This is a genomic window from Candidatus Weimeria sp. HCP3S3_B5 (assembly GCF_052064335.1).
Classification (GTDB): Bacteria; Bacillota; Clostridia; order Lachnospirales; family Lachnospiraceae; genus Weimeria.
On record NZ_JBQHVU010000002.1, the window covers coordinates 115344 to 221874 of the forward strand.

The window sequence follows — 106531 nt, forward strand, 5'->3', positions numbered from 1 at the left end:
CAGAGAGCTTAGGAGGCAGGCTAAGGAGGCCGAGAAGAAAAGCTCATATAAGGAAGACGGCTATAAGGTCGGAGGACAGTATGAGATCCGTTCGACAAAGGATATATCTGATGCCTACAGAAAGGGAGATGACAGCAAGCTAAGCGACGATGATAAGAAGACTTTAAAGACTGCGTCTGATATCCTGAAGAAGATCATAAAGGACGGAGATTCGGACTATAATAAGGAACTGGCCGTATACAGGTGGATGTATCAAAACATAGGACAGGGTCAGTCTACTGTGGTATCACTTCCGGCAGCAAGCGGATCTGACTTTACTCCTCAGGGAGTGCTTGTCTCTCGTCAGGCAGTCTGCGTAGGATATGCGACTACCTTCCGTATGTTCATGCAGATGCTTGGCATAGAATGTCGAATAGTCCACAATGATTATCATTCCTGGGATCTGGTCAAGCTTGATGACGGCAACTGGTATCATGTGGATGTATATACAGATGTGAGCGGCAAATGCGAGTACCAGAATTTCAATATGACAGATGCAACCGCCAAGACCGGCCATGACTGGGATCAGACAGCTCTTCCGGCAGCCGACGGGATTAAGTACACATATGCAGTACAGAATCACGATCAGGTAGCTGATCTCTATTCTGTCGTACCTGCGATAAAGAAGGAGCTTGACAAAAAGGCCTCTGAGAGGGGAAGCAGATATTTCTCATTCAAGAAAAAGTATAGCTCTGATGACCTTGGCAAGGCTGATGCTCTGGTAAACGGACTTAACGCAGCATTGCAGAGCAGCGGATATGCTACACTAAATATTAGCGGAGCATGGTATAACGGAGAAAATGACAGCTATATCCTTGGTATCTTCATAAGCGACTACTCTTCATCTAATGGCGGGACTACACTTACATCTAAGGAGAGTAAGAAGCTGGCGCAGGCCATAAGCAGGGCATTCGGAGTGGATGTGACAAGGGATCAGCTGGGACTGCCGTCAGGCAGTGATGATGCAGAACCTGAAGGAAATGGTACAGAGACAAAGATCATCAATTAGGAGTAACTATGAGAAAGAGTATTGCGATCATATTTACATTTTCTCTCTGCCTTGCCTGCCTCGCTGCCTGTGCCGGGCAGAAGAGGGCAGATGCAGTGTCTGTAGGAAAGAGGCTTACAGCCCAGGCCAAGGGCTTCCCGGACATGAAGACCATAGATTCATCTGAGAAGGATGCGGATATCAATTTTTCCACTCTCTGCGACTTTGACTATGACAAGGTAAGCTCATTCTATTATGCATACTCATCTGACGGCACAGCTCCTGAGATAGCTGTGGTTTCACTTAAGGATGTCGATGATACGGCCTGGCTTATGTCCTCCCTTAAGGATCATGTGAAGACAAGGGAGGGGACCATGCAGGAGTATTCTCCTGATCAGGTAGAGCTGGTAAAGGATTATCTGATCTCGCAGAAGAACGGAACGGTGGGTCTGTTCATAGGGAAGGGAGCCTCAGAGCTGGAGAAAAGCTTTGTAAGGGCAGTGAAGTAGGAGAGAAAATGGTATTTTCCAGTATGGTATTCCTCTGTATCTTTCTCCCGGCAGTCTTTATCCTCTACTATCTATGTCCGGGAAGGCTAAGGAATCTCTTTCTTTTTGCGGCATCTCTTCTGTTTTACTCCTGGGGAGAGCCGGTATATATTTTTATAATGATTTTTTCGACCGTCTTCGACTATGTGAACGGAAGGCTTATCGGCTATTTCCGCACAAGGGAGAGGACAGGAGCGATGAAGCTGGTCCTTTTAGTTTCGATAGCCGGGAATCTTTCAATCCTCGGCTTTTTCAAGTACACGGATTTCATTATTTCAGCTATCAATTCTTTCGCTGGTACATCGATCGGACTTCTTGACATAGCGCTTCCGGTCGGGATCTCATTCTATACCTTCCAGACCATGTCCTATACCATAGATGTTTACAGGGGCAGGATTTCTCCCCAGAGGAATCTGATAAGCTTCGGCATGTATGTCTGTCTTTTTCCCCAGCTTATAGCAGGGCCTATTGTCCGATATTCAGATATAGCCGGGGAGGTGGACGAAAGGCGGGAGAATCCATCCGATATAGCGACAGGCATCTACCGTTTCATAATTGGCCTGTCCAAGAAGGTCCTGATCGCCAACAAGGCAGGCGAGATCTATACCAATATTCAAGGTATCCATATCGACAATCTGACAGGACCTGTGGTTCTTGTTTCTGCCATAGCATATACTATCCAGATATATTTTGATTTCTCCGGATATTCCGATATGGCTATAGGGCTTGGAAAGATGTTTGGATTTCATTTCCCTGAGAATTTCAACTACCCCTACCAGAGCAGAAGCATAACGGAGTTCTGGAGGAGGTGGCATATGACTCTTGGGTCATGGTTTAGAGAATATCTCTATATACCACTCGGAGGAAACCGCAAGGGACTTCCACGGCAGCTCATAAACCTCCTTATAGTCTGGTCCCTTACCGGACTCTGGCACGGAGCCTCATGGAATTTCGTAATCTGGGGACTCTATTATTTCGCTCTTCTTATGATAGAAAAGCTCTTCATGCTGAAGGCTTACAGGAGACTTCCGGACAGGCTTGGCTTCATCAGGAATATAGTGACCATGCTTCTGGTCGTGGCCGGATGGATACTTTTCTCCCATACAGATCTTAACGAGGCCTGTATCTATCTTGGAAAGCTATTCTCACCACTATCCTGGGCAGCTGGATTTTCGTCGGCTGGCGGTCATGCCTCAGGGCTCTACAGGACTCTATATATTTTGAGATCCTCACTTCCTATCCTGCTTGTCGGTATAGTGGGTGCCACCTCCTTACCACACAGGATCTTTTCGGCAGTGGAGGCTCATTCGAAGAGGCATGGAGCTGGTCAGATATCGGATCTGCAGATGGTCGTATCGCTCATACTTGCGGGACTGTCAATAATGATTCTGGTTTCAGGCGGATTTAATCCCTTTTTGTATTTCAGGTTTTAGCCTATGAAAAAGACGAATAATATCTTCTACATTGTAGTATTCTTTGTAATATTTGCTATAACAGGACTTCTGTCAGAGCTTCATGCCCCGATGAAGGTCTCATATCTGGAAAACCGTACGCTTAGCACCATTCCGGTCTTCTCATTTAAGGGCTATAAGGATGGAACCTATCAGAAGAAGCTCGAGGAGGGAATGAAGGACCAGTCATATATCAGAAAGCCTGCAGTCAGGGTCTCGGTCCTTGTAGATGCCATTATGGGGAGACGTGACCGTAATGGAACCTATTTCAATGACAACGGGACCTATGTGAAGATGGAGACGGCCAACAGCTACAGCGACAGTAGGCTTTCGCTTAATACCAGGATACTAAAGGTCTTTGCGGAGAAGACGGGAAAGACGCTCGATCTGTGCCTTATCCCGCCGAAGGGCTCTGCCGAGCAGGACCAGCTGCCGGCCTTTGCACCTTATCTCGATTATGACCATATGACAAGGCAGGTATGGAAGGATATAAGAGGGGACAAAAGGATGAATCTTATATCTCTGGAGGCCTTCTTTGATCAGAAGCAGGAGAAGTATTTTGACACAGATCATCATTACAACAGCATGGGAGCCTATTTTGCGGCCAGATCCTACCAGAGGTCGAGAGGGCTTGACCTGATGGATTATGACTATTACTCACCGGTCACGGTCGGCAGCAATTTCCGTGGATCACTCTACAAAAAGGCTCCTCTCTATGACGCGAAATACGATATTATCGAGACCCCGTCAAAGGTTCCTGAGCTGTCGGCTGTCTACAGGTACGGATACGACGGCAGGCTTGGCAGGATCAAACGGTCAAAAAGCATATATGAGCCTGAGTATCTGTTTACCTCCGACAAGTATAGTGTATATATGGGAGGAAACCATGGACTTGCGGTGATCACCAATAAGGACGTGAAGACCGGCCCGGTGCTGCTTATGATAAAGGATTCCTATGCCAACTCAGCAGTCCCTTATCTCTGCGGGAGCTATAAGAGGATAGTGCTTATAGACCTGCGCTACTACGGAGGAAATAGCCTTCTTTCAGAGATAAGGAAGCAGGCGCCTGACAGGATAGTAGTCTGGTACGAAATGCTTGATTATGCGACCGAGAGCAGGTTTGCAAGCCTCCTTCGCTGATAAGCTCTATTGTCTATGTGATTTTAGCGTGGTATAATGATAAAAGAATATTGAATAAATATATTGGAGGGATCAATGAACTGTACAATAGAGAATATGTATGATCTGAACCATACTCTGGCCTCTGACCTGCTAAGGAAATATGTCTATCCATGGGAGGCACTTCCGGCCATAGGAGACTTCATCAGGAAGATGGGACCATCACTTGATAAGGACATATATGAGGACAGGGGGGATGATATCTATATAGCAAGGAGCGCAGTCTTTGTTAATGAGGCTACAAATACCGTGATCGGGCCATGCATCATAGGACCTGACACCCAGATCCGGCCTGGCGCCTTTATCAGGGGCAATGCCCTGATAGGAGCAGGCTGTGTGATCGGCAATTCGACAGAGATCAAGAACGACATAATCTTCGACTGTGTCGAGGTCCCTCACTACAACTATGTCGGGGATTCCATACTGGGCTTTCATGCTCATATGGGGGCCGGATCCATAACCAGCAATATAAAAAGTGACCGTACCGATGTGGTCATAAAGGATTTTTCGACAGGAGAGGAGATCAAGACAGGTCTTCGCAAGATAGGAGCCATGCTGGGAGACTATGTCGAGGTCGGCTGCAATACAGTCCTAAACCCTGGCAGCGTAGTCGGACCTCATACCAATATCTATCCGCTGTCACTGATCAGGGGAGTCATACCGCCGGATTCGATAGTGAAGAACAGGCCCGGACTAGAAACCACTTCGAAAAATTAACTTTTTTTAGAATAAAGTATTAACAAATCCTTTAGATTGTGTTAAAATTCTATAAAATATTGTTGGAGGCTTCCCGGAGACGGAAAGCAGTAGGGAAACAGGCTATAGAAAGTAAAGAGGAATAGTGTGGGTACATATAATTACACTATAATCAGGAAGGACGGAAGGCAGCTCAAGGGCAGCATGGATGCTGAAACAAAGGAGCTGGCCATAGGAGAGCTTAAGGCACAGGGGAATACTATAATCTCCCTTGAGGAGGCCAATGCTCTGAACTCAAATGTAAATATAAATATCGGCGGCAAGCCGTCGCCGAGAGATATGTCAGTCTTCTGCCGACAGTTCGTTTCGATAGTTGACGCCGGAGTTCCGGTCATATCGGCTCTGGAGATGCTTTCAGAACAGACTAATAACAAGAGACTGACTCAGGCCATACTCGACTGTAAGAAATCGATAGAAAAGGGCTCGACACTTGCAGACGCCATGGCTGATCATCCTGACTGCTTCTCAAGGATCTTTGTCACCCTGGTAAGGTCCGGTGAGGAATCAGGAGCCCTGTCCCAGTCATTCGAACGAATGGGAAAGCAGTTCGAGAAGGAGCATGCGCTAAAGGCCCTGATCAAGAAGGCGTCGATCTACCCGATCATGCTTCTGTCAGTCACCTTTGTAGTAATAGTAGTATTACTCGTAAAGGTTGTACCCCAGTTCAAGGAGATGCTCTCAGAGCTAGGCGGAAAGATGCCTGCCATTACGACCTTTGTGCTGAACGCCTCAGATTTCGCCAGGAACTACTGGTATATAATATTTACAGTGATAGCAGCCATTATCGTAAGCTTAAAGCTTATCCGGACGACCAGGGAAGGAGCCTACAGGCTCGACCAGCTGAAGCTCAAGCTTCCGGGCAAGTCACTTGCAGTAAAGCAGAATACTGCCTCATTTACCCGTACACTGGCGACTCTTCTGGCATCGGGTATACCGATGATAGATGCACTCAATATTGTAGCCGGGACCATGAAGAATCTGGTATTCGAGGATGCAGTAAATAAGTGCCGCGAGGCCGTCTCAGTCGGATCGTCACTTGCGACACCGCTGAAGGAGCATGGAGTGTTCCCGCCTCTGGTGCACCATATGGTAGGTATAGGAGAGGATACAGGTAATATCGACGGAATGCTCGACAAGGTAGCAGACTACTACGACGAGGAGGTCCGCGAGGCCACGGAGCAGCTCATAGCTCTGATGGAGCCTGTGATGATTCTTATCCTTGCAGGAATAGTAGGTTCAATAGTATTCGCTATCGTTCTTCCTATGGGCTCGATGGTATCTGCCCTCGACAATATCTGATGGAGGAAGACTGATAGAAATGGAACAAGTATTAGGATATATAGTGACAGTTCTTCTGGGACTTTGCGTTGGAAGCTTTCTGAATGTACTGATATACAGGATACCCAAAGGCGAGAATTTCGTTTCATCGAGATCCCACTGCATGAGCTGCGGACATGAGCTGGCCTGGTATGATATGTTTCCAGTCCTCTCATTTGTCTTCCTGCGGGGCAGATGCAGATACTGCAAAGAGAAGCTTAGCGTACAGTATCCGCTTATAGAGGCGGCCAATGGAGTCCTCTGGGGGCTTTGCTTTTACAGATACGGCTTATCGATGATGGGGATTCTCTGTGCAGGACTTTTATCAGCGCTTATAGTGCTTGCGGCGATAGATGCCCGTACTATGGAGATACCGTTCGGTATCAATGTCTTTATAATGATACTTGCAGTGGTAAAGGTTGTTTCAGAGCTTATATGCTCAGTGACTAAGCGGGGAATGATTCATTCCTTCCTTTACCAGTGTGCAGGAGATGAGGTAAGTCCGCTCTTCAAGTTCATCTTCTTTATGGGAAGAAATGACACCGGACACTTCAGGAGCTATATAGATTCTCTGATAGACAGCGAGGGCATAGGTCCGGTCAATATACTTATAACCCATCTGATCGGACTTTGCGCAGTGAGCGGAGCCATGCTTCTTATCCTTCTTATTTCAAAGGGAAGAGGGATAGGAGGAGGAGATGTGAAGCTTATGGCAGCCTCTGGCCTCTTTCTTGGATGGAAGCTTACCATTCTTTCACTTTTCCTCGGCTGTATAGTCGGCAGCGTGATACATCTGATCAGGATGAAGGTAAGCGGAGCAGGAAAGGTACTGGCTATGGGCCCTTATCTGGCATTGGGCATCGGGGTCAACGCTCTGTTTGGATCAGATCTGATATTCGCATATGTGAGCGCGGTAAGATAATATAAAAGATAGAAGGAGAAAACATGGCACTAACAGTCAATATCCAGCCGGGAGATAGGATCACCCTTGTCTGCCGGACAGCAAAGAAGGGAAGACACAACGCAATTACAGACCACTTTGCGTTTCCTACTCCGCTTGGAAGCGTAAGCGATGGAAAGATAGAAGATATAGATGGCTTCTCAAAGGGGCTCATGGCCCAGCTTGAGGCGCATGGTCTTAAGAACGTATCCGATGTAAACTTCTGTATTTCATCTTCGAAGATCGCTACAAGGGAGATCACTCTTCCGAGACTTCGTGACAAGCAGATAGCTTCTATGATAGAAGCGAATTCCGACGATTATTTCCCGGTGGATATGAAGCAGTACAAGCTGACATATTCCATCCTTGACGATGAGCCAGCTGTGGCTCCAATAGTAAGAGTAAAGGAAAAGGATAAGGATAAGGGCAAGGAAGCCGCAGACAAGTCAGCTCCAAAGCAGCAGGATGGGGTCAGGGTCATCCTCAAGGCAGCCCCTAAGGACCTTCTGAATTCCTACGTGGGACTGGCCCAGAAGATGCTCGTCCATATAAAGATAATGGACTCATCCGATAATGCCCTGCTACAGACCTTCAGGAGCTCTCCTATAAACGGAAGCGTCTGCTATGCTTATATAGCTCCTGAGAGGATAGAGTGTACATTCCTCTCGGATGGAAGCTATGTGATGCAGAGATCCTTCACCTATGGAGGTGATGAGCTAATAGAGCCTGTCCTCGATCAGGAGAGAAAGGGTGAGGGAGAATACTTCGAGATCTACAAGGCCCTGACCTCACCGGAGGCTGCTGGACGGATTAAGAGAGATACTGCTGAGCAGCTGCTAGAGAGAGTTATCTCATCCATAGGCCGCGCCTGTGACTATGTCCATACGACAAAGAACAAGCCTGTAAACGGTATCGTGCTGTTAGGGCCATGTGCTCATCTGCCTTATCTTCGTGAAGCGATACAGGATAGCACAGGTATAGATACAGCCTTCATGGAGAACATCCAGGAGTTTTCTCCTATAGTAAACGGAAGCGCTGAGATTGCATGCTACTCAGGAGTTGCAGGCTGTGTGATCGATCCTGTGGATCTGATACCTGATGCCTATCTTCTTGCCAGAGGCCAGAAGGGAGCGGCAGGCACAGATGATTCCTTTGCTACCGCTATAGCTGTTGCGGTCATCTTTGCGGCAGTAGGCATAATCCTCGGACTTTTCTCAGTCCTCCAGTACAACAGCTCCAAAAGAGAGCTCGAGTCCATGAAGACCGAGATGGAGGCATTGAAGCCAGCCAAAGAAACTTATGACAGATATGTTCTTTATTCGAAGAACTCTGACGATATAGATGTTATAAAGAAGGACGCAGGCGGCAATAATGCCAATATGAGAAAGTTCTTCGAGGAGGTAGAGTCAAGGATGCCTTCAGACCTTCTCTTCCTCTCGGCTTCATGCACCCAGACCAATGTGGTTCTGTCGTGTGAGACCAAGAATGATATGGACAGCGCGGCAAATGTTATCCATACCTTCAGGGACTTTGATTCGATCAAGGTCACAGACGTGACAACTCCTTCTGTCACCGAGCAGGAGAGTCAGGGAGGCGGCAAGATGCTTAGCTTCGAGATCACCTGTATATTCCCTAATGACGGATCTATGGCAGGAAACGAGGCGGCAGGAATCGAGAACCAGACAGACACTACGACAGACACAGGCTCCTCATCATCGAGCAGCTCTTCATCATCAAGTAGTTCACAGTCGAGCAGCTCCTCATCGGGAAGCTCTGATCAGTAAGAAAGGGGAGAAACAGGATGGCAACACTTTCTAAAAGAGATATAAAGATACTTATAGTATTAGCAGGTATTCTGGTTCTTCTGTTATGCTACCTTCTGGTATACAGGAATTTCACCAACAAGAAAGATGAGGCAGACCAGCAGATAGCCCAGCTTCAGCCTGAGCTAGACAAGCTGAGGGAATACGAGGCCAACAAGCAGGAGTATATAGACGGTATAGAGGCAGCCAAGGCCAATATCAGTGCAGTCCTCCCTACACTTCCTACAGAGGTTCTTACCGAGGATGAGCTGGTATTCGCAAAGAGGTTCGAAAAGGACCTTGGTGTGGATGTGACAGAGGCGACATTCTCTGATCCGGTCACAGTAGAGCAGTTCAAGAGTGTGACAGAGGATACTATAGATGATCCGTCGAGACAGGTGGATATGACAGTCTACAAGAAGCCTATGACCTTATCGGTCAAGATGGACTACGACCAGTTCAAGGATGGCATGGATTACATCTTTGACCAGGATACTCTTAAGGGCTTTGATACTATCACAGCCGACTATAATGCAGAGGAGAGAAATCTGGATGTTTCTGTATCTGTCAACTCCTATTACACGACCTACAAGGATGCGCCTGAGACAGAGCATGATATACCTGAGGTTGATACAGGAGTCGCTAACCCGTTCGGCACCAGAGCATCACAGTAATACACGGGGGTTATGGCAAGGAGGAATGGATCATGTCAAGGAGAGACAGACAAACATATAAGGCAGGAGTATCCGGCGATGCCGGATTCTCCCTGCTGGAGCTGATAGTGTCGGTGGCTATCCTTGCCATCATCATTACTCCGCTTCTGACCGCCTTTGTCGTATCGTCAGGGTCGGTTTCCAAGTCCAAGCGTACAGCCGACCAGAATGCGGCTGCACAGACAGTATACGAGAAGATAAAGGACAAGCCCGGCGATTATTTCTTCAAATGGGCCAGAGGAGAGAACAAGAAAAATACAGATCCAAATGCTGTATCAGATGATGACAAACGGAAGGGATATGAGAAGCTCCTTTCTTATTTTGGTACAGCTCCTGATACAACTATAGAAAACTCTGTGATAAATACCGGTTGGACTGGCAGCAATAAAAAGAAAAACGACAACCACGGAGACATAGTTTATCTGGCTATACCAAATATCTATCAGAACGGTACTACTAAGTATTCGGCAACTGTCACTATCCAGGCAGGACTTGGAAATGATTCGGCGTTAACCGGAAATATTGCTGACCTTGTAAAAGGAACATCCATTTCAGATATGAATGAGAAGCTCAGGACCCAGCCTATGTCCTTTGACAATATCTTCGTCCAGCCAACTGATCCAAGTATCGATCCTGATAAGCTTGCTTTTTCGACTATTTCCAGTAAGGATACTATAATAAAGCAGAAGAGAAGAATCTATGTCCATTTCACTACAGATGTCTCGGGACCTGATGGTGATAAGGAGACATATGTGAAGCCGGTTGTGGCATACTGCTATGATATCACCTATATTCACGAGAAGCACATGATCCGCCTTTACGCATATCCTACCTACGATAGTACGACAAGGACTATCTCCGTGACTACCAAAAAGACTGTTGACGGGGCTATAACGAGTCTTGCCACAGGAGAGGAGGCCGGCTTTCTTGACGACTCCTTTTCCAGCATCAAGTACAAATATATGAAGGATGGGAAGCAGGTCACTGCCCCGATCAATTTCTTTGTATGCTATCAGCCTTTCTATCAGTCAACGGAGAAGACCTACAAGGAGGATGTGATAATAGACAATCTTGACGGGGTCAAGGGTGACGTCTATATAGTAAAGCAGAATGGTAATGAAACAAGTACATACGGAGGCAGGGTAAGGCTTCTTGAGAATCATGATGGTACCACTGAGCCTGACCTTCTCGTGCATACCAATATGGGACTTAAGGATGATCTTGAGACGGCTCTTCCAGGCAGATATGACTTCAGAAAGTTCTATGATATAGATGAGAGTAAGCTTCAGAGCTTTTTTTCAAGGCTAAGCGGGACATCATCATCAACGGATCCGGTGGTAGACGTCTGGTATGTGGACGGGTCGGATGATGACAGCTTCAAGCATCTGATCAGCCAGAAGGCTGAGGAGCATCTCTACAGTGTCACTATCCGTATCTATGACAGCCTGCAGCTTGCTGCAGCTGGAGGCTCATATGGCTTTAGCAATGGTTATTATACTGCGTCAGGTTCAAATATAGAGCCCAGATATACACTTACTGGTATAAAGCGCGGATAAGCAGGTGGTTATTATATGAACGAGATGAAACGGGAAAAGGGAAAGAAGAGAATACTAAGGATACTTAAGGGTAATAACGGCGGGAACTCTCTGGTTCTTGTCGTTGTTGTGATGTTTGTGGTCATGCTGCTGGGGCTTGCCATACTTTATTCCAGCTATACATCAGTGATATTAAGATACAGCCAGAGGAAGAGCGAGAAGACCTTCAGCTCGGCAGAGACAGGTATGGAGCTTATACGTGAGGGTCTCTCAGAGGTAAACTCCGATGCCATAGCAGCCGGATACAAGGGCCTTCTGCAGAATTTCAGCAAGGATCAGGATACCAATAAGGCGACCTTTGCAAACGCTTATCTTGCTGATATAGTGACATCGGCAAAGGGCGATAGCGGAAAGATCCTTTTTCCGGAAGCGGCTACAGGGCTTAAAGGGGCAGTTAATCCAACAAAATACAGCGTAGCTGCTCTTGATGATTTCCTAAATGGCAGGATAAGCAGAGGATCGGAATACAAGCTTTCTGCAATGGTAGATGGTGCAGAAAATAGTGATACTGGAAGCGTCTTTGTGACCAAAAACAACGACATAATTCTTCGTGGAGTCCGTCTGGTCTATAAGAGGAATGGATACGAGGAGCAGATAACTACAGATTTCAGGCTGACAGTTCCGGCAGCATCTATAAGCTCTAGGTATGTAGGTTTTAATGATGCACTAAAGAATTATAACTTTATTGCTGATCAGGGGCTTCGTCTCTACAGATACGGAGAGACCGGTCGTAATCCGGCCAACAGTACCTTTGAAGGCAGTGGATATGCAGGGAAGGTAGTATTTGGAGCAGGAAATCTGACAGTAAATAAGAATCAGACACTTATAGTCGGTCGCACCAGGATTGGCAAAATGAATCCTGACGATACATTTGTCGCTGAAAAATATGGCTTATCTGATAAGAGGACCTCGGGAGATATCTCATTTGCCACCTCTAATGATCCGGCAGGTCATATAGTTTTAAATGAGGGTTCCAGCCTCTGGGTAAACAATATAAATTTGAATAAGGGCTCGAAACTTGAATCAAATGATGGGTCTCATATCTATATAAGAGACGACCTTGATTTCGGGACAGGTGGAACTGCGACATTAAAGGGAAACTATTACGGCTTCGGAAATGGTCTTGACTTTGATGGGAAAAAGAGTGATAGCCCTATGGATTCAAGCTCCATAATCTTCAATAAGAAGGGTACCCTTGATATCAGCAATATTTCAAGTCTTACCATTGCCGGAAAGAGCTTTGTGACTGAGTCATCGACAGCTACTGACAAGAGTTCGGGGATGGGCTCATCTATAACGACAAGGTCCGAGCAGCTTGCCTATCTTGTCCCTGACAGCTTCTTTGCTACAAAGGATGGAAGTACTGATCAGTTTACAAATCCGAGGATCATAAGTACTGCTGATGATGAGGCAAATGATGTGAGTCGGGACAAGGCGCTTGAATCGATCGATTGGGCAAAGTTTACTAAAAAGACAGATAAGCTTTCAGAGCCTCTGTCATATTATGGTATCACTGGTAGAGATGGTATAAAGGTTCTTACCTACAATACCCCTGGCAATGACAGTCAGTGCGTTAGATACTATTTCCTGAACTTTACGGATACAACAGAGAGGACAGCCCAGCAGAACGCCAACGCTTATTTCAAGGATTACTTTGAAAATAATAAGGAGGAGGTAAGCTCCTATATCTCGGGCTATGCTGATCTGATAGGCTTTGATACAAAAGGGGCCTCTGTCCGTTCGGCCGGGACCACCATTGAGGGTAAGGAAGGGAAATATAATGTGATCGGTGGAGGCACAAGCTCAGATGATGAGGCAAAGACATATAATGAGAATTACAGGAAGCTTTCAGATACGCTGAACCTGAATTCAGACGGGAATTCGACACCATTCCATACCTTTATAGATGTACAGAAGCTTCACGAGCTGTGTAAGAATCAAAAAGATGAACCTGTGACAGTAAAGCTGAATAATCATGTATATGATACAACTGGGCAGCATGATGTTGTTGTAGGCGCTTATTGTGGAGATCTGGATTACCACGGTTACAGCAATGGCTACTATGTACTTGTAGTAGACGGAAATGTAAAGATCAGTGGTAACTTTGAGGGAATTGTACTTTGCTCCGGAACACTTGATATTTCTGTAACTCAACAAATGAAGATACAGAATCTTGGTGTTAAGGCCCTTAAGGAAACAGATCTCTGGAGAGGAGCCCATGGCAGCACATCTTCATCTGAGACAAATAAATGGGAGGACGTGACCTATGAGAACTGGAAAAAGGACTGACAGCGGCTTTACACTGATAGAGATAGTGATCGTCGTTGCGATAATCGCAGTCCTTACTGGAGTGATAATCGCTTCGATAAATCCGGTTCAGGCAACAGCCGCCAAGAAGGCCGCCGCAAATACCAGGGATGCTCTTCTGACCGGCAAGCAGTATGCTCTTACCCGTGGAAACACCGGGACCTATATGGTAATAAGCAGAGGAGATGATCTGATTGCTGATTTCTATGTAAATGGCAGTAAGCTTGACACGGAGACCGTATCGACGAGAAAGTTAAATGTGAAGTTCAATAACGGTTCTACTGATCTCTTAGGTGATAGTCTCTACATCGCCTTTGACAAGGGAAGCGGAGCTCCCAAGCTCTTCTATACAGGAAGCTCCTATGATTCGAGTAAGACGCTTACTGATTCAAAAACCCGGACCATCACTATTACGGGCGGTGGAGTGACCTATGATCTTACTATTTCAGGCCTTACCGGAAGAGTCGATATGGTAAGGAAGTAAACGGAGGCGACTATGGCAGCTAATAAAAGAAGATCATTAAAGGACAACGGAGGCTTCACTCTGCTGGAGCTTGTGGTTTCAATGGCTATAATGACCATTATCATCCTGATCTGCGGTCAGTTCATGATCACCTCGGCCAACACCTACTCCAATCTGCAGAGAAGCGTAAGCCTCTCACAGGCATCCAAGCAGGTAAGCGAGCAGATGTCAGAGAATTCCATAGACAGCTCGGCTGCGGTAGTAGGCGGAACGGATAGCGGAGCTGGGGTGAGCTTTGACGGAAGCTCTCCTGTATACTTTGTCGAGTACACAGGAAAGTATCAGACTGCTTCATCACAGCTACATAATACCACGGGGACCTATGATCCAAAGGGCAATCTCTATATCATACATGCCTATAAGTATGACAACACTACAAAGACTCTATACTACGGGCAGACAAGCCCAATGACGCTTGGCGCGGCAGCGACTGCTTCTTTAGATACATCTATAAGCTATGAGAAGCTCTGCGAGAATTTCGATGATAATGGATTTACTGCCAGTCTTGAGATATCAATGGAGCCATCAGCAGTGCAGAAGGACAGCCCGATAAACTATGCAGACAGGTTTTCCATGACACTGTCTCTTAAGAAGAGGGATAAGAAGTTTAAGAACGTGACAGACACTACATTCCGTGGACGTACTGTCTGGGCGAAAGATTTTAGTACACTTGCAAAGGACCCATATTTGGAGGAAGTCAATGAAAGGTAAGTCAGTAAAGCAGATAATCGTAAAGCGTGTGCTGCCGGCGGTACTTGCAGCCTCCATGATAGCAACAGCAGCAGAGTGGAGAAACCTTAGAATGATGAGGGCAAAGGCAGCGACCTCCCTCCCTGGTATAGAAAATATCATAAGCTCTCTCATCGGACCATCAGGAAGCTACAATATCCTTGAGGTGGCGCCAGGAAAGGGTGAGTTCGGATACTATGTGGCTGGCCAGGAGCCTGTTAAGTTTGAGGATACTCTAAAAGAAAAGACCAGTATCGATGATAGAAAAAAATGGGCTAATGACTATCTGAATGGCCTTGAGGACAAGGGTATACTCTCGTCCACCGACGATACTCCTCTTACCTCATCGACAAAGGATTCAAAGGAAGCCTATACTGAGTATTATCCATGGCAGGACCTTCCTACAGATGATTATTCTACGCTTTCTCTGGGCCATGACGAGTCAATGAAAGCAAACGGCACTCCCAAGGAGACTGAGGGAGGGGCCTTTTCTGTAGATTCATCCTCATTTCAGTTCAATAAGAGCGGGGGAGACTATGTTCAGAACATAAGCTTCTCCAATCCTTTAGATTCTCTTAGCTCGCAGTTCGCGAATGATTCTGATTTTGACTCAAGAAAGACCAGCTATGTCTTTTATAAGCCTGTTTTTGATTCTGTCAGCAAAAAGGATGTAAATAAGATAGACAGTACAAATGATAGCTCCTATTTCCATTTCTCGGCTGAAAAAAATCTGCCTCTCTACAGTCTCTCTGATGATGGAAAGCAGGTCTTTGATCAGGCTGCCTCTGAGGACAGGGAGTTCAAGGCCGGCAATCAGTATTTTGCAATAAAGACTATTACAGAAGTAAAGACAGGATCCGATATGGATGGATCTCTAACTGATCTTGAAAAGGCTGGCTGGTATGCTGCCCAGATAGATACTGTAAAGGGCTTTACCAAGGCAGGTTCTGGACAGAGAGGTTATTTTGATCTGGATCTTTCATCATTTAAGTATGTGGGAAAAGGAAACGGAAACTATGACCTTACCAATGCATCTGCTGATGATAATGGTAAATACCAGATAATCTATGATCAGATCAGATACAAGGGAGGATATACAAACAACAACTGGTTCGCAAAGAAGATCCTCGACTGCTCAGAAACTTCTGATATAGATGCTATAAGCAGCAGGATAAATGTGACAGTCGTATCTCCTTCATCGGTACCGGCTGATCTCAGCTCATATGGTCTTGTGGTCATATCCTCTGAAGGCAAGGATATCGGCCTTACTTCTGATGCAAAGACAACCCTTGCTGCATATGCAAAGGGCAAGGGAGCTCTTCTGATAGACGGCAGGGCTATTTCTGATAATAATTTCCTTACTTCAGCCGGAGTTTTATCAGATAAGATAAGCGGAAGCTATCCAAACGGATATGTCGACAAGAGCATATATCTGGTAAGGACAGGCAAGGACGAAAGAAAGGGGCTTGTCACATCTGATCTTACCAAAAAGTATGAAGATAGCGACTATAAGAGCTCAGGATCGGCCTTCAATGAGGTCTATCAGAATATAGAGGAGGAAAACTTCCTTCGTAAGCAGAAGAACAGGAATACCTCTGACCTTTTATCTGAGGATGTATCCATGGCCTCATGCATCCAATATATTATTAGCAATAATGTATCTACAGTCAGGAATAAGAAGACAAAGGTCAGGATCCTTGACATAGAGCCGGAGGAGACATCTGAGATAACTAAGGATGGAAAGCTTAAGGAGGAACTGAGAAAGAACTGGTTTGGAGACTCCTTCAAGTCAGATGCCATTACGGTTACAACCATGTCCACAAGGAAGCTTGTCGGAAAGACAGAGGACATATCCGAGAACTATGATCTGGTATATGTAGGAAAAGGCACTGTTCGTGAACCTAAATATTCTGATACGGCAATGAAAGGCCTTTATTACTATAATATAGGTGACTATTCATATATAGACCAGAATAACCGTCTGAATATGGATGGTAATCATGGAGATGCTTCAGCGACTATCGGTATGAACGTGACCGACTATGATAATTGGACCGGAAGTGCCCAGTACCGCAGATCGGGAAATGATATCACGCCAAGAAAGCTCAAGGAGCTTCAGGCCTTTGTAAGGGCCGGACATCCTGTGATCATATCAGATGATCTGATGCAGGATAAGAGTCAGATATCTGTTGGCTTTTCTGATATCAGTCTCGACACATCGACTGGCCAGGCCTTACTAAAAGTCACTCCTATTGTAAAAAATTTCGGAAAGGAAGAGGTGAAGTACAGTTATCAGTGGTATCGTTGCCGGGCAAATAATGGAGGTAATTTTGCCCCGGGTAAGTTTGAGAATATTCCTTCTGCAAATGGAGACAGCTATGTACTTAAGGGTGATGAGGTAAATAAATATAGCAGCTATGCCTATTACTGCCAGATTACAGGAGTAACCGTGGCTGGTAAGACCTATACGCCAGATAAGACTGTAGTAAGCCGGATCATTGTTACGAAGATCACTGATTCATCCTGTACGGCAACTGATACGAAAAGCGGGTCCTACTATATAAAGGATGATGGCTCTAAGGATTATACTGAGCAGACATTCATCTATCAGTCATGGGATAATAAGATAGCACCACCACCTTATGTCAATAGTTATATCAACTGGAATAATCAGGAAAATTATGACTACTACTGGCAGGATGTAAATGATCCGTCAACAGTGGTGCAGGGCGCGACAGCTGATATCAGCAGCTGGAAGAATGGCTCAGTTATCCAGGCCTTTGCAAAGGATAAGAAAAGTAATAAGATAAGGTTTGCTTCCAATAAATGGAAGGTGACATCGTCTGTTACTGCAAGCACTACTATTTCGGATAAGTATCCTTCAAAGGGAAGTAAGTTTGCTTATACGTTGAATCTGGGACAGACCAAAGCTGCCTCGATAAGTACCAGACGTGTTGATTATTTTTCGAAGCTTTATAGCTTCCTGACTGAGGCAATAGGCTATGATAATGTATGGCAGTCCAAGAGTGTCACACCTGTTACTGTTTCAAGATATGTAAATATTTCGTCTCCTGAGATAGAGATCGTAAAAGCACCGGAATCCTATGATGGGAATGGCAAAGGAATCCTTACAGACGATACTCTTACAGTAAGCTTTAAGATCGTAAACGCTACCGACCCGTCACCATCCACCACTACATATACCGGATCTTTCTATTTCGATAGTGACGGTAATGGTCTCTATACTGATGAGGAGAAGGTGGCTGATCTGGCAGTTGCCGGTGATGATGGAAGCAGTGATCAGAACTATGGAGAGAGCATGAAGGGTGGTCTTACTAAGGATGACGCTCCTACATATACTGCGTCAGTGATCCTGCCTGAGCAGATGGTCGGGGCAGTGAACTGGAGGCTTGTCGTGACCCAGAACCCGGATGTCAGCGGTGGATCAGAATATCTTCCTCATGCTTCTGTCAGCCGTATCTGTTATAAGCCGGCGACAAATGGTAAAAAGCCGGTAATAGATGTGCTTCAGGTAAACTCTGATACCCGTCTGAATAACAGGAGGGTTTATAATCTTGAGGAAGCAAATAAGTCGGAAAATATAGCAAAAACATATATCTCTCAGTATCATCAATGGCTTAGAAACGAAACGGTTACTGATAAGTACAAGATAAATATTGTAACTGTCTGTGCAAAAGACTTCAATAATATGAAGTATCCAAATGGAAGGGAAAAGAGGACTATAGAAAGAGATGGTGATGAATATACCATTGAGTCAGGAGGAGATATAAATCTCGATGCCTATGATATGATAATCCTCGGTTTTTCGGATATGTATCAGTCTCTCGACCGGAATTCATGCTACAGGATCCAGGATTTTGCTGATTCAGGAAAGTCTGTCCTCTTCACCCATGATAATTCATCCCATGCTTATCTGACAAAGAATAATACGGATGTATTCGGATGGTACATTAAAGATAGCCCAAATCCAAACCATAATGCTCATCCAGAAAATAAGAATGCCTATGCCTGGGCTGCCTTTGATTTCAATACTACTCTTCGGTCTCTTGATAAGATGGATGTATATGGAATCACAGATACGAAGCTGGGTTCAGGAGGTGTTAGAAAATGGAATGTGACGGACAAGGATGACAAACCTGTACAGGACGGCTTCCTTGCCAATCTTAATCCTCAGGCAGGAATGACAGAAAATCAGGCTTATGGGAATGGGTCAAGTAGGGTAATAACTACTAAGCAGCTGACGGCTGAACAGATAAGTATGCTTAAGAATGCTGGATATTCTATAGCCTATAAGCCAGAGTCTGTTGAAAACCCAACAGGAGAGGTTAAAACTGTTCCTCAGACACAGGCCTATACCGATGGACTTCTGGACAGATGGAAATTCAACAAAGGAGATATTAGATACTATACAAAAGATGATTTTAGTAAGCTGCAAACTGATCATGTAAAACAGGTAAATAAGGGAACTATCACTACCTATCCTTATTATCTGAATAACGAGGATCTGCTGAAGGTATCTAATACGCACTGTCAGTACAGTCAGCTGAACCTTAACTCTGACAATATTGTTGTCTGGTATACACTTTCCAGATCTAAAAATGGTAATTCATATTATCGTGATCAGAATGTGGCTAACGACTACTATCTTTTCAGCTGTGACAATATCTTCTATACAGGTGCCGGACATCAGGATAACCCTACCGAGGCAGAGGCCAAGCTCTTCATCAATACTATGATAGCTGCCTACAGACAGCAGGCCTCCAAGCCTAAGGCCTACTTTACTGGCTCTGCGACCAGCAGGAAGCAGGTATCAAGCTATCTGGTCCAGACAGGCGGAAAGACCATGTCGGCTATAGATGTGCTGAGAAACTATATAGAGGACTTCACAGGAAATGATACCAGCCAGTATACCGATGAGGACTTCAAGGGATTATCCCCGATGAAGGATCTGGGAATGACAGAGGCTGATATCAATACCGCTGCCAAGGCAGCAGCTATAAGGCTTGCCTATTCTATGACGAATGATGCAGGAAATCGTGGAACGGAGGCTATTAACAGGATTGAAAATAAGAGCTATGGTCCTTGGCTTGATTCCAGTGGTAATGTGATAGATGGTATTAAGAATGATACTACAGTCCAAGAGATCTGCGCCGGTATCAACACATTGTTGATCGGCAAACCCGCGACCTATAATGCGGCAGTGCCTGGACTTACACCTGATAAGGACTCCTTCAGAGATCAGAAGTATTACTTCACTATAAGGGATGATAACACAGGTACAAAGACCATCACTCCTAAGTTCTATCTCTACAGCACAAAGCAGATAGAAGGCATTGATAATAATAAATTTACGAGGTCTGAGGAGAAGACGGGTGATAGGATTACAGGCTACTACTACGATATAACTTCTTATGTAACCGAGTATGAGCCTAAGTCAGATAACGTCACTACAAGCTTTAGCAGCAACAAGATATACGGACTGAAGCTTAACGAAGATAACCCGGCTCTCGACCAGCTTATGGAGAAGGGGACAGTGACTATAGCGATCGAGCCTTCTGTAAAGGTGAAGTCAAAGAATAAGACCATGACAGGACAGAAGACAAAGGTAACTATCAATACAGCTGGACTTCTCTCACTTGGCTAAGAGACATGAAAAAAGAACCCTGCCGGATGGCAGGGTTCCTTTTATGCAGAATAACATGTATATGATCATTAAAGGTCCACGCTAAGCGGATCTGACCCGTCCAGATAACTGCGGCACTGAGCTATCTCCTTTTCCATTGCCGATCTGCCAGGCGCTCCTGCGGTAAGCCTCTTGTCGACACAGGTATCAAGGGATATGGCCTCGTATACGTCCTGGTCAAAGGCTTTTGAGAACTCACGAAGCTCGTCAAGTGAAAGGTCGTCGATAGCGCATTTCTTATCTATGCAGTAAAGGACTATCTTTCCGACTATTGTATGGGCGTCCCTGAATGCGACTCCCTTTCCGACCAGATAGTCGGCAGCGTCAGTCGCATTGGTAAAGCCGTGCCTTGCGGAACGCTCCATTATATCCTTATTGAATCTTATAGTAGCAAGCATACCGTCGAACAGATGTATGCAGCCCTCGACGGTGTCCATGGCATCGAATGAGAATTCCTTGTCCTCCTGCATGTCCTTGTTGTAGGCAAGAGGTATCCCCTTCATAGTGGTAAAAAGCTGCATCAGGGCCCCGTAGACCCTGCCGGTCTTTCCGCGGACTAGCTCGGCTATGTCAGGATTCTTTTTCTGAGGCATGATGGAGCTTCCGGTAGAGTAGGCATCGTCTATCTCTATGAATCTGTATTCATTCGAGTTCCAGAGTATGATCTCCTCAGAGAATCTGGACAGATGCATCATTATTATGGAAAGTGCAGAGAGGAACTCCAGCAGATAGTCCCTGTCAGAGACTCCGTCCATAGAATTGCGGGTCGGTCCGTAGAAGCCTAAGGCCTTTGCGGTCATATCCCGGTCGAGCGGATAGGTAGTGCCGGCAAGGGCTCCGCTTCCCAGAGGGCAGTAGTTCATTCTCCTTAATATGTCAGACAGCCTTTCCCTGTCCCTGCGGAACATCTCGAAATAGGCACCCAGATGGTGGGAGAGGGTCACAGGCTGGGCCTTCTGCAGGTGGGTAAAGCCAGGCATGATAGTATTTACATTCTGCTCCATTATAGAAAGGATGGTGCAGAGGAAATGCCTAAGCTCTCCGTCTGTATCGCAGATCACCTGCCTGGTATAGAGCCTCATGTCCAGAGCCACCTGGTCATTTCTGGAGCGGCCGGTATGGAGTCTCTTCCCGGGCTCCCCTATACGGTTGATAAGGTTGGCCTCGACAAAGCTGTGTATATCCTCATATTCATCGCTTATAGGAAGCCTGCCATTGTCCACATCTGCCTCTATAGAGTCAAGTCCGCCCATAATAGCAGCCTTGTCTTCCTTTGTGATGATGCCCTGCTTTGCAAGCATCCTGACATGGGCCCTCGATCCCTCCACATCCCAGTGGAAGAGCCTTTTGTCGAAGCGAATCGATGCATTGAATTCGTATACTAGTCTGTCTGTTTCCTTTGTAAACCTTCCGCCCCAGAGCTGTGCCATTTATCTGTCCTCCTGTGTCAAATTATTTAAGGCCTGTGTCTTTTTTCCATGCCTTTCATTATATGAGAATACACATCCGCAGTAGTCCTGTCTGTACATACCGTATTCACGTGAGATCTCAGTGCTGCGGAGATATCCGTTCCTTTTCTTGAAATCCGACGGGAGCCACCTTACCCCGGCTCTTTCTCCTTCCTCCTGGCCTATCCTGTTCAAAAGAGCGGCGTCCTTCATAGGAGATATGGTAAGTGTAGTAGCGAAATAATCGGCTCCTCTTTCCCTTGCCATATCGGCAGTCGCGCCTAGACGGAGCCTGAAGCATTTCTCACAGCGCCTTCCCCGCTCGGGCTCGTCATAAAGCCCTCTTGCCTCATGGTAAAAGCGGTCCTTATCGTATGTGCCCTCTATGAAGTTCACCGGGTTTGCCGTCGGGAAGTCCCTTATGAATTCCTGCTGTTCCTTTGCCCTGTGATAGTATTCGCTGTCCGGATATATATTGGGATTATAGTAAAAGACAGTAATCCTGAAATATCTGGACAGATATTCTATGCAGTAGGAGCTGCACGGAGCGCAGCAGCTGTGCAGGACAAGAGAGGGAATCTGCTCCTCGTTTTCAAGCTTCTTTATCTCTGCGTCGCAGAGAGCCATATAGTTTATCTTAGCTTCCTGTTTCATAGTATCTCCAGTCGCAAACATACTAATTATACAAAAAAGCGCTTGCAAAAACAAGGATTATCAAGTATAATATCATTCGCTTGCTCCGATAGCACAGTTGGTAGTGCACTTCACTCGTAATGAAGGGGTCGTCCGTTCGAGTCGGATTCGGAGCTCGTTCCATGAAGTTCCCCCAAAGCCCTGATATTGCAGGGCTTGAGGGGATTTTTTATTTATTAAGAAACTTTTGCGATTGTAGAAGTGTATATCTTATGATATGAAGACCATTATGATAAAAGGAAATAGCCGCTTGACCTCGAGAAAGTAAGCGGCAAATCACATTCCTCTTGAATTTATTCTGACGTTATGATACCTTATTAGTGCATTAAAGTAATATAGAAATCGGATTTCCGGAGGTTTTGATGAAGTTTTTTAAGAGATTACTGGCACTTACGCTTGTAGCAGCAAGCACACTATCACTGGCAGCATGTCAGAAAGCAAAGACCACATCAAAGGTCACAACGAAGAAGACAAAGGCGGTGAAGAATACCGACAAGGTATTTATAGTAGGCTTCGACCAGAATTTCCCGCCGTTCGGATATGTCGGAAAGGACGGAGAGTTCACCGGATTCGACATAGAGCTGGCTAAGGAGTGTGCAAAGAGGCTGGGACAGGAGATTTCGCTTCAGCCGATAGACTGGGATGCCAAGGACATGGAGCTTTCAAGCGGAAATATTGACTGTATCTGGAACGGCTTTACTATAAACGGCCGTGAAGATGCCTATACCTGGTCAGACTGCTATATGAACAATGCCCAGGTCTTTGTGGTAAAGAGCGGGAGCGGCATAAAGAGCGATAAGGATCTTAAGGGAAAGACCGTAGACGTCCAGAAGGATTCATCGGCAGAGAGCGCGCTAAACAGTGATGACAATAAGGACCTGAAGAACAGCTTCTCACAGATGATCTCAGTAGCCGATTACAATACGGCGATGATGGATCTGGAGTCAGGAGCAGTAGATGCGGTAGCCATGGACAAGTTCGTAGCCTTAGACCAGATAAAGGATAAGAAGAGCGAGTATACTATCCTGCCTGATCAGATAAGCAGCGAGCAGTATGCGGTAGGCTTCAAGAAGGGCAATACAGCATTAAGGGATCAGGTCAACAAGGCCCTTAAGGATATGGATAGCGACGGGACCTTTGCCAAGATCTCTAAGAAATGGTTCGGAGAGGATGTAAGCATCCTTGGTGAGAGCAGATAATGGATATAGCAACGATATTACTAGAGCTTGGAAGGGGAATGCTTACAACGCTTCAGATCTTTGCTCTGACCCTTCTTTTTTCACTGCCGCTTGGCTTTCTGGTCTGCTTCGGGCGTATGTCAAGAAACCCTGTCCTGTCATGGATCATAAGGATCTATATAGCCATAATGCGCGGGACACCGCTTATGCTGCAGCTTATAGTCATCTATTTCGGACCCTATTATATATTCGGGCTTTCGACATCACCGGCATACAGGGGCATAGCAGTGATAATAGCTTTTTCTCTAAACTATGCAGCATATTTTGCAGAGATCTACCGCTCAGGCTTCGGCTCCATACCTAAGGGACAGTATGAGGCAGCAGAGGTCCTCGGATATTCAAGGACCAGAACCTTCTTTGCCATAATCCTTCCACAGGTCTTTAAGAGGATACTTCCGGCGGTCACAAACGAGGTGATCACTCTTGTAAAGGATACATCCCTGTCTTTTTCGATTGCATATGCAGAGATGTTTACAGAGGCAAAGGCGCTTTCGGCGGCAGTCCATAATGTAGGGCCGCTGATGGCAGCAGGACTCTTTTACTTCGTTTTCAACTTCCTTGTGGCCTACGTGATGGAGCTGATCGAGAAGAAAATGTCGTATTACAGTATCTGAAGCAGGTGAAAGATGCATATAGTAGAGTTAGATCATGTGAAGAAAAGCTTTGACGGCACAGAGGTGCTTAAGGATATAAGCCTCTATGTCGACAAGGGAGAGGTCGTAAGCATAATTGGACCATCAGGCTCAGGAAAGTCGACGCTGCTCCGTTGCGCCACGCTCCTTGAGACAATGGATGACGGGAGTCTCTCCTATGCCGGAGAGAGGATAGCCGACAGTAAAAACGGCAGGAGCGTTTACGCCTCAAAGGAGATCTTAAAGAAGGCCAGGAGCTGTTTCGGTCTTGTTTTCCAGAATTTTGAGCTTTTTCCACACTTTACAGTCCTTAGGAATATCACTGATCCGCCGGTAAGGAACCAGGGCAGGGACAGGGGAGAGGCAGAGAGAGAGGCAATGGCCCTCCTTGAAAAGGTGGGTCTATCTGACAAAAGGGATGCCTATCCCTGTGAGCTGTCGGGCGGACAGAAGCAGAGAGTTGCTATAGCCAGGGCTCTGGCAATGAAGCCGGATATACTGTATTTCGATGAGCCTACATCGGCTCTCGATCCTGAGCTTACGCAGGAGATCCTGAAGGTCATAAGGGCGCTTGCCGAGGATAAGATGACTATGGTAATAGTTACTCACGAGATGAAGTTTGCCCGTGAGGTCTCCGACAGGATCATATTTATGGAAAAGGGCACGATAGTCGAAAACGATAGTCCTGACAAGGTCTTTTCATCGACAAATGAGAGGACCAGACAGTTCATTGGTAAGTTCTGATATTACAAATAGGACGAAATGTATTCTAAAAAAATACACGAAACCCGGGATTGAATATTCAACCCTGGGCCTTTTCATATATAATTATAAACGTAACAGAATTTAGAAAATAGAAACGGAGTGAAGAAAACAGATGCTTAAATTTGGAAAGGCGGTAGTAAAGAGCAGATTCGTGATACTCATTGCCGCAGTCCTTCTGCTGATACCAACAGTAATAGGATATGTGAACACCAGAGTCAATTACGATATTCTCTCCTATCTGCCAAAGGACATCGACACAATGAAGGGTGAGGACATGCTCCTTAAGGACTTCGGTACAGGAGCCTACTCATTTGTCGTAGTAGAGGGGATGGACAACAAGGGTCTTAAGAAAACAGCAGACTCTATATCTGATATCCCTCATGTAAAGAAGGTCCTCTGGTACGGATCGGTGATGGATATGAATATCCCGAAGGAGGCTCTCCCGGAGAAAGCCTATAAGTTCATCCATAATGCAGACAGTAAATCCGATCTGATGATAATCCTCTTCGATCAGGGGATGGCAGAGGACGGGACCATGAAGGCGCTCAATACCATGAATCGGACACTTTCAAAGCAGTGCTTCGTATCAGGAATGGCCTCTGTGATAAATGATACGGCAAATCTCTCCGAAAGAGAGGTTCCTATCTATGTGATCATAGCTGTAGTGCTCTGCCTCATTGTTCTGATGGTGACTCTGGATTCGGCCTTTGTGCCTTTACTCTTCCTGATCTCTATAGGAATGGCAGTAATCTACAATCTGGGGACCAACTTCATCCAGGGTCAGATCTCATATGTGACCCAGGCTCTGGCGGCGGTGCTTCAGCTGGGTGTTACCATGGACTACTCGATCTTCCTCTGGCACAGCTACGAGGAGCAGCTTAAGGCCTATCCGGATGACAGAAACAATGCCATGGCACATGCCATTTCAAAGACCTTCCTTTCGATAGCCGGATCCTCTACGACCACTATAGCAGGCTTCATCGCTCTCTGCTTTATGAGCTTCCGTATAGGACTTGACCTTGGAGTCGTTATGGCAAAGGGAGTGCTTTTTGGACTTGTATCGTGCGTAACCATCCTTCCTTCCCTTATACTGGTATTTGATCCTATCGTTAAAAAGACCAATCATAAGGTCATTATGCCTGATCTCGGAAGGATAGCTGACTGGGTAGTAAGACACTGCTATGTATTCTTTGTTATATTCCTGGCACTTGTGGTACCTGCCTTCTATGGACAGGCCCATACAAAGGTCTACTATGATCTGGCCGGAAAGCTTCCTGATTCCATGCGGAGCAAGCAGGCCAACCAGAAAATGGATAAGGAGTTCAAGATGGGCGCCACATCCATAATCATTGCTGACTCCTCCCTTCCCGCAGAGAAATCGGACAAGATGATAAACGATATCAAGAAGCTTAAGGGCATAAAGATGGCTGTGTCAAAGGATTCGCTTACAGGACCGATGGTGCCGTCCGATGTGATACCGGATACTGTAAGGGAAGAGATAGACAACGGCAAGAAGCAGCTGATGATAGTTACATCCGAGTACGCGACAGCGACAAGCAAGGTCAACAGGCAGTGTACCCAGATAGAGAAGATAATAAAGAGATATGACAAGGATGCCATGCTGATAGGTGAGGCGCCTTGTACCAAGGATCTGGTCAGGATCACTAATTCCGACTTCAACCGCGTGAACGCAGTATCTATAATAATAGTCTTCTTTATCATACTGATCTCGTTCAAGTCCATATCGATACCTTTCATTCTGGTTGCGGTAATCGAGTTCGCTATCTATATAAATATGGCAATACCGTATTATACAGGCACGACGCTTCCTTTCATAGCAAGCATAGTAATAGGCACCATCCAGCTCGGATCGACAGTGGACTACGCTATACTGATGACAAACCGCTACAAGACCAACCGTTACAATGGGCTCGAAAAGAAGGCAGCTATAACCGATGCGCTTCACGGATCGATAACCTCGATAATAGCCTCGGCTCTTACCTTCTTCGGCGCTACGTTCGGAGTAGCTCTCTATTCAGATATAGATATGATCTCCTCTCTCTGCAATCTGATGGCAAGAGGAGCTCTGATAAGTATGGCAGTCGTTATCTTCCTGCTTCCATCTATGTTTATGATCTTTGACAGGGTCATAATTCATACAAGTGCAGGATTTCGTAAAAAGAACGCATAAGGAGGAAACAGATGAAGTTTAATGAATTAAAAAAGATCTTCAGCAGGAAGTATATAATAAGAATAGTCGCAGGAGCACTTGTAGTAGGCCTTATCTCTACAGGGACAGTGACCTATACTGCGCTTGCCGACAAGGCATCTGCCACGGCAGAGACTACAAACAGCATTGTAGACGGCGATCACCTGAAGGTAGAGAGCAAGGACTTAGACAAGGATGAGACAGTCTATCTGATAGCAAAGCCAGACGGAACGGTTTCAGATACTATAGTTGCAGCCCATCTGATCAACAAGGATGGAGAGGATACGATCGAGGACAAGGCCTCTGATCTTACCGATATCACCAATACAAACGGCAATGAAAAGTATACAAAGGACGGAGACAAGCTGACCTGGCAGGCCGGGGGCAATGATATTTACTATCAGGGACATACCACGAAGGAAGCCCCTGTCACAGTAAAGGTCACATATACTCTTGATGGCAATGAGGTGACACCGGAGGAGCTGGCAGGCAAGAGCGGCCACGTAAAGATCCGCTATGATTATACAAACAATACCAGCTTCGAGGAAAAGGTAAACGGCCAGAAGGTTTCGACAGTAGTTCCATTTGCAGCCATGACCGGTATGATCTTAAACGATGACTTCACGAACGTAAAGGTCTCAAACGGTCGTATTATCCAGAACGGGACCAAGACCATAGCCTTAGGCTATGCTCTTCCCGGAGTAAAGGATTCACTTGAGAAGTCCGGCGGATCCTTTGACAAGGACCTCTCCCTTCCGGATTCATTTGAGCTCGAGGCCGATGTGAAGAATTTCGATCTTGAGACTCAGATGACAGCTCTTGTCGATGCATCAAACATGATGACATCTGATTCAGAGTCCATGGGAGATCTGGGAAATGATATGGACAAGCTTTCCGATGCCTCTGACCAGCTGAAGGATGGAGCAGGAAAGCTTAAGGACGGAGCAGGAAAGCTAAAGACTGGAGCAGGAAAGCTTGTGGACGGAAGCGGCCAGCTTACAGACGGACTTTCATCTCTTATGGATGGATCTGATTCATTATCATCCGGTGCTCTTTCACTTTCAAAGGGCTTAAAGGGCTACACCTCAGGAGTGAGCCAGCTTAATGGAGGAATAGTTAAGCTTCGCAGCGGACTTGCTCCTTTAAAGACCTCATTCCCGGCTCTTTCAAAGGAACTCACAAGTGGTGATCTCTTAAAGCAGCTGTCCCAGCTTTCAGCAGGAGTAGGAGCCTTAAAGAAGGGATCTGACCAGATCCTTGCTGGATACGCAGGAGACGGCACAGAGAATAATCCGGGCCTGGTAAACAGCATGGACAAGCTTCAAGCCGGCTCAAAGCAGGTTTCAGATGCAGCAGCCTCTGTTTCGGATGGTGCAGCTGCACTTGACAAGGGCATTTCCTCGATAAATACAGTCCTTGACGGAGCAGGAAAACAGTTTGCGTCACAGTCAGATGCGGCAATAACTCAGCAGATCGATCAGAAGCTGAATGGAAATGCAGAGGTAATAGGTCTTCTCCGTAAGATGCAGATCTTAGGAGCTGATGAGAAGATAAGCCTTGATAACATAGATACTGTAACACAGAAGTTCACTGGAGCTCAGACCCAGGTCATTACAGCACTAGCTGCAGCCTATGGTGGAGACAGTGCGAAGGCCACAGCCGCCTACTATCAGGTACTTGATGGACTCCATCAGGTAGAGGCAGCAAGGACTGCTCTTGACAGTGCAAAAAAGCAGCTGACCCAGACCCTTTCAGGAGAAAGCGTGGCAGGATCTGTAAAGAAGCTTGCCGACGGATCAAAGCAGCTTAAGGATGGCTCTGCAAAGTTGTCAGCAGGAGCAAAGTCAGTAAGCGACGGAGTAAGCGCCGCTGATCAGGGAGTAAAGAAGCTCTATGAGGGACAGAAGCAGCTTTCCTCAGGAATAGACACCATGAATTCATCTGTCGGCTCGGCAAATATCAGCGAGTCGGACCTCAAGGGTATCTCAGGTCTTTCCACAAAGCTTGACAGCCTGCTTTCAGGAGTAGATGCGCTCTACAGTGGAAGCAAGAAGCTTGTCTCCAATAATCCTGCTCTTACAAGCGGAGCCTCAAAGCTTTCATCCGGAGCCAATGCCCTTTCAAGCGGAGCCTCAAAGCTCTATAATGGCTCGGTAAAGCTTGGAAACGGGATCGACTCCCTCTATAACGGAGCAGGAGACCTTTCAGACGGAGCAGCAGATCTCTATGACGGCATTGTTAAGTTCGATAAGGAAGGAATAGAGAAGCTTATAAACAGCTACAATGGCGATATCAGGCCACTCGCAGACCATCTGAGGGCTACGATCGACGCAGGAGAGAGCTACGAGAGCTTCAGCGGACTTGCAGATGGCAAGAGCGGAGCCGTAAAGTTCCTCTACAGGATGGATTCTATCGAAGCTCCTTCAGACAAGGACTGATTTGACAAGATCTATATGAAAGGATTATACTGATTCCGGCTTTATGGAAACAGTAGTAAGCCCCGGCAGGAGAACCTGCCAGGGCTTTTGTCTTTATCCGGAGGAATGCTATGAGATTTCGTCCATGTATAGATATCCATGATGGAAAGGTAAAGCAGATAGTTGGCTCAAGCCTTGATGACAGGACTGATAAGGCAGAGGAGAACTTTGTCGCAGAAAATGGAGCGGAGAGCTTCGCCAGGCTCTATCAGTCACAGGGACTTTCAGGCGGCCATGTGATAATCTTAAATGCCAGGGGGACAGAGGAGTATCAGCAGTCAAAGAGACAGGCGCTTGCAGCCTTGTATGCCTATCCGCATGGCCTTATGGTCGGAGGAGGACTTGATGATACCAATGTAATGGAGTTTCTCGATGCAGGGGCATCTCACGGTATCTTTACAAGCTATATATTCTCCGATGGACAGATCCAGATGGACCGGCTCAGGAAGCTGGTTTCCGTCGCAGGAAAGGACCATATCACCCTTGATCTCTCCTGCAGGAAAAGAGACGGGAGCTACTATGTCGTTACCGACAGATGGCAGCGCTTTACAGACCAGAAGCTGTCGGTCTCCCTTCTCGAGTATCTTGACAGTTACTGTGATGAATTCCTTATACATGCTGCTGACGTCGAGGGCAAAAGGGCCGGCTGTGACAGGGAGCTCCTTTCCATCCTTTCTGACTATGATGGAGCGCCCCTGACCTATGCCGGAGGAGTAGGAAGCTACGATGATCTTCGTGAGATAAAGCGCCTTACAGGCGGAAGGATAGATATAACTATAGGCAGTGCGCTTGATATTTTCGGCGGTGCCCTTGAAATGAAAAAGATTTTAAGTATAATAAAAGAGGATTGAATTAAGGAGAGATAAAATGACATCATTTGATTTCACAAAGATGCACGGCATCGGAAATGATTATGTCTATGTCGACTGTACTAAAAGAGATATAGAGGATCCGGCCTCGGTAGCCAGATTTGTAAGCGACAGACATTTCGGCATCGGCTCGGACGGCCTTATCCTGATAAAGAACAGCAGCACATGTGACTTTAAGATGGATATGTACAATGCAGACGGCTCAAGAGGCGAGATGTGCGGAAACGGTATCAGATGCGTTGCAAAGTATGTCTATGACAACCATCTGACAGACAAGACCGAGATAAGCGTAGAGACCCTTGCCGGTGTGAAGACCCTTCTTCTTACAGTAAAGGATAGCAGGGTGGATTCAGTTCTTGTCGATATGGGACGCCCTGTCCTTGACTCGAGAAGGATCCCGGTCACATTTCCAAAGGATCAGATGGTAAACGAGCCTATGGAGGTCGATGGCAATATTTTCCGCGTGACATGCGTATCAATGGGGAATCCCCACTGCGTGATCTTTACCGATGAGGATGTAAGGACTATCGATCTGCCTCATATAGGGCCTCTTTTCGAGAATCATCCTACCTTTCCTCAAAGGATCAATACCGAGTTCGCCAATATTCTCGACAGGAAAAATATCCGTATGAGAGTCTGGGAGAGAGGAAGCGGAGAGACCCTGGCCTGCGGGACCGGGGCATGTGCTACAGCAGTCGCAGCAGCAGTAAACGGTCTTACGGATGATCAGGTGACTATCCATCTGTTAGGAGGCGACCTTATGGTGCACTATGACAGGGAAAAGGATACTGTTTTGATGAGGGGCAGCGCTACTACAGTTTTCACAGGACATATAGAGATACCGGATTCCTTCGAGAAGGATGATGTGAAGATATACGAACCAAAGAAGTAAAGGAGCAAGCAATGTATCAGGTTAATACAAATTATTTGAAACTTCCGGGAAGCTATCTGTTTTCGACTATTGCCAAAAAGGTGGCCGCATTCCAGCAGGCCAATCCGGACAAGCAGATCATAAGGCTTGGAATAGGCGATGTGACCCAGCCTCTGCCTAAGGTCGTAATAGACGCCCTTCACAAGGCAGTTGACGAACAGGCAAGTGCAGAAACCTTCCGTGGCTATGCACCTGACCTTGGCTATGATTTCTTGAGAAACGCCATAGCAGAGCACGACTACAGGTCAAGAGGATGCGATATCAGCCCTGATGAGATCTTTGTTTCAGATGGCGCCAAGAGCGATTCAGGAAATATTCAGGAGCTTTTCTCAAAGGATAATCGTATAGCAGTAACTGACCCTGTATATCCGGTATATGTGGATTCAAATGTAATGGGCGGCCGCTGCGGTAATTATGATCCTCATACAGGTATGTGGGATCAGGTTGTCTATCTGCCTTGCACAGCGGAGAATGACTTTGTTCCTGACTTCCCGGATCAGGATCCTGATATCATCTATCTCTGCCTGCCTAATAATCCTACAGGGACCACGTTGAAGAAGGACCAGCTGCAGAAATGGGTTGATTATGCAAACAATAAGAATGCGATCATTATCTTTGATGCAGCCTATGAGCACTATATTTCTACTCCTGACGTACCTCATTCGATCTATGAGTGTGACGGAGCAAGGGACTGCTGTATAGAGATCAGATCCTTCTCAAAGACCGCCGGTTTCACAGGTCTTCGTCTTGGATTTACCGTGGTTCCGAAGTCGCTTAAATGCGGAGATGCCTCACTTCATGATATGTGGGCCCGTCGTCACGGGACCAAGTTCAACGGCGCTCCTTACATAGTTCAGCGCGCCGGAGAGGCTATCTACTCCGAGGAGGGTCAGAAGGAGGTAGCAGACTTAGTCAGCTACTACATGGAGAATGCCCGCATGATAAGAGAGGGCCTTACTGCGGCAGGCTTTACCTGCTACGGCGGCGTAGACGCTCCTTATATCTGGATGAAGACACCGGATGGAATGACAAGCTGGGATTTCTTCGACTATCTTCTCGAGAAGGCAAATGTTGTAGGAACCCCTGGAAGCGGCTTTGGCCCGTCAGGAGAAGGCTATTTCCGTCTGACAGCATTCGGAACCCACGAGAACACGAAGGCAGCACTGGAAAGGATTAAGAGGCTGTAAGCCTGTAGGTAAGAGCGAGTCGAAGACGAAGCTCGAACCACAGGCGAGGCCGCTGTCTGAGATTAGCGAGAACGAGTCGAAGACGAAGTTCGAGCTTAACGAAGACAGCTTCCTTGGCCGAAAGCATAGAGATGAAGACGAGCGATGTGCGAGGTCAGAGGTCAGAGGTCAGAGGTGCGAGGTCAGAGGTCAGAGGTCAGAGGTGCGAGGTAACCCCTAATCCCTCAAACCTCACCCCTCGCACCTCACCCCTCACCCCTCACCCCTCATCCTGACCCCTCAAACCTCACACCTCATCCTGACCCCTCACACCTCAAACCTCACACCTCAAACCTAAAACCTCACACCTAAAATATGCTCTACGCACTTGGTGATCTCCACCTTTCCTTTTCAAACCCTGAGAAATCTCAGGAGAGATTCGGGAAGGTCTGGAAGGATCATGAATGGAAAGCAAAAAAGAATATAGAACGACTGGTTAAGCCAGAGGATACGCTTGTCCTTACCGGCGATCATTCCTGGGGGAATAATCTGGACCAGTGCCATAAGGACCTGGACTTTATTGCAGATTTTCCGGGAAGGAAGATTCTGCTGCGTGGAAACCACGACCATTTCTGGGACGCAGGTAAGACAAGGAAGCTTAATGAATGGGCAGACGGCAGACTTCTTTTCCTGCAGAACAATTTTTATCCATATAAGGACTATGCTCTGGTAGGCACAAAGGGATTCTGCTTTGAAGGCCCTTTTTATGTGAACACGATAAATGGGATGATAACAGGCTACGACAGGGCAGCCTATGAGCATTCTCTTGTCCTTATAGAGCGAGAGAGAAAGCGCCTCTGCGTTAGCATCGAGGCCGCGAGAGCAGCAGGCTTCAGTAAATTCATTATTTTTCTTCATTATCCTCCTACGTCGATCCTTGAGAACGATTCGGTCTTTACACGTATAGCAGAGGAGATCGGTGCCGAGCAGGTCATATATTCTCACAGCCACGGCAAGGAGAGATTTCACGACAGTATCCAGGGAAGCTACCACGGAGTCAAGTATTCGCTTGTGTCAGGGGATTATCTGAATTTCAGACCGAAGAAGGTGCTTGGATAATATTAAAAAACATTTCCCTTTTTCCCCGAAATGTACTAAAATAGTAAATACTTGTATTTAGGAGGAAAGACAATGGCACTAAAGAAGAAGCCGGTCAATGGAATGAAGGACATCCTTCCCCGTGAGATGGAGATCAGGGATTATGTCACCGGCATTATAAAGGATACCTACAGAAGCTTCGGTTTTACTCCGATAGAGACCCCATGCATGGAGGATATAAAGAACCTGACAAGCAATCAGGGCGGAGAGAATGAGAAGCTTATCTTCAAGGTCCTTAAGAGAGGAGAGAAGCTTAACTTAACAGACGCTAAGAGTGATCTCGATGTAAGCGATCTGGGTATGAGATATGATCTGACTCTCCCGCTCTCCAGATTCTATGCGAATAATGAGAACGAGCTTCCAAGTCCCTTCAAGGCACTTCAGATCGGAAATGTATGGAGGGCTGACAGACCACAGAGAGGCAGATACAGACAGTTCACCCAGTGTGATATCGATATACTCGGAGAGCCTACGAATCTGGCTGAAATAGAGCTGATCCTTGCAACGACCACCTGTCTTGACAGGATAGGTTTTCATGGCTTTGAGATAAGGATCAACGAAAGAAGGATTCTCCGCGCCATGGCAGACTACTGCGGCTTTTCGGAGGATCGCTTCGACTCCCTTTTCATCACCCTTGACAAAATGGACAAGATCGGTCAGGACGGTGTGAGGGAGGAGCTTATAGAGGAGGGATTCCCTGAGGAGTCTGTAGACAAATATCTTTCCATCTTCAAGGAACTTGAAGGAAAGACCGATGTAGCTTCTGGTATGAAGACCCTTACATCACTTATAGGGTCAGCACTTGATCCTTCGGTTGCTGCTTCGATGACAGAGATCTCGGAGGCCGTAAACGAATGTAAGAGCGCAGACTTTGAGCTTGTATTTGATCCGACACTGGTAAGAGGAATGGGATACTATACTGGTACTATCTTTGAGATAGCCATACCTGAGTTCGGAGGCAGCTGCGGAGGCGGCGGCAGATATGACCATATGGTCGGACGCTTTGCCGGACATGATGTGGCGGCCTGCGGATTCTCGATAGGCTTCGAGAGGATCATAATGCTTCTTCTTGAGCAGGGCTTTGAGATACCTGGCAGGGAGAAGACAGCATTTCTCCTTGACAAGAAGCTTTCAGGAGACAAGCTTACAGAGGTCATGAAGCAGGCAGCAGCCCTGAGAGAGGACGGGCAGACCGTACTTATAGAGAGGATGAAGAAGAATAAAAAGTTCCAGAAGGAAGGACTTATTTCCTCAGGCTATACTCAGATAAAGGAGTTCTATAATGACACAGCAAAGGACTGATAATTGCGGCGAGCTAAGGTTAAAGGATGTCGGAAGGGAGGTTACTCTCTGCGGCTGGCTTGAAAATGACAGGGAGGTAGGAAGCAATCTTTCTTTTATAGTGCTTAGAGACTTCTATGGCATAACCCAGATCACGGCGGATACCGAGGAGATGGTAAAGGCCTTTGCCGCCATCAATAAGGAATCGACTATTAGGGTAGAGGGAACCGTAAGAGAGAGAAGCTCCAAGAACCCTAAGCTTCCTACGGGTGATATAGAGGTGGTGCCGACAAAGGTCACTGTCCTCGGAAAATGTACCCATGAGGCTCTTCCATTTGAGATAAATCACAGCAGGGAGGCTGATGAGAGCGCAAGGCTTAAGTACCGTTATCTCGATCTGAGAAACCCTGAGGTAAAGAATAACATAATACTGAGGAGCAAGGTGGTAAGGGCTCTGCGTCAGGCTATGGAGGACCATGGCTTCATAGAGATCACTACACCTATTCTCACAGCTTCATCTCCTGAGGGAGCAAGGGATTATCTGGTTCCGGCCAGAAAGCATCCGGGCACCTTTTATGCCCTTCCTCAGGCTCCTCAGCAGTTCAAGCAGCTCCTTATGGTATCAGGAATAGACCGCTACTTCCAGATAGCGCCATGCTTCCGTGATGAGGACGCCAGAGGCGACAGATCTCCGGGAGAATTCTACCAGCTCGATATGGAGATGTCCTTTGCTAGTCAGGAGGATGTCTTCGATGTGATAGAGGATGTGCTTCCGCCTGTGTTCGAGAAGTTCGGCACCTACAGCAGATCGAGCAAGGCTCCTTTTGTCCGTATCCCTTACCTTCAGGCACTTGAGAAATACGGAACTGACAAACCTGATCTCCGTATCGATCTTACAGCTGCCGATGCGACTGAGCTTATGAAGGGGACCGGCTTCGGCCCGTTTGAAGAGGACGGGGCAGTGGTAAAGGCATGCGTGATCAGCGATTTCCATCAGAGCAGGAAGTTTATCGACAAATGCTGTGATCAGGTAGAGGTAATAAGCGGCGCTAAGCCATACTGGTTCAGAGTAGATGAGAACGGTGAGATATCGGGCGGTATCTCCAAGTTCGTAAAGCCGTCATCCGATCGGATAAAGGAGGCGCTTGGACTTTCAGAGGATACCCTTGTGGTACTTTCAGCAGGAAAGAAGACCCAGGCCATAAAGACCATAGGTTCAGTGATCAAGATATTCGGAGAGAATGTACCTGGGCATATGGACAAGGAACAGTACCAGTTCCTGTGGATAGTGGATTTCCCTATGTATGAGATCGGTGAAGAATCCGGCGAGCTCGAGTTCTGCCACAATCCTTTCTCTATGCCTAAGGGAGGACTTGATACTCTTGAAAAGGCAGCAGCAGGAGAGATAGATCCTCTTACTATCACAGCCGATCAGTATGATCTGGTAGTCAACGGAGTCGAGCTTTCCTCAGGAGCAGTAAGAAACCATGATCCTGAGATAATGGTAAAGGCCTTTGAGCTTGTAAACCTGAGTGAGGACGATGTCAGAGCCAAGTTCCCGGCGCTTTACAATGCCTTCAGCTATGGAGCACCTCCTCATGCAGGAATAGCTCCTGGTGTCGACCGCATGGTCATGCTGCTTGCCGGAGAGGATTCGATCAGGGAGATCATTCCTTTCCCTATGAATAAGAATGCGATGGATCTGATGATGGGTGCTCCTGGAAAGGTAACGGACGCCCAGCTTAAAGAGCTTCATATTAAGATTGATGAATAAGGATCGGAGCACGAATATGGAAAATGAATTTCATTTCAATAAGCAGGAAAAGAAGTTTTTAAAGGAGTTCCCGGGAATGCTCGTGATATTCCAGGTGCTTGACGGGATGGATAAGGTTGTGCTGGCAAGCGATCAGATGCTTGCCGAGCTCAATCTGACATTTCCGGAGCTTCAGATCTACTTTGTGAACGGATACAAGCCGGTGGTCAGATATACCTCGCCAGAGGGCGAGACAAGGGTCTTCATGGGAAAGGAGACCAGCCAGAAGAGAAAGCACTGTGTGCTGCGCTATGTGACCTATGCTGATGTGACAGGACTTTTCCTCCGTCTGGACAAGTATGATCAGATGGAGGGAGATCTTCACTCTGACAGCTTCTATAAGGAGATACTTGACAGTATTGATGTAGGAGTTTTCTGGAAGGATGAAAAGGGCCGCTTTACTGGTGTAAACAGGGCCTTCCTTGAAACATATGGATTCGAAAAGGAAGAGGATGTGGTAGGAAAGACTGATGAGGATATGGGATGGCACAGCTCACCGGAGGTTTTCGCCGGAGAAGAAGAAAAGGTGCTCTCCGGTCAGAAGAGCACCCTTGTGACTACCAAAAACCTGATTCAGGGACGCGAGCGGGATATCGCTGCCAGCAAGGCTCCGCTCTATGATAAGAACGGAAATGTCTGTGGCCTGGTAGGCTCATTTGTAGATATCACTCCCCTGCTGTAGAGCAAATGATCATCTGGCATAGAGCCCCTCGATCTCACCTATATAAATAGTATGGTCATTGCCATCGGCATACCATTTTTCTCTGATGCCTTCCGGAAGCTTTTCGGAAGGCAGTTCTATTTCTGCCATTTTCCTGCAGAGTATGATGAAATTTCCCTCGTCGATATAAGGTATTCCATCCTTTTTTCCGATAGTAAGTCCGGCTGTCTTTATCTTGTCCTCGTCGTGACCGGAGACAGCTCCTAAGTATTTAAGTACATTCTTGTACTTTGACTCATCGGAGTTGAAAAAGGTAAGTGAGAACGAATCGCCCTTATCTAGAAGTTCCTTTGTGTAGCGGCTTTTCCTTACATAGACTGTCACGACATTTTTGCCCCAGAGCACGCCTACGCCGCCCCAGCTGACTGTCATAGAGTTCACACGGTCGCCGTCGCATGAGGTCAGGGCAGCCCAGTCGCTTCCTATAAGTCTGAAAGGATTGAAATCTGTTGTATTGATATCCAGGTCCTGAAATGAATGCATTATTTTTCCTCCTTGTCATATTTATTATATACTACATAAATGTCTCTTTCAACAAAAAAGGAAGCATCCTGGGGAAGGATGCTTTCAAAAGGGGGGTTATAAAAATATAAAAGGGGAAATGATCTAAGGAATTTTAAAGGGGGTTCATTCCTTAAGTCTCTTATAGTATAATACGGATTCTGTTTTCAGGCAATAGTCAAACCGACAGTATTAACAAAAAAGTGACTGCATTTTTGTAGAAATATACCAAAACATATGTACAGCATGACTGATATAGTGATTTTTTTATAAAAAAGAGTTACAATGTAGCCTATGATAGATTCAGAGAGCTTAATAAAAGACCTGATAGCAAAAAGGGAGCTGCGAGTGACCCTGTCGGCTATCAGAGGATATATAAGAGAGGGAGATAAGAGCCTGGCAGCAGGGATTTCAGAGGATAAGGACTGCCTTGATGCATTGAGATCCGCCCTTGATTCTTCTGACCCTAAAGAGAGAAAGTCGGCTGTTCTTCTTATTGGAGAGCTTCCTCTAGGCAAAGATCTGGCTGCATCATTTTTGAAGGCTCTTATGACAGGTTACGGTAAGGAGAGAACCCTTTTTGTAAGGGAAAGCTATCTGAAGTCGATAAGAGCCTTATCAGACATAAGTCCACTTGGAACGGATGATCTAAGGACCCTTAGAGCAAGGCTTGTTCAGATAGATAGCGGTTCATTTACTGAGGAGGATATGAAGCATATTCTCTCAGAGAGAAAGCAGCTCATACAGATCCCCGGCATGGCCGAAAAGAGAGAGGCGGCAGAGTTTGTGGAGCCGGAGTCGGCAGGACTTTTTCTGCTTCCTGTAAAGGGTCTCTATCAGCCACTGAAAGAGGAGCTCATGAGCAGAGGCATAGACAAGGGCTATTCGTCCGCCGGAGTCCTTGTAGCTGCTTCTAATGCAGAAAAGGTAAGGGACTGCAGGCTTTACCAGAGCTTCTGGTACCGGATAAGAGGGCGCTTCTCAGGGAAGACAGAGACGCTTTCAGATGAGATCAGGGACAGCGGTCTGCCTGATCTTCTCCGGAGCGCATATAAGAGCAGGGTCGTTTCAATAAGGATAAATGTGCATCAGAGAAAGGATGGCAGCTCCTCTGCTTCAAGGCGCTTTGCTCCGGAGCTTTTATATCTGCTGAGAGGAAGGGCTGTAAACACAGCTCCCTATGATCTGACACTTCATTTCCTCCCCAGAAGGTCAGGGGGCTTAATCCTCTTTGCAGATCCTGCCGGGGCCAGGGATCAGCGCTTTTCATATGTGAGGGAAAGACTTTCTACATCCATGCAGCCTGTAAAGGCAGCTATAATGGTTTATCTGGTAAGAAAATATCTCCATCAGGATGCAAGGGTGTTTGATCCGTTCTCAGGGAACGGGACCTTATTACTGGAAAGGGATCAGTATCTTACGACAAGGGTTATGTTTGCGGCAGATACAAATCCGCTGGCTATTAGGGCCGGAGAGGAGAATGCCCGGCTAAAGGGCAGGAGGGTGTACTTTGTAAGGAGGAGCGCATTTACATTTGAAAGCGACAGACCCTTTGATGAGATCATTTCCGAGCTTCCGGATCTCTACGAGAAGAGTGATGCGGACAGGGATGAATTCTATACAATGACAGGGGAGACTATGGAAAGGCTGCTCGCGCCAAAAGGAAGAGCCTTCCTTCTGGCTGGAGGCAATGAGATAAAGGCTATGATCAGAAAAAGCGGTAGTCTATCCTTCCTCGAGGAGATTCCCTTTGATGACAGAAGAAGTATTTACGTAATAGAACGGATTTAGTAATGTGGGATTCAAAGACAAACAGACAGAAGGCAATAGAGATAATAAAGGAGCTGTTAAGGACCTACTCTCTTTCAGGACTGCTGGCTGATGTGAGCGGGGATGTATATCTGTCGTATTTTACAGATATGGATGTCCAGACCCGCTTTTATGAGGAGGTTGACAGGAGAACGATAGAAGGGATAAGGTCCGGCTTCAGCGATTATGAGTCGACGGATGTGACAGACAGGAGCTTTAAGGATGTTTTTCTAAGGACCATAGCTGTAAGGGATCAGGAGGGCAGGGTAAGAGCCTATATGTTCCTTATTGGACCTGACAGGGACGACTCCTGCGACCAGGCTACAAAGGTGCTTAAGGATATCCTCTCCATGTTTGCAGACGCAGGAGAGGAGCTTAGGAGAAGTGCCGAAAAGGAGGAAAAGGAAGTCTCGGATTCCAGCCGACTGGCCCGTGAAAGGAGATACTACAGGAATCTTTCTCTGTTACTGGGCGATACAGTGACGGATACGGATAAGGGCGATCCTGTGGAGAGGATAGTAAAGAGGATAGGCACATGTGTAAGCTTTGACAGAGCTATGCTTATTAGCTTAAGAGATGGGCAGATAAAGGACATAAAGGAATATGTCTCATCAGGACACGACTTAAGGGACCGCCTGTACGGGCTTGAGGCCTCTCTGCTTTCCTTCCTTGACGGAAAGGATTATACCATCTCATCTGATTCTCTTGTATCCGAAAGGATAAAGGGTCTTCTGGAAAAGCTTGGGATTTCTGCCGCTATATTTTGCTGCCTTGATAAGAGCAGTGATGGGACTGACTATTTGTGCCTTGCAAGCCTTGAGGGTGAGCGTATCTTCGGAAGTGATGAGATAGACTTTGTAAATGATGCCATTCGAATACTTAAGCTTAAGAGAAGGGAAAGCTCTCTTTCTTCCCTGCTCAGGGGATCGAATGATTTTATCAGGACCTTTTATGACAGCATGCGCTTTGCAGTCGCTATCTTTGATGACAAGACCAAGGAGCTCATCTACAGAAACAGGGCATGCGAGGAGATATTTTCTGATCCGATAAATGAGGAGCTTTTCAGGAGGAGATTCGTGATCGGGGACTCAGGTGCAGAGGCTGCAAGGGCTCCCAAGGAATTTGCCTCTGCTGGGAGCGGAGATGTCTATCTGGTATATACTACGATAGCTGCCTGGCAGGACGGCTCTACTGTTGATGTCTATACTATTAACGATATCACTCAGCAGAAGCAGTATCAGAAGAGGATAAAGGAGTCGGCCGATCTCGACGACCTTACAGGTCTTTACAACCGCCACAGATTCCATCTGGATTTCGCTACCTGCATAGATGATGCCTCTGTAAGCAGGGAGCAGGGTACTCTTATCTTTGTGGATCTCGATGACTTTAATGCCTTAAATGATGGTCTGGGCCATGTGCTTGCAGACAGGTTCTTAAAGAAGGCAGCCTGGTCCATCCAGCAGGCAGTAAAGAAATATGCCCAGTGCTATCGCCTCGGCGGTGACCAGTTCGCTGTTTTAGTGCCTTATTCAAGCCATGAAAATCTGGAGCAGATAACCGCTGATATTAGAGAACGATTCGAAAGGCCCTTCTCACTTGATGATAATGAATACTATTGTACGGCCTGTATGGGAATAGTAAACTTCCCTGCTGACGGCGACAATGAGGATCTCCTGCTCCAGAGAGTAGACTATGCTCTTCATCAGGCCAAGAAGGAAGGCAAGAACAAGACAGAATATTTCTCACATGTATCCTACAAGATGCCTGGAGACCGTATAGGCCTGGAGAAGGCCTTGAGAGAGGCTGTGGCCGATGACTGCAGGGAGTTTGTGGTTTACTACCAGCCTGTCGTGGAGATAAGGAATGGAAGGCCGGTCTGTTGCGGGGCTGAGGCCCTTGTCAGATGGAATTCCAGCAAGCTGGGCTTCATGACTCCTGACAAGTTTATTTCTCTGGCGGAGTATCTGGGACTTATAGTTCCTATAGATGAGCATGTACTTATCACAGCCACCCGCAAATGTCGCTACTGGAACGATAACGGTCATCCGGACTACAGAATCAATGTGAACCTGTCGGTCGTCCAGCTCCTTCAGAACGATGTAGTCGATGTGATAGCCAATGCTATAAAGATCACAGGTATAAACCCTGACAATCTGATCCTTGAGATCACAGAGGGCATGGCGATAAACGATATGGACCATATGAAGGAGGTGCTCACCTCTATCCATGACCTTGGAGTCCGTCTGGCTCTTGACGATTTCGGGACGGGCTATTCGTCCCTGTCAAGGATAAAGGATTTCCCTCTTGATGAGATAAAGATTGACCGCTGCTTCGTAAAGGATATAGACAGTGACAGCTTCTCCGATGCCTTTGTCCGCTCTGTTTCGCAGCTTGCTGATGCTGTGGATATGAACGTCGTAGTCGAGGGAGTGGAGAGAGGACCTCAGAAGGACAAGCTTCTTGACATGAATATATCCATGATTCAGGGCTTCCTTTTTGACCGTCCGCTGACAGTTGATGAATTTGATAAAAAATATATGTAATTTAGAAAAAAGGGGTTGACAAGTGACCAGTCATTTGGTATCATATACATCGTTGTGAGAGCAACAACAACTAAACAGATGCGGAAGTGTCGGAACTGGCAGACGAGCAAGACTAAGGATCTTGTGGTAGCAATACTGTGTGGGTTCAAGTCCCATCTTCCGCATTAGCTTTTTAGAAGAGCTGTCTGATATTATCAGGCAGCTTCTTTTTTGCATAAAAAACCGGGTCCAAGGACCCGGAACTCATATCAGTCTTTCTACTATAAAGACTGCTGCACAGGCGGCTGCTGCAACGACAGGAAGGCTTTTGCCCCGAAGACCCAGCGCCACTGCGACAGAAAAGCCTATGACAGCGCTAATAGGGCTTCCTGTCGAGTAAAAGATAGCAGGTATGGTCATCACTGTAAGACAGGTGTAGGGCACATAATAGAGAAAGCTGTTTATGAACCTGCTCTTTATCGGCTTCTGAAAGAGTGTAAGAGGCAGCATCCTGATCAGATAGGTAGTGACTGCCATCAGTATTATATATGAGTAGATCTTCATTCCTGATCACCTCGATTGGGATCTGGTACAGGAAAGAGCCAGGCTGCAAGAGCACTGGCTGCTATCGTGCAGATTATTATGCGAAAGCCTGCAGAGACACTATTAAGCACTGGCAGGTAATAAAAGGCTGCCGAAAGGGCCGCGCCGATGATGACTGCGAAGGTGACGTTTCGTCTGACTCTGGCCACCGGCATGACTATAGCTACAAACATTCCGTAAAGGGCAATTCCCAGAGCGCTTGATACAGAGACTGGGAGAAGGCCGTTAGCTATAGCGCCAAAAAGTGTACCGGATGCCCAGCTGATCACAGGGAAGATCTCAAGCCCTGCCATATAGGAGGGTGAGACCCGCTCGGGCTTCACCGAGGAAACAGCGAATATCTCGTCGGTATTGGCGAAGGCGATAAGCATCCTCTTAGGCGTAGTGGCGCCACTGTCTAGACGCTGTGAAAGAGACAGGGACATAAGTGCGTATCTTAGGTTTATCACTAGCTGGGTCAGAATCATCTCTATATAAGAGCTCTGAGCGACTATAAGATTAAGTCCGGCAAACTGTCCGGCACTGGTCACATTGGTAAGTGACATCAGGGTAGCTGTGAGCGGAGAGATCCCGGCTCTTGCCGCAGCTATCCCAAAGGTGAAGCTAACTGAGAAATAACCGACTACTATTGCAATCGAATCCTTTGCTCCATTTATAAAATCTTTTCTGTCCATGTCTGATATTTTACTATCACAGGCTCATCGCGTCAAATTCTTTCTGACATCGCCTATTACATACCTGTAGGCAATCGCATCAAAAAGCCCTGTGACTATCCAGGCCGCCGGATCACCGGCAACTGCCAGCAGATAGGAGGAGAAGTGTATTGAAAGTACAGCCGTTACAAGCCTGGAGCCAAGCTCTAAGACTCCGCCCATCATAGGGAGGAAGCCGTAGCCTAAGCCCTGCATCATATCCCTGTAGATAAAGAGTATACCAAGAGGCATATAGAAGATGATAGAGAGATAGGTGTATGGCTTTGCCCATGGAAGTATCGAGCTCATCCTCACATTGGAGCCAAGGAAGAGAGGAATGGCCGGGCGCAGGAGGACAAGAGCTAGACCAGCTCCTGCAAGAGAGGCGATAATAGATATCTTAAGCGCCACATGTGAGCCCTGGTTTACCCTGTCTATATCGCCTTTTCCGTAGTTCTGCCCTGTATAGGTAGCCATGGACTGACCGAGGGAGGGAAAGGCCTGAGTCAGAAGGTTTCCTATCTTGGACGATGCATTGAAGCCTGCTATTGCATTTGAGCCGAAGCGGTTTATGGCTGACTGCATGATCATAGTGCCGGATGCTGTGATAGCGAACTGTACAGCCATTGGAAGACCGACTCCAAGCTGCTTTCTTACATATGAGGAGGTAAGCCTCCATTCGTTTCTTTTCGGGACGAGCATCTTTACCCTTACTGCTATGTAGATTATGCTTAGGATCGCAGATATCACCTGCGAGGCGATCGTTGCTATGGCAGCTCCCTTTACTCCCATATCGAAGCCTATGATAAGGAGCAGGTCAAGGAATATATTAAGGATAGCCGAAAGGACCAGAAAGAAGAGGGGAGCCCTTGAATTCCCCACTGCCCTAAGCAGGGAGGAGAAGAGGTTGTAGAAGCAGACTGCTCCTGTACCTCCTGTAATAATGATGATGTAGTCATAGGCATATCCGAATATATCCTCGGGCGTGTTCATAAGACCAAGCAGGGCCTTCATGGATACAAGAGATATGGCGGTCATGACCACGGATACTATGACAGTGAGTATGATCGCATTTGCAACTGACCTTCGTATGCCCTCCTCATCCTTTGCGCCAAAGCGCTGGGAGGTGAGGACCGTAAAGCCTGTAGTAAGCCCTGTCGCAAACCCAAGTATCAGAAACATAATGGTCCCTGTGCTGCCTACTGCGGCAAAGGCCTTTGTTCCGACGTATCTTCCTACTATGATAGAGTCGACCATATTATAGAACTGCTGGAACATATTCCCTATGAATATAGGAAGAAAGAACTTGAGGATAATGGGCATGGGACGCCCCTGTGTCATATCGAGCTGCATAATTTATAACCTCCGAAATAGCGTTGGATTCTATTCTACACCGACAAATGCAAAAATCAATACATATTTTATTAAGAATGTGTTAAAATACAGAGAGGTAATAAAGTTAATGCTGAGGCTTTTTTAATGAAAAAAACAGCGATATGTATCTGTAATTATAATAAGAAGGAAATGGTCATAAGCTGCCTTAAGGCTGTGAGCGAGCAGAAGGAGAAGGACATCGACATATATATCTGCGACAATGCTTCTACGGATGGCTCAGCAGAGGCAATCTCTGACTTTATAAGAGAGCATGGGGAGTATGATATCACTCTACTTGCCAATAAAGAAAATCTTGGCGGAGCCGGAGGCTTTAACAGGGCGCTTGGTGCAGCGCTGGACTCAGAAGAGGCCTACAGCTATCTTATGTGCGTGGACAATGACTGTCTTCTTGATGAGGGCTGTGTCGGGGCGCTTGAGGATTATCTGGACAGGGATCCGTCATCGGGAATGGCAGCGGCTAAGATATATTTCCTTGACAATCCTTCGATCATTCAATGCTTCGGGCTAGACATTAGTTATGAGCTGTGCGGGACCATTTCCCCTTATTTCGGAAAGCCTGAGGACGGGAGCGGTCCGGATGTCATTTATTCTGATGCTGCTCCTGCCTGTGCCCTTATGGTTCGTTCTGATCTGATCAGACAGATAGGTCTGCTTCCCGAGGAAAACTATATTTACTGGGATGATACGACATGGTGCTACAGGGCAAGATGTGCGGGCTATCGGATAGCAAATGTAGGAGCAGCCATGGCCCTGCACGGAATGGGGCAGAGGGCTGAGATAAGGAATACCTTTGGCACCTACTATTCCTGGCGTAACCAGATCAGATACTTCATGCTGACATCTCCGCAGGATAAGCTGTATGACGTAGCCATAAGGCTTTTGACAGACGTATATCTGGAGGTCACGGCTGACTATGAGTGCCACAGGGCCAAAAGAGCTGCTGCTGTAATGGCTGCTCTTGATGATGCGCTTCACGGCATCACCGGTAAGGCCAGAGAGGGTATCATCTGCGATATACCGGGGTCTGATCACGATGTCGTTTATGAAAGCGTTGACTCTCTTCCTGATAAGTACAGGGCTGGCGCAGAGATCTTTATATACAGCCACTATGAGCTCTTCATAAACGCCTGTGACAGACTGAGGAAGGAAACAGAATAAGACCTTATCGGACTTGCACCGGGACCGATACATGAGTATAATTATATATAGTTCAGGGGTTTCTGAAATATGGAAGGAGGAGTTATGCCTGACAAGAAAAAGGAAGGTCTGCTTTATAGCGAGCCTGATACAGGAAAGGTCAACTTTGTCGTAAACACGAGCATTTTGTGCATCCATATCACGTTGATGGTGCTTTATATTCTGGCCTGCTCGAAGGTTATGTTTCTTGTAAATATCGGAAGCATAATCTTTTATCTGCTGGGATACTATTTTATCAAGAAGGGTAAGTCGATAGTATTCTTCACGCTGATGTTTTTTGAGATAGCTGTCCATTTATGTCTTGCCAGCTATTTCATCGGATATCTTGCAGGATTTTCTGCCTGGTGCTTTGCGCTTTCGGCACTTTTTGTCTATCCGCAGTTTTCGGATCCGTCAAGGAGACCAAAGAAGCTTAAAGTGGCATTTCCGATCCTTTCAGTCATTATTTTCTTCGCTGAATATGCTGCTCATATTAATGGATATATTCCTGATTCAGCCGTAAGCAGGCCGATGAGGTATGTTTTCTACGGAGTCAATACTGTATCGGTATTCTTTGCTATTATATTCTTTACCTATTTCTTTGCGACCAGCATAATAAGGTCAAGGAACAGGATGGATTATCAGATGAACCATGATATGCTTACCGGACTTAAGAATCGCTATTCACTCCATAAGATAACAGATGAGGCATCAGCCAGGACCAATCATACCGGAGAGCCATTCTCTATTGCTATGGCAGACATTGACAATTTCAAGAATATCAACGATAATTACGGTTATGCATGCGGGGATCTTGTGATCTATAAGGTCGCCTCGATCATAAAGGAGATGACTGATGATGAGGAATTCTTTGCCGGAAGATACGGCGGAGAGAAGTTTCTTTTCATATATACCAAGGAGCCTTCATCGGACGCTATGCGATACAAGATGGAGAAGTTCCGTGACGGAGTGGAGAAGGCTGTGATCACCTCAGCAGGCAGGCAGGTGCGTTTTACGGTTTCTGTCGGCGTAGCCAAGTTCCATAAGGGGGATGACTATGATCTGGTCTTGAAGCAGGCTCATGACAATCTCTATAAGGCCAAGCGGGAGGGTAAGAACAGGATAATCTGAAAAAAGGAGCATTAAGTGAAGAACTGTATCATAATCCAGTCAGGCGGTCCGACGTCTGCGATCAACTCCTCTCTTGCAGGAGTGGTAAAGGGCGCAATCGAGGCTGGATATAGCCATGTCTATGGAGCTGTAAATGGAATTGTCGGTGTGCTTTCACAGAATGTGATAGATATCACTGAGATAGCAAAAAAGGATGATAACTTCCAAAGAAGGCTGTCCCATACGCCAGCCATGTATCTTGGATCATGCAGGATGAGGATGCCTGATCCGAAGATGGAGCCGGCTATCTATGACGCCCTGTATGCATTTTTTAAAAGTCTTGATATCACTGCCTTCTTCGGTATAGGTGGCAATGACTCAATGGATACGATAGCCAAGTTGTCTGCATATTTTGGCAGCAAAAATGCCGGTATCAGCGTTATAGGCATCCCAAAGACCATAGACAATGATCTGCTTGCTACAGACCATACTCCGGGCTTCGGCTCAGCTGCCAAGTATGTGGCCACAACTGTCAGGGAGATGGCCTATGACACCATGATCTATCCGGTGAAGAGCATTACCATAGTAGAGATCATGGGCAGGGATTCAGGCTGGCTTACAGCTGCCTCGGCTCTTGCCAGAGGAAACGGAGTCGATGCTCCCCAGCTTATCTATCTGCCAGAGGTCCCCTTCTCGGTGGAGCAGTGCATTGCTGATACCAGAAGTCTTCTGAAGCATCGCAATTCTGTTCTGATAGCGGTTTCAGAGGGCATAAGGGATAGCTCAGGAGAATACATAGCCTCTGCCGATGCCAAGGAGGACAAGTTCGGTCACAAGATGCTCTCGGGCACAGGAAAGGCAATAGAACATATACTAAGCAATGCCTTAGGGACCAAGATCCGTAGCGTCGAGCTCAATATTCCTGAGAGGTGCGGCATTCACTTAGCCTCAAAGACAGACCTTGATGAGGCTTATAAGATGGGCCAGGTCGCTGTGGGACTTGCGGACAAGGGACAGAGCGGACGAATGGTAGTAATAGAAAGAGCAGATGCAAGCGACTACAAGCCAGTATATTCATCTGTTCCGGTCCAAGAGGTCGCAAACGGAGTCAGGATGGTTCCGAGGGACTATATAAGCGAAAGCGGCAACGATGTAACAGAAAAGATGACAGACTATCTGTCTCCTCTCATCCAGGGAGAGGTGGAGATCGAGTACAGGGACGGTCTTCCGGATTTCCTTCCTATAGACCATCTGATGGATACTACAAGGTAAGAGTATATTCTCTTCCTTTTTGGAAAAAGCAATAGATTATTTAGAAACAGGAGTTATTAAATGAACGTAGAATACGTAAGCACCAGAGACAACAGTGACAGGGTAAGCGCGTCAGAGGCTATCCTAAGAGGCCTTGCTTTGGACGGAGGACTTTATGTGCCTACATCTATCCCAAAGCTTTCACGCTCGCTTACAGAGCTTGCTAGTATGGATTACAAGCAGGTTGCCTTCGAGGTCATGAAACTCATGCTTTCAGATTTCACTGATGATGAGCTTAAGAGCTGTATAGACGGCGCATATGACAGCAAGTTTGACACAGAGCAGATAGCACCACTTTCATACGCCGATGGTGCCTACTATCTTGAGCTTTACCACGGAAAGACGATAGCGTTCAAGGATATGGCTCTTTCTATCCTTCCTTATCTTATGACTACTGCTGCAAGGAAGAACAATATCACGAACGAAATAGTCATTCTTACAGCTACCTCAGGAGATACCGGAAAGGCTGCTCTCGCCGGCTTTGCTGATGTCCCGGGGACAAGGATCATAGTCTTCTTTCCTAAGGACGGGGTTTCCGACATCCAGAAGAGACAGATGGTTACCCAGAAGGGTGACAATACATTCGTTGTAGGGATCAATGGTAATTTTGACCAGGCCCAGACAGGTGTAAAGAAGATGTTCGGGGATGCTTCTCTTAAGGCAGAGCTTGATAAGGCCGGCTACCAGTTCTCGTCTGCAAATTCCATCAATATAGGAAGACTTGTTCCTCAGATAGTTTACTATGTATACGCTTACACCCGCCTTGTAAAGGAAGGGAAGATAAGCGCAGGCGATAAGATAAATGTCACTGTCCCTACAGGAAACTTTGGGAATATACTTGCCTGCTACTATGCAAAGCAGATGGGGCTTCCTGTTGACCGTCTGATCTGTGCATCGAATGAGAACAAGGTTCTTTATGATTTCTTCACGACAGGTACCTATGACAGGAACAGGGAGTTCCATCTGACCAGTTCTCCATCAATGGATATACTGATCTCATCGAATCTTGAGAGACTTATCTATCGTATAGCTGACTGTGATGACGGTACTGACAGCGAGCTTATGAGGGAGCTTAGAGAGGACGGGAAATATACGATCACGCCTGCCATGAAGGAGAAGCTTTCCGATTTCTACGGCAATTTCGCAGACCAGAAGGAGACAGAGCAGGAGATCAGGAGAGTATTCGAGGATACAGGCTATGTCTTAGATCCTCATACTGCAGTTGCAAGCGCTGTCTATCAGAAATTCTTATCTGATACAGGAGATGACAAGCCTGTAGTCATCGCATCGACTGCAAGTCCTTATAAGTTTACTCGTACTGTTATGCGCTCTATCGGTCATGATGATCCGGACAAGAGCGATATAGAGCTTACCGATGATCTCTCAGCTGTTTCAGGAGTTAAGGTTCCGGAGGCAATTGAGGAGATAAAGACTGCTCCAGTCCGTCATAAGACCACATGTGAGGTCGACGAGATGCCTTCTGTTGTAAAGGGATTCTTAAAGATCTGAAGTATAATAAAAAGCCCCTTCGGATAATTCCGAAGGGGCCTTTTTAGTTGTCTGGACTAAGTATCAGATATACTGTACCGAACGGATATATGACTGGCACCACAAATGCATTTGAGGACAGCTCTACGGACCTGTTTTCGGTGAACTCAGGAGGAGCCAGCTCAGCCTCCTTTGATGAGGTATTAGACATATTGACTGAGAATAGACCATTGTGAAGATTAAGGAAATCCTCAAGTGAGGCCTGTACATATTCGTCAAACTCATTAAACTCCATCTGGGCATAGCGGCTGGCGAACTCGATGGCTGCCTCCTTATCCATGTCTATGCCTGAATGGAGGGGGAGGACTCCTGTAAGCCTCTGGATCACGGCACAGTTGGTGTCATATTCGGAAACGAATGCAGGAGAAAGAGGAGTGAAATCTCCTCCTATGAATCTGACCAGATTATTGAATATCAGATTCATATAGGTGACCATCAGATCAGACAGTGTCCTGCCTGATGTGAAGAAGAAATTCCTTACAAGCTCCGTTGTCTGCTCAGGTATGTCGTCACCTCCGGCAGCCGGATCGATCTGGTTTTCCTTCTGATAGCCAGCCAGAAGGGTCTCTAGCCTTTCGTTGGTAAGCACTCCCATATCCACGAGATTCTGCCCGAGCAGCAGATAGTCAGGATTCTGGGACTTGAGAAGCTCATTCAGCTGATCGTCGAACAGATAATTCCTTTCAACTGCTATCTCACCAAAGTGCTTGTCCTCTCTTGTCTGGAGGAAGCATACCTCATCGACCTCCTTAGCTGTCATGTAGCCCTTGCTCATAGCGATCGTGCCAAGACGAAGGTGCGAGTCAGACAGATGGGAGATGGCCTCCTTAAGTTCAACAGGAGTGACTGCATTTCTGCTTAACAGGTAGCTTCCAAAAAACTGTGCGTACATTAATTGTCCCCCAGATACTTCTCTAATATCTGCTTCATAAGGTCGCCTCTTGCAGGCTTCTGGACGAAGTCGAGCGCTCCGGCCTCTATTGCTGCCCGGAGCTGGTTCTTTGTCCCGACTGATGAAACTATGACTATCTTTGCATCACTGTATTTCTTAGTGAGTTCGATCGTAGCGAGAATCCCGTCGCGCTCAGGCATGACTATGTCAAGAAAGGTCAGGTCAGGACGTTCACTGTCGTATTTTTCCATGACCTCTTTCCCATTAGCTGCCTCGATGAAAACAGGTTCCTCCATGTATTCAGAGATGACATCCTTGAGCTGCTTTCTTGCCAGGATAGAATCATCTCCAATTAATATCTTCGCATTTTTCTTCATGACATTGTCCTTCTTATCTGGTAACCTGATAGCATTATTATATTACATACTTATGTCAGATGCAAAGTATTTTATCCTGGCATTTTTCATTGAGGCAGAAAAGACAAGCCAGATGATCAGGAAAAAAACAAGCATCACGATACCGAAGATGCTCCCGCCCTTTTTCCCGAGAGGAAGCAGACCCAGATCAGCAAGGAAACAGAGCAGGCCGCTAATAAGGCTTCCTGCTCCGAACAGAAGGGCCCTTGGAAGCATATAGCTTATGTAGCCGGCCTTGTCCTCACATCTTTTCATCATATCCTCGGCAATGAAGGAGGAGGGGATCTCCCCCTTCTTCTTCATCAGATAGCAGGAATAGAGCAGATAAATGCCTACAACAGCAATGATAAGGTCAAAGATCAGCATTATATTGAAATTCTTCATCATGCCTGCCTTTCGTCAATAGGAATATACTTCCTGTGCTCCTTTACAGTCATATATGCAGGTCTCATGATCTTGTCGTGGTGGCAGATCTCCTCCATCCTGTGAGCCGACCAGCCTGCGATACGGGCGATCGCAAATATAGGTGTGAAAAGCTCCATAGGCAGACCCAGCATCTGATAAACAAATCCGCTGAAGAAGTCAACGTTAGGGCTTACTCCCTTGTACATCTTCCTCTCCTCTGAGATAATCTGCGGAGCCAGTCTCTCGACAAGAGAGTAAAGGGCGTATTCTTTTTCGTAGCCCTTTGCCTCAGCAAGCTGTTCTACATAGCCCTGGAAGATCACTGCACGCGGGTCAGAAATGGAGTAAACGGCATGGCCTATACCATAGATAAGACCGGCATGATCGAAGGCCTCCTTATGGAGAAGGGCACGCAGATATGCTCCGACCTCCTCCTCGTCTGTCCAGTCCTTTACGTTTTTCTTCAGGTCGGCAAACATCTTTACGACCTTGATATTGGCTCCGCCGTGACGTGGTCCCTTGAGGGAGCCTAAGGCCGCAGCTATTGCCGAATATGTATCTGTCCCTGACGATGATACCAGATGAGTCGTAAATGTAGAGTTATTTCCTCCGCCGTGCTCAGCATGAAGGATAAGGGCTACGTCGAGAAGCTTGGCCTCGAGAGGGGTGAAGCTTGAATCATCCCTCAGGCAGTGGAGTATATTCTCAGCTGTCGAGTATTCCTTCTTTGGTCTGTGGATGATAAGTGAATCGCCCTTGTCATAGTATCTGTAGGCCTGGTATCCGTATACAGAAAGCAGTGGGAACATGGCAATAAGCTGTAGGCACTGCCTGAGTACATTCGCCTCTGAGATATCATCAGGATTGTCATCGTATGAATAAAGAGCAAGGACTGATCTGGCCAGAGAATTCATCATATCGCTCGATGGCTTCTTAAGGATGGAGTCTCTGACGAAATTCTTCGGGAGAGAACGGTATGATGAAAGAAGCTTTATGAAATCCTTTAGCTGGTCTCTTGTGGGCAGTTCGCCAAAAAGCAGCAGATAGGTAATCTCCTCGAATCCGAAATGATTATCCGGCTTTATGTTCTTTACTATATCTGAAACATTGATGCCTCTGTAATAGAGCTCACCCGGTATAGGTACGTTCTTCCCGTCTATGACTCTCTGGGAATTGACCTCGGAAATATTTGTGATTCCTACAAGGACTCCCTTTCCGTTAAGGTCACGAAGACCTCTTTTGACCCCGTACTCAGTATAAAGCTCCGGCTTAACATAAGAAGCTTCCTTCGTGAGGCTTGCGAGTTTTTCTATCTCGGGTGTAATCTTACTGTAGCTCGATGGCATGTCTACCTCGCTTTCTTGACTTGATATTTATAAAAAATCTATTATATTCTATCATTTTTACAAAACTTTTACAAGATTTGACCGTAGATCCCTGGTATTTATGTAAGGTTTGTTATTGATATTTTTCCTGAATAAGGTATAATGTAATCCGGTACCTGATTAAAAACAATTCACGAAAGAGGTTATTTTAATGGCTAACATTGATCTGACACAGTACGGAATCACAGGCACAACCGATATAGTGTACAATCCTTCATACGAGGATCTGTACAAGCTTGAGACGGACTCTTCTCTTGAAGGGTATGAGGTTGGCCACAAGACTGAGCTTGGAGCTGTTGACGTATTCACAGGAATCTACACCGGACGTTCTCCTAAGGACAAGTTCATAGTAATGGATGAGAATTCCAAGGACACAGTATGGTGGAATACTCCTGAGTATCCTAATGATAACCATGCTGCTTCTAAGGAAGCATGGACAGCTGTAAAGGATATCGCCAAGAAGGAGCTCTCCAATAAGAAGCTTTATGTCATCGATGGTTTCTGCGGTGCCAACAAGGATACAAGGATGGCTGTACGTTTCATAATGGAGGTCGCATGGCAGGCTCATTTCGTTAAGAACATGTTCATCCGTCCTACAGAAGAAGAGCAGGCAAACTTCAAGCCTGATTTCATCGTATACAACGCTTCAAAGGCAAAGGTTGAGAACTACAAAGAGCTTGGTCTTAACTCAGAGACAGCTGTAGTATTCAACATCACAAGCCATGAGCAGGTCATCATCAATACCTGGTACGGCGGCGAGATGAAGAAGGGCATGTTCTCAATGATGAACTATTACCTTCCTCTGAAGGGCATAGCTTCAATGCACTGCTCAGCAAACACAGATTACAACGGCGAGCATACATCTATCTTCTTCGGACTTTCAGGAACAGGAAAGACCACACTTTCAACTGATCCTAAGAGACTTCTGATCGGTGATGACGAGCACGGCTGGGACGATAACGGAGTATTCAACCTCGAGGGAGGCTGCTACGCAAAGGTTATCGACCTGGATAAGGATGCTGAGCCTGATATCTACGGAGCTATCAAGAGAGACGCACTTCTCGAGAACGTTACTGTAGATGATGCTTCAGGAAAGCTTGACTTCAGCGATAAGTCTGTAACAGAGAATACAAGAGTTTCTTATCCTATCTACCATATCGAGAAGATCGTTAAGCCTATCTCTCACGGACCGGCTGCAGAGAACGTTATCTTCCTTTCAGCAGATGCATTTGGAGTACTTCCTCCTGTATCTATCCTTACACCTGAGCAGACCAAGTATTACTTCCTTTCAGGATTTACTGCAAAGCTTGCCGGAACAGAGAGAGGAATTACTGAGCCTACTCCTACATTCTCAGCTTGCTTCGGACAGGCCTTCCTCGAGCTTCATCCTACAAAGTACGCTGAAGAGCTCGTCAAGAAGATGAACAAGAGCGGCGCTAAGGCTTATCTTGTTAATACAGGATGGAACGGAACTGGAAAGAGAATTTCTATCAAGGATACCAGAGGCATCATCACAGCTATCCAGAACGGTGATGTTGACAAGGCTCCTACTAAGAAGATTCCTTACTTCGACTTCGAGGTTCCGACAGAGCTTCCAGGCGTAGACCCGGCTATCCTCGATCCTCGTGATACTTACAAGGATGCATCTGAGTGGGATGAGAAGGCTAAGGACCTCGCACAGAGATTCATCAAGAACTTCAAGAAGTATGAAGGCAACGACGCCGGCAAGGCACTTGTTCCAGCAGGCCCTCACCTCGACTGATGAAAAAAGGGACAGGTCCATTTTTCATCTTTTTCGAACAATAAGATCGCAGCAGAGACCCCACGTGGGTCTCTGTTTTTTTTCTTGACATACTTCCCTCTACATACTATGATGAAAAAGGAACAGGTCCATTTTTCATCTTTTTATCAGATGGATGGGTGGAGTCTTTAATCAAGCATTGAGGAGGGGAGAGTGCTATGTCAAGGATAGCCAGACAAAAAAGCAGTACAGGGTACTATCATGTGATCCTAAGAGGGGTCGCAAAGCAGATCATTTTCGAAGACAGATCAGACAGATTTTTTTTCATCAATATCATGAAAAAATACATCACAGCATCGGGTCAGAGCCTTGTATGCTATTGTCTTATGGAGAACCATGTCCACCTGCTCATTTATGACAGAACGGACGCAATCTCATTGGTGATGCAAAAAATAGGAGGATGTTATTCAATGTATTTTAACAACAAATACGACAGGACGGGGCATCTCTTCCAGAACCGTTTTCTGAGTGAGGTGGTCGAGAATGACAGATACCTCGTGACAGTTTTTCGCTACATCCTGAATAATCCGTCCAAAGCAGGTATCTGCGCTGCATCAGAATACGAATGGAGCAGCTACGGCCTGTACGGCGGCCGGGACGGGTTTATAGACACGTCAGAGATAGAGAGGATCATAGGCGGTCCTGATGCATATGAGAGTTTTATAGCAGCTTCAAATGAAGATGACTGCCTGGAGTACACAGGCTATATTCATGATGATCAGTGGGTGGAGCGAAGGATAAGAGAGATTCTGGGGGTTGTCTCAGGCAATGAGGTAAAAGCATATGATAAGAAAAGAAGAAACGCTGCAATCTCACAGCTCAGGTCGGGAGGCCTTACTATAAAGCAGATAGAGCGGCATACCGGAATAAGCCGCGGAGTGATTCAGAAACTCAGATAAAAAGATGAAAAATGGACCTGTCCCTTTTTTCATCTTTGTGATAGACTGTTGGCAGACAGGAGGTGCATAGTGATGAATGATGTCAATTCTTCTACAGTGTTCGGGGAGAAGATTCTAAAGATTGTACGAAGCAACTCGTCGCCGAAGGTAAAGTCAGAAGACCTGAAGGACTTCCATGCCGGAGATATAGCAGCGGCGATGAGTGGGATGTCCGAGAAGGAAAGAGGCATCATCTACCGGCTGCTTGATATCGACACCCTGTCTGAGGTGTTCGAGTATGCGGACGAGGATGCCCTGAAGTATATCGGAGAGCTGGATCCAAAGAAAGCGGCTCAGGTACTCGAGAGGATGGAACCGGATGATGCGGTAGATCTTCTAAAAGCGTCAGATCCGAAGCAGAGCAGAGCCTTTATAGAGTTGATGGATTCCGATGCGAAGAAGGATATCATGGCTCTTGCGGCATACGATGAGGATACTATCGGAAGCCGAATGACTACGAACTTCGTGACTGTAGGAAATTCACTCACGATACAGGAAGCTATGAAGTCTGTGGTATCTCAGGCGGCAGAGCATGATAATGTATCGGTCATCTACATCCTGGATGAACATGGCGTCTATGACGGGGCCCTGGATCTAAAGGATCTGATTGTAGCCAGGCAGAAAACACCACTTGAGGAAATCGTCTCGACGACCTATCCGTATGTGTACGCAGATGAGAAAATAGAGGATTGCCTGCCTACCTTAAAGGACTATTCAGAGGAATCGATTCCAGTCCTCTCTGATGATAATCATATCCTGGGAGTTGTAACACTGCAGGACGTCATGGAGACTATGGATGACGAGATGAACGAGGACTATGCAAAGCTCGGCGGACTCTCGGCAGAGGAGGATCTGGAGGAACCGGTGAAGCTTAGCATGAAGAAGCGCCTGCCATGGCTGATGCTTCTGATGTATCTGGGGCTTATAGTATCATCGGTAGTCGGTATGTATGAGCAGGTGGTAGCGAAGCTTACGATGATTATGGCATTCCAGTCGATGATACTTGATATGTCGGGAAATGTCGGCACGCAGTCGCTTGCCGTGACGATCAGGGTGCTGATGGATGAGAAGCTTACAGGGAAGCAGAAGGCAGGACTTGTTTTCAAGGAGATGAGGGTAGGCTTTCTAAATGGAGCAGTGCTGGGCATTCTGGCACTGGGTACGATAGGCGCCTATATCATGCTGATACGTAAATATCCGGCGCCGATGGCATTTGCAGTTTCCGCCTGCATCGGTATCTCCCTTATCGTGGCGATGACGATCTCAAGCCTTGTCGGAACCGGAGTACCTATCTTCTTTAAAAAGATAAAAATAGACCCGGCAGTAGCATCCGGGCCGCTCATCACGACGATTACAGACCTCGTCGGAGTGGTGACCTACTACAGTCTGGCATGGTTTATGTTGATACATGTACTGCATATGTGAAAAAATCCCCTCCTAAAGGAGGGGATGATTTTTAGACTAAATCAGATAAAAAAGATGAAAAATGGACCTGTCCCTTTTTTCATGGAACAGAGAGAGGCATCACTGCTATCCAGAGCGGTGACGTTGACAAGGCTCCTACAAAGAAGATTCCTTACTTCGACTTCGAGGTTCCGACAGATTGACTGACCGAAAGCTTGTAGATTAGAACAAGCGATAGCGAAGTTCGAATCATAAGCGAGGCCGTTCTGTGAGATTAGTGAATGCGAGCCGTAGGCGATGCATGAACTTAGCGAACAGAACCTCCTTACTATAATGATCCGGGACCGCCAGATAATTCTGGCGGTCCTTTTTTTGCGCCCAAAGACCGTTTCTGTCCTGAAATAAAAATAAACGAAGCCTTTCCGGCGCCCACAAAGAAGGTACCGCTGGCGAAGATCTAAGAGAGAAAAACTCCGCTGTGAGGGAAACCCCGCAGCGGAGCGTTCTGTTTTTATCAGAGTGTTGAAAGCTCTTCAAGCTTATCCTTGATCTGTGCCGCAGTTTCGAGAAGCGTCTGTACTGAAGCCGCTATCTGCTGAGCGGCTGCTGCCAGATCTGTAGTCTTGTCATTTACGCCATTTATAGTTTCCTGAAGATTCTGCGCGTCCTGAGTCAGCCTGCTAACGGAATCTATTGCCCTGGACTGGCTCTCATTGCTCTTGTTTGCGGTGTCAGAGGATTCAGTGGCGAGAGAATTGATCTGCTCCGCGACGACAGCAAAGCCTCTTCCTGCATCACCGGCCCTGGCTGCCTCTATGCTGGCGTTTAACGCGAGCAGGTTGGTCTGCTTTGCTATGTCTACTACCTCAGCATTGTTCTTTTCAAGCTCATCAAAGATGGTGTTGATCTCGTTCATTGAGGTTACGAGGCTGTCGCAGAATTTGCTGACATCGACCATATCCGAGGAGATTTCGGTGCTCTTCTGAGCGTTGTTGTCATTTCCGGCAGACATATTGTCGATGGCCTGGTAGAGCTTATCGAACTCATCATTGATATCTGTGATGGTTGTCTGGATCTTATCATTCTGGGCTGAGATCGTATTTTTCTCTTCAGTAACCTCTTTGGCAAGAGCCGAAGCTTTTTCTCTGCCCTTTTCTACCAGCTGCTTTGTGTAGAAGACACAGTTTTCCTTGCGGTTGAAGCCATTGTAGATGGCGTCGGCCATTTTTTCACAGGTATCATATCCACAGCAGGAGCAGTTTATCTGGCGGCTTTCTGTTGTGGTTTTTTGCATGTCGTTATAGATATCGTTACGCTCTGCTTCTGTAGGGATTCTGAATGCTGCCTCTGCCGAACGGTCAGTGTATTTTCTCAGGTAATCATTCAGGTCGAGGTTTTTGAACTGCTCGTTAAATTTCTTTAACCTCTGTGCAGGAGACAGCTTTCTGCCCCCAGGCTGTCTTTTTGTCCTTCTTTGAATCCTCCCTGATATCCAGAAGGGAACTGTACACATCGTCGTCCTCTGCCTTGTCAGCTTCGCAGCCTGTTCCATACAGACAGCCCTGGCTGCAGTTCAGGACATCGTAGAACAGATACTTTGAGGTGCCATTCGCTATTTTTTTCCTGTTGTTCGCGAGGAAATTATAGAGATGCTTTTCGCCCTCCATCTGGCGGACATACACGTTATTACCCAGGAACCAGTAGACATTCTCTTTAAGGCCGCCTGGCATAGGATAGATAGAACCCAGGCCGTATTCTACCTCATCTGTGGCATCGCCGGACATGATCCCGTGCTCTCTTACATATTTCATCATGTGGTCAAAAGTGACATTGTAGCTTACATAGCCGCCGTTGTTCGGATCCGTGATCTCGTACTTCTTCGCGATGCATGGGCCTATAAAGGCGAGCTTATCTGTGATTCCCATCTGCTTTCTGACATAGATAGCAGCGCACATCATAGGACTCTGTACAGGGAAAAGCTTTGGCAGAAGCGTCGGCTCATAATGCTCAATGTAGCGGACTAAAGCCGGGCACGGCTGAGAAATACCGCCGAGGAAATTATGCTTTGCTATGTAATTCAGGTATCCCCATGTACAGATATCAGCTCCGAATGAAACGCTGATGATATGATTTACTCCAAGCTTTTTTAAGCCACCGAGAACCTGGCCATATTCTTTCGGGTAATTGGCCTTGAACGCAGGTGCTAAAAGAATCGAAATCTTTTCTCCCTTAGCGAGATCTGCGAAAAACGCATCAGTATCATCATAGAATTCCCTTGCGTTATGCTCGCACGCGTCGAAACAGGAGCCGCAGGCCACGCACCTGTCCGGATCTACATCGATCCTGTTTGCTCCGTCCTTTTCTACTGAATAATTCGCGCCTATGCACGGACAAACCCTGACACACTTATTGCATCCAATACAGTTATCATTGGTATAAACTACCTGACTATCACCCATTTCACCCTCCAGATACATGGTCAATAAATTGTAAAGTACATGATTTATTTAATTTTAATATTTCTACTGTTCATTTACAAGGGAAAAAATTTAAAAACATGTCATTTTTTTGCGGAATTGGTGCCGCGAATAGTAAAGCATAGATAAAAAAACACTCAGAGAGCAGGCCCGCATTCTTGACTCCTAGCGCGCAGCCAGGTGGGTTGCCGCAACAGACCTTCAGCCCTCTACTGGAAGCGGGGCGAACCCGAACTTCTCTGCACAAGTGCATACACCGAAGCCCGACATCCGGCCTGTTATATAGGGATCCCGATTTAAAGTAATTGTAGGTTCAAAAACTACGGGAAAACGAGCTCTCTGAGCTTAATTCTATTTTAGCCTTTATACCTTGAAAAATCAACAGCAAATTCCCAGCAGATATCTGACAACAGAGGCGTTTTCGATTATCCTATAGGGTGGTTTAAAACCAAAAAGAAAAAAGGAGTACCTGGTGATGGTTAAAGAAAAGCTCGAAGAGATAAGGCAGAAGGCCATAGCTTCCATTGAAGAAGCGAACGATGCAGATTCCCTGAACGACATAAGGGTACATCTATCTTCTTCGGTCTTTCAGGAACAGGAAAGACTACTCTTTCCACTGACCCTAAGAGACTCCTCATCGGTGATGACGAGCACGGCTGGGATGACAACGGTGTGTTCAACCTCGAGGGAGGCTGCTATTTAGTCCGGATATCTTCGACTGCGCCTCTGTCGATCGTGACAGCGCATTCAGTCTTCGGGTCGAATTCACGCAGCAGGCTTATGACCTGATTCATGACGCGGTCTTCATCAGAAGTCGTGTAGCTGTAAGGGACTACGAGATCGAAGCTTACGATTGTCCCGGCTTCACCGAAAGTGACCTGCAGGTCGTGGAAAGTAAGGGCAGGGTCGAGGATTTTTAAGATATGTTCGATCTGTTCACGAATTTTATTTGTACGCTTGTCATTTATCTCAACCGGGTCGACATGGGCGACAAGCACGATCCCGAGGTCACGTCTTACTTTTCGCTCAGCTATATCGGCTACGGCGTGGGCTTCTTCAAGCGTTATCCGGTTCGGTACTTCTATATGGATGGTGGCCATAGTCTTCTCAGGACCATAGCTGTGGATGACGAGGTCGTGAACACCTATCACAGTAGGATCCTGCTTTACTATTTCAGAGATCCTGTCAGCTATCTCAGGGTCCATCTCGCCTCCGATCAGAGGTGAGACTGTATCTTTTACCAGGCTGATCCCTTCCCATATGATGATGACCGATACGATGAGACTGGCTATACCATCTATACTATGTCCGGTGAACACATACACGATAAGTGAAGCGACAGTCACTGAAGTAGTCACAGCGTCAAAAAGTGAATCCATGGCTGCGGCGTTCAGGACACTGAGATCCAGCGGCTTCGCGAGACTCTTATCAAAGAAGTACATCCACAGCTTTACACCGATCGATACAATAAGCAGGATGAATGTCACAGTACTGAAAGTCAGAGCGGATGGGTGCATGATCCTGTCAAGTGATTCTTTGAAAAATTCGATCCCGACATTTATGATAGCGATTGAAAGTATCAGAGTGGCTACATATTCCATTCTGCCATGACCGAAAGGATGCTCCTTGTCGGCCGGCCTTGAAGAGATCCTTGTACTGAAGAGACTTATGATAGATGAAGCCGTGTCTGACAGGTTATTTACGGCATCGGCTGTGATGGCAACAGAACCGGATAAAGTTCCGATGATGAACTTCATGGCTGACAGGAAGATATTGCAGATGATCCCGGTGATGCTTCCGAGCATTCCGTAGGCAGTGCGGTCGTCTGGATTTTTTATGAATTTCTTTATCAGAATATTAGTCATGACTTATTTCCTCCCATAAAAATACAAATGCGGACTGCTGCTTTTATGCAGGCAATCCGCTGTTTTTTTGTATAAATATTCTACTCGGAAACTATCTGCTTAGTCAATACGAACTTTCAAACTTTATAAGTCGGTACCCACAGGTTCTTTTATGTGCTTCATATGTGAAATGATCATACCCGCCCATTTTTCTCTTTAAAGACCATCATCATCTCATTCGTAAGAGACATATCATCTGGCTGTCCCTTGATCTCATCTGGGGAGAGCCAGACGGCGGAGCCGAGCTCGCCGTCGAGAGTCACCTCACGACTTCCCGTCACATCACAGTAAAATCCCATCAGGATATCAGAGACCATTCCCCACGGCTGGGATTTGTAGTAGCGGATATTTGTGACAGCAAGGCCAGTCTCTTCCTTGACTTCTCTTACCACATTTTCCTCGAGAGTCTCCCCGAATTCAGTAAAGCCTGCAATCAGCGCATCATAATGGATCGAGCGTCCGGCATATCTTGTGACAAGGAGCTTATTCGCGTCCGGATCAGTGACACCGACTATCACAGCAGGTACGATCTTCGGGTAGATGTGATTGCCACATTTCGGGCAGATCATGCATCTCTCTTTTTCAGAATGAACTGTCGGAGCGCCGCAGCGTCCGCAGAAGCGGCTTCCCTGATACCACTGGTACAGATGGAAGGCACAGACAGTAGCAAAGTATCTCCATTTCTCAACTGATTTTTCTTCACGAAGGAACTGCACACGGATGAATTCCATGTCATCATTTACAGCGACAGGATGGTCTGCATCAGTTTCTTCGCGGTATATGTCGTTTTCAGTCAGAGCCTTTTCTTTGAATTCTAACTGTTTGAGATAATAACTGTCACCGTCGATCCTGAACAGATAGATCAGGTCATCTGCACTGTGCAGGTCTTTTACAGATGGCAGACTGAAGCCATTTTTCTTCACAAGAACGCGATCGCCTCTGAATACAAATACTGGATCGTTTTCGGATGGCACTTTTCTCAGATCATACGAGTTATAGAATTTATGTGGGTAAATATCCTGGATCATTTTTTATTCCTCAAAATTTATTTTATACTGAAGCGAGAATTAAGTAAAGCACAAAGGCAAATAAAAAATCCCCTCCATCAGGAGAGGATATGCTTTCTAAAGAAGACTCAGGATGCAGGCCCGCATTCTTGACTCCTAGCGCGCAGCCAGGTGGGTTACCGCAACAGACACGACTGCCTTCTAACGGACGCCAAGCGTCTCTGCACAAGTGCATACACCTAAGCCTGACATCAGTGTCTGCGATATAGGGATCCCGATTTGAAGTAATTGTAGGTTCAAAAATTACGGGTTAGATCGAACACCCCAAGTATTCTGTTAAGATAATTGTAGCCTTTTCATATATAAAAATCAACACAAAGATTTCGCATGAAATTTGACAAAAGGCCTTATTTCTATTATTCTATAGAGTGGCTTTTATGAGAAGCAAAAGATGATAAAAGGAGTACCGGAAATGGTAAAAGAAAAGCTCGAAGAGATTAGAGAGAAGGCCTTTGCCTCTATTGAGGAGGCTTCCGACCAGGATTCCCTTAATGACGTAAGAGTAAAGGTCTTAGGGAAAAAGGGTGAGCTTACAGCTATCCTTAAAGGCATGAAGGACGTGGATCCTGCGGACCGTCCTAAGGTCGGCGCCATGGTGAACGAGGCCAGAAGCGCAATCGAGGAGAGGATCACCAGGGCTCTTGATTCTATGAAGAGGAAGGCTCTTGACGAGAGGCTTAAGAGAGAGACGATCGATGTGACTCTTCCGGCAAAGAGAAATAAGATCGGTCACAGACATCCTAATACGATCGCCCTTGAGGAGGTGGAAAAGATCTTCATAGGAATGGGCTTTGAGGTCGTTGAGGGCCCTGAGATCGAAAAGGATTACTACAATTTCGAGGCGCTAAATATTCCGGCAAATCATCCTGCCAAGGACGAGCAGGATACCTTCTATATAAATAAGGATATTCTTTTAAGAACACAGACCTCTCCGGTCCAGGTCCGTCAGATGGAAGCCAAGAAGCCTCCTATCAGGATGATAGCACCGGGAAGAGTGTTCAGGGCAGATGAGGTCGATGCGACACATTCTCCTTCCTTCCACCAGATAGAGGGAATGGTCATCGATAAGGGAATCACCTTTTCTGATCTAAAGGGAACACTCGAGATGTTTGTACACAAGCTTTTCGGAGAGGACACGAAAGTCAAGTTCCGTCCTCATCATTTCCCGTTTACAGAGCCATCCGCGGAGATGGATGTAAGCTGCTTCAAGTGCGGCGGGAAGGGCTGCCGCTTCTGTAAGGGAGAGGGCTGGATCGAGATCTTAGGATGCGGTATGGTACATCCAAAGGTACTTAAGATGAGCGGGATAGATCCTGAGGAATACTCAGGCTTCGCCTTTGGAGTAGGCCTTGAGCGAATAGCCCTGCTTAAGTACGAGATAGATGATATGAGACTGCTTTATGAGAATGATATAAGGTTTTTGAGTCAGTTCTGATCAGGGGATAGGATATAGGGGATAGGGGATAGGAATAGATGTCCTGCCCCCTAACCCCTGGACCCTGGACCCTGATCCCTATTCATGAAAGGAAACAGATAAATGCGAACATCTTTAAAATGGCTCCAGTCGATGGTGCCGGGACTTACCAATGATCCGCAGGAATTCTGCGATGCAATGACTCTTTCGGGATCAAAGGTAGAGTTTTATACAATACAGAACAGGGATCTGGACAAGATAGTCATAGGCCAGGTAAAGAAGATAGACAAGCATCCTGATGCCGATCATCTGGTCATCTGTCAGGTCGATGTAGGAGACGGACAGATCCAGATCGTTACAGGAGCATCCAACGTCTCTGAAGGAGCAAAGGTTCCTGTAGTCCTTGACGGCGGACGGGTAGCCGGAAGTCATGACGGGACAAGAACAGAGGGCGGCATCAGGATAAAGAAGGGCAAGCTGCGCGGAGTAGAGTCAGATGGAATGATGTGCTCTATAGAGGAGCTGGGCTCATCAAGGGACATGTTTCCGGATGCACCGGTAAATGGCCTGTATATACTGCCTGATGATGCACCGGTCGGAGCTGATGCGGTTTCCTATCTTGGACTTGATGATGTGGTGATCGAGTACGAGATCACAAGCAACAGGGTGGACTGCTTTTCTATCATAGGTCTTGCACGTGAAGCAGCAGCTACATTTGATCTTCCTTTCAACCCTCCTTCAGTAAAGGAGGTCGGAAGCGAGGGAGATGTAAATGATTATATTTCTGTAGATATTGAAAATCACGAGCTCTGCAGGCGTTACACAGCAAGAGTAGTGAAGAATATCCATCTGGCACCGTCTCCTGTCTGGATGCAGCAGAGGCTCAGAAGCCAGGGCATCCGTCCTATCAACAATATAGTTGATATCACAAACTATGTGATGGAGGAGTTTGGCCAGCCTATGCATGCCTATGATCTGGATACGATAGCAGGACATAGGATCATTGTAAAGAATGCTTCTGACAAGGAAAGCTTCGTGACTCTCGACGGAAAGGAGCATGAGCTTGATAAGGATATGCTCGAGATCTGTGATGGAGATAAGGCTGTAGGCCTTGCCGGTATCATGGGTGGAGAGAATTCCATGATCACAGATGATGTGAAGACCATGCTGTTTGAATCGGCCTGCTTTGACGGGACCAATATCCGTCTCTCAGCCAAGAGACTTGGCATGAGGACAGAGGCATCAGGTATCTTCGAGAAGGGACTTGATCCTAATAATGCGATCCTGGCCATGAACAGGGCCTGCGATCTGATCGAGGAGCTTGGAGCCGGAGAGGTCGTAAAGGGAACGGTTGATATCTATCCTGAGCCAGTAGCTCCATGGAGAGTGAAGTTCGAGCCAGACCATATCAATGCATATCTGGGTACTGATATACCGGCTGATAAGCAGCTTTCATATCTGAAGAAGATAGAGCTGGGATATGATGAGGGCACAAAGGAGCTTATTATCCCTACCTTCAGACAGGATCTTCTGTCCTTTGCAGACATTTCAGAGGAGGTAGCCCGTTTCTATGGCTATGCCAATATAGCGACTACCTTGCCGAAGACATCGGCTACAGCCGGAGGCAAGTCTGAGAAAATGGAGATAGAGGATATAGCCAGAGATGTGGCAGAGTACTGCGGCTTCTCCCAGGCATACTGCTATTCATTCGAAAGCAGAAAGGTATTTGACAAGCTGCTTCTTCCTGATGATGCTCCTGAAAGGGCTGCAATAGAGATCTCAAATCCTCTCGGAGAGGATTTCTCAATAATGAGGACGCTTCCGTTGAATGGTATCCTTACCTCTTTGTCTACTAACTACAACCGCAGGAACGAAAATGTAAGGCTCTATGAGCTTGGAAATATCTATTTAGCTGACAAGCTGCCTCTTACGGAGCTCCCCGACGAGAGGATGCAGTTTACTCTCGGCTGCTATGGAGAAGGAGAGGATTTCTACAGCATCAAGGGAGTCGTTGAGGAATTTCTTGACAAGGTAGGGATGACAGACCGCCTGACCTATGATCCGTCGAACAAGAGACCGTATCTTCATCCGGGCCGCTGTGCCGATGTGATCTATGACGGCGAGAGGATAGGCTATCTCGGAGAGCTTCATCCTCTAGTAGCAGCAAACTATGACATCAAGGGCAGGGTCTATCTGGCAGTCATCGATATGCCTTATGTAGTGAGATTTGCTGACTTCGAAAAGAAGTACACCGGAATAGCCAACTTCCCGGCATCCACCCGTGATCTGTCTCTTGTCATGAAAAAGAGCACGCTTGCAGGAGATGTGGAAAAGATCTTCTTTGCAGAGGGTGGAGACAATCTCGAATCAGTCAAGCTCTTCGATGTCTACGAAGGCGCCCAGGTAGCAGATGGATACAAGTCTATCTCCTACCGCCTGACCTTCAGGGCAAAGGACAGATCACTCTCAGACCAGGACGTAAACCAGGCAATGGAGGATATCCTGACAAGGCTTGGAGAGATGGGAGTGGAGCTTAGGAGGTGAGACCTCACACCTCAGACCTCAGACCTCACACCTCGAACCTCACACCTAAAACAATGGATAACAACATCTACAGCACTAAAGACTACTATTACGACCTCCCAAAGGAGCTTATCGCCCAGGATCCGCTTGAGGACCGGAGCTCATCAAGGCTCATGGTTCTTGGGAAAAGATCAGGCAAGGTAAGCCACCATCATTTCACGGAGATCATCGATTATTTAAGAGCCGGAGACTGTCTGGTCATCAACAACACCAGAGTCATTCCGGCAAGACTTATTGGGATAAAGAAGGAGACAGGAGCTCATGTCGAGATCCTGCTTCTAAAGAGAAAACAGAATGATATATGGGAGACGCTTGTGCGTCCCGGAAAGAAGCTCCGTCCGGGCGCCGAGGTGACCTTCGGAGACGGAGCGCTTACTGCGACCATACTCGATGTGGTCGAGGGAGGAGACAGGCTTGTCCAGTTCCACTATGACGGTATCTTTGAGGAGATACTGGACAGGCTGGGAGAGATGCCGCTTCCTCCATATATCACACATCAGCTTAAGGACAGGGACAGATATAATACTGTCTATGCCAGGTTTGACGGATCGGCAGCAGCGCCTACAGCCGGGCTTCATTTCACCAGAGAGCTTCTCGAAAGGGTGAAGGAGAAGGGAGTAAATATAGCCCAGGTCACCCTTCATGTAGGCCTTGGCACCTTCCGCCCGGTAAAGGTTGATGATGTAAGGCAGCATCAGATGCATACTGAGTGGTATCGCGTCACAAAGGAGACAGCAGACCTTATCAACAGGACAAGGGAAAATGGCGGCAGGATAATAGCTGTTGGTACCACATCGGTCCGTACCTTAGAGACTGCGGCAGATGAAGACGGACATCTGAGGGCAGAGGAGGGAGACACCTCGATCTTTATCTACCCGGGATACAAATGGAAGATAGTCGACGGACTGATCACTAACTTCCATCTGCCTGAATCGACCCTTATAATGCTGGTATCAGCTCTGGCAGGACGAGAACATGTGCTTTCGGCATATGAAGAGGCGGTTAAGGAGAAATACCGTTTCTTCAGTTTCGGCGATGCTATGTATATAAATCCAGATGACTAAAAAAAGAAGGCTTATTAAGCCTTCTTTTTTTCTGCCCAGGAACGGACCATTTTACGATATTTAAAGAACCACATATAGAGGACACATACTGCAAAGAGCAGGATGCCAAGCAGAGCTGAAACCGGTACAGAGCTGCCGGGGATTATCAGCTGGTCTGTACGAAGCCTTTCTATAAAGGAACGTCCAAGGCCATAAAGGGCCATATACCAGAGGAAGATTTCACCATCGAATTTCTTTCTCTTCCTGTACCAGAGCAGGAAGAAAAATATACAGAGATTCATTACTGATTCGTAGAGGAAGGTCGGATGGACCTGTATGCATTTTATCCCGTTTACCGTTACGGCATTTCTCATCATCTCTGTCGTGATATCACAGGAGCGGTTTACGGCATCGATAGGGAGTCGCATAGCAAACAGGCTGTCTGTGTATCTGCCGAAGGCCTCTCTGTTGAAGAAATTGCCGTAGCGGCCGCATATCTGGCCTATTAGCACTCCGAAGCAGAGGATATCTGCACATTTGAAAAATGATAGCTTTTTTATACGACAGCAGATGATTACAGTTATAAGGCCACCTATGATACCGCCGTAGATAGCCAGTCCGCCACCTCTTATATTGAAGATCTGAAGCAGGTCATCCTTATACATATCCCAGGAGAAGGTGACGTAATAGATTCTTGCTCCTATAATGCCGAACAGGATACCGGCGACGAACATATCCATGAAGTCGTCCTGCTTCATACCGACCCGCTTTGCCTCTCTCATTATGAAAAGAAAGGCAAGCATCATCCCGAGTGCTATGCAGATGCCGTAGAAGGCTATGCTGAAGTTACCGATCATTAAATGCTTTCCCACATGCCTAAGCAATATATGAAGATGGGGAAAGGCTATGCTGTCATTGTACATTCTGACTCCTTTCGTTACCCGGATATTATACTATATCTGCTCTTTTCATGGAAGAGTCTATATTTACCTGCCCGAACATAATTTTTGTGAAATATGCATAGAAACTTTATTGCTATCACCGATATTGTGGACAGGTTTTCATGATCCACCATATATGGTGCCTTAAATGTCCTCCACTTTGCCCCACCCCTAGTAAAATAAGCCAATAGAACAGACTTTTTCGTTGAAATATCTATGTAAAAACTGTATTATGATTGCAAAAGTGGTTTGAAGTGGTGGATTGTGTGACTGAATGGTAAGGAAATGGATCCATAAGAGTGGATAATCATGAAAGGAGGTGACCGTCATGTTCATGGGTGAGTACAACCATACGCTCGATCCTAAGGGAAGAGTGATAATCCCGGCTAAGTTTCGTGAAAGCTTAGGAGAGAGGTTTGTGATCACCAAGGGACTTGACGGCTGCCTGTATGGATATCCCTATGATAAGTGGGAGGAGGTCGGAAGAAATTTCCAGCAGACCATCAGTACGAATAAGGAGGCAAGAGCCTTCTCAAGATTCTTCTTTTCAAGCGCCAGCGACTGCGATATAGACAAGCAGGGAAGGATCCTTATACCTGCCAATCTGAGAGGCTATGCGGGCCTTAACAAGGAGGTCGTGATCGCCGGAAACCTGGGACACATAGAGTTCTGGGACAAGGCACGCTGGGAAGAGGCCAATAGCTTCGAGGATATGGATCAGGTTGCCGACAAGCTCGGCGGACTGGGGCTTATGCTATGAGTGAATTCAGACATTACCCGGTCATGCTTGGCGAGACAATAGAAGCCCTTGACATAAGACCGGACGGGATCTATGTGGATGGGACCCTTGGAGGGGCCGGACATTCAAGCGAGATAGCAGCAAGGCTTACAGAGGGCGGCAGACTGATAGGCATAGATCAGGACATGGACGCCATAAGGGCATCGGAGCAGAGACTAGAACCCTATAAGGACAGGGTCACTCTGGTACATGATAATTACTCCGATATCTGTTCTGTCCTCTCTGGACTTGGTATCGAAAAGGTGGACGGTATCCTTCTCGACCTTGGAGTATCGTCCTACCAGCTAGATTCACCTGAACGGGGCTTTTCCTACAGGACAGATGACGCGGCTCTCGATATGAGGATGGACAGGGACTCTGACTTTACTGCGGCGGATCTTTTAAATACCTATTCTGAGAAGGATCTGGCGAGGATAATAAAGGATTACGGCGAGGAGAAATTCGCGCGGGAGATAGCCAGAAGGATAGTCGCCGAAAGGCCTCTTATGACGACAGGAGACTTAAACCGGGTCATAAGGGAGTCCATTCCTGAGAAATTCAGGCGCAGAGGAGGAAATCCCTCCAAGAGGACCTTTCAGGCTATAAGGATAGAGCTTAACAGTGAGCTTACTGTTCTAAGTGATACTATAGACCAGATGATAGATCTTCTGAATGAGGATGGAAGACTTGCTATCATTACCTTCCACTCGCTTGAGGACAGGATAGTAAAGAGCCATTTCAGAAAGGAAGAATATCCATGTACCTGCCCTCCGGATTTCCCGGTGTGTGTATGTGGAAAACGCTCCAAGGGATACGAGCTTACCAGAAAGCCAATTCTTCCTGGAGAGGCGGAATTAGAAGAGAATAAACGGTCGAAGAGCGCGAAGCTACGGGTCTTTGTAAGAAAGACCTCTGATACATCGCAGCCAGTAGATCATATCAGACATTAGTGAAGGGAGTCGCTGATGAGGCAGACATTTTATTATGAAAGAGGGAGCGAGGCTCACGGATTCGTCACGGAGGAGGAGCATCGGGAGCATGTAAGACAGGAAATACTTGAGGAGAGGGAGAGAAGAAGGAGAAGACTGCATAAGAACGCACGCTTTCTCAAGACCAGGAACAAGAGGATAGCTGTTTCTTTTGGTATAGGGGTCGTGCTTATGGCAATGTTTTCAGCCTTTGTCTATCTGGAAAACGGGATCACAGAGTCAATGCAGACCATATCAAGGGATGAGGAGACTCTTTCACAGCTAAAGGCAGATAATTCGGCGCTTATGTCAAGGATCAGCACTGACGCCAGTCTTTCATCGGTGAAGAAGAAGGCCGAAAAGCTTGGAATGAAATATGCTTCTCCTGACCAGATAGAGTATTATACAGTAAAGGAACAGGATTACATGAGTGTAAACAACAGGTAATGCCGCTATGACAGAAGTCAGGAAACGAAAGCGAAAAGGGAAAAGGCTTTTTAAAAGAATGCAGAGGACTCTTACAGCCCTGTTCTTTATCTGTCTTGCCCTTTTTTGTTTTGTTATATTAAGGGTAATATATATACAGGCTGCAAACGGTAACAGGTATGCAAAGCAGGTACTTAGGCAGCAGCAGTACCAGAACCGGACCATTCCCTTTAAGAGAGGAGATATAGTAGATGCCAAGGGGACTACTCTTGCTACATCTATCGATGTTTACTCTGTCATACTTGACTGCAGAGCCTTGAAAGAGAGTCAGCAGAAAAACAAGGACATACTGGATACGACAGCCAGCTCCCTGCACAGGTATTTTCCTGATATCAGCGAGGATGATGTAAGAGAGGCCATAGAAAAGCATCCTGACAGCCAGTACCGGGTACTGAAGAAGAAGGAAAGCTATCAGAGCATGAAGGCCTTCGAGAAGTTCATGGACTCAGACGAGGGCAGTGGAAAGGTGGCAGGCATCTGGTTTGAAAAGGAGTACGAGAGAAAGTATCCCTATCCTGATCTGGCCTCATCGGTCATTGGCTTTGTAGCCTCCGGAAACGCCGGTGTGACCGGGCTTGAGAACCAGTACAACAGCTATCTGAACGGGACCGACGGAAGATCCTTCGGCTATCAGAACGAGGACAATTCCCTTGAAAAGAATGTGGTAGAGCCGATAAACGGATATACGATACAGACCTCTATAGACGTGCTTACCCAGCAGGCTGTAAATCAGGCTGTAGAGAAGTTCAACAACAAAATGGCAAAGGCGGCCGGCAATCATAAGAGAGGATCAAAAAATACAGCCGTTCTTGTTATGAATCCCAATAACGGACAGATCTATGCCATGTCGACCTATCCGACCTTTTCTCTTGATGACCCGAGAGACCTTACTGTCCTTTATTCAAAGAAGAAGATAAAGAGCATGACTGATAAGGAGTCGCTTGACGCATTAAATGAGCTCTGGCAGAATTTCCCGGTAAGCCATACCTATGAGCCGGGATCGACCTATAAGCCCTTTACCATATCTGCTGGCTTTGAAACCGGTACCCTGTCAGCTAAGAACAAGTTCTTCTGTGACGGAGGAGAAAGCTTCCCGGGCGGGGTCTATGTGAGATGTGAGTCCCATCACGGAATCCAGACAATAAGGGAGGCTCTTATGCACTCCTGTAACGATGCCCTTATGCAGATAGGAAAGAAGGAGGGAGCAGCCAACTTCTCCAGGTACCAACATCTGTTTGGATTCGGGCAGAAGACAGGGATAGACCTGCCCGGAGAGCCGCGCACCAACACGCTGATCTACAGCGAGAAGCAGCTTAAGAGCCAGCCAATAAACCTTGCGACCAACTCCTTTGGTCAGAACTTCAATACTACTATGGTGCAGCTGGCAAGCGGCTTTTGCTCCATAATAAACGGCGGAACCCTTTACAAACCGACAGTCGTGACTAAAATAGAGGATGAGTCAGGAAATACAGTAAAGAAGAATGAGCCTGTAGTCCTTAAGAAAACCATATCAAAGGCCACATCAGACAGGATGAGGGATTATCTGAAGTCTGTTGTAACAGGCGGTACCGGAGTAAAGGCAGCCGTCAAGGGATATTCGATCGGAGGAAAGACAGGAACCGCTGAGAAGCAGCCCAGACGACAGGGAAAGTATCTGGTATCGTTTATAGGCTTTGCACCTGTTGAGAATCCGAGGATAGTCGTTTATGTCGTTGTGGATGAGCCGAACGCCGCAGATCAGGCCCATTCTAATTATGCCCAGGAGATAGCCCATGATATCTTTAAGACGGTGCTGCCATATTATGGTATATCTCGGGAGAAGAAGCAGAAGGAGACAGATAAAAAATGAAGTATCTAGTAGTTGGACTCGGAAAAAGCGGAATAGCAGCAGCCAGACTGCTGAAGAATGCCGGCAGGGATCTGATCCTCTTCAACAGCTCCGATATGGATGCGGATGAATTCAAGAAGGATAATCCGGATCTTAAGGGCCTTCCGTTTTTTACGGAGGTTCTTCCGGAGGAATGTTACAAGGAGATAGGCGAGGCTGTCTTAAGTCCGGGCGTGCCTCTTGATATACCATTCACAGAGGATCTGAAAAAAAGAGGGATCCGTCTTTCTGGAGAGGTCGAGCTTGCTTATGAATTCTCACATACGGACCAGATAGCAGCTGTTACAGGTACCAATGGAAAGACTACAACGACCGCCCTCACAGGACATATCCTGAAGGAATACTTCAAGGATGTAAGAATAGTTGGCAATATAGGTATCCCTTATACTAGTGAGGCTCTTACGACTAGTGAAGAAACCAGGATTGCAGTCGAGGTTTCCTCATTCCAGCTTGAGACTATAGACAGCTTCCATCCTAAGGCAGCGGCTATACTTAATATAACGCCTGATCATCTGAACAGGCATCATACTATGGAAAATTATATAGCAGTAAAGGAATCCATAGTAAAAAACCAGACTTGTGATGATACGACAGTGCTGAATTTTGAGGATCCTGTCTTAAGAGAGTTTGGCAAGACCCTTAGGAGCAGATGTGTATATTTCTCAAGCAAAAGAAGGATCGAAAACGGCATCTATTATGATGAGGATAGAAAAGCCATCTTTATCGATGATAAGGGCAGTGAGGAAAAGATAATAGATACCGACAGATTGCAGATAATAGGAGCCCACAACTATGAGAATGCCTGTGCTGCCATAGCTCTTACCATGGCGCTTGGTGTGCCGGTCGATGTGATAAGGAAGGCTCTTCCTGAATTTACGGCAGTGGAGCACAGGATAGAGTTCGTCTGCGAGAAAAAGGGAGTCAGATATTATGATGATTCCAAGGGCACGAATCCTGACGCAGCGATAAAGGCTGTCCTTTCAATGCCTGGACCAGTGCTTCTTATAGGCGGAGGCTATGACAAGGGAAACACATATGACGAATGGGTAGAGACCTTCCCGGGAAGGGTAAAGAGACTTGTCCTTATAGGAGCTACCCGTGATAAGATAGCCGACTGCTGTAAAAGGCATGGCTTTAGCGACTATGAGTTTGCCAAAAGCCTGACTGAGGCAATAGATAAATGTGCACTTGCAGCAGAAAGTGGAGACGATGTCCTACTGTCGCCTGCCTGTGCAAGCTGGGATATGTTTGCAAACTATGAGACCCGTGGTGACGAGTTCAAGGACTATGTGAGGAAATTAGCGGACTGATGGCTGGTAAGAGCAGAACGAGGATAGCAAAATTCAGGGATTATTCCAAGGTCAGATATTTCGACTACATCCTTCTGGGTGTAGTTATTCTGCTGCTTTTTTTCGGGATCGTGATGCTCTATTCCTCAAGTGCCTATATAGCGTCCGTAAAGTACGCCAATCCGGCCCATTATCTTAAGAAGCAGCTTTTTTATATGATATTAGGGGCTGTGGGGATGGGAATGGCTATAATCATAAAACCCCGTATATTAAGAAGGGCTGCTCCGGCGTTATACTGGGCTATACTGCTTATTAATATCGCAGTGCTTTTTGTAGGACACAGCGGAAACGGCTCGACAAGATGGATAAGGCTTGGCCCCGTATCCTTTCAGCCATCGGAGCTTATGAAGATAGCGATCATAATAATGCTTGCCTGCTTTGTTGCAGATCATACGAGGTATCTTGGCAGCATGGTCTTCAATCTGCACTGCCTATTCTATATCTTTATGGCCGTGATACCTGTATTCATCACCAATCTCACTACGGCAGCAATCATTGCCCTTATAGGGATTGGAATGCTTCTTATAGCAAGTAAACGTAAGAAGCCTCTGTATGCTATGATAATCTTTTGTATGATCATAGTGCTTATCGGCGCGGTCCTTATAATAACAAGGTCCAATGCCGAACCGGACAACTACAGGATGAGGAGAATATATTACTGGCAGCATCCTGAGAAGGCCACCCAGAATGCAGGCTTCCAGGTGCTTGAGGGCTTGTATGCCATAGGCTCAGGCGGACTTTTTGGCAAGGGAATAGGACAGAGTGCTACAAAGCTGGGAAATCTTCCTGAATCGCAGAATGACATGATCTTTTCTGTAATAGTGGAGGAGCTGGGAGTATTTGGAGTGATATGCCTGATACTTATGTATGTTCTACTGCTCTGGAGGATATATCTAATAGCAGTAAATGCTGAGAGCATGTTCGGATCTTTTATAGCTATAGGAGTCTTCCTGCATATTTCCCTGCAGGTCATCCTCAATATGCTTGTCGTTACAAACGTCCTTCCAAACACCGGAGTCACCCTTCCCTTTATAAGCTATGGAGGCTCATCTCTTCTTTGTACTATGTGTGAGATAGGCATGGTGCTTTCGGTATCACGGCAGATAAGGCTTGATCGGATAGACCTGGGAGGAGAATTCTGATGACACAGGAAAAGAAGAGGTTTTCTCCGGCCAGATTTTACAGGATCAATATAATATTTTTTATAATGATCATGGTCCTTGGACTTCTGGTGTTTCTTCTGGCAGTCTGTTCTGTAAGACAGGTAAGGGTATATGGCAATACCATCTATACCGACGCACAGCTTGAGAAAATAGTACTAAATGACCGCTACAAAAGCAACGGCGCCTGGGAGGTAGTCCGTAACAGGCTTCATCCGAGAAGGGACATACCATTTGTAAGCAAGACAGAAGTTTCACTGAAGGGCTTTCATACCCTTGTGATAAGGGTCAGCGAAAAGCAGATAGCCGGTTATATAGATGGAAAGGATGATAACCATATCTATCTTGACCGGGAGGGCAGGGTAGCAGAGGTGAATAAAAAGCTTCTTTCATCTGCCATACCAGTATCAGGACTATCGACAAAGAAAAGGATAGTGACAGGGAAAAGCTATCCGGTCGCAGAAAACAGGATAACAGCGCTAAGGCGGATCTTCCATGCTAAAACCAGCATGAATCTTAATATAGATTCGGTTAACTTCGGAGATAGCGGCGAGATCAGCCTGTCATGCGGAAGTGTCACTGTAAAAATGGGAACAAGTGACGGGCTTAAGGAAAAGCTCTTAAGGCTATCTTACATCCTGCCAAAGGTAGCAGGCGAGTCTGGAACACTACATTTTGAAAATTTCTCCAGTGATAATACAGATATTGTATTCGATGCTGATTGAATTTTTTTAAAAAAGGGTTGCGTATTTGAGCAAAAAAACTTATTATATTGTAATGAGATTTAAAAGCGGACAGACGCTTTTATGAGTTAGGAGGAAACACCCTTGATACAAGTAACTGAGGAGAATAACGGACTAGGCGGAGCGAAGATTCTCGTTGTCGGAGTCGGCGGTGGTGGAAATAATGCTGTAAACCGAATGGTGGACGAAGGAGTCAAAGGAGTAGATTTCCTTGGCGTGAACACCGATAAGCAGGCACTCGACAGCTGCAAGGCACCTGAGCTCCTTCAGATCGGTGAAAAGCTCACAAAGGGATTAGGCGCCGGCGGAGTTCCTGAGAAGGGACAGAAGGCCGCAGAGGAGAGCTCTCAGGATATATCAGATGCCGTAAAGGATTACGACATGGTCTTCGTTACCTGCGGAATGGGTGGCGGAACCGGAACCGGAGCTGCTCCTGTGGTCGCTCAGATTGCAAAGGAGCTCGGCATTCTTACCGTAGGAGTAGTCACAAAGCCTTTCACATTTGAGGCCAGAGTCCGTATGAATAATGCACTTTCGGGCATAGAGAGACTGAAGGCCAATGTAGATACTCTGATCGTTATCCCAAATGACAGACTTCTGGAGATAGTAGACAGAAGGACATCGATTCAGGACGCACTGAAGAAGGCTGATGAGGTCCTCCAGCAGTCTGTTCAGGGCATTACGGACCTTATCAATGTAAACTCACTTATCAATCTCGACTTCGCAGATATCACGACAGTCATGAAGGATAAGGGACTTGCACATATCGGTATCGGAGTCGGACAGGGTGATGACAAGGCAAGCGAGGCAGTCCAGCAGGCTGTTTCATCGCCTCTTCTCGAGACGAAGATCGATGGCGCCTCAGACGTCATCATCAATGTCAGCGGAGATGTCACTCTTTATGATGTAAATGACGCTTCTGACTATGTCAAGAATATAGTAGGTGACAATGCAAATGTCATAGTAGGAGTAGGACAGTCTGATGATGAGTCCATGACTGACCAGATCAAGGTAACAGTCATTGCCACAGGACTCGAGGATCCTAAGTCTGATATGAGGAGAGCAGCTGCCACAGGTAAGAAGGATGAGAGCGGTCACACCCGTTTCAAGCCATATGTTCCTCCTACGAGCAATGTTTCAAGGAATGAGGCTGCTACTACGGCCAAGTCCAGGCTTACAGACAAGGAGATGGACGATATCTTAAGCGGGATCAAGGGCTCATCAGATAGCACCCAGTCCTCGAACGGCGGATTCACGGGAATGATCAAGCCGGAGGCGCCAAAAAGCTCTGTAAAGGAAAGGGATATCCAGATTCCTGACTTCCTTAAGAATGGTAACAAATAATAGACGTTTAAGGGTCGCAGCCGGGAGAAAGTGAGCCGGCTGCGGCTTTTGTATAAGGGGTGTTTTTTATGAAGATAAATTTCATAGGAGCCTGCCATGAGGTGACTGGAAGCTGTCATTATGTGGAGGCTGCGGGGAAAAGGTTTTTAGTTGATTGCGGAATGCAGCAGGGACCTGACATATATGAGAATCAGGATCTGCCGGTTCCTGCAGCAGATATAGACTACTGCTTCATAACACATGCTCATATAGATCACAGTGGTCTGCTTCCTCTTCTCTATGCCAGGGGCTTCAGAGGACAGATCTTTGCTACAGAGGCGACCTGTGATCTGTGTGATATAATGCTTCGCGATTCTGCTCATATTCAGGAATCGGAGGCAGAGTGGAAGAACCGTAAGGCCAGAAGGGCAGGCGGATCGGAGGTAGTTCCGGTTTATACAATGCAGGATGTCTACGGTGTCCTGCCTCTCTTCGTGCCGGTCAGATATCATGAGCAGATCCATGTTTCTGATGATATAACGGCTACCTTCTATGATGCAGGGCATCTGCTCGGATCAGCCTCCATCTCCATCGACCTGCAGGAAAACGGAGTCAGCAGGACCATAGTCTTCTCAGGAGATATAGGAAATCCCGACAGACCTCTGATAAAGGATCCTGAGCTCCTTACTAAGGCTGACTATGTACTTACAGAGGCTACCTACGGCAACAGGGAGCATGGTCCTAAGAGGGATTTCGCAAAGCTTCTTGCATCCGTGATAGAGGATACCTTATCGGGCGGAGGCAATGTGGTGATACCCGCCTTTTCCGTAGGACGTACCCAGGAGATCCTTTATTCTATAAGGCGGATAAAGGAGGAGGGTCTGGTAAAGAAGATCGACACCGGATTTCAAGTCGTGATGGATTCCCCTCTGGCGGTTGAGGCTACTCATGTCTTTTCTATGAATGTAGCCGAATGCTTTGACGAGGAAGCACTCGATCTTGTAGGACATGGTATAAATCCTATAGCCTTTCCGGGTCTGAAGGTTGCGGTCACTCCGGATGAGTCGAAGGCGATCAATACAGACTCGACGCCGAAGGTCATTATCTCAGCCTCAGGTATGTGCGAGGCGGGACGTATAAGGCATCATCTAAAGCATAATCTCTGGAGAAGCGATTCTGCAGTTATCTTTGTGGGCTATCAGGTTCCGGGTACGCTTGGCTTTAATCTCCTGAACGGTGCTAAGGAGGTAAAACTCTTTGGCGAGGATGTAAAGGTCGCCTGCCGGATAGAAAATCTTCCGGGTATCAGCGGACATGCCGATCATACAGAGCTCCTGAAATGGATAGAGAATTTCAGCAGTCCGGTAAGGAAGGTCTTCGTAGTCCATGGAGATGATGATGTTGTTGACGGCTATGCAAAGGATATCACCGAGCATACAGGATTTGCGGCCTATGCTCCTTATTCAGGAGATGCCTTTGATCTTATCACAGGAGAACAGATCGAGGAAGGCAGCAGGGAAGCTGTAAGGAAGTCCCGCGGCAGGATCAGGGCTTCGTCGAATGTATTTGCCCGCCTTGTGGCAGCCGGTCAGAGGCTTGTTAGTGTGATAGAGAAGTGCCAGGGAATGGCAAATAAGGATCTTGCAAAATTTGCCGACCAGATAAATGCACTTTCTGATAAATGGGACATAAATAAATGACAAAGAACAGACTGACAAGGCTCCGCATAGAGATGGAAAAGGCAGGAGTGGATATCTATATTATGACTCTCGCCGATTACCATATGTCGGAGTACGTAGGAGATTATTTTAAGGAAATCGAGTATATAAGCGGATTTACAGGGACCAACGCTACAATGGTCGTGACTCACGACGAGGCAGGTCTATGGACAGACGGAAGATATTTCATCCAGGCCAGACAGCAGATGGCAGGGACATCGATAAAGCTCTATGAGGAGGGTACAGAGGGAGTCCCTACTGTGATGGAATTTCTTGACAGGCATCTTCAGGAAGGTTCTACTCTGGGTTTTGACGGCAGGCTTTTTTCCCTGGACTGGTTTGAGCAGGCAGAGAGACTCTGCGACAGAAAGGGAGCCTACCTTAAGACAGATGAGAATCTCGTAAGTGCTTTCTTCACCGAAAGGCCATCCTTCCCAGAGCACAAGGTCTGGATACTAAGTCAGGAGTATTCAGGGATATCCACAGAAAGGAAGCTTTCAGACGTCAGGGAGGCAATGAAGGCAAAGGGAGCAGAGGGCTTCCTTCTTACAAGTCTTTATGACATTGCCTGGCTTTTAAACCTGAGAGGCGATGATATCCACTGTGTACCGGTCTTCATGTCATACCTTTATATCACGATGGACTCATGCAGGCTCTATGCGATGGAACGCGACTTCGATGTCGCTGTAAAGAAATATCTTTATGACAATGGCGTTTCCTTAAGTCCTTATGACAGGATATATAAGGATCTGAACTCTATAACCGAAAAGACCGTGCTCCTTGACCCTAAGGTAGTAAACTCAGAACTTGTCAATGAGTTTCCTAGTTCGGTAAGCCTGATCAGAGCAGAGAATCCGACCAGACTGATGAAGTCGATAAAGAATGAGACGGAGATTGCCAACACCAGGAAGGCTCATCTGAAGGATGGTATCGCGGTGACCAGATTCATCTACTGGCTAAAGCATGCTATCGGAAATGAAGAGATCACAGAGATGAGCGCCGCCGACAAGCTTTTGGAGTTTCGAAAGGCTGCTTCTGATTTCCTTGATATAAGCTTCGATACTATAAGCGCATACAGGGAGAATGCAGCTCTTATGCACTATGAACCGGGTCATGATCATGAAGTAACTCTTAAGCCGGAGGGTATGCTGCTTGTAGACTCAGGCGGACACTATCTGACAGGTACGACTGATGTCACAAGGACTATTGTCTTAGGAGATATCACAGATAAGGAAAAGGAATGCTTCACAAGAGTATTAAGAAGCCATCTGAGGCTTCTTGCGGCACATTTCCCTAAGGGAGTCTGCGGTGCAAACCTCGATGTGCTGGCCAGAGGACCTATGTGGGATCTTGGACTTGATTACAGATGCGGGACCGGACACGGAGTAGGTCATATACTTAATGTCCATGAGGGGCCGAATGCTTTCAGATGGAATCCTAAGAACCCTGATGATCTTGTGCCGCTTGTGCCGGGTATGATCACAAGCGATGAACCCGGCCTCTACTTTGAGGATGAGTTCGGTATCAGGACAGAAAGCGAGCTTCTTGTCATAGAGGATAAGAAGACGGAGTACGGGCAGTTCTACAGATTTTGTAATCTGACCCTTGTGCCTATTGATCTTTCGGCAGTGATTCCGGAGGGGCTGACAGATCCTGAGAGAAGGACCTTAAACGCATATCATGCAGATGTATATGAGGCCCTGGCACCTCATCTCCCTAAGGAAGAAGCAGCCTGGCTTAAGGAAGCGACAAGGGCTATATAAGCTATGAGTGAAGAAAACAGATTATTTGCAGATATAAACAGCATAGAAAGGGCAGCCGCAAACGGGCTGCCTTTTTGCGATACAGATGAGAAGACCCAGATCATGAGGGGAGTTATCCATCTGATCCAAAAGTCCTTAAAGGAGCTTGATGGAACAGGGATACTTACAGCCGACAGGGATCTTCTTACACTGGCAGGTCCTGATCTTATAATCTTTTATGTATATTTTGACCAGACAGGAAGCCATATGAAAAAGGTCACTGAGCCGGCGTCAGCCTCTCTTACGGCCCTGTCTCATTTCATAGGAGAAAAGAGCGCGGCGTCAGTCCTTGATAAGGCAGGAGGACTTGAGGCAGCAGGGAATATATCCTTTTTCGGGATAGAAAAAAGGATAGCTGAGAAAAGTGAAGAGATAAAAGCCTGCTATGAAAGGCTCTGCGAATATACCTCCCTGGCTGCAGACCAGCTGATAGAGCGCCTGCTTTCCGAGGAAAGGATAATTCCGGCCGATCAGATCACTGACCAGGAGGAACAGAGGGAGGAGGCTGACACAAGTGAGATAGCCCTTATCGGAGACCAGGACCAGCGTGAGCTTATGAAGAATGCAGCTATGCGTCTCAGAGCAGGAGAACATGTTGTCTTTTATGATATAAAGGATCTTCTCCACAGGCTGGGAGCCCTCAAGGGCCTGCCGTCAGAGATAAAGGGATCTCCTCAGATAGTCGAGGATCAGGACGGACAGCTGTCCTTATTTACAGACAAGGATAGGCCTGCTGCCTGCCCTGAGGCTGACCTGCTCTATGATGCTATAATGGAAACCGAACAGAGGGCCTGGCAGGAGTCCCTTTCAGGAGAAATATCATATGGAAGGGCTCTGAACAGATATTTCGATGATGTAAGGATAGAAAGCTATATAGCCGATCCGCTGGAGGAATATACACCGGGATCGGCCCAGGATATGGCCCTGGCCCATGACAGATACAGGGAACAGCTCCGAAGGAATGGTGAGGAGGAGCTTTATACAGAGCTTGAGCTTCCGCTTGTCTTTGTCCTCTATGATATGGAAAAGACAGGCATATATATGGATGCCATCCGTCTGAAGAAGTACGGCGAGCAACTTCTTTCTCATATGGAGGAGCTTGAGAAAAAGATATATTCCGAGGCCGGAGGAGAGTTCAATATCAACTCTCCAAAGCAGCTGGGAGAGGTCCTTTTCGACAGGCTTCATCTGCCATCAGGCAAAAAGACAAAGACCGGATATTCGACCTCCCAGAAGGTGCTTTCTGAGCTTGCCGGAGATTATCCTATAGTAGCAGATGTACTTTCATACAGAAAGTATGCCAAGCTTAAGAGCACCTACGCTGACGGGCTCTTCTCCTGTGTGAATGCAGACGGCAGGGTGCATACGACCTTCCAGCAGACGGTTACGGCCACAGGACGTCTTTCAAGCACAGCTCCTAATCTGCAGAATATCCCTATAAGGCTTGAGCTGGGCAAGCAGATAAGGAAGGTATTCCTTCCGGCCAGCGATGCTCTTTTTCTCGACGCTGACTATTCACAGATCGAGCTTCGTGTCCTGGCCGATATGTCGGGAGATAAAAATCTGATCGAGGCCTACAGATCTGACCGGGACATACATACAGCTACAGCTGCGGCTGTTTTTCACGTGAGCACAGATCAGGTGACGCCTGAGATGAGGAGATCGGCCAAGGCAGTAAACTTTGGCATAGTCTACGGTATAAGCTCCTTCGGTCTGGGAGAGAATCTTTCTATCTCAAGAAAGCAGGCTCAGGAATATATCAATGATTATTTCAAGGCATATCCCATGCTCCATAAGTTCCTCGATTCTCTTGTGACATCTGCAAAGGAAAACGGATTTGCAGTGACAAAGTACGGAAGGAGAAGACCAATACCGGAGCTTTCGGATCCCTCCTATATGAAAAGACAGTTTGGCGAGAGAGTAGCTATGAATGCCCCGATCCAGGGAAGCGCAGCCGATATCATCAAGATAGCCATGCTCAATGTATACAGCAGGCTCAGAAGGGAGGGACTCTCATCGAAGCTTCTTCTTTCGGTTCATGATGAGCTTCTGATAGAAGCAAAGCAGAGTGAGAGGGAGGAGGCGGAGAGGATACTTAAGGAGGAAATGGAAAACGCGGCCTCACTTCAGGTCCCGCTTCTTGTGGACCTGAAGGAGGGAAATGACTGGTATAGCGCACACTAGGGTTTTATTCTATGGGTGAAAAAAGGATTCGTACACATAAAAGATCATCTCCAGAGAAAAGAGCGGCCAGAAAAAACGGGATATTTCGTATGGTTACGGCTATCATTGCCATAAGCTTTGAGATATTCCTGATAACAAATCTTTTTACCAGGCTTAATGCTGAGGCGGAGTGGATAAATATGGTGACAAGGGCCCTGGCTTTAGTCCTTGTGATCTTTATCTACAATGAGGACAGGAACGCTGCCTTCAAGATACCCTGGATAATACTTATAATGGTGCTTCCGGTCTTTGGAATAATCATGTATCTGCTTATCGGGCTAAATGCTCATACCTACCAGATGAAAAAACGTTACAGGCAGATAGATGAAAGGCTCTATCCCATGCTTGAGGGCAACGATGATCTTAAAGAGCTGGTAAGTGACACAGATCCTGCTGCCGGAGCGGTATGCAACTATCTGCACGATCAGGCACATTTTCCCGTCTATGTAAACAGCCAGGTCAGGTATTTCGGAGATACGACAGAGGCTCTTTCGTCCCTTCTTTCTGACCTGAGAAGCGCAGAGAATTTCATCTTCATGGAGTACTTTGCTATAGATGACAAGGAGGCCTGGAAGCAGATAGAGGAAATACTTGTCGAAAAGGTAAAGGAAGGCGTGGAGGTCAGGGTCTTCTATGATGATCTGGGAAGCATAGGCTTTATCAATACGGCTTTTTCTAAAAAGCTTAATTCTCTTGGCATCAAATGCAGGGTATTCAACCCCTTCTTTCCCGGCTTAAACAGGTTTTTAAACAACAGGGATCACAGGAAGATTACAGTGATAGACGGACGTATAGCCCATACAGGAGGCTATAATCTCGCTGACGAATACTTCAACATAGAAAGACCCTACAGAGCCTGGAAGGACTGCGGGATAAGGATAACTGGCCAGGCAGTCGATTCGATGACAGTGATCTTTCTTGAAAACTGGAATGCGACAAAAAAGAATTTCGAAAAGGATCAGATCTATGACAGATTCCTGGTAGCAAAAAAGGAGGAAGAAGGAAAGGGCTTCGTGGTACCATTTGCCGACTCTCCTATGGATGAGCTGGAGGTCGGAGAGGATGTATACATCACAATGCTAAGTAAGGCCAACAGCTATGCCTATATAATGACTCCATATCTTATCATTACAGATGAGCTTAAATGCGCTCTTTCTCTTGCAGCCATGAGGGGAGTCGATGTAAGGATAATAACGCCAGGAATACCTGACAAGAAAGTCGTTTATTCTATCACGAGATCCTTTTATCATGATCTCTGCAAAAGAGGGGTAAGGATCTATGAATGGAGACCGGGCTTCATGCATGGAAAGATGATGGTCTGTGATGATTCATACTGCTTCTGCGGAACTATCAATTTTGACTACAGAAGTTTTTACCATCATTTTGAAAACGGAGTATTTTTCGGATACTGCGATGCGGTAATAGATGCAAAGGAGGACTTCCTTATGACAGCAGCAGAGGGGGAGGAGGTCACCTTAGACTACAGGGCAGGAAGAAAGGGGCTTTTAAAGCTGCCTCAGATGCTACTGCGCCTGTTTGCAGAACTGCTCTGAAGTGCTATAATACATGATGCGGGAGACTGGTGAGGGAATTTATGCATTTTATAGGAATAACAGGAGGAGTCGGTGCCGGAAAAAGTGAGGTGCTGTCCTTTATTGAAAAGAATTATAAGGTCGAGGTATTACATGCGGATGATCTGGCAAGACAGCTGGAGACACCCGGTCATGCCTGCTATGACATAATAAGAGACGAATTCGGATCAGAGGATATATGGGGAGCTTATGATGCCTCACATCCAGGCAAGCTCCGTATAGAATGGAAGAAGCTGTCGGATCTGATATATAGTGACGACGCTAAGAGAGAAAGGCTTGATCAGATAGTACATCCGGCAGTAAAGGAGGAGATACTAAACAGGGTTTCTCTTGCCAGAAAGTCCGGAACCGTTGATGCCTTTTTCCTTGAGGCGGCTCTCTTGCTTGAGGAGGGCTATGACAGCATATGTGATGAGATCTGGTATATCTATGCATCAAAGGAGGTTCGGAAAAAGAGACTTAAGACCTCCAGAGGATATTCGGATCAGAAGATCGATGCCATTCTTTCGGCCCAGCTTTCAGATGAGGAATTCCGTCACAGATGTCAGGTGACCATCGATAATTCATATGGGCTTGAAAGAGGTTTTCCGGAAGTGAAAAGGGAGATGAAGCGTTTGCTGGGAGCTAAGGGAGAAGGATCAAAGGATAAGACTGATAAGGAAATGGATAAGAGCAGGATGGCTGTTCCTGATGACAGGGAGCTTGTATACAGTCTTGATATAGGTACCAGAAATGTAGTAGGTACAGTAGGATATCAGGAGGGCGAGGACGATTTTCATGTCCTTGCCATGTCCAGCATGGAGCATAAGGCCAGAGCCATGCTTGACGGTCAGATCCATGATATAGGCATGGTGGCTGATATCATAAGAAGGGTCACAGATGATCTGAATGAAAGGCTGGGAATCAGGCTCCATGAGGTCTGTATAGCAGCCGCTGGTCGAGTGCTCCGTACCGTTACGACAAGGGTCGAGATGGACTTCGACGAGGAGACCGTTGTCACAGGAGATGATATCAATACCCTTGATCTGATGGGAGTCGATCAGGCCCAGAGGGATATCAACTTAGACGGAGGTCCTTACAGATTCTACTGTGTCGGTTACTCGACGATGAAGTATTATCTGAACGGAGAGCTTTTCTCCAATCTCGAGGGCCATAAGGCTACAAGGATAGAGGAGGTAATAATAGTTACCTTCCTCCCTGAGGATGTAGTAGACGGATTGTATTCTGCAGTTGAAAGAGCCGGGCTTTCCGTTATGAATATGACACTCGAGCCAATAGCTGCCATATCCGTTGCTATTCCGAAGAATTTCAGGATGTTAAATATCGCCCTTATAGATGTAGGAGCCGGTACCTCCGATATCTGTATCACAAGAGACGGAGGGATAATTGCCTACGGCATGATCCCTTATGCCGGCGACGAGCTTACAGAGGTCTTAGTCCAGGCCTTCCTTGTCGATTTCGATACGGCTGAGCAGATCAAGAAGGATTCTACGGATAGGGATGAGGTCACCTATAATGACATCATGGGTATCTCCCATACTATACCGTCAGAGGATGTCTGGAAGCTTACTGATCCTGTAATGACGAAGATAACCGATGCAGTTGCAGAAAAGATAACAGAGCTTAACGGCGACAAGCCTGTTGCTGCTGCCTTTGTGGTAGGAGGCGGAGGAAAGGTCCATGGCTTCTGCGAGCATCTGGCAAAGAAGCTGGGAGTGGTTTCAGAAAGAGTGGCTCTCCGTGGGGAGGAGGTAATGAAAAACATTACATTCCCTGACGGAGTGAAAAAGGATCCTCTTCTTGTTACTCCTATTGGTATCTGCATGAACTATTATGAGCAGAAGAATAATTTCATCATGATCCATTTCAACGGAGAGATGATGAAGCTTTATGATAACGGACATCTGAAGGTCGTTGATGCAGCCATGCAGAGCGGCATGGATACGGCTGAACTTTTCCCGAGAAGAGGAAAGGAGATTCATTTCACTGTAAATGGACAGGAGAGGATGGTAAGAGGTCATGAGGGTGAGTCCGCCAAGGTAGTCATGAACGGCCACGAAGCTTCTCTTAATACTGTCCTGATCCCGAATGCGACAGTAACGATCACAGGCTCTACAGCCGGAGAGATGGGCTCGCTAAGGATAGAAAATCTCGAGGAGTTTACAAGAGCCTTTGTTTCATTTATAGTAAATGGCACAAAGGTCAGATGTCCTGAGTTCGTAGAGGTAAACGGAGTCCTCACTCCGGGAAACTACGAGATAAAGGATGGAGACGATATAGAGACAAGGAGTTACTATACTGTTTCTCAGCTGGCTCAGTTCATGGATGTTGAGCCTGATCCGGATCATCAGATCCTTGTCAATAAAAACCCAGCCGACATGAATACCCTGATCTATGAGAATTTCTCGATAGAATGGACTCTTACAGGCAAGGGCTTCAAGAAGGAGGAAGAGGAGGCAGAGGAGCTTCCTGATGAAAAGGAAGAGAAGGAGAACAAGAATGAGCCTGAGCAGGCAGCCACCAATACTCCTGACCTTCCGGCGACTCCGCTTACAAGCGAGGCTTTTGCTGACATTCCAAAGAAGGCCGGCAACCAGATACAGGTGAAATTCAACGGAGATGATGTTACCCTGTCAGGAAGACTCGATTATATATTTGCAGATGTACTTGCAGCTGTAAATTTCGATGTCAACCAGGCCAATGGCAGGATAGTAAAGACCATGAAAAACGGAGCAAAGTGCGGATACGCCGAGCCGGTTTCAGACGGAGACGAGCTTAGCGTGGAGTTTTTCTGATAAATAGATGAAATAAGCGTCCGATTGGAGGACTCAATGGAAATGTTTTCGATTGCCAGCGGTAGCAGCGGCAACTGTATCTTAGTTGGCAATGACAGGGATCATGTGCTGGTGGACTGCGGTATTTCCGGCAAGAAGACAGAAAAGGGACTTAACCAGTATGATCTGACGACACCAGACTGTGCGGGTATCCTTATCACGCATGAGCATATTGATCATATTGCAGGACTTGGCGTTCTGATGCGCAGATATGCGCTTAAGGTTTATGCGACAGCAGGTACTATAAATGCTATCCTGCGTGACGGACGGATAGGGAAGGTAGACCAGTCACTTTTTTCTGTAATCCATGCAGACGAGAGCTTTCAGATAGGAAGTCTCGGGGTCAGGCCGGTCCACATCTGTCATGATGCAGCAGATCCTGTAGGATATATTATAAATGACGATTCCGGAAAAAAGGTAGGAGTAGTCACAGATCTTGGCTGTTATGATGATCATATAGTAGATGAGCTGCAGGGACTCTCAGCTGTCCTCTTAGAGGCAAACCACGATGAAAACATGCTCTCCTGCGGGCCCTATCCTTACCAGCTGAAGCGGAGGATTAGAAGCGACTATGGTCATCTTTCCAATTCCCTGTCGGGACAGCTTCTTGGCCGTATCCTGAATGATCACATGGAACATGTATATCTCGGCCATCTTTCCGCAGAGAATAATTACGGACCGCTGGCGCTTGAGACAGTAGGCCAGGAGATCACGGATGGAGACAATCCTTACAAAGCGAAGGATTTCAACATAACAGTAGCATCACGGCACGAGGTGTCGGAGAAAGTAGTATTTTAAGGAGAACATCATGGAATCAAAAAACAGAACCATCATCAGCGTAGTAGGAAAGGATGCAGTCGGAATCATTGCAAAGGTCTGCACCTATCTTTCAGACCATAAGGCAAATGTGCTCGATATTTCCCAGACTATCCTTGACGGATTCTTTACTATGATGATGATAGTGGATACGAGTGCCGCTGATCAGTCCTTCGGGGATATACAGAAGGGGCTTTCAGATATCGGATCAGATATAGGAGTAGATATCAGGTGCCAGAAGGAAGAGATTTTTGAGATGATGCATCGTATCTGAGGAAAGAAAAATGATTAATATTTTAGAAGTAGAAGAGACCAACAGGATGGTCTCCGATGAGAACCTTGATGTAAGAACCATAACGATAGGGATTAGTCTTTTTGACTGTATGGATTCTGATCTTGACAGATTAAATGACAATATTTACAAGAAGATCACTACAGTAGCAAAGGATCTGGTCCCTGCAGGTGAAAGGATAGAGAAGGAATTCGGTATCCCTATAGTAAATAAAAGGATATCCGTCACTCCTATAGCTATGATAGGCGCAGCAGCCTGCCACAGCCCTAAGGACTATGTGACCATTGCAAGGACCCTTGACAGAGCGGCAAAGACAGTTGGGGTAAACTTCCTTGGAGGATATTCTGCGATCGTAAGTAAGGGAATGACTACCCAGGACAGATATCTTATCGAATCGATCCCTGAGGCTCTTTCTGTTACTGACTTTGTATGCTCATCTATAAATGTCGGCTCGACCAGGACCGGGATCAATATGGATGCCGTACGTCTCCTGGGCCAGGTAGTAAAGGATACTGCGCTTGCTACAAAGGAGGCTGATTCTATCGGTTGTGCCAAGCTTGTGGTATTCTGCAATGCTCCTGACGACAACCCGTTCATGGCGGGCGCCTTCCATGGAGTTTCGGAGGCAGATGCTATAATAAATGTCGGAGTGTCAGGACCGGGAGTGGTAAAGACTGCTCTTTCCCGTGTCAGAGGAGAGTCGTTTGAGGTCCTCTGCGAGACGATAAAAAAGACCGCCTTCAAGATCACAAGAGTCGGTCAGGCCGTCGCAAAGGAAGCAAGCAGGATGCTCCATATACCTTTTGGTATCATAGATCTCTCCCTTGCGCCGACTCCGGCCATAGGAGATTCAGTTGCTGATATACTTGAGGAGATAGGTCTTGAGAGGGCAGGAGCTCCTGGAACGACCGCAGCACTCGCACTTCTTAATGATCAGGTTAAAAAGGGTGGTATAATGGCCTCCTCATATGTAGGAGGACTTTCAGGAGCCTTTATCCCTGTATCAGAGGATCAGGGTATGATCGATTCAGTCGAGGCCGGAGCCCTTACGATAGAAAAGCTTGAAGCCATGACCTGCGTCTGCTCGGTAGGACTTGATATGATAGCTATTCCTGGAGATACAAAGGCGACGACCATATCAGGAATAATAGCAGATGAGATGGCGATAGGAATGGTAAATCAGAAGACAACAGCAGTCCGTCTTATTCCTGTGATTGGTAAGGGAGTAGGAGACAGCGTTCAGTTCGGAGGGCTTTTGGGCTATGCGCCGATAATGCCTGTAAATCAGTTCGACTGTCAGGACTTTGTAAACCGCAAGGGACGTATCCCGGCACCTATCCATTCATTCAAGAACTGATTCAGTGTCCACGGGGCTTCATGAAAAGAAGCCCCTTTTCATATGTTCTGTCAGCAGTCAGCAGCCTTATGAAGACAAATATCTCGACTGCAGTTGCTGTCCATATAGCATAATCCTTAATAAGAAGACAGAGGCCTGAGCAGACAGCAGCTCCGCTCACAAAGGAAAGTATCATAATGCCGTGGCGGGTGAAACGGCTTCTGCTGTCAGGCCTGTGATGGTGGAGATACTTTACTATATTGCTTCCGAACTGTCTTACATGGTTAGTGATAAAGGTCGTAGCCATACCTATTCCCTCGGCCTGGCGGAAGGTGTTGAACTGCATTGCCGCAAGGAAGTTAAGGGAAATCTGGCAGATCTGATCAGGGGCCTGGCTCGGTATGAAGCCTAGCGCGAAGGTTACAATGGCCTCTATCCCTACAAGCAGGGTATCCCATCGCATAAGCTTCATTTTCTTTATACGGAAGGCCAGAGCCTCTGATATCATGGTCCCGCTCAGATAAGCCAGAAATGGCAGGAAATAATAAGCAGCTCCCTTGAAATCTCCCTGGCCTAAATGTATGGCAAGCATTACGAGGTTTGCAGTCTGCGCATTGCAGAACACTCCTCCCCTCATCACAAAGGTATAGCCGCCGAATACTCCTCCGGCAAAGATAAGCAGATAAAAGATATACTGTTTTTCGCATTCAAGATAAGTGACTTCTTTATTCTTCTTCTGATCCATAGGGTGCTCCGTAAGGCTCTTAAATCTTAATAACCCCTCAATTATACACTTGTGGATAAAAAAAATAAATGTTAAAATCGTACGAAATCAGAAACGGAGAAGATAATGACTAGAAAAGCTGTTTTTTTTGATATTGACGGAACACTCTGGGATCTGAACAATCAGATACCTGACAGCACGGTAAGGGCGATCCATGAACTGCAGAGGAAGGGGCATCTGGCCTTTATCAATACAGGACGGACAAGGGCCTTTGTGAGAAGGCGGAATCTGCTTGATATAGGCTTTGACGGTATCTGCTGCGGATGCGGCACCATGCTTGAGATCGGCGGCGAGGCCCTTTACTATCACAGGATATCAGACGATCTTGTAATCCATACGGTAGAAACCGTTAGGAAGTATCATTTCAAGCCTGTTCTGGAGGGCAGATATAATCTCTATCTGGATGATCAGGATTTCGCAGATGATTTTTTCGGAATGAAGCTTAAGGATGAGCTGGGAGATGATCTTCTTTCCATAAAGGATAACTGGGGCAACTGGGAGATAAGCAAGCTAAGCTGCGCTACACCGGCTCCTCTGGCAGACGTGGATTCGTGCAGGAAGGAGCTGGGGAAATATTACCAGTTCATGGCCCATAACAGTGAGGTCTGTGAGCTTGTTCCGGCAGGACATACCAAGGCCTCGATAATCGACAAGGTCTGTGAGAAATTCGGGATAGATATAAGTGATACTGTGGCCATAGGAGACGGGGTAAACGATATAGATATGCTTTCCCATGCCGGAGTCGGAGTTGCAATGGGAAATGGCAGCGAGGAGGCAAAGGCCGCAAGCGATATGGTTACAAGCCCGATCGGACAGGACGGAGTCTTCAATGCTCTTTCAAGGCTTGGACTGATACTTGATAAATAGGAGATTTTCCTGTAAAATAAGAAAAGTTTTGCAAATCGACGGAGGATACAGATGATACAGGCTTCTAATATTTCCCTTCGGGTAGGGAAGAAGGCATTATTCGAGGACGTAAATATCAAGTTTACAGAAGGGAACTGCTACGGGATCATCGGCGCAAATGGCGCCGGTAAGTCAACCTTTTTAAAGATCCTTTCAGGAAGGCTTGAGCCGACGACAGGAGAGATCTCCATCACACCGGGACAGAGACTGTCCTTCCTCGAGCAGGACCAGTTCAAGTATGACGAGCAGCAGGTCCTTGATACAGTGATCCAGGGAAACCAGCATCTCTACGATGTCAGGGAGGAAAAGGATGCTATATATGCCAAGCCTGATTTTTCCGATGAGGACGGTATCAGGGCATCAGAGCTCGAGGCTGAGTTCGCCGATATGGATGGCTGGAATGCCGAGAGCGACGCCGAGACCCTGCTTAATGGGCTTGGAGTTGATACAAAGTATCATAGCATGCAGATGAAGGAGCTTCCGGGAGCTTTAAAGGTCAAGGTCCTTCTTGCCAGAGCTCTTTTCGGGAATCCGGATATACTGCTTCTCGACGAGCCTACAAACCATCTCGATCTCGATGCCATAGGCTGGCTTGAGGAGTTCCTCATCAACTTTGAGAATACGGTCATAGTCGTTTCCCACGACAGATATTTCCTGAACAAGGTCTGCACACATATAGCGGATATCGATTATGGTAAGATACAGCTCTACTCAGGAAACTATGATTTCTGGTATGAGTCCTCCCAGCTTATTTTAAAGCAGAGGAAGGAAGCCAATAAGAAGAAGGAGGAGCAGATCAAGGAGCTGAAGGAATTCATCTCCAGATTCTCAGCCAATGCTGCCAAGAGCAAGCAGGCCACCTCACGAAAGAAGGCTCTTGAGAAGATCGAGCTGGATGATATACGCCCTTCATCAAGGAAGTATCCTTATATAGACTTCCGTCCTAAGAGAGAGATAGGAAATGAGGTCCTTACAGTCGAGGGACTTACAAAGACTATAAACGGAAAGAAGGTCCTTGACAATATATCCTTTGTAGTGGGCCATGATGACAAGATCGCTCTTGTAGGAGGAAATGAGGCTGCAAAGACAGTCCTTTTCGAGATACTTTCAGGCAATATGGAGCCTGACAGCGGTGACTATAAATGGGGAGTCACGACATCCCAGTCATATTTCCCTAAGGACAATACAGCCATATTCGACAACGACATGATAATAGCTGACTGGCTTACCCAGTTCTCAGAGATAAAGGATGCAACCTATGTCCGTGGCTTCCTTGGAAGGATGCTATTCGCCGGTGAGGATGGCAATAAGAAGATGAAGGTCCTTTCCGGAGGTGAGAGGGTAAGGGTCCTGCTTTCGAGGATGATGATAGAGGCATCAAATGTCCTTATCCTTGACGAGCCTACCGACCATCTCGACATGGAGTCGATCACGGCTTTGAACCAGGGACTTATTAAGTTCAAGGGAGTCCTGCTATTTTCCTCAAGGGATCACCAGATAGTAGAGACTACGGCCAACCGTATAATGGAGATCCTTCCTGACGGCAGCCTGATCGACAAGATCACGACATACGACGAGTATCTCGAGTCCGATGAAATGGCTCGTAAGAGGACAGTCTACAACACAACGGATGATGAAGAATCCGACGACTAATTTTTTAAAAAAACTCCTTGACATTCTCTCAGACATTTGATAAACTGTACAAGTCGCCTGAGAGAAAGCAAAGTGCATGATCAAAGGGGCCCCCAGAAAGCCTGCTTTCTGGGGAGAGGAGACACGATGGAGCGGCTTGCATGTCTGTCTGTTTTTAAAGACTGGCATGTAGAAGCGGAATCCGTGTCGACGAGGGATCTTAGCTCAGCTGGGAGAGCATCTGCCTTACAAGCAGAGGGTCATAGGTTCGAGCCCTATAGGTCCCATTTATCTGCATTTCGCAGATGTGGCGAGATAGCTCAGTTGGCTAGAGCACACGGTTCATACCCGTGGTGTCAAGAGTTCGAATCTCTTTCTCGCTATTGCAATGGAGCGGACGGAGCCTTAGGGTTCCGTCCGTTTTTGTTTACCGGCGGTGGTTGACAGCCGCTTTTTATCGCTTTATAATCGATCTATTATGTATTATCTGTCAGAGGAGATGTAAATGAGGATAGGAAACGGATATGACGTTCATCGTCTGGTCACAGGAAGGGACCTGATCATTGGTGGCGTGAGGATCCCTTATGAGAAGGGACTGCTGGGACATTCAGACGCGGATGTCCTGATTCATGCAGTGATGGATGCCCTGCTCGGAGCAGCAGGACTTGGAGATATAGGACTTCATTTTCCTGACAGCGATGACAGATACAGGGGAGCCGATTCCAGAGAGCTCTTAAGAAGCGTCAGACAGAAGCTATTAGACAGGGGCTTTGTCGCAGGAAATATCGATGCAACGGTCATAGCCCAGGCACCCAGGCTTCGCCCATATATAGACCGGATGAAGGAGAATATAGCAGCAGATCTGGAGATTGCCCCCGATCTGGTGAATGTCAAGGCTACTACAGAGGAGCATCTGGGCTTTACAGGCAGAGGCGAGGGAATAAGCGCCTCCTGTGTCTGCCTTGTCGATTCTATCTATGATGCAGCTTATTCAGTCGGATGCGGCTGTCAGGGATGCCCAGAGAGGAAATAAGGAGAATACCATGATAAGAATTTACAATACTCTCACCCGTAGAAAAGAAGATTTTGTTCCAATAAAGGATGGCAGGGTTAGCATGTATGTATGCGGTCCTACTGTCTACAACTACATTCATATAGGAAATGCCCGCCCTATGATCGTATTTGACACGGTCCGCAGGTATTTCCTTTATAAGGGCTACAAGGTAGACTATGTATCCAATTTTACAGATGTGGATGACAAGATCATAAGAGAGGCCAATGAGGAAGGCAAGACAGCCAAGGAGGTGGCTGATTTCTATATTGCTGAGTGCAAAAAGGATATGGAGTCCATGAATATCATGCCTGCCACAGCCAATCCTCAGGCCACTCAGGAGATCGACGGCATGATATCGATGATAGAGACCCTTATAGAAAAGGGAAGTGCCTATGTGGCAAAGGACGGGACGGTATACTACCGTACAAGGAGCTTCCCTGGATACGGCAAGCTCTCTCACAAGAATATAGATGATCTGGAGGCAGGCCACCGTGACATAAAGGTCACAGGTGATGACAAGGAGGATTATCTGGACTTCGTTCTATGGAAGCCGAAGAAGGAGGGAGAGCCATCCTGGCAGTCACCATGGTGCGACGGAAGACCGGGCTGGCATATAGAGTGCTCTGTCATGTCGAGGAAGTATCTGGGTGATACGATAGATATCCATGCAGGAGGAGAGGATCTTATCTTTCCTCATCATGAGAATGAGATAGCCCAGTCAGAGGTGGCTAACGGAGTTCCGTTCGCCCACTACTGGATGCACAACGGCTTCCTGAATATCGACAATAAAAAGATGAGCAAGTCCCTGGGTAACTTCCTGCTTGTAAGAGAGATCCTGAAGAGATATAACGGAGATGTACTACGCTTCTTCATGCTCCAGGCTCAGTACAGAAGTCCTCTGAACTATTCCGAGGACCTTATGGAGTCCGCCAAGAACGGCCTTATCCGTATCCGTACCTGCGGAGACAGGCTTAAGGATCTGATAGCCTCTGCAAGCGAGATGGAGATGAGCGAGGAGGAGGACGAGCTGCTGGATACGACCAAGGAATATGTCGAGAAGTTCGAGGATGCAATGGATGATGACTTCAATACAGCAGATGCCATTGCCGCTATCTTTGAGCTTGTGAAGTTCGCAAATACAAGTCTTGATTCGGACAGCTCCACCCAGATGCTTATGGCTGTATTCGAGAAGCTGGAGAGGATGATGGGAGTTTTAGGACTCCAGTTTACCATAGATCATGACGATCTTGATTCTCATGTTGAGGAGCTCATAGAGAAAAGACAGCAGGCAAGAAAAAACAAGGACTTCGCTCTCGCAGACAAGATTCGTGATGACCTTCTGAACGAAGGAATAGAGCTGATGGATACAAGGGACGGTGTGAAGTGGAAGAGGATCTGACATTTGCGGCGCTTAAGGCACTGTATTCCCTTCCAGATGTAGACATAAGGACATATTCCCCGCTCTCGCTTGCTTTTCTGGGAGACGGAGTCTATGAGCTTATAGTCCGTTCCATAGTAACGGGACAGGGCAACAATCATCCAAGCAGGCTTCATAATATGAGCGCCCATATAGTAAAGGCAAGCTCCCAGCGCCGTCTGGCAGAGGCTATAGAGCCTCTTCTTAGTGAAAGGGAAAAGGATGTCCTGAGGCGGGGGCGCAATGCCAAAAGCTATACCCACGCCAAGAATGCCACAATAGCTGACTACAGGATGGCTACAGGCTTTGAGGCTCTTCTAGGCTACCTTTTCTTAAGCGGTCAGGATGAGAGACTTCTGTCCCTGATCAGGAAGGGACTTGATGAGACAGGACTTATTAGAATAAGACCAAAGGACACAGAGGAAAAAAACGATGCATGATAAGAGCACAGTGATCGAGGGCCGCAATGCAGTTATAGAGGCCTTGAGAAGTGATATTACAGTCGAAAGGGTTTTTATCTTAAAGACCTCAACTGATGGACCTGTTAATACGATAATCCGTGAGGCGAGGAAGCAGGACATAAGGATCGATTTTGTAGACAAGTCAAGACTCGATGAGATCTGTCCTGACAGAAAACACCAGGGAGCTGCAGCCTATGTGGCTGCTTTTTCATACTCGACTATTTTTGACATATTAAAGAAATCAGAGGAGAAGGGTAAGGATCCATTCATCTTTATACTTGATGAGATAGAGGATCCGCATAATCTGGGAGCCATAATCCGTACTGCCAATATGTGCGGAGCGGACGGTGTGATAATACCTAAGAACAGGGCGGCTGGACTTACAGCGACTGCCATGAAGGCATCTGCGGGAGCCGTTGCCTATACCCCGGTCGCAAAGGTTACCAATCTTTCCAGAACCATAGACGAGCTGAAGGAAAAGGGCATCTGGGTCTATGGCCTTGATATGGATGGAGAAAGCATATACAAAACCGCTCTTACAGGGCCTCTGGCTCTTGTCGTTGGAAACGAGGGAAAAGGCATAAGCCGGCTTGTAAAGGAAAAGTGTGATGCCATTCTTTCTATACCGACATTTGGAGACATAGACTCGCTTAATGCCTCAGTTGCCTGCGGAGTAGTGGCATTTGAGGCCCTGCGCCAGAGGATTGGCAGATGATATATCTTGATAATGCTGCGACAACAAGGATCAGGCAGGAGGTGCTAGGTGAGATGCTTCCCTATTTTGACCAATACTATGGTAATGCCTCGGCTGTCTATTCTCTTGGCGCAAAAAGCAGATATGCAATAGATCAGGCCCGTGACAGGGCAGCAGCTCTTCTTTCCACCAGGCCTGAGCGGATATTTTTTACATCAGGTGGCAGTGAGTCTGATAACTGGGCACTTATAAAGACTGCTGAGATGCTTTCTCATAAGGGCAGGCACATAATCACCACACAGATAGAGCATCCGGCTGTACTAAATACTGCCAGATCACTTATGGAAAGAGGATTTGAGGTCACATTTCTTCCTGTAGACAGCGAGGGATTTGTCTCGCCTGAGGCGGTTAGGGACGCTATAAGGGATGATACCATCCTTGTTTCTGTAATGACTGCGAACAATGAGATAGGGACGATAGAGCCTGTAGCTGAGATAGGAGAGGTCTGCCACGAGGCCGGAGTTCTCTTCCATACTGATGCAGTCCAGGCTTTCGGACAGATACCTATGGATCCTGACCGGATGAACATAGATCTGCTCTCTGCAAGCGCCCACAAGATCTACGGGCCCAATGGAGTCGGGCTTCTCTATATAGGGCCGTTTGCATCTCATATAGGTGCCTTGATCCACGGAGGTGGTCAGGAGAAGGACAAAAGATCCGGAACAGAAAACGTGCCTGGCATAGTTGGCTTCGGAAAGGCCTGCGAGCTGGCAGCGGCTACCATAGAAAAGCGAATGGAGGCCGAGTCGGCTCTTCGTGATCATCTGATAGGCCGGATACTCGACGAGATAGAATACAGCAGTCTAAATGGGCCATCAGGAGATAAGCGACTGCCGGGGAATATAAATATAAGCTTTAAGTATATAGAGGCCGAGTCCCTGCTTATCCTTCTCGATCAGAATGACATAGCAGCATCAAGCGGGTCGGCCTGCTCGGCAGGAAGCATAGAGCCGTCTCATGTACTGCTTGCCATTGGACGGGATGAGGAAGAAGCCAGGGAGTCGATAAGGATGACTCTTTCTGATAAGACCACTTTAGAGGAACTCGATCAGACAGTGGAGATTCTTAAGAAAAATATTGACATGTTAAGAAGCTCCAATATTTTCTATCAGGCAGCAAAATGAAGAAGAAAGTTGTTGTTGGTATGAGCGGCGGAGTCGATTCCTCAGTAGCCGCTTATCTGTTAAAAAAAGAGGGATATCAGGTGATCGGGGTTACAATGCAGATATGGCAGAATCCCGATCAGGCCTGCCGTCTGGAGGAAAGAGGCTGCTGCGGCCTCTCAGCCGTTGAGGACGCCAGGAGAGTGGCAGCTATTCTTGATATCCCATATTATGTGATGAATTTCAAGGACGATTTCAGGAAATACGTAATGGATTATTTCGTGAATGAATACAAAAATGGCAGGACGCCGAATCCATGTATTGCCTGCAACCGTTATATCAAGTGGGAGGGGCTTCTTGGTCGAAGCCTTGATATTGGTGCGGATTACATTGCGACCGGACATTATGCCAGGATAGTTAAGCTTGGAAACGGCAGATATGCTGTAAAGAACTCTGTTACAGCAGACAAGGACCAGACCTATGTACTATACAATCTGACACAGGACCAGCTTTCCCATACTCTTATGCCGATAGGAGACTATGACAAGCCGACAGTCAGGCGTATAGCTGAGGAGGCCCATCTTCCTGTCGCCAGAAAAAGAGACAGCGAGGATATATGCTTTATCCCCGATGGGGATACAGGGGCCTTCCTCGACAGACAGCTGGGCCATGAGGCTCCCGGAGAGGGTGATTATGTCGATGCCTCAGGTAACGTCCTTGGCAGACACAGGGGTATAACCCATTATACCATAGGCCAGAGAAAGGGCCTTGGCATAGCTGCCGGAAGACGCATCTTTGTAAGGCAGATCAACCCTTCGACAAATGAGGTCGTACTCGGAGATAATGAGGATCTCTTCACAGACACTCTAATAGCCTCGGATCTTTCATATATGAGTGAGGAAAGATTTTCGCCTGAAAGGACATACATTGGCAAGATCCGCTACAGCGACAAGGGGACCCCATGCCGTGTATCCTATGAGGGCGACAGGATCCGCGTGCTTTTCGAAAGAAAGGTAAGGGCAGTCACTCCGGGGCAGGCACTTGTCCTCTATGACGGGGACTATGTGGCCGGCGGAGGCGTGATAGAAGGATGATATTATGATCGATTCACATATGCATACAAGGTTTTCAGGCGACAGCGAGGCAGACCCGCTTGACATGATAAAAGCAGCCAGAGAAAGGGGACTTGACGGTGTCTGCTTTACCGATCATCTGGATCTCGATTATCAGGAGGAACCGCATCTTTTTGATCTCGATATAGAAGGCTATATTTCATATATGGCAGACCTTAAGAAAAGATACGAGACAAGCGATTTTAAGATCTATACAGGTATAGAGCTTGGCCTTAAGAGTGAGCTTGCCCAAAAGCATCATGAGCTTCTGAAAGAATACAGCTTTGATCTGGTCATAGGCTCTGTTCATGTCGTAAACGGAAGGGATCCTTACTACAGGAGTTTTTATGACGGGATAAGCGCAAGGGAGGCCTACAGGCTCTATTTCGACCAGGTTCTTTCGAATATCCGCTCCTTTGATGAGTACGATACCTTAGGACACTTAGACTATGTGGCCCGCTACGGTCTCAAGTATTTCAACGAGCCGCTGGTCCTGTCTGAATACAAAGACCAGCTTGAGGCCATCTTTAAGCATCTGATCCTTCATGGCAAGGCTCTTGAGATAAATACCGGCTCATTCAGGTACGGGATGAAGGAGCCGAATCCCTCATATGATATCTTAAGGCTATACTATGATCTCGGAGGCAGGGATGTGACTATAGGTGCAGATGCCCATAGTCCCCAGACGGTAGGTGATCATTTTGAGGAGGTTTTAAGAAGGACAGGTCCTTATTTTAGATTTTTTAGAAAATTCAGACTGGACCACCCGGAATATCAGAATTAATATTTTTCCGTTAAATCTTTATCAAAGTAAAAATCAAGGCTTGCAAATTGAAGTCAAAACCGTTATGATATAGATGTTTACGGGAATTGTTCCGAAGACAGAACAAATATTATTTGTAGGAGGAATTACAAATGGCAGTAAGAGTAGCAATCAATGGATTTGGACGTATCGGTCGTCTTGCATTCCGTCAGATGTTCCAGGCAGAGGGTTATGACGTTGTAGCCATCAACGATCTTACCAGCCCTGAGATGCTTGCTTATCTTCTGAAGTATGACACCACACACGGAAGATACAATGGAAAGGTTGAGAACACAGATCACTCAATCATCGTAAACGGCAAGGAGATCGAGATCTACAAGGAGAAGGACGCAGCTAACCTTCCTTGGAAGAAGCTTGACATCGACGTAGTTCTTGAGTGCACAGGCTTCTATACATCCAAAGAGAAGTCAATGGCACACATCAATGCCGGCGCTAAGCACGTAGTAATTTCTGCACCTGCAGGAAACGATCTGAAGACCATTGTTTACAATGTAAACCACAAGACACTTACAGCTGATGACCAGATCATTTCTGCTGCATCATGCACGACCAACTGCCTTGCACCTATGGCTAAGGGATTAAATGATCTTGCTGCTATCAAGTCAGGTTTCATGACTACAGTTCACGCATATACAGGTGACCAGATGATCCTGGACGGACCTCAGAGAAAGGGCAACCTTCGCCGTTCAAGAGCAGCTGCTATGAACATCACACCGGCTTCTTCAGGAGCTGCAAAGGCAATCGGCCTTGTTCTTCCTGAGCTCGATGGAAAGCTTAACGGAGCTGCACAGCGTGTTCCTACCGCTACAGGTTCTACAACTATCCTTGACGCAGTAGTTACAGGAAAGGTTACAGTTGACCAGATCAACGCTCAGATGAAGAAGGAAGAGACAGAGTCATTCGAGTACAACGAGGATGAGATCGTTTCTTCAGATATCATCAACAGCACTGCTGGTTCAATCTTTGACGCTACACAGACAAAGGTTCTTCCTATGGGAGATGATACCTTAGTTCAGGTAGTTTCATGGTATGATAATGAGAATTCTTACACAACTCAGATGTGCCGTACTATCAAGTACTTCGGTTCTCTGATCAAGTAATAGATTCTCTTTTCTAATCAGGACTTTGACGGGTCCGGTCATTTGGGCCGGGCCTTTTGTTTTTATTGGAGGAATTCCACAATGGGACTTAATAAAAAGACAGTAGATGACATCAACGTAGCAGGAAAGAGAGTCCTCTGCCGCTGCGATTTCAATGTACCGCTCGTAAATGGAAAGATCACAGACGAGAACAGACTGGTAGCTGCTCTTCCTACCATAAAGAAGCTTATTGCTGACGGAGGAAAGGTTATCCTCTGTTCACACTTGGGAAAGGTAAAGACTGAGGAGGACAAGAAGACAAAGACTCTTGCTCCTGTAGCAGTAAGACTTTCAGAGCTTCTTGGGCAGGAAGTGAAGTTTGCAGCAGATCCTGAGGTAGTAGGGCCTAACGCAAAGGCTGCTGTAGCAGCTATGAAGGACGGAGATGTTGTACTTCTCGAAAACACCAGATTCCGCTCTGAGGAAACAAAGAACGGAGAGGCTTTCTCAAAGGATCTTGCTTCACTTGCAGATGTATTTGTAAATGACGCATTCGGAACAGCCCACAGAGCACACTGCTCAAATGTAGGTGTGGCTGAGGAGCTTCGCAAGGAGGGCAAGCCGGCAGTAGTCGGATATCTGATGCAGAAGGAGATCGACTTCCTGGGAAAGGCAGTCGAGGATCCTGTCCGTCCATTTGTTGCCATCCTTGGAGGAGCAAAGGTGGCTGACAAGCTTAACGTCATCTCAAATCTCCTTGAGAAGTGCGATACTCTTATTATCGGTGGTGGTATGGCATATACCTTCATCAAGGCACAGGGATATACAGTTGGTAAGTCACTCTGCGATGATTCAAAGATCGACTACTGCAAGGAAATGATGGAGAAGGCCGCTAAGCTCGGAAAGAAGCTGCTTCTTCCTGTAGATGCTGTCTGCATCAAGGACTTCCCGGATCCTATCGATTCAGAGGTCGCTACAGAGGTCAAGGATATAAAGGCCATACCGGACGATATGGAGGGTTGCGACATCGGACCTAAGACAGCAGAGCTTTATGCATCAGAAGTCAAGAATGCAAAGACTGTAGTATGGAACGGACCTATGGGCGTATTCGAGAATCCTACTCTTGCAGCTGGTACATTAAAGGTCGCACAGGCAATGGCTGATGCAGACGCTACAACAATCATTGGTGGCGGTGATTCAGCTGCAGCTGTAAACCAGATGGGACTTGGAAGCAAGATGAGCCATATCTCCACAGGAGGCGGAGCATCACTTGAGTTCCTCGAGGGTAAGGAGCTCCCGGGAATAGCAGCAGCAGATGAGAAATAAGGTGAGAGGTTAGAGGTGAGAGGTGAGAGGTGAGAGGTGAGAGGTGAGAGGTGAGAGGTGAGAGCCTCACACCTCAGACCTCAGACCTCACACCTCACCCCTATCAGTAAGGAGAATCATAAATGAGAAAAAAAATTATCGCCGGTAACTGGAAAATGAATGAGACTCCAAGCGAGGCTTTAAAGCTTGTTGAGACCTTAAAGCCGCTTGTTGAGAATCCGGATGTAGATGTAGTTTATTGTGTACCTGCTATCGATATAGTACCTGTAGCAGAGGCAGTAAAGGGAACCAATGTCCATGTAGGTGCAGAGAACCTCTATATTGAGGACAAGGGCGCTTATACTGGAGAAATCTCTGCTCCTATGCTTAAGGATGCAGGAGTAGAGTACGTGATCATTGGTCATTCTGAGAGACGTGGATACTTTAACGAGACCGATGAATTCCTGAACAAGAAGGTAAAGAAGGCGTTTGAGTATGGATTCACACCTATCCTCTGCTGTGGTGAGTCACTTGAGCAGAGAGAGCAGGGTGTTACACTTGACTGGATCCGTATGCAGATCAAGCTTGATCTCGCAGGCGTATCAAAGGATCAGGCAGCTTCCATGGTCATCGCCTATGAGCCTATCTGGGCCATCGGGACAGGAAAGACAGCTACAGCTGACCAGGCTGAGGAGGTCTGCAAGGCTATCCGTGAGACTATAGCTGATATCTATGATACAGATACAGCAGAAAAGATCCGTATCCAGTATGGCGGATCTATGAACGCCGGAAACTGCAAGGAGCTTCTCGCAAAGCCGGATATCGACGGAGGTCTTATCGGCGGAGCATCCTTAAAGCCTGATTTCGGTCAGATCGTAAATTACAATAAATGATCATAAAACAAAGGTTTTAGTTGATTTTCTTTATGGTTTGAAGTAAAATCATAAAGTTGGTATTCCGCTTTTACAGGGAAAGCAGAATATCTCAACTAAATTTTAAAGCACCTTTCCAAATGCGTCTTGGATGGGTGCTGTTTTTTAATGAGGAGTAAATATGCCAGGTTATACTAAAGAAGAGGCGCTTGAGTATGTTGAGGAAAACGACGTCCGCTTTGTAAGACTTGCATTTTCCGATATGCTTGGAAACCATAAGAATATTTCGATACAGCCGGATATGCTGCCGGAGGCTTTTTCTTCAGGGATAGCCTTTGATGCTTTCAGAGTTCTTGGCTTTGACGATCCTAAGTACAGGGATCTCTATCTTGTGCCTGATCCGGATACGCTGTCTGTATTGCCGTGGCGACCGCAGACCGGAAGGGTTATCAGATTCTACTGCAATGTTGTCACTTCAGATGGGGAACCATATCCATATGACAGCAGACAGTTCCTTATAGATTCGATAAAGGAATGCCGTAAGCAGGGCTTTATGGTAAGACTTGGATTAAGGAGCGAGTTCTATCTTTTCAAGAATGATGAGGATGGTACGCCTACCCTTGAGCCTATGGATCAGGGTACATACTTTGATGTGGCGCCTCTTGACAGGGCAGAGAATATCAGGCGTGAGATCTGTCTTTCGCTTGCCGATATGGATGTTCCACCAAGGTCAAGCCACCATGAGACAGGCCCGGGACAGAACGAGATAGAATTCCGTGCATCGGGAGCCTTAAAAAGCGCCGATCATTTCATGACATATAAGAATGTCGTAACGACCATAGCTGCAAGAAATGGACTTACTGCTTCGTTTGACCCCAAACCTCTTGAGGGTATGCCTGGAAATGGATTCCATCTGAGGATAGCCCTTTTCAAGGAGACATCAAATCTGTTTGAAACGGATAAGGATACAGTATTTTCGTTTATGGCCGGCATATTTAACCGCATCCGGGATATCACTGTTTTCTTGAACACCAGAAAAGAGTCATATCTCAGATTCGGAGAAAATGAAGCTCCTAAATATCTGACCTGGTCCATTCAGAATGAGTCCAGACTCTTCAGGATACCTATGATTTACGGAAAGCATGAATACTGTCTTCTCCGTTCACCGGATTCAATGCTAAACCCATATATAGCCTTTGGTATGGTGATCCAGGCTGGACTTGAGGGAGTAAAGAACAAGGAAAAGCTTCCTGATCCACTTGAGAAGCCCGGAGATCAGATTTCCGACCAGGAGAGGAAAAAGTACTCAAAGCTTCCGCTTTCTCTTGAGGAGGCGATAGAGGTAGCCAATGAGTCCGACTTCTTAAACGATGAAAAAAGAAGGTCTATAACATCCCGTTTCCTTAAAACCCTAAAGGAAAATGAACTGTAGCCTATGGAGGTAGACCTTTGGAAAGAGCTTTGATAATAACAGATGCTCCTAAGGCGATGAGGTTCTTTCAGGATTTCTTGAAAAGCTATGGCTATCAGAAGATCCGTCTCTGTGCAACGGTAGAGGACGGGAAACAGGCTATGTCGGATTTTTCTCCAGATATATGTATCATAAATGGTCCTATAGGTACTGAGAGCGGCGAGGATTTCTCGGTAGAACTTGCATCAGATATGAACTGTCAGGTAATCCTTTTTGTCAAGGAAGACTATTATGATGATGTATCTGATAATGTGGAGAAGGAGGGCGTTCTAGTCCTTCCAAAGCCGGTAAGCAGATCGCTTTTTGCCAGAGCCTTAGGATTTGCAGAGGCCGCCGACGGCCGGATGAAAAAGGCCTGTCAGGAGATAAAGAGACTTGAAAGAAAGCTTGAGGAGGTAAGGATAGTAAACCGCGCCAAGAGCATCCTTATGAATGAAAAGAATATGTCTGAGGCAGAGGCACACAGATATATAGAGAAGACTGCAATGGACAGACGTGTCCCAAGAGGACAGGTGGCGGAGGAGATTATTGAGTTTTATCAGGTGTGAGGCCGAAAGTTTCGAGAAGAGAGCGAGCCATAGGCGAAGCTCGAATTTAGCGAAAAGAACTTCCTTAGCAAAATAGGTGAGAGGTGAGAGGTGAGAGGTGAGAGGTGAGAGGTGAGAGGTGTGAGGTGTGAGGTGTGAGGTGTGAGGTATGAGATTATGGAAATAAGTAAAACTATTGATTGATAAGCTGATATAGGATATAATGATATCTGTTTTGCAAGTGGGCTTATGATCTGAAAAAGGCTTGCGAACTGAAGCAAGGATGGGATTATTATCTGAATTTGAGTGAGGCTGCAATTTGAAGCTAGAGAAGGCTTGTGAGCTGAAGCCAGAGTAGGATGATTATCTGAATCTGAAAGAGGCTTTCGAACTGAAGCCAGAGAAGGATTATTATCTGAATCTGAAAGAGGCTTTCGAACTGAAGCCAGAGAAGGATTATTATCTGAATCTGAAAGAGGCTTTCGAACTGAAGCAAGGATGGGATTATTATCTGAATTTGAGTGAGGCTGCAATTTGAAGCTAGAGAAGGCTTGTGAGCTGAAGCCAGAGTAGGATGATTATCTGAATCTGAAA

84 protein-coding genes, 4 tRNA genes and 1 pseudogene (1 of these 89 running past the window's edge) are annotated in these 106531 nt (G+C 46.6%); 73 read left to right on the forward strand and 16 right to left on the reverse strand.

The features are described 5' to 3' along the window. From ACTNCK_RS01820 to ACTNCK_RS01885, 14 genes are all read left to right on the forward strand, one after another. Positions 1–1048, forward strand: the 3' portion of a protein-coding gene (locus ACTNCK_RS01820) for a transglutaminase domain-containing protein (protein ID WP_441080626.1). It extends 116 nt beyond the left edge of the window; only the last 1048 of its 1164 coding nucleotides appear in the window; the start codon falls outside the window, past its left edge; the stop codon is at positions 1046–1048. A gap of 8 nt (positions 1049–1056) precedes the next feature. Continuing rightward, positions 1057–1536 carry a DUF4358 domain-containing protein gene (locus tag ACTNCK_RS01825; protein ID WP_441080627.1) on the forward strand — a complete coding sequence of 160 codons (480 nt, stop codon included), beginning with the start codon at positions 1057–1059 and terminating at the stop codon, positions 1534–1536. Positions 1537–1544: 8 nt separating this feature from the next. Then, a complete protein-coding gene (locus ACTNCK_RS01830) occupies positions 1545–3008 on the forward strand; it encodes an MBOAT family O-acyltransferase (RefSeq protein ID WP_441080628.1) in 1464 nt (487 codons plus the stop codon). Between the two features lie 3 nt (positions 3009–3011). Continuing rightward, positions 3012–4166, forward strand: a complete 1155-nt coding sequence (locus ACTNCK_RS01835) for a DHHW family protein (protein WP_441080629.1) — start codon at positions 3012–3014, stop codon at positions 4164–4166. A gap of 75 nt (positions 4167–4241) precedes the next feature. Then, a complete protein-coding gene (locus ACTNCK_RS01840) occupies positions 4242–4922 on the forward strand; it encodes a UDP-N-acetylglucosamine pyrophosphorylase (RefSeq protein ID WP_441080630.1) in 681 nt (226 codons plus the stop codon). A 126-nt stretch (positions 4923–5048) separates the two neighbouring features. Further along, positions 5049–6260, forward strand: a complete 1212-nt coding sequence (locus tag ACTNCK_RS01845) for a type II secretion system F family protein (protein WP_441080631.1) — start codon at positions 5049–5051, stop codon at positions 6258–6260. 19 nt (positions 6261–6279) lie between these two features. Further along, a complete protein-coding gene (locus ACTNCK_RS01850; protein ID WP_441080633.1) occupies positions 6280–7200 on the forward strand; it encodes a prepilin peptidase in 921 nt (306 codons plus the stop codon). A gap of 23 nt (positions 7201–7223) precedes the next feature. Continuing rightward, positions 7224–9002, forward strand: coding sequence for a pilus assembly protein PilM (gene pilM / locus ACTNCK_RS01855; RefSeq protein WP_441080634.1), 1779 nt, complete (start codon positions 7224–7226; stop codon positions 9000–9002). A 17-nt stretch (positions 9003–9019) separates the two neighbouring features. After that, the gene (locus tag ACTNCK_RS01860; RefSeq protein ID WP_441080635.1) at positions 9020–9694 is read left to right on the forward strand and encodes a hypothetical protein; all 675 of its coding nucleotides are present in this window, start codon (positions 9020–9022) and stop codon (positions 9692–9694) included. A gap of 32 nt (positions 9695–9726) precedes the next feature. Beyond that, positions 9727–11289, forward strand: a complete 1563-nt coding sequence (locus ACTNCK_RS01865; RefSeq protein WP_441080637.1) for a prepilin-type N-terminal cleavage/methylation domain-containing protein — start codon at positions 9727–9729, stop codon at positions 11287–11289. A gap of 15 nt (positions 11290–11304) precedes the next feature. After that, entirely contained in the window at positions 11305–13617 is a 2313-nt protein-coding gene (locus tag ACTNCK_RS01870) for a hypothetical protein (protein WP_441080639.1), read from the forward strand. After that, positions 13595–14119 carry a prepilin-type N-terminal cleavage/methylation domain-containing protein gene (locus ACTNCK_RS01875; RefSeq protein WP_441080641.1) on the forward strand — a complete coding sequence of 175 codons (525 nt, stop codon included), beginning with the start codon at positions 13595–13597 and terminating at the stop codon, positions 14117–14119. Before ACTNCK_RS01870 ends, ACTNCK_RS01875 begins: the two co-directional genes overlap by 23 nt. Before the next feature lie 12 nt (positions 14120–14131). Beyond that, positions 14132–14869, forward strand: a complete 738-nt coding sequence (locus tag ACTNCK_RS01880; protein ID WP_441080643.1) for a PulJ/GspJ family protein — start codon at positions 14132–14134, stop codon at positions 14867–14869. After that, positions 14859–20552 carry a DUF5057 domain-containing protein gene (locus ACTNCK_RS01885; RefSeq protein ID WP_441080645.1) on the forward strand — a complete coding sequence of 1898 codons (5694 nt, stop codon included), beginning with the start codon at positions 14859–14861 and terminating at the stop codon, positions 20550–20552. The genes ACTNCK_RS01880 and ACTNCK_RS01885 overlap by 11 nt, the downstream gene beginning before the upstream one ends. 68 nt (positions 20553–20620) lie before the next feature. On the opposite strand, the gene argH is transcribed toward ACTNCK_RS01885, so the two are convergent. Together argH and ACTNCK_RS01895 are read right to left on the reverse strand one after the other, a co-directional pair. Continuing rightward, positions 20621–22021, reverse strand: coding sequence for an argininosuccinate lyase (gene argH / locus ACTNCK_RS01890; protein ID WP_441080647.1), 1401 nt, complete (start codon positions 22019–22021; stop codon positions 20621–20623). Beyond that, positions 22022–22693 (reverse strand): epoxyqueuosine reductase QueH, encoded by a 672-nt coding sequence (locus tag ACTNCK_RS01895; RefSeq protein WP_441080648.1) that lies wholly within the window; start codon positions 22691–22693, stop codon positions 22022–22024. A gap of 82 nt (positions 22694–22775) precedes the next feature. On the opposite strand from ACTNCK_RS01895, the gene ACTNCK_RS01900 reads away from it, so the two are divergent. The 13 genes from ACTNCK_RS01900 to ACTNCK_RS01960 all read left to right on the forward strand — a co-directional run bounded on the left by ACTNCK_RS01900 (position 22776) and on the right by ACTNCK_RS01960 (position 37953). Continuing rightward, positions 22776–22848, forward strand: a tRNA-Thr gene (locus tag ACTNCK_RS01900). A 246-nt stretch (positions 22849–23094) separates the two neighbouring features. Further along, positions 23095–23931, forward strand: coding sequence for an amino acid ABC transporter substrate-binding protein (locus ACTNCK_RS01905; protein ID WP_441080649.1), 837 nt, complete (start codon positions 23095–23097; stop codon positions 23929–23931). Next, the gene (locus ACTNCK_RS01910; RefSeq protein ID WP_441080650.1) at positions 23931–24584 is read left to right on the forward strand and encodes an amino acid ABC transporter permease; all 654 of its coding nucleotides are present in this window, start codon (positions 23931–23933) and stop codon (positions 24582–24584) included. Before ACTNCK_RS01905 ends, ACTNCK_RS01910 begins: the two co-directional genes overlap by 1 nt. Before the next feature lie 12 nt (positions 24585–24596). Further along, positions 24597–25346 carry an amino acid ABC transporter ATP-binding protein gene (locus tag ACTNCK_RS01915; protein WP_441080651.1) on the forward strand — a complete coding sequence of 250 codons (750 nt, stop codon included), beginning with the start codon at positions 24597–24599 and terminating at the stop codon, positions 25344–25346. A 133-nt stretch (positions 25347–25479) separates the two neighbouring features. Continuing rightward, entirely contained in the window at positions 25480–27558 is a 2079-nt protein-coding gene (locus tag ACTNCK_RS01920) for an efflux RND transporter permease subunit (protein ID WP_441080652.1), read from the forward strand. Positions 27559–27569: 11 nt separating this feature from the next. Beyond that, positions 27570–30014: a hypothetical protein gene (locus ACTNCK_RS01925; protein ID WP_441080653.1), complete on the forward strand. Its 2445-nt coding sequence runs from the start codon at positions 27570–27572 to the stop codon at positions 30012–30014. Positions 30015–30124: 110 nt separating this feature from the next. Next, positions 30125–30904 carry a phosphoribosylformimino-5-aminoimidazole carboxamide ribotide isomerase gene (gene hisA / locus ACTNCK_RS01930; RefSeq protein ID WP_441080654.1) on the forward strand — a complete coding sequence of 260 codons (780 nt, stop codon included), beginning with the start codon at positions 30125–30127 and terminating at the stop codon, positions 30902–30904. A gap of 16 nt (positions 30905–30920) precedes the next feature. Continuing rightward, positions 30921–31814: a diaminopimelate epimerase gene (dapF, locus tag ACTNCK_RS01935; RefSeq protein ID WP_441080655.1), complete on the forward strand. Its 894-nt coding sequence runs from the start codon at positions 30921–30923 to the stop codon at positions 31812–31814. 11 nt (positions 31815–31825) lie between these two features. After that, positions 31826–33040 (forward strand): LL-diaminopimelate aminotransferase, encoded by a 1215-nt coding sequence (locus tag ACTNCK_RS01940; protein ID WP_441080656.1) that lies wholly within the window; start codon positions 31826–31828, stop codon positions 33038–33040. A 354-nt stretch (positions 33041–33394) separates the two neighbouring features. After that, entirely contained in the window at positions 33395–34138 is a 744-nt protein-coding gene (locus tag ACTNCK_RS01945) for a metallophosphoesterase (protein ID WP_441080657.1), read from the forward strand. Positions 34139–34210: 72 nt separating this feature from the next. After that, the gene (gene hisS, locus ACTNCK_RS01950) at positions 34211–35479 is read left to right on the forward strand and encodes a histidine--tRNA ligase (protein ID WP_441080660.1); all 1269 of its coding nucleotides are present in this window, start codon (positions 34211–34213) and stop codon (positions 35477–35479) included. Beyond that, positions 35460–37232 carry an aspartate--tRNA ligase gene (aspS, locus tag ACTNCK_RS01955; protein ID WP_441080661.1) on the forward strand — a complete coding sequence of 591 codons (1773 nt, stop codon included), beginning with the start codon at positions 35460–35462 and terminating at the stop codon, positions 37230–37232. The genes hisS and aspS overlap by 20 nt, the downstream gene beginning before the upstream one ends. A 16-nt stretch (positions 37233–37248) precedes the next feature. Further along, positions 37249–37953, forward strand: coding sequence for a PAS domain-containing protein (locus tag ACTNCK_RS01960; RefSeq protein WP_441080663.1), 705 nt, complete (start codon positions 37249–37251; stop codon positions 37951–37953). A 9-nt stretch (positions 37954–37962) separates the two neighbouring features. Here the strand turns inward: ACTNCK_RS01960 and ACTNCK_RS01965 are convergent, their stop codons facing one another. Then, positions 37963–38475, reverse strand: coding sequence for a flavin reductase family protein (locus tag ACTNCK_RS01965; RefSeq protein ID WP_441080665.1), 513 nt, complete (start codon positions 38473–38475; stop codon positions 37963–37965). Between the two features lie 312 nt (positions 38476–38787). Here ACTNCK_RS01965 and ACTNCK_RS01970 point away from each other — a divergent pair, with 312 nt between their 5' ends. The 3 genes from ACTNCK_RS01970 to ACTNCK_RS01980 all read left to right on the forward strand — a co-directional run bounded on the left by ACTNCK_RS01970 (position 38788) and on the right by ACTNCK_RS01980 (position 43009). Then, entirely contained in the window at positions 38788–40284 is a 1497-nt protein-coding gene (locus tag ACTNCK_RS01970; RefSeq protein ID WP_441080667.1) for a hypothetical protein, read from the forward strand. Positions 40285–40286: 2 nt separating this feature from the next. Further along, positions 40287–42845 (forward strand): putative bifunctional diguanylate cyclase/phosphodiesterase, encoded by a 2559-nt coding sequence (locus ACTNCK_RS01975; RefSeq protein ID WP_441080668.1) that lies wholly within the window; start codon positions 40287–40289, stop codon positions 42843–42845. Between the two features lie 80 nt (positions 42846–42925). Further along, positions 42926–43009, forward strand: a tRNA-Leu gene (locus ACTNCK_RS01980). Positions 43010–43088: 79 nt separating this feature from the next. Here ACTNCK_RS01980 and ACTNCK_RS01985 read toward each other — a convergent pair. The 3 genes from ACTNCK_RS01985 to ACTNCK_RS01995 are packed head-to-tail and all read right to left on the reverse strand — an operon-like array spanning position 43089 to position 45472. Further along, positions 43089–43388, reverse strand: coding sequence for an AzlD domain-containing protein (locus ACTNCK_RS01985; protein WP_441080670.1), 300 nt, complete (start codon positions 43386–43388; stop codon positions 43089–43091). Beyond that, positions 43385–44101 carry an AzlC family ABC transporter permease gene (locus tag ACTNCK_RS01990; protein WP_441080672.1) on the reverse strand — a complete coding sequence of 239 codons (717 nt, stop codon included), beginning with the start codon at positions 44099–44101 and terminating at the stop codon, positions 43385–43387. Before ACTNCK_RS01990 ends, ACTNCK_RS01985 begins: the two co-directional genes overlap by 4 nt. A 24-nt stretch (positions 44102–44125) precedes the next feature. Next, positions 44126–45472 (reverse strand): MATE family efflux transporter, encoded by a 1347-nt coding sequence (locus ACTNCK_RS01995; RefSeq protein WP_441080673.1) that lies wholly within the window; start codon positions 45470–45472, stop codon positions 44126–44128. A 126-nt stretch (positions 45473–45598) separates the two neighbouring features. On the opposite strand from ACTNCK_RS01995, the gene ACTNCK_RS02000 reads away from it, so the two are divergent. The 4 genes from ACTNCK_RS02000 to thrC all read left to right on the forward strand — a co-directional run bounded on the left by ACTNCK_RS02000 (position 45599) and on the right by thrC (position 50620). Then, positions 45599–46672 (forward strand): glycosyltransferase family 2 protein, encoded by a 1074-nt coding sequence (locus ACTNCK_RS02000; protein WP_441080675.1) that lies wholly within the window; start codon positions 45599–45601, stop codon positions 46670–46672. A gap of 84 nt (positions 46673–46756) precedes the next feature. Further along, positions 46757–47821 carry a GGDEF domain-containing protein gene (locus ACTNCK_RS02005; RefSeq protein ID WP_441080676.1) on the forward strand — a complete coding sequence of 355 codons (1065 nt, stop codon included), beginning with the start codon at positions 46757–46759 and terminating at the stop codon, positions 47819–47821. Positions 47822–47836: 15 nt separating this feature from the next. Further along, positions 47837–49072, forward strand: a complete 1236-nt coding sequence (locus ACTNCK_RS02010) for a 6-phosphofructokinase (RefSeq protein WP_441080677.1) — start codon at positions 47837–47839, stop codon at positions 49070–49072. Between the two features lie 60 nt (positions 49073–49132). Continuing rightward, positions 49133–50620 carry a threonine synthase gene (gene thrC, locus ACTNCK_RS02015; protein ID WP_441080678.1) on the forward strand — a complete coding sequence of 496 codons (1488 nt, stop codon included), beginning with the start codon at positions 49133–49135 and terminating at the stop codon, positions 50618–50620. A gap of 43 nt (positions 50621–50663) precedes the next feature. On the opposite strand, the gene ACTNCK_RS02020 is transcribed toward thrC, so the two are convergent. From ACTNCK_RS02020 to ACTNCK_RS02035, 4 genes are read right to left on the reverse strand one after another with little or no spacing between them, the layout of a single operon-like run. Further along, a complete protein-coding gene (locus ACTNCK_RS02020; protein ID WP_441080679.1) occupies positions 50664–51551 on the reverse strand; it encodes a chemotaxis protein CheX in 888 nt (295 codons plus the stop codon). After that, complete coding sequence (locus ACTNCK_RS02025) at positions 51551–51928, reverse strand: response regulator (protein WP_441080680.1); 378 nt, start codon at positions 51926–51928, stop codon at positions 51551–51553. Before ACTNCK_RS02025 ends, ACTNCK_RS02020 begins: the two co-directional genes overlap by 1 nt. A gap of 42 nt (positions 51929–51970) precedes the next feature. Continuing rightward, entirely contained in the window at positions 51971–52354 is a 384-nt protein-coding gene (locus ACTNCK_RS02030; protein WP_441080681.1) for a hypothetical protein, read from the reverse strand. Next, entirely contained in the window at positions 52351–53718 is a 1368-nt protein-coding gene (locus tag ACTNCK_RS02035; protein WP_441080682.1) for a citrate/2-methylcitrate synthase, read from the reverse strand. Before ACTNCK_RS02035 ends, ACTNCK_RS02030 begins: the two co-directional genes overlap by 4 nt. A 190-nt stretch (positions 53719–53908) precedes the next feature. On the opposite strand from ACTNCK_RS02035, the gene pckA reads away from it, so the two are divergent. The 3 genes from pckA (at position 53909) to mgtE (ending at position 57921) form a co-directional block, all read left to right on the forward strand. Further along, complete coding sequence (gene pckA, locus ACTNCK_RS02040; protein WP_441080683.1) at positions 53909–55519, forward strand: phosphoenolpyruvate carboxykinase (ATP); 1611 nt, start codon at positions 53909–53911, stop codon at positions 55517–55519. A gap of 197 nt (positions 55520–55716) precedes the next feature. Further along, a complete protein-coding gene (locus tag ACTNCK_RS02045) occupies positions 55717–56457 on the forward strand; it encodes a transposase (RefSeq protein ID WP_441080684.1) in 741 nt (246 codons plus the stop codon). A gap of 72 nt (positions 56458–56529) precedes the next feature. Then, positions 56530–57921: a magnesium transporter gene (gene mgtE, locus ACTNCK_RS02050; protein WP_441080685.1), complete on the forward strand. Its 1392-nt coding sequence runs from the start codon at positions 56530–56532 to the stop codon at positions 57919–57921. 493 nt (positions 57922–58414) lie between these two features. Here mgtE and ACTNCK_RS02055 read toward each other — a convergent pair whose 3' ends face one another. After that, the gene (locus ACTNCK_RS02055; RefSeq protein ID WP_441080686.1) at positions 58415–59413 is read right to left on the reverse strand and encodes a methyl-accepting chemotaxis protein; all 999 of its coding nucleotides are present in this window, start codon (positions 59411–59413) and stop codon (positions 58415–58417) included. Continuing rightward, positions 59310–60359, reverse strand: a complete 1050-nt coding sequence (locus ACTNCK_RS02060; RefSeq protein ID WP_441080687.1) for a [Fe-Fe] hydrogenase large subunit C-terminal domain-containing protein — start codon at positions 60357–60359, stop codon at positions 59310–59312. The genes ACTNCK_RS02055 and ACTNCK_RS02060 overlap by 104 nt, the downstream gene beginning before the upstream one ends. A gap of 579 nt (positions 60360–60938) precedes the next feature. Here ACTNCK_RS02060 and ACTNCK_RS02065 point away from each other — a divergent pair. Then, positions 60939–61076 (forward strand): annotated as a pseudogene (locus tag ACTNCK_RS02065) (phosphoenolpyruvate carboxykinase (ATP)); the annotation flags it as partial. On the opposite strand, the gene ACTNCK_RS02070 reads toward ACTNCK_RS02065, so the two are convergent. After that, on the reverse strand, positions 61073–62242 hold the full coding sequence (locus ACTNCK_RS02070; RefSeq protein ID WP_441080688.1) for a cation diffusion facilitator family transporter: 1170 nt from the start codon (positions 62240–62242) through the stop codon (positions 61073–61075). The pseudogene ACTNCK_RS02065 and the gene ACTNCK_RS02070 sit on opposite strands and share 4 nt — an antisense overlap. A gap of 173 nt (positions 62243–62415) precedes the next feature. Then, positions 62416–63309, reverse strand: a complete 894-nt coding sequence (locus tag ACTNCK_RS02075; protein WP_441080689.1) for an NAD(+) diphosphatase — start codon at positions 63307–63309, stop codon at positions 62416–62418. 451 nt (positions 63310–63760) lie between these two features. Between ACTNCK_RS02075 and pheS the strand changes: the two genes are divergently transcribed. The 3 genes from pheS (at position 63761) to queA (ending at position 68409) form a co-directional block, all read left to right on the forward strand. Beyond that, on the forward strand, positions 63761–64783 hold the full coding sequence (gene pheS / locus ACTNCK_RS02080; protein ID WP_441080691.1) for a phenylalanine--tRNA ligase subunit alpha: 1023 nt from the start codon (positions 63761–63763) through the stop codon (positions 64781–64783). A 102-nt stretch (positions 64784–64885) separates the two neighbouring features. Then, positions 64886–67306, forward strand: coding sequence for a phenylalanine--tRNA ligase subunit beta (pheT, locus tag ACTNCK_RS02085; protein ID WP_441080692.1), 2421 nt, complete (start codon positions 64886–64888; stop codon positions 67304–67306). 53 nt (positions 67307–67359) lie between these two features. Continuing rightward, positions 67360–68409: a tRNA preQ1(34) S-adenosylmethionine ribosyltransferase-isomerase QueA gene (gene queA / locus ACTNCK_RS02090; RefSeq protein WP_441080693.1), complete on the forward strand. Its 1050-nt coding sequence runs from the start codon at positions 67360–67362 to the stop codon at positions 68407–68409. A gap of 14 nt (positions 68410–68423) precedes the next feature. On the opposite strand, the gene lgt is transcribed toward queA, so the two are convergent. Then, positions 68424–69245, reverse strand: coding sequence for a prolipoprotein diacylglyceryl transferase (gene lgt, locus ACTNCK_RS02095; protein WP_441080694.1), 822 nt, complete (start codon positions 69243–69245; stop codon positions 68424–68426). A gap of 412 nt (positions 69246–69657) precedes the next feature. On the opposite strand from lgt, the gene mraZ reads away from it, so the two are divergent. The 16 genes from mraZ (at position 69658) to ACTNCK_RS02175 (ending at position 90658) form a co-directional block, all read left to right on the forward strand. Then, a complete protein-coding gene (gene mraZ, locus ACTNCK_RS02100; protein ID WP_441080695.1) occupies positions 69658–70089 on the forward strand; it encodes a division/cell wall cluster transcriptional repressor MraZ in 432 nt (143 codons plus the stop codon). Further along, positions 70086–71057, forward strand: a complete 972-nt coding sequence (gene rsmH, locus ACTNCK_RS02105) for a 16S rRNA (cytosine(1402)-N(4))-methyltransferase RsmH (RefSeq protein ID WP_441080697.1) — start codon at positions 70086–70088, stop codon at positions 71055–71057. The genes mraZ and rsmH overlap by 4 nt, the downstream gene beginning before the upstream one ends. Positions 71058–71072: 15 nt before the next feature. After that, on the forward strand, positions 71073–71522 hold the full coding sequence (locus ACTNCK_RS02110; RefSeq protein ID WP_441080698.1) for a hypothetical protein: 450 nt from the start codon (positions 71073–71075) through the stop codon (positions 71520–71522). Between the two features lie 7 nt (positions 71523–71529). Then, the gene (locus ACTNCK_RS02115; protein WP_441080699.1) at positions 71530–73410 is read left to right on the forward strand and encodes a peptidoglycan D,D-transpeptidase FtsI family protein; all 1881 of its coding nucleotides are present in this window, start codon (positions 71530–71532) and stop codon (positions 73408–73410) included. Further along, positions 73407–74759: a UDP-N-acetylmuramoyl-L-alanine--D-glutamate ligase gene (gene murD, locus ACTNCK_RS02120; RefSeq protein ID WP_441080700.1), complete on the forward strand. Its 1353-nt coding sequence runs from the start codon at positions 73407–73409 to the stop codon at positions 74757–74759. The genes ACTNCK_RS02115 and murD overlap by 4 nt, the downstream gene beginning before the upstream one ends. Next, positions 74759–75940: an FtsW/RodA/SpoVE family cell cycle protein gene (locus ACTNCK_RS02125; RefSeq protein ID WP_441080701.1), complete on the forward strand. Its 1182-nt coding sequence runs from the start codon at positions 74759–74761 to the stop codon at positions 75938–75940. The genes murD and ACTNCK_RS02125 overlap by 1 nt, the downstream gene beginning before the upstream one ends. Continuing rightward, a complete protein-coding gene (locus tag ACTNCK_RS02130; RefSeq protein ID WP_441080702.1) occupies positions 75940–76683 on the forward strand; it encodes a cell division protein FtsQ/DivIB in 744 nt (247 codons plus the stop codon). The genes ACTNCK_RS02125 and ACTNCK_RS02130 overlap by 1 nt, the downstream gene beginning before the upstream one ends. A 105-nt stretch (positions 76684–76788) precedes the next feature. Next, positions 76789–78045, forward strand: a complete 1257-nt coding sequence (gene ftsZ / locus ACTNCK_RS02135; protein ID WP_441080734.1) for a cell division protein FtsZ — start codon at positions 76789–76791, stop codon at positions 78043–78045. A 68-nt stretch (positions 78046–78113) separates the two neighbouring features. Then, entirely contained in the window at positions 78114–79724 is a 1611-nt protein-coding gene (locus ACTNCK_RS02140) for an MBL fold metallo-hydrolase RNA specificity domain-containing protein (protein WP_441080703.1), read from the forward strand. Next, positions 79721–81505 (forward strand): aminopeptidase P family protein, encoded by a 1785-nt coding sequence (locus ACTNCK_RS02145; protein ID WP_441080704.1) that lies wholly within the window; start codon positions 79721–79723, stop codon positions 81503–81505. The genes ACTNCK_RS02140 and ACTNCK_RS02145 overlap by 4 nt, the downstream gene beginning before the upstream one ends. Before the next feature lie 3 nt (positions 81506–81508). Continuing rightward, on the forward strand, positions 81509–83728 hold the full coding sequence (gene polA, locus ACTNCK_RS02150; protein WP_441080705.1) for a DNA polymerase I: 2220 nt from the start codon (positions 81509–81511) through the stop codon (positions 83726–83728). Between the two features lie 11 nt (positions 83729–83739). Further along, positions 83740–85320 (forward strand): cardiolipin synthase, encoded by a 1581-nt coding sequence (cls, locus tag ACTNCK_RS02155; protein WP_441080706.1) that lies wholly within the window; start codon positions 83740–83742, stop codon positions 85318–85320. Between the two features lie 41 nt (positions 85321–85361). Further along, complete coding sequence (gene coaE, locus ACTNCK_RS02160) at positions 85362–88154, forward strand: dephospho-CoA kinase (protein ID WP_441080707.1); 2793 nt, start codon at positions 85362–85364, stop codon at positions 88152–88154. A 36-nt stretch (positions 88155–88190) separates the two neighbouring features. Continuing rightward, positions 88191–88991, forward strand: a complete 801-nt coding sequence (locus ACTNCK_RS02165) for an MBL fold metallo-hydrolase (RefSeq protein ID WP_441080709.1) — start codon at positions 88191–88193, stop codon at positions 88989–88991. A gap of 10 nt (positions 88992–89001) precedes the next feature. Then, positions 89002–89283, forward strand: a complete 282-nt coding sequence (locus ACTNCK_RS02170) for an ACT domain-containing protein (protein WP_441080710.1) — start codon at positions 89002–89004, stop codon at positions 89281–89283. A 10-nt stretch (positions 89284–89293) separates the two neighbouring features. After that, complete coding sequence (locus ACTNCK_RS02175) at positions 89294–90658, forward strand: PFL family protein (RefSeq protein WP_441080712.1); 1365 nt, start codon at positions 89294–89296, stop codon at positions 90656–90658. A 1-nt stretch (position 90659) separates the two neighbouring features. On the opposite strand, the gene ACTNCK_RS02180 is transcribed toward ACTNCK_RS02175, so the two are convergent. Then, positions 90660–91382 carry a YoaK family protein gene (locus ACTNCK_RS02180; protein WP_441080713.1) on the reverse strand — a complete coding sequence of 241 codons (723 nt, stop codon included), beginning with the start codon at positions 91380–91382 and terminating at the stop codon, positions 90660–90662. 105 nt (positions 91383–91487) lie between these two features. On the opposite strand from ACTNCK_RS02180, the gene ACTNCK_RS02185 reads away from it, so the two are divergent. The 16 genes from ACTNCK_RS02185 to ACTNCK_RS02260 all read left to right on the forward strand — a co-directional run bounded on the left by ACTNCK_RS02185 (position 91488) and on the right by ACTNCK_RS02260 (position 105958). After that, positions 91488–92288 (forward strand): Cof-type HAD-IIB family hydrolase, encoded by an 801-nt coding sequence (locus tag ACTNCK_RS02185; protein WP_441080714.1) that lies wholly within the window; start codon positions 91488–91490, stop codon positions 92286–92288. Positions 92289–92339: 51 nt separating this feature from the next. Continuing rightward, complete coding sequence (locus ACTNCK_RS02190; protein WP_441080715.1) at positions 92340–93980, forward strand: ABC-F family ATP-binding cassette domain-containing protein; 1641 nt, start codon at positions 92340–92342, stop codon at positions 93978–93980. 193 nt (positions 93981–94173) lie between these two features. Then, positions 94174–94246: transfer RNA gene (locus ACTNCK_RS02195), tRNA-Val, on the forward strand. A gap of 22 nt (positions 94247–94268) precedes the next feature. Further along, positions 94269–94342 (forward strand) — tRNA-Met (locus ACTNCK_RS02200). 122 nt (positions 94343–94464) lie between these two features. Continuing rightward, positions 94465–94992 carry a 2-C-methyl-D-erythritol 2,4-cyclodiphosphate synthase gene (gene ispF / locus ACTNCK_RS02205; RefSeq protein WP_441080716.1) on the forward strand — a complete coding sequence of 176 codons (528 nt, stop codon included), beginning with the start codon at positions 94465–94467 and terminating at the stop codon, positions 94990–94992. Positions 94993–95005: 13 nt separating this feature from the next. Then, positions 95006–96412: a cysteine--tRNA ligase gene (gene cysS, locus ACTNCK_RS02210; protein ID WP_441080735.1), complete on the forward strand. Its 1407-nt coding sequence runs from the start codon at positions 95006–95008 to the stop codon at positions 96410–96412. Next, positions 96397–96870 carry a Mini-ribonuclease 3 gene (locus ACTNCK_RS02215; protein WP_441080717.1) on the forward strand — a complete coding sequence of 158 codons (474 nt, stop codon included), beginning with the start codon at positions 96397–96399 and terminating at the stop codon, positions 96868–96870. Before cysS ends, ACTNCK_RS02215 begins: the two co-directional genes overlap by 16 nt. After that, complete coding sequence (gene rlmB, locus ACTNCK_RS02220; protein WP_441080718.1) at positions 96863–97606, forward strand: 23S rRNA (guanosine(2251)-2'-O)-methyltransferase RlmB; 744 nt, start codon at positions 96863–96865, stop codon at positions 97604–97606. The genes ACTNCK_RS02215 and rlmB overlap by 8 nt, the downstream gene beginning before the upstream one ends. Then, positions 97603–98769: a cysteine desulfurase family protein gene (locus ACTNCK_RS02225; protein WP_441080719.1), complete on the forward strand. Its 1167-nt coding sequence runs from the start codon at positions 97603–97605 to the stop codon at positions 98767–98769. The genes rlmB and ACTNCK_RS02225 overlap by 4 nt, the downstream gene beginning before the upstream one ends. Beyond that, the gene (gene mnmA / locus ACTNCK_RS02230) at positions 98766–99842 is read left to right on the forward strand and encodes a tRNA 2-thiouridine(34) synthase MnmA (RefSeq protein ID WP_441080720.1); all 1077 of its coding nucleotides are present in this window, start codon (positions 98766–98768) and stop codon (positions 99840–99842) included. Before ACTNCK_RS02225 ends, mnmA begins: the two co-directional genes overlap by 4 nt. Positions 99843–99846: 4 nt before the next feature. Continuing rightward, positions 99847–100644: a histidinol-phosphatase HisJ family protein gene (locus ACTNCK_RS02235; RefSeq protein ID WP_441080721.1), complete on the forward strand. Its 798-nt coding sequence runs from the start codon at positions 99847–99849 to the stop codon at positions 100642–100644. Between the two features lie 131 nt (positions 100645–100775). After that, positions 100776–101783, forward strand: a complete 1008-nt coding sequence (gene gap, locus ACTNCK_RS02240; protein ID WP_441080722.1) for a type I glyceraldehyde-3-phosphate dehydrogenase — start codon at positions 100776–100778, stop codon at positions 101781–101783. Between the two features lie 81 nt (positions 101784–101864). Continuing rightward, entirely contained in the window at positions 101865–103088 is a 1224-nt protein-coding gene (locus ACTNCK_RS02245; protein WP_441080723.1) for a phosphoglycerate kinase, read from the forward strand. 122 nt (positions 103089–103210) lie between these two features. Beyond that, complete coding sequence (tpiA, locus tag ACTNCK_RS02250) at positions 103211–103960, forward strand: triose-phosphate isomerase (protein WP_441080724.1); 750 nt, start codon at positions 103211–103213, stop codon at positions 103958–103960. Between the two features lie 160 nt (positions 103961–104120). Continuing rightward, complete coding sequence (locus ACTNCK_RS02255; RefSeq protein WP_441080725.1) at positions 104121–105371, forward strand: glutamine synthetase family protein; 1251 nt, start codon at positions 104121–104123, stop codon at positions 105369–105371. Positions 105372–105388: 17 nt separating this feature from the next. Next, positions 105389–105958 carry an ANTAR domain-containing response regulator gene (locus ACTNCK_RS02260; RefSeq protein WP_441080726.1) on the forward strand — a complete coding sequence of 190 codons (570 nt, stop codon included), beginning with the start codon at positions 105389–105391 and terminating at the stop codon, positions 105956–105958. Positions 105959–106531: the final 573 nt, after the last annotated feature.

Bases quoted from the DNA above. Each gene is read 5' to 3' on its own strand.
- ACTNCK_RS01825 (WP_441080627.1), top strand. From the start codon at position 1,057: ATGAGAAAGAGTATTGCGATCATATTTACATTTTCTCTCTGCCTTGCC.
- ACTNCK_RS01830 (WP_441080628.1), top strand. From the start codon at position 1,545: ATGGTATTTTCCAGTATGGTATTCCTCTGTATCTTTCTCCCGGCAGTC.
- ACTNCK_RS01835 (WP_441080629.1), top strand. From the start codon at position 3,012: ATGAAAAAGACGAATAATATCTTCTACATTGTAGTATTCTTTGTAATA.
- ACTNCK_RS01840 (WP_441080630.1), top strand. From the start codon at position 4,242: ATGAACTGTACAATAGAGAATATGTATGATCTGAACCATACTCTGGCC.
- ACTNCK_RS01850 (WP_441080633.1), top strand. From the start codon at position 6,280: ATGGAACAAGTATTAGGATATATAGTGACAGTTCTTCTGGGACTTTGC.
- pilM (WP_441080634.1), top strand. From the start codon at position 7,224: ATGGCACTAACAGTCAATATCCAGCCGGGAGATAGGATCACCCTTGTC.
- ACTNCK_RS01860 (WP_441080635.1), top strand. From the start codon at position 9,020: ATGGCAACACTTTCTAAAAGAGATATAAAGATACTTATAGTATTAGCA.
- ACTNCK_RS01865 (WP_441080637.1), top strand. From the start codon at position 9,727: ATGTCAAGGAGAGACAGACAAACATATAAGGCAGGAGTATCCGGCGAT.
- ACTNCK_RS01870 (WP_441080639.1), top strand. From the start codon at position 11,305: ATGAACGAGATGAAACGGGAAAAGGGAAAGAAGAGAATACTAAGGATA.
- ACTNCK_RS01875 (WP_441080641.1), top strand. From the start codon at position 13,595: ATGAGAACTGGAAAAAGGACTGACAGCGGCTTTACACTGATAGAGATA.
- ACTNCK_RS01880 (WP_441080643.1), top strand. From the start codon at position 14,132: ATGGCAGCTAATAAAAGAAGATCATTAAAGGACAACGGAGGCTTCACT.
- ACTNCK_RS01885 (WP_441080645.1), top strand. From the start codon at position 14,859: ATGAAAGGTAAGTCAGTAAAGCAGATAATCGTAAAGCGTGTGCTGCCG.
- argH (WP_441080647.1), bottom strand. From the start codon at position 22,021: ATGGCACAGCTCTGGGGCGGAAGGTTTACAAAGGAAACAGACAGACTA.
- ACTNCK_RS01895 (WP_441080648.1), bottom strand. From the start codon at position 22,693: ATGAAACAGGAAGCTAAGATAAACTATATGGCTCTCTGCGACGCAGAG.
- ACTNCK_RS01905 (WP_441080649.1), top strand. From the start codon at position 23,095: ATGAAGTTTTTTAAGAGATTACTGGCACTTACGCTTGTAGCAGCAAGC.
- ACTNCK_RS01910 (WP_441080650.1), top strand. From the start codon at position 23,931: ATGGATATAGCAACGATATTACTAGAGCTTGGAAGGGGAATGCTTACA.
- ACTNCK_RS01915 (WP_441080651.1), top strand. From the start codon at position 24,597: ATGCATATAGTAGAGTTAGATCATGTGAAGAAAAGCTTTGACGGCACA.
- ACTNCK_RS01920 (WP_441080652.1), top strand. From the start codon at position 25,480: ATGCTTAAATTTGGAAAGGCGGTAGTAAAGAGCAGATTCGTGATACTC.
- ACTNCK_RS01925 (WP_441080653.1), top strand. From the start codon at position 27,570: ATGAAGTTTAATGAATTAAAAAAGATCTTCAGCAGGAAGTATATAATA.
- hisA (WP_441080654.1), top strand. From the start codon at position 30,125: ATGAGATTTCGTCCATGTATAGATATCCATGATGGAAAGGTAAAGCAG.
- dapF (WP_441080655.1), top strand. From the start codon at position 30,921: ATGACATCATTTGATTTCACAAAGATGCACGGCATCGGAAATGATTAT.
- ACTNCK_RS01940 (WP_441080656.1), top strand. From the start codon at position 31,826: ATGTATCAGGTTAATACAAATTATTTGAAACTTCCGGGAAGCTATCTG.
- ACTNCK_RS01945 (WP_441080657.1), top strand. From the start codon at position 33,395: ATGCTCTACGCACTTGGTGATCTCCACCTTTCCTTTTCAAACCCTGAG.
- hisS (WP_441080660.1), top strand. From the start codon at position 34,211: ATGGCACTAAAGAAGAAGCCGGTCAATGGAATGAAGGACATCCTTCCC.
- aspS (WP_441080661.1), top strand. From the start codon at position 35,460: ATGACACAGCAAAGGACTGATAATTGCGGCGAGCTAAGGTTAAAGGAT.
- ACTNCK_RS01960 (WP_441080663.1), top strand. From the start codon at position 37,249: ATGGAAAATGAATTTCATTTCAATAAGCAGGAAAAGAAGTTTTTAAAG.
- ACTNCK_RS01965 (WP_441080665.1), bottom strand. From the start codon at position 38,475: ATGCATTCATTTCAGGACCTGGATATCAATACAACAGATTTCAATCCT.
- ACTNCK_RS01970 (WP_441080667.1), top strand. From the start codon at position 38,788: ATGATAGATTCAGAGAGCTTAATAAAAGACCTGATAGCAAAAAGGGAG.
- ACTNCK_RS01975 (WP_441080668.1), top strand. From the start codon at position 40,287: ATGTGGGATTCAAAGACAAACAGACAGAAGGCAATAGAGATAATAAAG.
- ACTNCK_RS01985 (WP_441080670.1), bottom strand. From the start codon at position 43,388: ATGAAGATCTACTCATATATAATACTGATGGCAGTCACTACCTATCTG.
- ACTNCK_RS01990 (WP_441080672.1), bottom strand. From the start codon at position 44,101: ATGGACAGAAAAGATTTTATAAATGGAGCAAAGGATTCGATTGCAATA.
- ACTNCK_RS01995 (WP_441080673.1), bottom strand. From the start codon at position 45,472: ATGCAGCTCGATATGACACAGGGGCGTCCCATGCCCATTATCCTCAAG.
- ACTNCK_RS02000 (WP_441080675.1), top strand. From the start codon at position 45,599: ATGAAAAAAACAGCGATATGTATCTGTAATTATAATAAGAAGGAAATG.
- ACTNCK_RS02005 (WP_441080676.1), top strand. From the start codon at position 46,757: ATGCCTGACAAGAAAAAGGAAGGTCTGCTTTATAGCGAGCCTGATACA.
- thrC (WP_441080678.1), top strand. From the start codon at position 49,133: ATGAACGTAGAATACGTAAGCACCAGAGACAACAGTGACAGGGTAAGC.
- ACTNCK_RS02020 (WP_441080679.1), bottom strand. From the start codon at position 51,551: ATGTACGCACAGTTTTTTGGAAGCTACCTGTTAAGCAGAAATGCAGTC.
- ACTNCK_RS02025 (WP_441080680.1), bottom strand. From the start codon at position 51,928: ATGAAGAAAAATGCGAAGATATTAATTGGAGATGATTCTATCCTGGCA.
- ACTNCK_RS02030 (WP_441080681.1), bottom strand. From the start codon at position 52,354: ATGATGAAGAATTTCAATATAATGCTGATCTTTGACCTTATCATTGCT.
- ACTNCK_RS02035 (WP_441080682.1), bottom strand. From the start codon at position 53,718: ATGCCATCGAGCTACAGTAAGATTACACCCGAGATAGAAAAACTCGCA.
- pckA (WP_441080683.1), top strand. From the start codon at position 53,909: ATGGCTAACATTGATCTGACACAGTACGGAATCACAGGCACAACCGAT.
- ACTNCK_RS02045 (WP_441080684.1), top strand. From the start codon at position 55,717: ATGTCAAGGATAGCCAGACAAAAAAGCAGTACAGGGTACTATCATGTG.
- mgtE (WP_441080685.1), top strand. From the start codon at position 56,530: ATGAATGATGTCAATTCTTCTACAGTGTTCGGGGAGAAGATTCTAAAG.
- ACTNCK_RS02055 (WP_441080686.1), bottom strand. From the start codon at position 59,413: ATGTGTACAGTTCCCTTCTGGATATCAGGGAGGATTCAAAGAAGGACA.
- ACTNCK_RS02060 (WP_441080687.1), bottom strand. From the start codon at position 60,359: ATGGGTGATAGTCAGGTAGTTTATACCAATGATAACTGTATTGGATGC.
- ACTNCK_RS02070 (WP_441080688.1), bottom strand. From the start codon at position 62,242: ATGACTAATATTCTGATAAAGAAATTCATAAAAAATCCAGACGACCGC.
- ACTNCK_RS02075 (WP_441080689.1), bottom strand. From the start codon at position 63,309: ATGATCCAGGATATTTACCCACATAAATTCTATAACTCGTATGATCTG.
- pheS (WP_441080691.1), top strand. From the start codon at position 63,761: ATGGTAAAAGAAAAGCTCGAAGAGATTAGAGAGAAGGCCTTTGCCTCT.
- pheT (WP_441080692.1), top strand. From the start codon at position 64,886: ATGCGAACATCTTTAAAATGGCTCCAGTCGATGGTGCCGGGACTTACC.
- queA (WP_441080693.1), top strand. From the start codon at position 67,360: ATGGATAACAACATCTACAGCACTAAAGACTACTATTACGACCTCCCA.
- lgt (WP_441080694.1), bottom strand. From the start codon at position 69,245: ATGATCGGTAACTTCAGCATAGCCTTCTACGGCATCTGCATAGCACTC.
- mraZ (WP_441080695.1), top strand. From the start codon at position 69,658: ATGTTCATGGGTGAGTACAACCATACGCTCGATCCTAAGGGAAGAGTG.
- rsmH (WP_441080697.1), top strand. From the start codon at position 70,086: ATGAGTGAATTCAGACATTACCCGGTCATGCTTGGCGAGACAATAGAA.
- ACTNCK_RS02110 (WP_441080698.1), top strand. From the start codon at position 71,073: ATGAGGCAGACATTTTATTATGAAAGAGGGAGCGAGGCTCACGGATTC.
- ACTNCK_RS02115 (WP_441080699.1), top strand. From the start codon at position 71,530: ATGACAGAAGTCAGGAAACGAAAGCGAAAAGGGAAAAGGCTTTTTAAA.
- murD (WP_441080700.1), top strand. From the start codon at position 73,407: ATGAAGTATCTAGTAGTTGGACTCGGAAAAAGCGGAATAGCAGCAGCC.
- ACTNCK_RS02125 (WP_441080701.1), top strand. From the start codon at position 74,759: ATGGCTGGTAAGAGCAGAACGAGGATAGCAAAATTCAGGGATTATTCC.
- ACTNCK_RS02130 (WP_441080702.1), top strand. From the start codon at position 75,940: ATGACACAGGAAAAGAAGAGGTTTTCTCCGGCCAGATTTTACAGGATC.
- ACTNCK_RS02140 (WP_441080703.1), top strand. From the start codon at position 78,114: ATGAAGATAAATTTCATAGGAGCCTGCCATGAGGTGACTGGAAGCTGT.
- ACTNCK_RS02145 (WP_441080704.1), top strand. From the start codon at position 79,721: ATGACAAAGAACAGACTGACAAGGCTCCGCATAGAGATGGAAAAGGCA.
- polA (WP_441080705.1), top strand. From the start codon at position 81,509: ATGAGTGAAGAAAACAGATTATTTGCAGATATAAACAGCATAGAAAGG.
- cls (WP_441080706.1), top strand. From the start codon at position 83,740: ATGGGTGAAAAAAGGATTCGTACACATAAAAGATCATCTCCAGAGAAA.
- coaE (WP_441080707.1), top strand. From the start codon at position 85,362: ATGCATTTTATAGGAATAACAGGAGGAGTCGGTGCCGGAAAAAGTGAG.
- ACTNCK_RS02165 (WP_441080709.1), top strand. From the start codon at position 88,191: ATGGAAATGTTTTCGATTGCCAGCGGTAGCAGCGGCAACTGTATCTTA.
- ACTNCK_RS02170 (WP_441080710.1), top strand. From the start codon at position 89,002: ATGGAATCAAAAAACAGAACCATCATCAGCGTAGTAGGAAAGGATGCA.
- ACTNCK_RS02175 (WP_441080712.1), top strand. From the start codon at position 89,294: ATGATTAATATTTTAGAAGTAGAAGAGACCAACAGGATGGTCTCCGAT.
- ACTNCK_RS02180 (WP_441080713.1), bottom strand. From the start codon at position 91,382: ATGGATCAGAAGAAGAATAAAGAAGTCACTTATCTTGAATGCGAAAAA.
- ACTNCK_RS02185 (WP_441080714.1), top strand. From the start codon at position 91,488: ATGACTAGAAAAGCTGTTTTTTTTGATATTGACGGAACACTCTGGGAT.
- ACTNCK_RS02190 (WP_441080715.1), top strand. From the start codon at position 92,340: ATGATACAGGCTTCTAATATTTCCCTTCGGGTAGGGAAGAAGGCATTA.
- ispF (WP_441080716.1), top strand. From the start codon at position 94,465: ATGAGGATAGGAAACGGATATGACGTTCATCGTCTGGTCACAGGAAGG.
- rlmB (WP_441080718.1), top strand. From the start codon at position 96,863: ATGCATGATAAGAGCACAGTGATCGAGGGCCGCAATGCAGTTATAGAG.
- ACTNCK_RS02225 (WP_441080719.1), top strand. From the start codon at position 97,603: ATGATATATCTTGATAATGCTGCGACAACAAGGATCAGGCAGGAGGTG.
- mnmA (WP_441080720.1), top strand. From the start codon at position 98,766: ATGAAGAAGAAAGTTGTTGTTGGTATGAGCGGCGGAGTCGATTCCTCA.
- ACTNCK_RS02235 (WP_441080721.1), top strand. From the start codon at position 99,847: ATGATCGATTCACATATGCATACAAGGTTTTCAGGCGACAGCGAGGCA.
- gap (WP_441080722.1), top strand. From the start codon at position 100,776: ATGGCAGTAAGAGTAGCAATCAATGGATTTGGACGTATCGGTCGTCTT.
- ACTNCK_RS02245 (WP_441080723.1), top strand. From the start codon at position 101,865: ATGGGACTTAATAAAAAGACAGTAGATGACATCAACGTAGCAGGAAAG.
- tpiA (WP_441080724.1), top strand. From the start codon at position 103,211: ATGAGAAAAAAAATTATCGCCGGTAACTGGAAAATGAATGAGACTCCA.
- ACTNCK_RS02255 (WP_441080725.1), top strand. From the start codon at position 104,121: ATGCCAGGTTATACTAAAGAAGAGGCGCTTGAGTATGTTGAGGAAAAC.